Annotated in this window: 96 protein-coding genes and 2 tRNA genes (1 of these 98 only partly in view); 67 read left to right on the top strand and 31 right to left on the bottom strand. The window is 59.4% G+C overall.

Annotation, left to right across the window (positions count from 1 at the left end; translation table 11 throughout):
• The 28 genes from RBT76_02235 to RBT76_02100 all read left to right on the top strand — a co-directional run.
• On the top strand, positions 1-1,016 hold the 3' portion of the coding sequence (locus tag RBT76_02235; protein MDX9856588.1) for a hypothetical protein. It extends 880 nt beyond the left edge of the window; only the last 1,016 of its 1,896 coding nucleotides appear in the window; its start codon lies beyond the left edge, outside the window; the stop codon is at positions 1,014-1,016.
• Positions 1,017-1,019: 3 nt separating this feature from the next.
• Positions 1,020-3,086, top strand: a complete 2,067-nt coding sequence (locus RBT76_02230) for a BatA domain-containing protein (GenBank protein MDX9856587.1) — start codon at positions 1,020-1,022, stop codon at positions 3,084-3,086.
• 6 nt (positions 3,087-3,092) lie between these two features.
• Positions 3,093-4,979, top strand: coding sequence for an ABC-F family ATP-binding cassette domain-containing protein (locus RBT76_02225; GenBank protein MDX9856586.1), 1,887 nt, complete (start codon positions 3,093-3,095; stop codon positions 4,977-4,979).
• A complete protein-coding gene (locus RBT76_02220; GenBank protein MDX9856585.1) occupies positions 4,969-5,598 on the top strand; it encodes a flavodoxin family protein in 630 nt (209 codons plus the stop codon). Before RBT76_02225 ends, RBT76_02220 begins: the two co-directional genes overlap by 11 nt.
• The gene (locus RBT76_02215) at positions 5,585-6,247 is read left to right on the top strand and encodes a methyltransferase domain-containing protein (GenBank protein MDX9856584.1); all 663 of its coding nucleotides are present in this window, start codon (positions 5,585-5,587) and stop codon (positions 6,245-6,247) included. Before RBT76_02220 ends, RBT76_02215 begins: the two co-directional genes overlap by 14 nt.
• A gap of 213 nt (positions 6,248-6,460) precedes the next feature.
• Positions 6,461-6,673 carry a 50S ribosomal protein L31 gene (gene rpmE / locus RBT76_02210; protein MDX9856583.1) on the top strand — a complete coding sequence of 71 codons (213 nt, stop codon included), beginning with the start codon at positions 6,461-6,463 and terminating at the stop codon, positions 6,671-6,673.
• 102 nt (positions 6,674-6,775) lie between these two features.
• Positions 6,776-7,738: a DUF1385 domain-containing protein gene (locus tag RBT76_02205; GenBank protein ID MDX9856582.1), complete on the top strand. Its 963-nt coding sequence runs from the start codon at positions 6,776-6,778 to the stop codon at positions 7,736-7,738.
• Positions 7,739-7,811: 73 nt separating this feature from the next.
• Positions 7,812-8,894 (top strand): peptide chain release factor 1, encoded by a 1,083-nt coding sequence (gene prfA, locus RBT76_02200; protein MDX9856581.1) that lies wholly within the window; start codon positions 7,812-7,814, stop codon positions 8,892-8,894.
• A gap of 5 nt (positions 8,895-8,899) precedes the next feature.
• Positions 8,900-9,871: a hypothetical protein gene (locus tag RBT76_02195; protein ID MDX9856580.1), complete on the top strand. Its 972-nt coding sequence runs from the start codon at positions 8,900-8,902 to the stop codon at positions 9,869-9,871.
• Positions 9,868-10,731, top strand: coding sequence for a peptide chain release factor N(5)-glutamine methyltransferase (gene prmC / locus RBT76_02190; protein MDX9856579.1), 864 nt, complete (start codon positions 9,868-9,870; stop codon positions 10,729-10,731). Before RBT76_02195 ends, prmC begins: the two co-directional genes overlap by 4 nt.
• Positions 10,732-10,734: 3 nt before the next feature.
• Positions 10,735-11,385 (top strand): endonuclease III, encoded by a 651-nt coding sequence (gene nth / locus RBT76_02185; protein ID MDX9856578.1) that lies wholly within the window; start codon positions 10,735-10,737, stop codon positions 11,383-11,385.
• Positions 11,386-11,485: 100 nt separating this feature from the next.
• Complete coding sequence (locus RBT76_02180) at positions 11,486-12,202, top strand: hypothetical protein (protein MDX9856577.1); 717 nt, start codon at positions 11,486-11,488, stop codon at positions 12,200-12,202.
• On the top strand, positions 12,192-12,620 hold the full coding sequence (locus RBT76_02175) for a spore germination protein GerW family protein (protein MDX9856576.1): 429 nt from the start codon (positions 12,192-12,194) through the stop codon (positions 12,618-12,620). The genes RBT76_02180 and RBT76_02175 overlap by 11 nt, the downstream gene beginning before the upstream one ends.
• Before the next feature lie 311 nt (positions 12,621-12,931).
• Positions 12,932-13,210 (top strand): hypothetical protein, encoded by a 279-nt coding sequence (locus RBT76_02170; GenBank protein ID MDX9856575.1) that lies wholly within the window; start codon positions 12,932-12,934, stop codon positions 13,208-13,210.
• 23 nt (positions 13,211-13,233) lie between these two features.
• Entirely contained in the window at positions 13,234-13,461 is a 228-nt protein-coding gene (locus tag RBT76_02165; GenBank protein ID MDX9856574.1) for a hypothetical protein, read from the top strand.
• Between the two features lie 91 nt (positions 13,462-13,552).
• A complete protein-coding gene (locus tag RBT76_02160; GenBank protein MDX9856573.1) occupies positions 13,553-14,026 on the top strand; it encodes a type II secretion system protein in 474 nt (157 codons plus the stop codon).
• 217 nt (positions 14,027-14,243) lie between these two features.
• Positions 14,244-14,561, top strand: a complete 318-nt coding sequence (yajC, locus tag RBT76_02155) for a preprotein translocase subunit YajC (protein MDX9856572.1) — start codon at positions 14,244-14,246, stop codon at positions 14,559-14,561.
• A gap of 22 nt (positions 14,562-14,583) precedes the next feature.
• Positions 14,584-15,093: a peptide deformylase gene (gene def / locus RBT76_02150; protein MDX9856571.1), complete on the top strand. Its 510-nt coding sequence runs from the start codon at positions 14,584-14,586 to the stop codon at positions 15,091-15,093.
• A 79-nt stretch (positions 15,094-15,172) separates the two neighbouring features.
• A complete protein-coding gene (gene fmt, locus RBT76_02145) occupies positions 15,173-16,132 on the top strand; it encodes a methionyl-tRNA formyltransferase (GenBank protein ID MDX9856570.1) in 960 nt (319 codons plus the stop codon).
• Entirely contained in the window at positions 16,129-17,667 is a 1,539-nt protein-coding gene (locus RBT76_02140) for an Rne/Rng family ribonuclease (GenBank protein ID MDX9856569.1), read from the top strand. The genes fmt and RBT76_02140 overlap by 4 nt, the downstream gene beginning before the upstream one ends.
• Positions 17,668-17,757: 90 nt before the next feature.
• Entirely contained in the window at positions 17,758-18,396 is a 639-nt protein-coding gene (locus RBT76_02135) for a CYTH domain-containing protein (GenBank protein ID MDX9856568.1), read from the top strand.
• 584 nt (positions 18,397-18,980) lie between these two features.
• Positions 18,981-19,322 (top strand): carboxymuconolactone decarboxylase family protein, encoded by a 342-nt coding sequence (locus RBT76_02130; protein ID MDX9856567.1) that lies wholly within the window; start codon positions 18,981-18,983, stop codon positions 19,320-19,322.
• Positions 19,322-20,185, top strand: a complete 864-nt coding sequence (locus RBT76_02125; GenBank protein MDX9856566.1) for a DUF4846 domain-containing protein — start codon at positions 19,322-19,324, stop codon at positions 20,183-20,185. The genes RBT76_02130 and RBT76_02125 overlap by 1 nt, the downstream gene beginning before the upstream one ends.
• A 79-nt stretch (positions 20,186-20,264) precedes the next feature.
• Positions 20,265-21,482 carry a right-handed parallel beta-helix repeat-containing protein gene (locus tag RBT76_02120; protein ID MDX9856565.1) on the top strand — a complete coding sequence of 406 codons (1,218 nt, stop codon included), beginning with the start codon at positions 20,265-20,267 and terminating at the stop codon, positions 21,480-21,482.
• 122 nt (positions 21,483-21,604) lie between these two features.
• Positions 21,605-22,528: a hypothetical protein gene (locus tag RBT76_02115; GenBank protein MDX9856564.1), complete on the top strand. Its 924-nt coding sequence runs from the start codon at positions 21,605-21,607 to the stop codon at positions 22,526-22,528.
• 199 nt (positions 22,529-22,727) lie between these two features.
• A complete protein-coding gene (locus RBT76_02110) occupies positions 22,728-23,606 on the top strand; it encodes a hypothetical protein (GenBank protein ID MDX9856563.1) in 879 nt (292 codons plus the stop codon).
• 173 nt (positions 23,607-23,779) lie between these two features.
• A tRNA-Ser gene (locus tag RBT76_02105) sits at positions 23,780-23,864 on the top strand.
• Positions 23,865-23,970: 106 nt separating this feature from the next.
• Positions 23,971-24,720, top strand: a complete 750-nt coding sequence (locus RBT76_02100) for an enoyl-CoA hydratase/isomerase family protein (protein ID MDX9856562.1) — start codon at positions 23,971-23,973, stop codon at positions 24,718-24,720.
• Positions 24,721-24,768: 48 nt separating this feature from the next.
• Here the strand turns inward: RBT76_02100 and RBT76_02095 are convergent, their stop codons facing one another.
• The 5 genes from RBT76_02095 to RBT76_02075 all read right to left on the bottom strand — a co-directional run bounded on the left by RBT76_02095 (position 24,769) and on the right by RBT76_02075 (position 28,770).
• Positions 24,769-26,001 carry an NAD(P)/FAD-dependent oxidoreductase gene (locus tag RBT76_02095; GenBank protein MDX9856561.1) on the bottom strand — a complete coding sequence of 411 codons (1,233 nt, stop codon included), beginning with the start codon at positions 25,999-26,001 and terminating at the stop codon, positions 24,769-24,771.
• Between the two features lie 177 nt (positions 26,002-26,178).
• Positions 26,179-26,712, bottom strand: coding sequence for a methyl-accepting chemotaxis protein (locus RBT76_02090; GenBank protein MDX9856560.1), 534 nt, complete (start codon positions 26,710-26,712; stop codon positions 26,179-26,181).
• A 36-nt stretch (positions 26,713-26,748) separates the two neighbouring features.
• On the bottom strand, positions 26,749-27,030 hold the full coding sequence (locus RBT76_02085; GenBank protein ID MDX9856559.1) for a hypothetical protein: 282 nt from the start codon (positions 27,028-27,030) through the stop codon (positions 26,749-26,751).
• A gap of 83 nt (positions 27,031-27,113) precedes the next feature.
• Positions 27,114-27,365, bottom strand: coding sequence for a hypothetical protein (locus RBT76_02080; GenBank protein MDX9856558.1), 252 nt, complete (start codon positions 27,363-27,365; stop codon positions 27,114-27,116).
• A 130-nt stretch (positions 27,366-27,495) separates the two neighbouring features.
• Positions 27,496-28,770: a substrate-binding protein gene (locus tag RBT76_02075; GenBank protein MDX9856557.1), complete on the bottom strand. Its 1,275-nt coding sequence runs from the start codon at positions 28,768-28,770 to the stop codon at positions 27,496-27,498.
• A 674-nt stretch (positions 28,771-29,444) separates the two neighbouring features.
• Between RBT76_02075 and RBT76_02070 the strand changes: the two genes are divergently transcribed.
• Entirely contained in the window at positions 29,445-29,780 is a 336-nt protein-coding gene (locus RBT76_02070) for a hypothetical protein (GenBank protein MDX9856556.1), read from the top strand.
• Positions 29,781-29,817: 37 nt separating this feature from the next.
• Here the strand turns inward: RBT76_02070 and RBT76_02065 are convergent, their stop codons facing one another.
• The 3 genes from RBT76_02065 to RBT76_02055 all read right to left on the bottom strand — a co-directional run bounded on the left by RBT76_02065 (position 29,818) and on the right by RBT76_02055 (position 31,775).
• Complete coding sequence (locus tag RBT76_02065) at positions 29,818-30,522, bottom strand: HAD-IB family phosphatase (GenBank protein ID MDX9856555.1); 705 nt, start codon at positions 30,520-30,522, stop codon at positions 29,818-29,820.
• A 1-nt stretch (position 30,523) separates the two neighbouring features.
• A complete protein-coding gene (locus RBT76_02060) occupies positions 30,524-31,174 on the bottom strand; it encodes a CDP-alcohol phosphatidyltransferase family protein (protein MDX9856554.1) in 651 nt (216 codons plus the stop codon).
• 103 nt (positions 31,175-31,277) lie between these two features.
• Positions 31,278-31,775 carry a DUF427 domain-containing protein gene (locus RBT76_02055; GenBank protein ID MDX9856553.1) on the bottom strand — a complete coding sequence of 166 codons (498 nt, stop codon included), beginning with the start codon at positions 31,773-31,775 and terminating at the stop codon, positions 31,278-31,280.
• 53 nt (positions 31,776-31,828) lie between these two features.
• Here RBT76_02055 and RBT76_02050 point away from each other — a divergent pair, with 53 nt between their 5' ends.
• Together RBT76_02050 and RBT76_02045 are read left to right on the top strand one after the other, a co-directional pair.
• Positions 31,829-32,821, top strand: a complete 993-nt coding sequence (locus tag RBT76_02050) for an NAD(P)-dependent oxidoreductase (GenBank protein ID MDX9856552.1) — start codon at positions 31,829-31,831, stop codon at positions 32,819-32,821.
• 175 nt (positions 32,822-32,996) lie between these two features.
• Positions 32,997-34,067: a hypothetical protein gene (locus RBT76_02045; GenBank protein ID MDX9856551.1), complete on the top strand. Its 1,071-nt coding sequence runs from the start codon at positions 32,997-32,999 to the stop codon at positions 34,065-34,067.
• Positions 34,068-34,088: 21 nt separating this feature from the next.
• Here RBT76_02045 and RBT76_02040 read toward each other — a convergent pair whose 3' ends face one another.
• Positions 34,089-34,985 (bottom strand): DMT family transporter, encoded by an 897-nt coding sequence (locus tag RBT76_02040; protein ID MDX9856550.1) that lies wholly within the window; start codon positions 34,983-34,985, stop codon positions 34,089-34,091.
• A gap of 73 nt (positions 34,986-35,058) precedes the next feature.
• A complete protein-coding gene (locus RBT76_02035; protein ID MDX9856549.1) occupies positions 35,059-35,820 on the bottom strand; it encodes a class I SAM-dependent methyltransferase in 762 nt (253 codons plus the stop codon).
• Positions 35,821-36,007: 187 nt separating this feature from the next.
• Between RBT76_02035 and RBT76_02030 the strand changes: the two genes are divergently transcribed.
• The 7 genes from RBT76_02030 (at position 36,008) to RBT76_02000 (ending at position 43,473) form a co-directional block, all read left to right on the top strand.
• The gene (locus tag RBT76_02030; protein MDX9856548.1) at positions 36,008-36,484 is read left to right on the top strand and encodes an SRPBCC domain-containing protein; all 477 of its coding nucleotides are present in this window, start codon (positions 36,008-36,010) and stop codon (positions 36,482-36,484) included.
• 126 nt (positions 36,485-36,610) lie between these two features.
• Positions 36,611-37,171: a sigma-70 family RNA polymerase sigma factor gene (locus tag RBT76_02025; GenBank protein ID MDX9856547.1), complete on the top strand. Its 561-nt coding sequence runs from the start codon at positions 36,611-36,613 to the stop codon at positions 37,169-37,171.
• 29 nt (positions 37,172-37,200) lie between these two features.
• Complete coding sequence (locus RBT76_02020) at positions 37,201-38,160, top strand: DUF4097 family beta strand repeat-containing protein (GenBank protein ID MDX9856546.1); 960 nt, start codon at positions 37,201-37,203, stop codon at positions 38,158-38,160.
• A 46-nt stretch (positions 38,161-38,206) separates the two neighbouring features.
• Positions 38,207-39,559, top strand: coding sequence for a polymer-forming cytoskeletal protein (locus RBT76_02015; GenBank protein MDX9856545.1), 1,353 nt, complete (start codon positions 38,207-38,209; stop codon positions 39,557-39,559).
• A gap of 59 nt (positions 39,560-39,618) precedes the next feature.
• Positions 39,619-40,476, top strand: coding sequence for a toast rack family protein (locus RBT76_02010; GenBank protein ID MDX9856544.1), 858 nt, complete (start codon positions 39,619-39,621; stop codon positions 40,474-40,476).
• A 203-nt stretch (positions 40,477-40,679) separates the two neighbouring features.
• On the top strand, positions 40,680-42,050 hold the full coding sequence (locus tag RBT76_02005) for a trypsin-like peptidase domain-containing protein (GenBank protein ID MDX9856543.1): 1,371 nt from the start codon (positions 40,680-40,682) through the stop codon (positions 42,048-42,050).
• Complete coding sequence (locus RBT76_02000; protein ID MDX9856542.1) at positions 42,040-43,473, top strand: PDZ domain-containing protein; 1,434 nt, start codon at positions 42,040-42,042, stop codon at positions 43,471-43,473. The genes RBT76_02005 and RBT76_02000 overlap by 11 nt, the downstream gene beginning before the upstream one ends.
• A 62-nt stretch (positions 43,474-43,535) precedes the next feature.
• Here the strand turns inward: RBT76_02000 and RBT76_01995 are convergent, their stop codons facing one another.
• Both RBT76_01995 and RBT76_01990 read right to left on the bottom strand, forming a co-directional pair.
• Entirely contained in the window at positions 43,536-45,161 is a 1,626-nt protein-coding gene (locus RBT76_01995) for a FlgD immunoglobulin-like domain containing protein (protein ID MDX9856541.1), read from the bottom strand.
• 40 nt (positions 45,162-45,201) lie between these two features.
• On the bottom strand, positions 45,202-47,691 hold the full coding sequence (locus RBT76_01990) for a FlgD immunoglobulin-like domain containing protein (protein ID MDX9856540.1): 2,490 nt from the start codon (positions 47,689-47,691) through the stop codon (positions 45,202-45,204).
• 378 nt (positions 47,692-48,069) lie between these two features.
• Here RBT76_01990 and RBT76_01985 point away from each other — a divergent pair, with 378 nt between their 5' ends.
• Both RBT76_01985 and RBT76_01980 read left to right on the top strand, forming a co-directional pair.
• Positions 48,070-48,924 (top strand): T9SS type A sorting domain-containing protein, encoded by an 855-nt coding sequence (locus RBT76_01985; GenBank protein ID MDX9856539.1) that lies wholly within the window; start codon positions 48,070-48,072, stop codon positions 48,922-48,924.
• An 83-nt stretch (positions 48,925-49,007) separates the two neighbouring features.
• Entirely contained in the window at positions 49,008-50,714 is a 1,707-nt protein-coding gene (locus RBT76_01980) for a protein kinase (protein MDX9856538.1), read from the top strand.
• Positions 50,715-50,831: 117 nt separating this feature from the next.
• Here the strand turns inward: RBT76_01980 and RBT76_01975 are convergent, their stop codons facing one another.
• From RBT76_01975 to RBT76_01935, 9 genes are all read right to left on the bottom strand, one after another.
• Entirely contained in the window at positions 50,832-51,776 is a 945-nt protein-coding gene (locus RBT76_01975; GenBank protein ID MDX9856537.1) for a DUF3078 domain-containing protein, read from the bottom strand.
• A 146-nt stretch (positions 51,777-51,922) separates the two neighbouring features.
• Positions 51,923-52,378 carry a large conductance mechanosensitive channel protein MscL gene (gene mscL, locus RBT76_01970; protein ID MDX9856536.1) on the bottom strand — a complete coding sequence of 152 codons (456 nt, stop codon included), beginning with the start codon at positions 52,376-52,378 and terminating at the stop codon, positions 51,923-51,925.
• Between the two features lie 119 nt (positions 52,379-52,497).
• Positions 52,498-53,322, bottom strand: a complete 825-nt coding sequence (locus RBT76_01965; GenBank protein ID MDX9856535.1) for a mechanosensitive ion channel — start codon at positions 53,320-53,322, stop codon at positions 52,498-52,500.
• A 231-nt stretch (positions 53,323-53,553) separates the two neighbouring features.
• A complete protein-coding gene (gene panB / locus RBT76_01960; GenBank protein MDX9856534.1) occupies positions 53,554-54,375 on the bottom strand; it encodes a 3-methyl-2-oxobutanoate hydroxymethyltransferase in 822 nt (273 codons plus the stop codon).
• A 3-nt stretch (positions 54,376-54,378) separates the two neighbouring features.
• Positions 54,379-55,044: a deoxynucleoside kinase gene (locus tag RBT76_01955; protein MDX9856533.1), complete on the bottom strand. Its 666-nt coding sequence runs from the start codon at positions 55,042-55,044 to the stop codon at positions 54,379-54,381.
• On the bottom strand, positions 55,025-55,534 hold the full coding sequence (gene folK, locus RBT76_01950; protein ID MDX9856532.1) for a 2-amino-4-hydroxy-6-hydroxymethyldihydropteridine diphosphokinase: 510 nt from the start codon (positions 55,532-55,534) through the stop codon (positions 55,025-55,027). Before folK ends, RBT76_01955 begins: the two co-directional genes overlap by 20 nt.
• 10 nt (positions 55,535-55,544) lie before the next feature.
• Complete coding sequence (folB, locus tag RBT76_01945; GenBank protein ID MDX9856531.1) at positions 55,545-55,946, bottom strand: dihydroneopterin aldolase; 402 nt, start codon at positions 55,944-55,946, stop codon at positions 55,545-55,547.
• A complete protein-coding gene (locus RBT76_01940; GenBank protein ID MDX9856530.1) occupies positions 55,943-57,124 on the bottom strand; it encodes an aminotransferase class I/II-fold pyridoxal phosphate-dependent enzyme in 1,182 nt (393 codons plus the stop codon). Before RBT76_01940 ends, folB begins: the two co-directional genes overlap by 4 nt.
• Positions 57,125-57,137: 13 nt before the next feature.
• Entirely contained in the window at positions 57,138-57,794 is a 657-nt protein-coding gene (locus tag RBT76_01935; GenBank protein ID MDX9856529.1) for a class II aldolase/adducin family protein, read from the bottom strand.
• A 284-nt stretch (positions 57,795-58,078) separates the two neighbouring features.
• Here RBT76_01935 and RBT76_01930 point away from each other — a divergent pair, with 284 nt between their 5' ends.
• The 6 genes from RBT76_01930 to RBT76_01905 all read left to right on the top strand — a co-directional run bounded on the left by RBT76_01930 (position 58,079) and on the right by RBT76_01905 (position 64,622).
• Positions 58,079-59,584 carry a trypsin-like peptidase domain-containing protein gene (locus tag RBT76_01930; protein MDX9856528.1) on the top strand — a complete coding sequence of 502 codons (1,506 nt, stop codon included), beginning with the start codon at positions 58,079-58,081 and terminating at the stop codon, positions 59,582-59,584.
• Between the two features lie 107 nt (positions 59,585-59,691).
• Entirely contained in the window at positions 59,692-60,546 is an 855-nt protein-coding gene (locus tag RBT76_01925; protein ID MDX9856527.1) for a sigma-70 family RNA polymerase sigma factor, read from the top strand.
• A gap of 194 nt (positions 60,547-60,740) precedes the next feature.
• Positions 60,741-61,208 (top strand): phosphohistidine phosphatase SixA, encoded by a 468-nt coding sequence (gene sixA, locus RBT76_01920; protein ID MDX9856526.1) that lies wholly within the window; start codon positions 60,741-60,743, stop codon positions 61,206-61,208.
• A gap of 20 nt (positions 61,209-61,228) precedes the next feature.
• Positions 61,229-61,972 carry a methyltransferase domain-containing protein gene (locus tag RBT76_01915; GenBank protein ID MDX9856525.1) on the top strand — a complete coding sequence of 248 codons (744 nt, stop codon included), beginning with the start codon at positions 61,229-61,231 and terminating at the stop codon, positions 61,970-61,972.
• Positions 61,973-62,045: 73 nt separating this feature from the next.
• Positions 62,046-63,050 (top strand): hypothetical protein, encoded by a 1,005-nt coding sequence (locus RBT76_01910; GenBank protein MDX9856524.1) that lies wholly within the window; start codon positions 62,046-62,048, stop codon positions 63,048-63,050.
• A 60-nt stretch (positions 63,051-63,110) separates the two neighbouring features.
• The gene (locus RBT76_01905; GenBank protein ID MDX9856523.1) at positions 63,111-64,622 is read left to right on the top strand and encodes a GDSL-type esterase/lipase family protein; all 1,512 of its coding nucleotides are present in this window, start codon (positions 63,111-63,113) and stop codon (positions 64,620-64,622) included.
• On the opposite strand, the gene RBT76_01900 is transcribed toward RBT76_01905, so the two are convergent.
• The 7 genes from RBT76_01900 to RBT76_01870 all read right to left on the bottom strand — a co-directional run bounded on the left by RBT76_01900 (position 64,623) and on the right by RBT76_01870 (position 76,908).
• Positions 64,623-66,092: a trehalose-6-phosphate synthase gene (locus RBT76_01900; GenBank protein ID MDX9856522.1), complete on the bottom strand. Its 1,470-nt coding sequence runs from the start codon at positions 66,090-66,092 to the stop codon at positions 64,623-64,625.
• Positions 66,093-66,215: 123 nt separating this feature from the next.
• A complete protein-coding gene (otsB, locus tag RBT76_01895; GenBank protein MDX9856521.1) occupies positions 66,216-67,004 on the bottom strand; it encodes a trehalose-phosphatase in 789 nt (262 codons plus the stop codon).
• Between the two features lie 9 nt (positions 67,005-67,013).
• The gene (locus RBT76_01890; protein MDX9856520.1) at positions 67,014-68,252 is read right to left on the bottom strand and encodes a glycosyltransferase; all 1,239 of its coding nucleotides are present in this window, start codon (positions 68,250-68,252) and stop codon (positions 67,014-67,016) included.
• A complete protein-coding gene (locus RBT76_01885; GenBank protein ID MDX9856519.1) occupies positions 68,245-68,931 on the bottom strand; it encodes a DUF5752 family protein in 687 nt (228 codons plus the stop codon). Before RBT76_01885 ends, RBT76_01890 begins: the two co-directional genes overlap by 8 nt.
• A 95-nt stretch (positions 68,932-69,026) precedes the next feature.
• Positions 69,027-70,415 carry a sodium:solute symporter family protein gene (locus RBT76_01880; GenBank protein MDX9856518.1) on the bottom strand — a complete coding sequence of 463 codons (1,389 nt, stop codon included), beginning with the start codon at positions 70,413-70,415 and terminating at the stop codon, positions 69,027-69,029.
• Between the two features lie 105 nt (positions 70,416-70,520).
• Positions 70,521-73,076: a M14 family zinc carboxypeptidase gene (locus RBT76_01875; GenBank protein ID MDX9856517.1), complete on the bottom strand. Its 2,556-nt coding sequence runs from the start codon at positions 73,074-73,076 to the stop codon at positions 70,521-70,523.
• Positions 73,077-73,185: 109 nt separating this feature from the next.
• Complete coding sequence (locus RBT76_01870; protein MDX9856516.1) at positions 73,186-76,908, bottom strand: trypsin-like peptidase domain-containing protein; 3,723 nt, start codon at positions 76,906-76,908, stop codon at positions 73,186-73,188.
• Between the two features lie 690 nt (positions 76,909-77,598).
• On the opposite strand from RBT76_01870, the gene RBT76_01865 reads away from it, so the two are divergent.
• From RBT76_01865 to RBT76_01840, 6 genes are all read left to right on the top strand, one after another.
• Positions 77,599-77,682 (top strand) — tRNA-Leu (locus RBT76_01865).
• A 114-nt stretch (positions 77,683-77,796) separates the two neighbouring features.
• Positions 77,797-78,663, top strand: a complete 867-nt coding sequence (locus RBT76_01860) for a tetratricopeptide repeat protein (GenBank protein ID MDX9856515.1) — start codon at positions 77,797-77,799, stop codon at positions 78,661-78,663.
• 54 nt (positions 78,664-78,717) lie between these two features.
• Positions 78,718-78,966, top strand: a complete 249-nt coding sequence (locus tag RBT76_01855; protein ID MDX9856514.1) for a hypothetical protein — start codon at positions 78,718-78,720, stop codon at positions 78,964-78,966.
• 160 nt (positions 78,967-79,126) lie between these two features.
• Entirely contained in the window at positions 79,127-79,873 is a 747-nt protein-coding gene (locus RBT76_01850; GenBank protein ID MDX9856513.1) for a tetratricopeptide repeat protein, read from the top strand.
• A 265-nt stretch (positions 79,874-80,138) separates the two neighbouring features.
• On the top strand, positions 80,139-81,878 hold the full coding sequence (gene sulP / locus RBT76_01845; GenBank protein MDX9856512.1) for a sulfate permease: 1,740 nt from the start codon (positions 80,139-80,141) through the stop codon (positions 81,876-81,878).
• A gap of 138 nt (positions 81,879-82,016) precedes the next feature.
• The gene (locus RBT76_01840) at positions 82,017-82,544 is read left to right on the top strand and encodes a DinB family protein (GenBank protein ID MDX9856511.1); all 528 of its coding nucleotides are present in this window, start codon (positions 82,017-82,019) and stop codon (positions 82,542-82,544) included.
• 74 nt (positions 82,545-82,618) lie between these two features.
• Here the strand turns inward: RBT76_01840 and RBT76_01835 are convergent, their stop codons facing one another.
• Positions 82,619-84,919 carry an oligopeptide transporter, OPT family gene (locus tag RBT76_01835; protein ID MDX9856510.1) on the bottom strand — a complete coding sequence of 767 codons (2,301 nt, stop codon included), beginning with the start codon at positions 84,917-84,919 and terminating at the stop codon, positions 82,619-82,621.
• Between the two features lie 292 nt (positions 84,920-85,211).
• On the opposite strand from RBT76_01835, the gene RBT76_01830 reads away from it, so the two are divergent.
• The 14 genes from RBT76_01830 (at position 85,212) to hemG (ending at position 110,252) form a co-directional block, all read left to right on the top strand.
• Complete coding sequence (locus RBT76_01830; protein ID MDX9856509.1) at positions 85,212-86,189, top strand: site-2 protease family protein; 978 nt, start codon at positions 85,212-85,214, stop codon at positions 86,187-86,189.
• 228 nt (positions 86,190-86,417) lie between these two features.
• A complete protein-coding gene (locus RBT76_01825; protein MDX9856508.1) occupies positions 86,418-95,354 on the top strand; it encodes a LamG-like jellyroll fold domain-containing protein in 8,937 nt (2,978 codons plus the stop codon).
• Entirely contained in the window at positions 95,351-97,369 is a 2,019-nt protein-coding gene (locus RBT76_01820; protein ID MDX9856507.1) for a hypothetical protein, read from the top strand. Before RBT76_01825 ends, RBT76_01820 begins: the two co-directional genes overlap by 4 nt.
• Positions 97,359-98,957 carry a PP2C family protein-serine/threonine phosphatase gene (locus RBT76_01815; GenBank protein MDX9856506.1) on the top strand — a complete coding sequence of 533 codons (1,599 nt, stop codon included), beginning with the start codon at positions 97,359-97,361 and terminating at the stop codon, positions 98,955-98,957. Before RBT76_01820 ends, RBT76_01815 begins: the two co-directional genes overlap by 11 nt.
• Positions 98,947-99,714: an ATP-binding protein gene (locus RBT76_01810; protein MDX9856505.1), complete on the top strand. Its 768-nt coding sequence runs from the start codon at positions 98,947-98,949 to the stop codon at positions 99,712-99,714. Before RBT76_01815 ends, RBT76_01810 begins: the two co-directional genes overlap by 11 nt.
• Positions 99,714-100,061 carry an STAS domain-containing protein gene (locus RBT76_01805; GenBank protein MDX9856504.1) on the top strand — a complete coding sequence of 116 codons (348 nt, stop codon included), beginning with the start codon at positions 99,714-99,716 and terminating at the stop codon, positions 100,059-100,061. Before RBT76_01810 ends, RBT76_01805 begins: the two co-directional genes overlap by 1 nt.
• A gap of 19 nt (positions 100,062-100,080) precedes the next feature.
• Positions 100,081-101,736: an ATP-binding protein gene (locus tag RBT76_01800; GenBank protein ID MDX9856503.1), complete on the top strand. Its 1,656-nt coding sequence runs from the start codon at positions 100,081-100,083 to the stop codon at positions 101,734-101,736.
• Between the two features lie 218 nt (positions 101,737-101,954).
• Positions 101,955-103,226 carry a glutamyl-tRNA reductase gene (gene hemA, locus RBT76_01795; GenBank protein MDX9856502.1) on the top strand — a complete coding sequence of 424 codons (1,272 nt, stop codon included), beginning with the start codon at positions 101,955-101,957 and terminating at the stop codon, positions 103,224-103,226.
• Positions 103,223-104,149 (top strand): hydroxymethylbilane synthase, encoded by a 927-nt coding sequence (gene hemC, locus RBT76_01790; GenBank protein MDX9856501.1) that lies wholly within the window; start codon positions 103,223-103,225, stop codon positions 104,147-104,149. The genes hemA and hemC overlap by 4 nt, the downstream gene beginning before the upstream one ends.
• A gap of 49 nt (positions 104,150-104,198) precedes the next feature.
• On the top strand, positions 104,199-105,494 hold the full coding sequence (hemL, locus tag RBT76_01785) for a glutamate-1-semialdehyde 2,1-aminomutase (GenBank protein MDX9856500.1): 1,296 nt from the start codon (positions 104,199-104,201) through the stop codon (positions 105,492-105,494).
• Positions 105,485-106,510, top strand: coding sequence for a uroporphyrinogen decarboxylase (gene hemE, locus RBT76_01780; protein ID MDX9856499.1), 1,026 nt, complete (start codon positions 105,485-105,487; stop codon positions 106,508-106,510). The genes hemL and hemE overlap by 10 nt, the downstream gene beginning before the upstream one ends.
• A complete protein-coding gene (gene hemN / locus RBT76_01775; protein ID MDX9856498.1) occupies positions 106,507-107,904 on the top strand; it encodes an oxygen-independent coproporphyrinogen III oxidase in 1,398 nt (465 codons plus the stop codon). The genes hemE and hemN overlap by 4 nt, the downstream gene beginning before the upstream one ends.
• Before the next feature lie 10 nt (positions 107,905-107,914).
• Positions 107,915-108,868 (top strand): ferrochelatase, encoded by a 954-nt coding sequence (gene hemH / locus RBT76_01770; protein ID MDX9856497.1) that lies wholly within the window; start codon positions 107,915-107,917, stop codon positions 108,866-108,868.
• Positions 108,855-110,252 (top strand): protoporphyrinogen oxidase, encoded by a 1,398-nt coding sequence (gene hemG, locus RBT76_01765; GenBank protein ID MDX9856496.1) that lies wholly within the window; start codon positions 108,855-108,857, stop codon positions 110,250-110,252. The genes hemH and hemG overlap by 14 nt, the downstream gene beginning before the upstream one ends.
• A gap of 7 nt (positions 110,253-110,259) precedes the next feature.
• Here hemG and RBT76_01760 read toward each other — a convergent pair whose 3' ends face one another.
• Complete coding sequence (locus RBT76_01760; protein MDX9856495.1) at positions 110,260-111,459, bottom strand: MFS transporter; 1,200 nt, start codon at positions 111,457-111,459, stop codon at positions 110,260-110,262.
• A 222-nt stretch (positions 111,460-111,681) separates the two neighbouring features.
• Here RBT76_01760 and RBT76_01755 point away from each other — a divergent pair, with 222 nt between their 5' ends.
• Entirely contained in the window at positions 111,682-114,063 is a 2,382-nt protein-coding gene (locus tag RBT76_01755) for a TonB-dependent receptor (protein MDX9856494.1), read from the top strand.
• 105 nt (positions 114,064-114,168) lie between these two features.
• On the opposite strand, the gene RBT76_01750 is transcribed toward RBT76_01755, so the two are convergent.
• Positions 114,169-114,762: a hypothetical protein gene (locus RBT76_01750; GenBank protein ID MDX9856493.1), complete on the bottom strand. Its 594-nt coding sequence runs from the start codon at positions 114,760-114,762 to the stop codon at positions 114,169-114,171.
• Positions 114,763-115,343 lie beyond the last annotated feature (581 nt).

Genomic DNA, 115,343 nt, shown 5'->3' with positions numbered 1-115,343 from the left:
ACCCCATCCTTGCGGATCGCACGGCGGCGTCGTTCGTCCGGTATCTGATCGACCAGTACAAGATAACGACGTTTCTGACGGTCTACCGGCAGGCCGATGATTTGACGCTGCGCGACACGCTGGAGAAAGTCTATGGACGGTCGCTCGGCACGCTGGAGCGCGAGTGGCTCACGTACCTTGATACGCTTACGGTCCAGTTCGCGCAGGTTGCCCAGTTCGCCGACGAAGCGGAGACCATGCGCGACTATCGCCAGCTGCTCATCTACAGCGAGGACATGCTGCGGGAAGCGATTTCGACCCAGGATTCACTGACGGCCATGATCTATCTGGTCCGCGCGTCTTTTTTCAACGGCGATTATTACAAAGCCACAGAATACGCGCAACGCCAGGCGGCGCTCCAGCCGGCCAATGCCCGAAGCTGGATGTCGCTGGCCGCATACCAGATGATGAACGGGCTGTACGACGACGCCTTCGAATCACTGACCAAAGCCCGTGGCATCGACAGCTCCGATATGTATATCGCCTTTAATCTCGGGCTGAACCATTTGTACCGGGGGCAGCGCGAGGACGCGGCCTTTGTGCTCGAGCAGGTGGTCCGCAAGCCCGATGGCGCGCCGGCTATTGAGGCCCGCCTTACCCTCGCATCGATCCTGTTCCGTTCCCAGCGTTCCGACGACATGGACCGCGCGCGGCGGCTCTGTCGCGAGGCCGCGGACAAACTCGCGCCCCTGCTGGCCGGCGGAACGTCCTCGGCCGCCTCCTACCTCTGGGCGGGGATCGCATACCTCGGACTGGAAGATACCGGGACGGCGTGGGATTATTTGCAGGTGGCGCAATTGCTCGAGTCCCGTCCGTTCTATCAGGGGATGATACACCTCTGGCTGGGCAAGGTCGCCGACGTTCGCGGAGAGCATGACGTTGCGCGGGAGTACTACGGACGGGTGCTGTCGCTGGCCTCATCCGACTATCACCAGAAAGAAGCCCGTGCCCTGCTCAAGGGGCCGTACGTGTACTAACCGATGTTTGGTTTTCTCAACACCGCCGTCCTGTTTGCGGCCGCCGCGGCGCTCATACCGCTGATCATTCACCTATTCTCGCGTCGACGAGTGAAGATTGTCGAGTTTTCCTCCCTGAAACATCTGAAAGCCATGCAGCGACGCCAGGTGCGCCGCCTCAAGATTCGCCAGTTGCTGCTGTTGCTGCTCCGCATGCTGATTATCCTGATTGTCGTACTCGCGTTCGCCCGGCCAACCACCGATCGGGGCGCGGTCGGATCACACGCGGCGGTCTCCGCTGTCATTCTGTTCGACAATTCGGTGTCGATGGATCGCTCCGTCGCCGACGGCAACCTCTTCGAGCTGGCCCGGAAACGTACCCACCAGCTGCTCGAGACGTTCGGGCAGTCCGATCAGATCTGCCTGATTCCGCTCACCGCCGGCGGCGAGGAGTCCCAGCGGTTGCTGACCACGGTCGCGGCCGTCTCCGAGCAGCTGGACCGTCTGCGAATCGGCCCGGGATCCGCGGATATCGAGCGCGGACTGGAAAGCGCCCGTCGGCTGCTCGAACGCTCGCAGAATCTCAACCGTGAGATTTACGTCATTTCCGACCGGCAACGAAGTTCGCTTCCCGGCAACGAGCAGGCCACGCCTACCGAACTGCCCGTTTACCTGGTAGATCTGCCTTTGGAAGAAAACGACAACGTCGGGATCCTCTCCGTTGATTTTGGCGGCCAGCTGATCCAGCCCGGCCTTGATTTTGATCTGCAGGCGACCGTGCGCAATTACGGGGCCGATCCAAGCGGCGACCGGATCGCCTCGCTGTTTCTCAACGGCAAACGAGTCGCACAGACAGACTTCACGGTCGATGCCGGCGCTGAAACCAAAGTGCGGTTCACCCGTTCGGTATCTACCACCGGATTCCACAGCGGGTGGGTGGAGTTGTCCGAGGACCGCTTTACCCCCGACAACCGGTACTACTTCGCCTTCAACATCCCTCGGTCGTTCAACCTGTTGATTCTCGGCGATGACCGGTCCGCTGCCTATTTCAATCTTGCCCTGGTCCCGGATCAGACGCTTTCGCGCTTCTGGTCGGTGAAACAGGCATCGCCCGACGACCTCACCGGTATCGACTTCGCCGCATACGATGTCATTCTACTGGCCGGGATGCCGACATTGCCGGATCGGTATGTCGACCGGCTCCAGCAGTTCGTGAAGCGCGGTAAGTCCTTGTTTGCCGTCTACGGCGCGAATACCGACGTCGAGTACTTCAATCGCCTCTGGTCGGAAGTCACAGGTGTTTCCATCGATCAGGCCGTCAGCCCGAATCCGTCGCGGGCCGGCTTCTATAGCCTCGGTTCGCTGGATATGACACACCCGGTCTTTTCGGTGTTTGGTTTCGAGCAGAACAAACCGCCCGAGATCAAGTTTTTCGCGCTTCCGCACATTCGCGTTGCGGGGGCGGCCCGCACCATTATGCGGTTTTCGGGCGACCGGCCCGCGCTGGTCGAGACACGCTTCGGCGCCGGGCGCGTGCTCACATTCACCGGACCGCTCTCTCCGGACTATTCCGACATGGTGGGACAGGCCTTCTTCGTGCCGTTTGTATCGCGTGTCGCCGAGTATCTCGCCAGTGACCTTTCCACTCTCGACACGCGGCTGTTCGCCGGTGACCAGATCACCCGTGCCCTGCCGGTCCAGTCGCCCGTCAATTATCCGCTCGATCTCATCGCTCCCGACAGCTCTCAGTTCAGCCTGCCGCCCGAGGAAACCGACGGGCTGCTCGTGGTCAAGCCGTCGCCGACCGACCGGGCCGGCATCTACTCGATCTCCCTGCTCGGTCAGGAAATGGACCGCTTCGCGGTTAACATTCCGCCGCCGGAATGCGACCTGACCGCCGCCGATCGTGATCAGTTCGCCGCCGCGCTCCAATCCGAAGATTTCCGCGAGCTCTCCGGCGGAGCCGACCTGGCCGGTGTTATCGCTTCGTTCCGCTACGGTCGGGAACTCTGGCAGATGTTCCTGTGGATCGCCGTCCTGCTTGTCGCCGTGGAAATGCTGCTCTCGCGCGGGAAACCGTCGGAGGAGTAACCGTCCATGACGCTGCTCGCCGCCGAAAACCTCCGGAAAAAATTCAAGGACCAGGTCATTCTCGACGGGGTCTCGTTCACGATCGTCGACACCGACCGGATCGGCCTGGTCGGCCGAAACGGCATAGGCAAAACCACGCTGCTCGAAATCCTCGCGGGCAAGGAAGGTGTCGATGCCGGGCAGGTGACGATGTCGCGTTCGTGCGCGATCGATTACATCGAGCAGGAAAAGACCGACTATTTCGATTATTCGTTGTTCGACTTCGTCGCCGGCGCGCGACAGGACCTTCTGGACCAGCGCCACGAGCTCCGCACGCTCGAAGACTATCTCGCGGCAAACCCGCACGACCAGTCGGCGCTGGATCGGCACGGCAAGCTCTCCGAGTTGTTCGAAGCCGGTGGCGGATTCGACTTCGAAAACGAAATCAAGACCATTCTCACCGGTCTCGGCTTTGAGCCGGAGCGGTTCGGCCAGCGCATCCGCTTCTTTTCAGGCGGGGAGAAGAACCGCGCCGGACTGGCCCGCCTGCTGGCCGGCAGCGGCAACCTGCTGTTGCTCGACGAGCCGACCAACCATCTCGATATCGAATCGACCGCGTGGCTCGAGGAGTACCTGCTCAAGCTCGGCAAAGCGTACGTGATCGTATCGCACGACCGCGCTTTCCTGAACGCGACCGTCGACCTTGTCTGGGAGATCGCGTTCGCGAAGATCGAACGATACACGGGCGGTTTCAACCGGTACCTTGACGAGCGGCACGATCGCCGCCGGCTGGCCGAGCACCATTACAAGCACCAGCAGCAGGAAATCGCCCGCACCGAAGAGTTTATCCGCCGGAACATGGCCGGTCAAAAGACCAAGCAGGCGCAATCCAAGCTCAAATATCTGAATCGTATCAAACGGCTTCCGCCGCCGCGCGCTGATCAGCGCGGCCCGGTTATCAAAGTGGAATTGTCAGGACGTTCTTTCGCGCACGTGCTGTCGCTTGAGGATGTCGCGCTCGGATATGACGGCCTGACGGTTGTGGAAGACGTGTCGCTCGATATCTATCGCGGCGAAAAAGTGGCGCTGGTCGGTCGCAACGGCTCCGGCAAGTCGACCGTGCTCAAGGCGCTGATCGGCGAACTGGAACCGTTCGCCGGCACCATCAAACTCGGCACCAATGTCGATGTGGCCTATTTCGATCAGGACCTCGCCGATCTCGATCCCGGGCAGACCGTGATCGACTCGCTGTGGGACCTGGATCCGTCGGCCGACGCCTACGCCATCCGTTCCTTTCTCGCCCGGTTCGGCTTTACGGGCGAAGACGCTTTTAAGGCTGTCGGCAGTTTGTCGGGAGGGGAGAAGACCAAACTCAGCCTCGCGCGCCTGCTCTACCGCCCCGCCAACTTCATCATCCTCGACGAGCCGACCAACCATCTGGATATCGACGCCCGCGAAGCGCTGGAAAAGGCGCTGCGCGAATACGACGGTTCTCTGCTGGTGGTCAGTCACGATCGGTACTTCCTGTCCCGGGTGGCCAATCGCATCGCCCACGTCAACAACGGATATGTATCCGTATACGACTGCGATTACGAGTACTTCAGGCAACGCCTGGCGATGGCCGCCGCGCCCGTAGTCGAGCCCAGAGAAAAACCCGGCAAAAAGGCATACCTCGCATTCAAGGAGGAGTCAAAGCGACGGTCGCGGCACCGCAAGCGGATCGAATCGACACGCGTCTCGATCGCGGCCCGCGAACAGGAACTGGCCCGGCTCGAGGACCGACTCCACAACGACATCCCGGCTCACGACTGGGAGGCGCTGCAGGACGCCAATCGCAGGCGACACGAACTGGAGAATATGATTCTGCAGCTTTATGTCGATCTCGATGCGCTGGAGAGCGACAGTGACGATTAAACTGCTGTCGCTGTGCGGGTCGCCCGTGCAGGGCTCATCGACCGAGATCCTGCTGCGGGAGACGGCGGAATCGTTGGAGGCTGCCCTCGGCGACGGCCGCGCGCTCGAGTCGACTTTCGTCCGGCTCAACGACACAACCATGCTGCCGTGCCAGGCCTGCGGACGGGCCCCCACCCCGCAGTTCTGCTTCTACGATGACGGCATGACCGAGCTGTACCGCCGCCTGGTTGAATGCGACTGCCTGCTGTTCGGCTCGCCGATCTACTTCGACTCCGTGTCGGCCCAGGCTAAGCTGTTTATCGACCGGTGCAACTGCATCCGGCCGGCGGATTTCAACCACGCCGATCCCGAACACGATTTCATCAAGCTGCTGAACCGCAGACGACCCGGGGCAATGGTATTGGTCGGTACCGATAACGGCTGGTTCGAAGGAGCCCGTCGATGTATCGCCGGATTTTTCAAGTGGGTCGAAGTCGTAAACGAGGGACTGGTCACGTACCGATCGCCGGATTTCACCCGGATAGGCGCGGTCAAAGATGACCCCAAAACGATGGGCGACGCCCGGGCGCTGGGCAACCGGCTGGCCCGCCTCCTGATTGAAAACTATGACCGACCATAACACGGAACAATATTACCGGGACCGCGCCGGAGAGTACGAAGCCATCTATTACCGCGACGATCCCGTCCGACAAGGCGAACTCGCCGCCGAAGCCGAGCGACTTCGCAAACTCGCGAAAGGCCGCCGCGTACTCGAATTCGCCTGCGGCACCGGTTACTGGACGCGCTTCATTTCGGAAACCGCCGTTTCGATCACCGCAGTCGATCTTGCCGCCGAGATGCTCGCGATCGCCCGCCGGAAGCTGTACGGCTGCCCGGTCGAGTTTGTTGAGGCTGACCTGAATCACTACCCCGCCACTCCGCAGGCGTTCGATCTGGTCGCACTGGGTTTCTGGTTTTCTCATCATCAGCGAGAGAACTACGACCGGTTGTTCAGGGCGCTTCGCACTCCGCTGGCTCGCGGAGGAACAATCTGGGTCATAGACAACAACCCGCCCGATGGCGATCCCCGGACCGACCACACGCGCTTTGACACCCTCGGCAATAACTACAAATACCGGTACCTGAACGACGGTCGGAGATACGAAATTCTGAAGAATTACTTCACCGAGTCCGACCTCCGGGACATCCTTGAACCGCATTTCCGGATCCTGCGTTTGACCTACGGCAGGCATTACTGGTCTGTCGAGCTATCCGAAAAGAACGCGTAAGATACTGTATATCAACAACATAAATCCATTGGCGCACCATGCGACCACAGGGGCAGCGTCACCTTGCCGGCTTCGGCGGACAATCACAACCCACAACGATAAGGCCTTGCCTTTTTGGCCTAAACGTGTATTTTATACGACTTGCTTGGTCCGGCGGCTCGGTGAACGACCGGACAGAAAACGTGCCAATTAATATCGTTGAGGTGATAGACAGTGAAACCGGGAATTCATCCAGACTACAAAGAAGTCACGATCACCTGTGCGTGCGGCGCGACTTACGCGACCCGTTCCACCCGCAAAGTGATCAATGTCGAAATCTGCGCTAACTGCCATCCGTTTTTCACCGGCAAGCAGAAGCTCGTCGACACGGCCGGTCGCGTTGAGCGGTTCCGCCGGAAATACGCGAAGTTCCAGAAGAAGGACTGATCAAACAGCTCCCACAGATACGGGCGAGCCGCGTTCGGCTCGCCTTTTTACTGGCGAACGGCGAAGTCCATTCGCCGCGGTCGGGCAAACGATGAGGATGCGATGCCGGATCTAAATGTAGGCGGCCAGGCGGTGATCGAGGGTGTGATGATGCGCTCTCGCGACAGGATTGCCACGGCGGTACGGGTCCCGAGCGGGGAAATTCTCGTCAAGACCGAAGAATACAAGTCGCTCGCCTCCCGCCACAAAGTCCTGAACATACCGGTACTTCGCGGCGCCGTCGCCTTTGTCGAGATGCTCGTGATCGGCATCCGCACGCTCAACTTTTCGGCCGACATCGCCGTCAAGGAAGCGGAAAAGGAGGAAGCGGTGCGAAAAGGACAGCAGATCGCAGCCCCCAAACAAAACGCCCTGTACCTTGGCCTCACCGCGGTATTCGCGCTGACGCTGGGTATCGGCGTCTTCTTTCTCGTTCCCCTCGCGATTACCGATGTGCTCAATATCCGCAAGGAAGCGGTCGAGTTCAACCTCGTGGCCGGCGCTATCCGACTCACCATGTTCGTCGCATACGTATGGGTGATCTCGTTGTTCGGCGAGTTCAAACGGATTTTCCAATATCACGGCGCGGAGCACAAGTCGATTTACGCCTACGAAATGGGCGACGATCTGGTCCCCGAACGAGTGGCCCGCCACACCCGGTTCCATCCACGCTGCGGGACGTCCTTTATCCTCATCGTCGCCCTGCTGGCCGTTATCGTCTACGCCATATCCGACACGCTGTACGCCGTGTGGACCGGCCATCCGCCGACCCTGTTTACGCGGTTTGGTATCCATTTCGCACTCCTGCCGGTGGTCGCCGGCACGTCATTCGAATTGCTGAAGCTCTCCGGCAAGACGCGCGACAACGTGGTCACCAGGCTGCTGATCGCACCCGGTCTCTGGCTCCAGAAAATCACCACCAAAGAGCCGTCGCGCGAGCAGCTGGAAGTCGGGATTGTGGCCCTCGAGGCCGCCCTCGGCGTTACCGAATCCCGCCTCGAATGCCGTCGCACCCCTGTCAGCTAGCAACACTTGCCTCAAGCGGCTTTCTCCGTTATCATAGCCCCGGTCATCTTCGTTAACCCTATGGAAAAACCATATGCTGGACATACTGAAAAACCTTGAACGGAAGCTCGTCGATCTGGACCAGGCCCTCTCCGATCCCGTCAATCTGTCGGACCACCGGAAACTGGCCGTGTTGAACCGGGAACGTTCACACTTGATGGACGTGCTCGAGGTCGGCCGGCGGTACCGGGCGATGTTGACCGCTATCGACGAAGCGCGCGAGATTATCAGCGCCCGCGAAGACGACGAACTGGTCACCATGGCCGAAGAAGAACTGGAAAAGTACGAAGGCGAGATCGAAGAGATCGAGCGCGAGTTCCGCCTCAAAGTGCTGCCGCGCGACCCGACCGACGACAAGCCGGCGGTGGTGGAAGTGCGCGCCGGCACCGGCGGCGATGAGGCCGGGCTGTTCGCCGGGGACATCTTCCGTATGTACCAGCGCTACGCCGATTACAAAGGCTGGAAACTGGAGATTCTGAACTCCAGCCCGGCCGAGATGGGCGGGTTCAAGGAAATCATCTTCTCACTGGCCGGCGACGCCGCCTACGGCACCATGAAATACGAATCGGGCGTGCACCGCGTGCAACGGGTCCCCGTCACCGAAACCCAGGGACGCATACACACGTCCGCCGCGACCGTCGCCGTCTTCCCCGAAGCCGAGGAAGTCGATATCGAAATCGCGGAGAAAGATCTCCGGATCGATGTCTACCGCTCGACCGGGCCGGGCGGCCAGTCCGTCAACACCACCGACTCGGCCGTACGCGTCACCCACATTCCCACCGGACTCGTGGTGACCTGTCAGGACGAGAAGTCACAGCTCAAAAACAAAGTCAAGGCGCTGAAAGTGCTTCGAGCCCGACTATACGATCAGGCGATTGAAGAGCAACAGAAGAAACTGACCGACGAACGGCGCCTGATGGTGTCGACCGGAGATCGCTCCGCCAAAATCCGCACCTACAACTTCCCGCAGGGGCGGGTGACCGATCACCGCATCAATCTGACCCTGTATCGCCTCGACGACATTCTGGCGGGAAATGTCGACGCCCTCATCGAACCCCTCAAGCAGCATGATCAGGAGGCGCGGCTCAAAATGCAGGCCGGCGCGTCCGCCTCGTAATCCGCATGCCCATCGCCCGGATCATAACCGCTGTCGTCCTGACGCTCGCGATGCTGTACGTTGCCGGCACCGCCTCACGCGGCCGGCCCGAGCACATCGTCCACACGGACGGCCCCTACACCTTCGACGTGACCACCGTTCCGAAAATCACCGCCGGGCAGTCCGACCGGCTCACGATCACCGTCTTACCAGAGCTGTCACCCGGACATGCTGTCGTCTATCGGACGACCGGAGCCGAACGCGGCAAAGACACTCCCGTCGGCGAGTATTATACGCGCCCCGCTGTGCTCGTGGAATCGGAGTCGCTCAGCTATGGTGTCGAGGTCGTCGCCGGCGAACGCGGCGGGCGCGAGTATTACGTGTTTGACGTGATTGATTCGAGCGGTACGACCGTGGCGCGGTTTGCCGACTCCGACGGTTCTCCGATGTTCGTGAAGTACATCGGCGACGTGCCCAATATCGTCCTGATTCCGCACATTGTCTTCATGTTTGTCACCGTTTTCTGTGTGGTGATGGCGGCGCTGCACGCGATCGGGCTCATCCGAGGCGGCGAAAACGCCCGCCCCATGGCATGGTGGCTGGGGCTCGGCACACTGTCGGCAGTCGTGGGCGGCTATCCTTTCGGATTCGGTATGAACTGGTATGCGTTCGGCGTGATCTGGGAGGGCGTGCCGTTCGGTACCGACGCCACCGATAACAAGACCCAGTTGCTCGTGGTCTATTTCCTGTTTGTCGTGCTGGCGTCGCTGGGTTCGTTGACCCGGGGACGATTCGGTAAAGACCTGTTCGAGGTTCGCACCCTTGGATGGCTCGGACTGAGCGCGTTCGCGTTCCAGCTGGCTGTCTACCTGATTCCACACTCAATCCAGTTCCCGCCGGCCCTGACCTGTACGGTTTGTTATACGGTTATCGGTCTTGTCATCCTTGCGTATCTGGTGGCGCTGGTACGGCCGCGCCCGGGACGGGCACTGCGATGAGCGAACCGCTGTCACCCTTTATCACCCGGCACGCGCAGCGACTCGAGGCCGTCGGAATCGATCACGCCGCCAACGAAGTCGAGTGGACTCTATGCCACCTTTTGCGGGTGGATCGCCTCCACCTGTATCTCGAAGGGCTCACCCAATTCGATGACCGACTGCGTGCGGAATTCGAGTCCGTCATGCAGCGCCGACTCACCCGCGAGCCGCTGCAGTATATCCTGCAGCACGCACCCTTCTACGGACGCGATTTCTTCGTATCCCCGGCCGTTATGGTGCCGACCCCGGAGACCGAGAGCCTCTGCGAAACGGCGCTTGGCTATCTGGACGAACTCGAGCTGGAGCATCCCCGCATCCTTGACGTGGGCGTCGGCTCCGGCGTGATCGCGGTCACGATGGCTGCCGAGCGCCCGGAGTCCCGCGTCGTCGCACTCGACATCTCCGACGATGCGCTGGCGGTTGCACGGACGAATGCAGAAACGCATGAGGTGCTCGAACGGGTCGAGTTCCGCCGGTCCGACTTGTTCCGCTCCCTGACGCCGGACGAGCGGTTTGATCTGATTCTCTCCAATCCGCCGTATATCGCCGAGCCGGATTACGCCGACCTGCCGCCGGAAGTCCGCGCCGACCCCAAAGTCGCCATGACGGCGGGTTCCGATGGTCTGGACATTATTCGTCGACTGCTGGCCGATGCACCCGATCATCTGGCGCGGCAGGGCCGGCTGATGTTTGAAATCGGCTACGATCAAGCCGAAAAAGTTGCCGCCTTGACGGCCGCGGATCCGCGCTATACGTTTCTGTCCATAATTCGTGATCTTAACGACATCGACCGCATCGTCGTGCTGGGGTGCGACCGCTGAACCATGCCGCGTGAATCGCTGAAAGACAAAACCGCCCGCGCGAAAAAGATCGTGGCGCTGCTGAAAAAGCGGTATCCCGACGCCAAAACGTCCCTTGACTACGATACCGTGCACCAGTTGATGGTGGCGACCATCCTCTCTGCCCAGTGTACCGACGAGCGGGTCAACATGACGACCCCCGCATTGTTCGAACGCTTTCGGTCGGTGAAAGATTTTGCGGAGGCGGACAGCGACGAACTTGAATCGTTGATCCAATCGTGCGGATTCTTCCGCGCCAAAGCGAAATCAATCAAGTCGTCAGCCCGGGTTCTGCTGGAGCGATTCGGCGGCGAGATGCCAAGGACAATCGACGAGTTGACCACCCTGCCGGGAGTCGGCCGCAAGACGGCGTCGGTTGTTCTCGGCGCAGGATTCGGCATCGCCGAGGGTATCGTCGTTGACACGCATGTCGCGCGAATCAGCAAGCTGCTCGGACTGACCGCACATACCGATCCGCTCAAGATCGAGCAGGACCTGATGAAAGTGCTTGAGCCCGAAGACTGGATTCGGTTTTCTCACATGCTCATCTACCACGGCCGCGCCGTCTGTATCGCGCGCCGTCCAAAGTGTGCCGAGTGCGTCCTCGCCGAGACGTGTCCGTCGGCGAAAATGTAGCGTAAGACACTCGGGCGTCCGGCCGGGGTAAGCTCAATCCGCCGTTTCCTGCGGTTTTCCTGAAATAGGTTTCATCTCCAAACAACCGATATATATTACCATGGTGATCTGGCTGTATATCCTCATACTCTTGTGTGCGCTTCTGACCCTGCTTCTGCTCCTGCGATTGCGCGTCCGACTGGTTCTCGACGATCAGTACCGGCTGGTGTTTGTGGGACTGGGCCGTTCGGGGTCGGAAATCAATCTGCGAACCCGACAAGGAACCATCAAAATCGCGGGCATCGCGATTCGACAGTTTGATCTCGACGAAGCCGATGATCGGACAGCCGGTCCCGGGCAGAGTCCACCAAAACCGTCGCCGCGCAAAAGCGCGTGGCTGGGACGACTTCTGCACAGAGGATTTCGCCGTACGTGGGAGGAAGCCAGGGTGTTTGCAAAAACGTGGTGGCGCGATATTCGCGGCCGCGGCGACCGCATCACACGCGCGGTCGTCCTTTTTGGCGCCGAGCTTCTGCATGATTTGATCCTCGAGCAGCTCGAGGGAAAGGTCGAGGCGGGGTTCGATGAACCGCACCTGACGGGCGAGGTATTCGGCTATTACCAGGCCGCCCTCGGCGTATTTCCCGCGCTCGCCGGTCATGTACAGTTTGTGCCGGTGTGGACGGGCGCGTCCTTTCGTGGTGCGATCCGGGTGACGGTCGCCCTGCCGCTGTACGCGCTGGTTTGGCGTACCGTGCGGCTGATGTGGCGGCTCCCGATAACGCGACTGGTAGCATTTTCAATACATTTGAAGAAAGGAGCAGGGGATGTCAAATAACGTCGTGGAGGTCCTTCGCGGGGTTGTCGGCGAGTTAAAAGAGATCGCCCGATCCGAAACCATTATCGGCGAGCCCGTCACCGTGGGCGACAAAACCGTGATCCCGGTCGTCAAAATATCGTTCGGTTTCGGCGCGGGCGGCGGCGAAGGCAGCATGGACTCGCAGAAATCCGGGTTCGGCGGCGGCGGCGGTGGTGGAGCCAAAATTGAACCGGCCGCGTTTATCATCTGGGATGCCGAGGGCGTCAGAGTCATTCCCGCGGGCAAGGGGAAATGGGATACCGTGATCGATGCGATCCCCGCCATCGCCAGCAAAATCACCAAGGTCAAGGATTCCTTTATCAAAGGAAAGGGGAGGGGCAAAGGAAAAGGCAAAGGCGACGACCTTGACGACCTCCTTGGAGATGATGAGAAATAAGTCACACGGCGTGCCACCTGTCATTGTGTTTTCAATGCCATAACGAGATTCGTGCGTGGTGTACGCCCTCGTGCACCACGCCGCCGCCCGGATCTCGTGCGCAGTATACGTGCCTCGCACGCAGTTCAATACCCTCCACCGTGGATTGCGGCATAACGATTTATCCTTGACGGCGGACGACCCGCACCGTACATTCGCAGCATCATCGCAACAGATTCAACATCATTGATCCGATCAACAGACAGCTTTCCGACATCAACACGATTACCATAGAACGCTCCGTGTAATCCAACCTCGTACAGGAGGCTTGTATGAAACGCGTGCTTCTTCCGCCAGCCGTGCTGCTGCTAGTCTTGTTTGCCGCCGCATCGTGTGAGCGGACTACCTCTGAGACGCCCGAGGAAACGTTCCCGACCATGGCGACCATTCCCGCCGAGTTTGGAGATCTGGAGGCGGTCACCACCACCGAAACGTACCCGCGCTGGGCGCAGCTCTGGTTTCAGGATTCGCTCGGGACAGTACGGGTAGTCCGGGTGCAGTTTGTCGACGGTCTCATCCACCAGAGCGTCAAAACCTTTAACCGGCAGTAGCCTGGGCGAGGGAGAATTCCAGTATGAATACTCTGACGAGTATTACCAGCCGCGTCCTGTTTACGGTCGCGTTTATCGTGCTGATTGTCGGCATCGTTGACTGGATCATCCGGTTGTTCGGCTGGACCTTCTCGTGGGTTCCCTACGAACCGGGCCGGATGCTGACCTTCTCGGCCGCGCTGATGATTTTTGTCGCAGTGCTCCTGCTTCGGCAGATCCGCGAATGCCTGAAGGGCGGCCACAAAAACTAACGGCATCTCGCTGCCGTCGGGCGTGCAGGCCCGGCGGCAGCGCTTCAACCAGTCCCTCTTGCGAGGCGCCGACCGTGCCGACACTAGCACCATGTGCAGCTCCCGGCCGAAAATCGCCTCCGATCGCGGGTTCACCCTCATCGAACTCGTGATGATTATCGTCATCCTCGGTATCATCGCCGCGGTGGCGACGCCGGCGTTTGTCGACATGCATTCCGACGCCATGGAAAACGCCTGCAAAGCGAGCCTGTACTCGATCCGCGAAGCGATATCACATTTCCAGATGCATGCCGTGGTGCGCGGCGACGGCGAGCAATGGCCATCGATGGATTCGATTGCCGTGCCCGGCGTCGTGCTGGCCCACCGGTTTCCGCCCAACCCCTTCCAGGCCGAAGACCGCGCCCCGGATTCAGTTGTCGAGGGCGTGACGCCCGGGGTCGTGGTAGGCACCCGGGGCGGCTGGGCCTACAAGCCCGGTACGGGGCAGATCTGGCCCAATACCAGCACGGTGATCGAGGGCTCCGGTTGCGCCGGGGACCGACGCATCAACGAAAACCTCTGGTAAACAAGACGCTGTCCCTCTCGTTTTAATCCGAAAGCACCGGGACATGACCGGTCCAACCGCTGCTCCGGCAGCGAAATGGGGAACGGAAGGCGGGGGATCGGTGTTTCACCCGTTATAATAATCGCTTGTCAAACAAATAATTACGGCTTATTTTACTGATTGGCTTGGAATATGTTCAGTTTTTGAACTGTGAACCGATAGAGTTACAGGAGAAACCTTGGAACTGCATCCGATTTTGCTGATGGCCGGCGGCGCCGACCAGGGGGGCGGAAGCGGCGTATTCATGCTGATCTGGATGGCGTTGATTTTCGCCATCATGTATCTGCTGCTGATCCGGCCTCAGCGCAAAAAACAAAAGGAACACGAGAGGCTGCTCTCGGAGTTAAAGAAAGGTGACAGAGTAGTGACCTCCGGCGGCATGTTCGCAACGATTTTCGCTATTGACGAGGATCGCGGGCGAGTCGTGCTCAAGCTCGGCGACGACACCAAGATGGAGTTTCTGAAGTCGTCGATTGCCGGCAAGGTGGAGAACTAGTCCCAGCGCAGGAGTCGGTACCGTGGCCGCACAAGAAATCATCATATATGGCGACCCGGTGTTACGGGAAGTTGCCGAGCCGGTCGAAAAAGTCGACCAGGCGGTGAAAGATTTGGTGTCCATGATGGTGGACACGTTAAAAAAGGCACACGGTCTCGGTCTGGCTGCGCCCCAGGTTGGCGTCTCCAAGCGCGTTTTTATCGTCGATTTATCGGCTATCGACATCACGGCCGAACTCCACATCTTCATCAACCCGGAAATCATCTGGACGTCCGAAAACGATGTGGAGTTGGAGGAAGGGTGTTTGTCCTTCCCGGGAATTTACCAGAGGATTGTCCGTCCCTCCCGCGTGCGAGTCCGCGCGCTCGGATTGGACGGCAAGCCGTTTGAGATGGAAGCCGGCGGCATGGCCGCCCGCGCCATCCTCCACGAATACGACCATCTGGAAGGCGTGTTGTTCATCGACCATATCTCCCCGATAGCCCGAACGCTGCTCAAGGGACGACTGAAAAAACTGGCCGCTGCCTCCTGACCGGGACAGCTTCTCCGCGCGCCGACGTCGGCCGACTACTCACGATTTCATCGTGTCGGTCCGGTCACTCACACACAGCATGAGAGTGGTATATATGGGAACGCCGGATTTTGCCCGGCGCCCGCTCACGCATCTCGCTGAAAGCCATCACGACATCCTTGCTGTCGTCACCGGCCGGGATAAACCCGCCGGGCGTGGCCGAAAGCTCCTATCGACGCCCGTGAATACCGAGGCCCGGCGGCTCGGGGTACCGGTGTTGACCCCGCCCTCGCTGAAGTCTCGCGAATTGCACGAGTCCCTCGCGGCACTCTCCGCGGACCTGTTTGTGGTGATCGCCTTTCGTATCCTGCCTGAGTCCCTGTTCTCCCTGCCGCGGCTGGGATCGGTGAACATTCACGGTTCCCTGTTGCCCAAATACCGCGGCGCCGCCCCGATAAACTGGGCGCTGATCAACGGCGAACGCGAAACCGGCTTGTCCTGCTTCTTTCTGAAGAGGCAGGTTGATACCGGCGACGTGATCGCCCGCACGCGAACCGGTATCCTCGAATCCGATACCTTCGACTCGCTGTACGAGCGGATGTCGCAGATGGCCGGTCCGTTTTTGCTTGATACCCTGGCGCTGATCGAAAAGGGCGAGGCCCGCCCCGTGCCCCAGGATGACACCGAGGCGAGCGGCGCGCCGAAACTCACGCCGCAGGACGCTTTTATCGACTTTGGTTTCCCGGCCCGCAACGTGCGGAACTTTATCCGAGGGCTGTCCAGCAGGCCGGGAGCCTGGAGTACGTTTCGCGGACAAACGGCGAAAATCCTCATGGGCGAGCTCGTATCGGTCGAGCCCCCACCCGGGTCCCGGCCCGGCGCCGTGATCCCCGATCGCAAGCGGCTGCTGGTCGCATGCGCCGGCTCTACGATCGAAATCACACGGATCGTGCCGGACGGGAAAAAACCGATGGACGGCCTGTCATTTGTAAACGGCTTTCGCCCAGAACCGGGCGAGCTGTTCGGACAACCTGTTATGAAGGATTTGAAGGGTCAGTGAAAAAAGAGATTGTCATCAATACCACCGAGTACGAAACCCGACTGGCGATTCTCGAAGACGACTTGCTGGTGGAACTGCAGGCCGAAAAGGCCGAATCCGACCGCATGGTCGGAGATATCTACAAGGGCAAAATCAAAACCGTGCTCCCCGGCATGCAGGCCGCCTTCGTCGATATCGGCATGGAAAAAGCAGCCTACCTGCACTCGTCCGATATCGGCAAGGACTACGGCCCACGCTACGACTCGGAGGATATTGAAGAAGAAGAATCGCCGGCGGAAATCGTTCGCAAGAGCCGTCGCGCCGGCATCGAAACCGTTCTGAAAAACAACCAGGAAATCCTGGTCCAGATCATCAAAGAACCCATTTCCACCAAAGGGCCGCGTATCTCAACCGAAATATCCATTCCGGGCCGCTACGTGGTCCTGGTCCCCGACGATGATCACATCCGGATTTCCAAGCGTGCTTCCGACTGGAATGAGAAAAAACGGCTCAAAAAGATAGTCGGGCCCATCCGTCCCGAAGGGTTCGGGTTGATCCTCCGGACGGAGGCGGTCGGCCACGAGGAAAAGGACTTTCGCGCCGATATCAAGCGGCTGTTGAAACTCTGGGGGAAACTCAAACGCAAGGCGGACACCTCGAAAGCCCCCGCGCTCATTCACAAGGAAGCGGAAATGGTGACTTCGATGATCCGCGACGTGTTCACCGACGACGTCAGCCGGGTCGTCGTCGACAGCCGCTCCGACTACAAAAAGATCATGAGCTACGCGCGGCAGGTCGCGCCGCATCTCAAGGATCGTATCGAGTTGTACAAGGGCGATGCGCCGTTGTTCGACGTGTTTAATCTCGAGCCCGAGATCGACAAGATGCTGCAGCGAAAGGTCTGGATCAAAAAAGGCGCCTACCTCATCATCGATCAGACCGAGGCGATGGTGACAATTGACGTCAACACCGGCCGGTTCGTCGGATCGCGCGACCAGGAGCGGACAATCCTGGAAACCAACCTGGCCGCGGCCCGCGAGATAGCCCGGCAGATCCGCCTTCGCGATATCGGCGGGCTGATCGTCTGCGACTTTATCGACATGTACAACCGCGACAACCGCCGCAAGTTGTACGATGAGTTTCAGAAGTGCTTCGCCAACGACCGCGCCAAGCGCGGAATCAACCCCGTGACCGAATTCGGACTGATCGAGATGACACGGGAGCGCGTCCGCCCGTCGCACATGCAGGTCCTCAGCGAGCCGTGTCCGTGCTGCGACGGCGTAGGTCGCATTCTGGCACGCGAGAACCTCGCCACCAAGATCGAACGCTGGTTCATCCGGGCTCGCGCCGACCGCAAGTACCACCAGTTCAACCTGGTAGTCAGTCCGCCTCTGGCCGGAACCCTGACCGGAAACGGAACCAACCGGGTCGAACGCCTGATGAAAATGCACAGGTTCAGGATCAATCTGGTCCGCGATACCACCCTGCCGCAGCAGGAGTTCCGCATTTTTAACGCCGAGGATAACAAGGAACTGACCGACGTCTACGCAGTGTGACGCGTCATGGCCGGATTAATGTCGAAGGCGGTCGCCGTGCGACCGCCTTTCTTTTGCGCTCGTAACCAATCGAACGTATATTGAAATACCATGGATGAACGTCGACAGAATATCGAGATCGAAATCAAGCTGCGGCTTGAGTCGTTTTGCGAATATCTCAAGCTCGTCGGGTTCCTCGGCAATCCCGATCGCGAACTCCACCAGGTCAATTGCTTCTTCGATTCCGAAGACCATCGGCTGATGGCGGATGGTTGGGCGTTTCGCGTCCGGACCGAAGATAACCGAGGACTCGTGACGCTCAAGGGGGCCGCATCGACCGCACACCCGGTGGCCGTCGTGAGGGAAGAGATCGAAGCGGAGATCGATCGGGGTGCGGCCGCGGACATTATCAACCTGCAGAGCGACATCCTGACCATCGCGGTCGAACCGGTCACCTTCGTCAAAAAAAAGTGGCCCGGCATAGCGCTGTCCAAACTCGTGCAGTTTACCAATACCCGGCAGTTCAAGAACTACAAGATCGGCGATTATGTCTACGTGCTCGAACTGGACCGGACCGAGTATGCCGACGGGTCGATCGACTATGAACTGGAAATGGAACTGGACCAGCCGCAGCAGGCGGAGGTCGTCATTCCGTCCCTTCAGAAACTGTTCGCCTCGCTTGATATTCCGTTCGAGCAGCAGGACGAAAGCAAGTTCGCCCGGGCGCTTGCCAAAGTCACCCGGTTCTAGCCCGTCTTGAGTATCCGCCCGTTGACCTTCGGACATATGCGTCAGATAATCGGCTCTGCCGGGTGACTCTGTCGTCAATCCCGCCTGAGATCGCTTCAATCACTGATCGCCGTCCCCATCACTTCTCGTACCGTCAGGTGATCTGCCGGACCACCTTTGATAAACAGCCTCCGGGGACTGCCCGAAAGCCCCCCGTCTCCTCACACTTTCTCCACAACATCGATGGAAAAAACGGCACCGGCACCCTTAGTAGAGCGCGCGAAGAGACCCAACCCTTCGCGCGCCCGGAAGAGAAGAGAAGTACGGGGAACCCTTAAAAATGACAAAACAAAGCCATTTTGCCGTAACGCAAAGCGAATCAAACTTGTACCGCGAAAAAGTTGCTCCGGGTGTTCCGCCGTTCACCTCAGATACGCAGCACAGATTACTCCGTATTCTCCGAATTCACAGGGGGTTACCTTTCTTTAGGCAGGTGTTGCAATGTCCACTTCGGCGAGCGTCAATCGAGATCCCGGTCTTCTTCCTTTCGAGTTGCCGCTTTCGGGCCATAACTCTATATTGGGCAGAAAAATAGGGAGAAAATAATGTCAGATCGCGTACAACGGTTTAAGGCCGAACGGCAGCGTCTTAACGAGATCGTCCTCAAACGGGATAATCTCGACATCAAACGTTTCTTTGCGTTGGACAGCGCGGTTTATCGCGACGGCGAACTGGACAGCAAAACAAAGGAGTTGCTCGGCCTGGTGGCGTCGCTGGTTCTTCGTTGTGATGACTGTATCGCCTACCATACGATTCAGGCGAAGGAATCAGGGATAACCGATGGCGAATTCGGCGAAGTAATGTCGGTCGGACTCGTGGTAGGCGGTTCGATTACCATTCCCCATATCCGTCGGGCGTACCAGTTATGGGAGGACATGTCGGCTTGATGAGACGATTGTGTATCGTGATGGCGGTAGCCGCGCTTGCGGTTGGCGCGGGGGCAGCCGATCGTGCCGGCTCCGGTGATATCGACTATTATCTCGAACACTATCCCTACATCTCGTTCCGCGGCAAGGTGTACACCGCCGAAACCGAGTTTACCGTTCCCGAGGGGTACGCACGCGTGGATTCGACAGACCTGACGCCGTACCAGTATTGGGTGTCGAATCTTCCGTTGTGGCATCATGCCCGCCCTGCCGCGCGGATACGGGGCATCAGGTACGATACCAGCGAGATCGCGCGCTCCATTCACTTCCCCTGGCGGAGCAGCCGGTTTTTCGATTACACCATCCCGGTACAGTTGCTGGTTGAATACGCGCTTGCCGCCGGGACGCTCAACGAGTTCGAATGGTGGCCGATCGCCGGCGACACGCTTACCTGGAGTCGTTTCCTGTCAAGTCAGGCTGTAACCTATCGGGGCACGGAGCTGCAGTTGCGGCCGTCGGAACCCCGTGACAGCACCTCGCAGGAACTCGATGCGTTCGTGGATTTGTGCGCTCGATGGACCCACCACCAGTCGCTCGCGGACAATTGCGTGCGCGTGGCGGACAGCCCGCCTCTGCCCGGAGATTTCTTCATCGCCACGGACAGCACCGGCCGGAAGGGACGCGTGTATGTTATCGTGACGGCCCTTCGCAACGACAACGGCAACTATCTGTATACCGTCGCAACCGGGTGCGACGACAAATGCGATTTCCATATTCCGCGATTCAACGAGTCGCGCGAGAATCCCTGGATAGATCGCGCCCGTATCGAGCAGCTGGGCGAGGGCTGGGTCCGATCCGGCTTCTATCGACCGCGCGTGCCTTAGAGCCGTCCCGTGTGACGGCCGTTCCCGCGCACCGCGCTTTGGACTTGCGCTGTGAAAAAAGTCTGCCTAGTATGACATCATGAACTCAGGTCGAATAAGCGCTTGTATAGCGGCGCTTTGTGCGCTGCTTGTCACGGCCGGTTCGGGTGCGACCCTCCAGGTCGAACGGGGATCCGATCTCCAGTCGGTCATCGACTTCGCATCCGACGGAGACACGCTCATCCTCGGGGCGAAAGTATTCGAAGCGCGGGCGGATACGATGGTTGAGTCGCTCTGCGGAAACTGCGAGCAGGCCCGGACGAACGTGGCCGCGACCGTCGGGTTTGCCATTCGCGACAAAGCCCTGGTGCTGATCGGCGTTGACCGCGATGCCACCCGCCTGGTCACCGGCGCGGGATACGGCGTCTATTTCGAGAATTCCCGGGGTTCCGTGCTCGCCAACCTCACGATTACCGGCGGCGTGCGGAGCGCCGACGGCAACGCCACCGATGCGGCCGTGGTCGTGCGCGGGTCGGAGGTGCTGATCCAGAACTGCAATCTCATCGACAATGACAACCGCGATACCTCGGTGGTGGTCGGCATCGCCGGCGTCGCCGGGCGCGAGGGCGCGGACATCACGATCCGCAACTGCACCATCAAAAACAACTCCTGGGACGGCGTGGCGCTGTATCGCGGCGCGACCGCGCATATCACCGATTGCGTGATCGCCGACGGCCGCGGGGCCGGAATCGGCGTCACCTGGGACGCTTCCTGCGTCGCCTTCCGCAACGACGTCAGCGGCTACTGGAAAGGAATCGGCGCCTTCGGCAACTCGCTTCTGGTCGCCCGCAACAATGTCGTCCACGACTGTATCGGCTGGGGTGTCATCGCCACCGGATCGTCGCAGGCCGACTTCGTCAACAACGTCATTTACCACAACGGTAACTGCGGCGTCGCCCCCTGGTCGCCCGAGAGCCGCGGACGAATCGTCAATAATATCATCGTCGCCAACGGCTGGAAGGAATCATGGGTCTGTCCCTGCGTCGGAGTATGGAACAACGGCGACTGGGCCAAGTGGCGGTTCACCAACAATATCGTCTGGAACAACAACGCCGCCAACTACGAGCAGATATACGACCAGACCGGCTTGAACGGAAATCTCTCGGTCGACCCGATGTTTGTCGATGAAGGCAACTACCGCCTGCAGGACGGCTCGCCGGCGACAAATGCGGGCGATTCGCTGATCTACAACACCGACGGCACTATTTCGCATATCGGCGTCACCGGCGGCCCGCAGGCGCCCTCGTCGGCCGAGTAAGTCGCTGACATACCGCGCGTAACACGTCCCGCTCAATTTGCCGTCTCCGCTGCCCGATCAATGAAGGGACAGCACTGCGGCTCTATAATAAATTATAAAGACCTATATAGGAGGTATTATACATGAAACGCCTGAGCTTGGCGGCGACGATCGTGCTGGCCTCGATGCTGGCTGCGGTCATCGGCTGCAGCGATGACGACGAGAACCCGACCGGCAGCCATCTGCAGGTCGGAGACACGACCACCGCGACCTTTCGGTTTATAGACTCCACCTTGGCTGGTGAGGATGTGCTGGAAGATTTCGAGCTGTCGGTCAACTTGTTCGAAGCCTTGACAGCGGCGCTGCCCGGCGGATCCGCACGCGTGAATCACCCGCGCGCGATGCTGACAGCGGGTCTGGACGCCGAGGATTCTGTCGATGTGAGTTCCATCATCGACTGGTCGTGGACCGCCGGCAACTGGCTGGTAATCGAGTTTGAAGCGACCGTGGTCAGTGTCGACGGCAGCGACACCAGCGAGGTCATGGTCGCGGGGATCGACTCGATTCAGTTCCTGCTCGACGGCGTGGTGCTGGACAGCGCCGGTGCATGGGAGGGAGATTTTGACGGGCTCCGCACGAATGTGCACGCGGCAGCGGACGGGTTCGACGGTGAGAACAGCGTAACGGGCGCGGTCCATCGTCGGCTGGAGATCCTCGGCGGCCACAACAACAACGATTCGCTGGGAATCGTCAACGCGACCGCCCGCGACACCGTCACGTTCGATCTCTCCGACGATTCGGGTTCTTGCCTGATTGAACTCGTCAATCACCCGACGATCGACGATATCGTGTTGAATTTGGTGAGCGAAGAGTGCCCCGAGTCCGGATCAGTCGCCCGAACGGTCTCCATCGACCTGAGCTGTCAGAGCAACGACGGCCTCAACCAGCTTGATATCGAGGGCACGTGGACGGTTACGGCGACCGTCAATGGCGACGGGACCATCACGGTGACATACAGCGACGGAACGACGGCCTGGACTGTCACCCGACCCTGCGAAGTCGCGTAAATCGATCCGAATTGATTGAGTTCGCTCACACCGGCGTCCGAGATGTACCCGGCCGCCGGTGTCTTTTTCAGGTCATTAACTGGACCGATGTCACTCGCGGCCTCGTATGCGGACGCGAAAGTTTAGACTTTCCAGCCGGCCGTCGATACTGCATATAGTATGCAGGACACAGGACTTTTGCTGAAGAGGAGGTTGGACTATGAAACGACTGTTTGTGCTGGCGGCGCTGACGGCCGCACTGCTTGCGTGTGGTCTGCTGATTGGATGCAGCGACGATGACGATGAAACCAATCCCGTCATCACGGGCGATCTCAACGACTCAGACTATGTGTTTTTCGATGACTATGCCGCCGACCTGGGCAGCGCCCCGGCGCAGTTCACGCTGATGTCGGTCTTCGGCTTCATTCAGTACCTGCAAACAGGTAAGGATGCCGGGGAGGCCAACGAGGAGGTCGTCATATTCAACTACTCGTACGCCAACGGCTGGCATATCGCCGACTTCACCATCAACATCGTTGATACGGTTGACGACGTGATCGAAACCCTCGTCATCGCGGGAACCGACTCCCTGCAGGCGTGGGTCGACGGGGGTGTGGTTGAGACGCCGGAAAACCAGCCGGATTCGATCAAGGTCCGCTCGCACTTCGATGTCGGCATGAACAATACCGACGGCGATTATGCGTCGGCCCAGGTCCACCAGGCCTTCACGATGAAAGCGGTGGTGCTCGCCACACCCGGAGACGAATATCGGATCGATGGCCTCGGTGTTGATACGCTGACGGCGTACTTCACCGATGATTCGTCGAATACCTGCAATATTCATATCGAGATCGCCACCGTCTACAACGCCATCACAATCAACGAGACCGTCCTGCAGAACGATGGGTGTCCGAGTAGCGGATCGATGACGAACACAATCGATCTTGAGTTGACCTGTTCCAACGCAGCCTCGCCGCTGGGATCACTCGAAGTGGACGGCATCTGGATTGTCACGGAATCGTTTACCTCGACGACCGAAACGCGGACAGTGACGTTCGGCGACGTGGTCTGGACAGAGACCTTCGCCTGCGGTTCGTGACGGATAGTCGCATCGGCCGCAGAGGCACATGTCATAACGGATGTACGGGCGACCCCGGGCAGGGTCGCCCTTGCTTTAAACCTCATCGGTCTAAGCTGTGGCAGAAACGGCAAAGTGCTTGACGAGAGGTTGTGGGATCGTAATTTTGGGGGCGCACTACGCTATTCGACGACGGAGGAGTGGCTGAGTGGTCGAAAGCGGCGGTCTTGAAAACCGTTGTACCGCAAGGTACCGTGGGTTCGAATCCTACCTCCTCCGCTTTGTCTGGGCATGCCGTCATCATATATCAGCCGACAACCGGTGTGGATGAAGAAAATTCGGCGGGCCAGCTCGAGCGCTGACGCTGGCAACATGAGGCTGTACGATGTCACTTATTGCTCTCACAAAACGCGAGTCGATCGCCCAGATAGTCCTGCAACGGGGGAAAGTCAACGCCATCAACGCAGAGATGCTTGCGGAGTTGCGCAGGGTTTTCGAGGATCTCCGTACCACCGAACCCGTACGCGCGGTCTTGCTGACCGGACGCGGGAGCTTCTTCTCGTTCGGATTCGACGTTCCGGAGCTGCTCACCTACTCGAGGGAGCGGCTGGTGTCGTTTCTTGCCGATTTTAACGCGTTTCTTCAGGAGCTGTTTCTTTTCCCGAAGCCGGTGGTGGCGGCGATCAACGGGCACGCCACCGCGGGCGGCTGTATGCTCGCGATATGCTGCGATGACCGATTGATCGTCGATGCGCGCGCCCGCATGTCGCTTAATGAGATCAATATCGGCGTGCCGGTATTCTCCGGAATAACGGCAATCCTCCAGCAGTGCGTCGGAGCGCGCATGGCCGAGTGGATTCTGATGGACGGCGCCATGTATACGTCGGAGGAAGCGCTTCGGCTCGGACTGGTCGACCAGATCGTCCCACCCGAGGACCTGCTGTCATCGGCGCTCAAGCGGGCAGAGTCGCTTGGGGCGAAATGCACATCGGCGTTTGCCCAGGTCAAACGGTTGTCGCGAAGTGCTGCGGCCAAAGCCGCACGCGGAGACGCTGAATCGATCGAACGGTTTGTAGATATCTGGATGTCGCCGCAATCACAAAAGCTGCTTCGCACGGTCACGATCAGGGAATAGGCGCTCGCTGACCACCGGTCGTCCGCTGAATTCTGAAGTCTAATAGGCTCAAGATCGAACCATTGCCTCGCCCGCAATCCATCCGGTAGTCCATGCCGACTGGAAATTGAATCCGCCGGTGACGCCGTCGATGTCCAGTACTTCCCCCGCAAAATACAGACCGGGCACGAGGCGGCTCTGCATCGTGCGGAAGTCGATCTCGCGGAGGTCCACGCCACCGCACGTAACAAATTCTTCCTTGTAGATGCCCTTTCCCCGGACCTCGAATTCAGCACGCGTAAGCTCTTCAATCAGTAAATCCATCGCCGGCCGGCTCAGTTCGCTGAACGTGGTGGTGTCCGGAGTACCGGTGTGCGCGACCAGCATTTGCCAGTATCGCCGGGGCACACCGAACGGGTTGTGGGTCTGAACACGGCGTTTTCCGTGCTCGTTGCGGCACTCAACCAGTGATTGATAGACCTCGACCGGTGACCGCCCGGGCAGAAAATTCACACGGAGCCGCGCGCGGTACCTGTGGTCGTGGAGCAAACGCGCACCCCAGGCCGAGAGTTTGAGGATTGCAGGACCGCTCATTCCCCAGTGGGTGATGAGGAGGGGACCGGATTGCTTCAACGTATGCTCGCCGGCTTGAAGTTCGGTGTCGACTTGTGCAAAGCTGATTCCGGCGAGCGCGGCAATCCGGGGATCATCAATCTTGAACGTGAATAGTGACGGGACACACGGCACTATCGTATGGCCGAGTTCGCGGGCGAAGCGATACCCCTGCGGCCCGCTTCCGGTCGCGATCAGGACGCGGTCCGCAGACTCGTCGGACTGGTCGTGAAGTGAAATGATGAATCGACCGCTGGTCGGATCCACCGCCACGCTCCCTACTCTGGCGCGCAGCCGAAGATCCACGCCCGCGTGCATTGCGGAGTCGAGAAGACAATCCGTTATCGTTTTTGACGTATCAGTCACGGGGAACATCCGCCCGTCGGCTTCCGCCTTCAGCGCTACGCCGCGACGTTCGAACCAAGTCACCGTATCGCGCGGCTGGAAGCGGCTGAAAGGACCGCGGAGTTCCCTGCCGCCTCGGGGGTAGTTCGCCACCAGCGCCGCAGGATCGAAGCAATGGTGCGTGACGTTGCATCGCCCGCCCCCCGAGATCCGCACCTTCTCAAGTGGCTCTTCGGACGCTTCGAACACGGTGACCCGCGCGTCGGGCTGGTTTTCCGCGGCGGCTACGGCGGCAAATACGCCGGCAGCGCCGCCTCCGACAACAGCAATACGCCGTGCCGTCATACTAGGAACCTTCCTACTTTCATAGATGTCAGTATCGCGCACGATGTCGTATGTACCAAGCGGAATGTTCTGAACAACCGTCGCCAGCAGGCGGCAAAGGAAAGGGCGAGCGGACCCGGCCGTTCGCCCTGGAATCGAAGATCCGCAGCGGATCGTCTACTTGATCACGAGCGTGAACTAGTTGACAATTCGTTCGAGACTGTTGGATTGACGATTCAGCTCCTCGGCTGCTGCTGCCGACTGCGTCGCGTCCTCGGCGGCCTGCTTGGTGGTACTCGCGATCAATTGTACTGACTGCGACATCTGCTCGGCGGCTTCGGTCTGCTGAGCGGATGCGGCCGCGATCTGCTGAATAATCTCTTCCACCTGTTGTGACACGGTGACGATTTCGTTGAGTGCGGAGCCGGCTCTGTCGGCAAGCGTCCGACCCTTATCGATTTCCTGCACGCCGGCTTCGGCGGAGTTCACCGCTTCTTCAGTCTGCTGCTGGATTCCCCGGATCATCTGTCCGATTTCGCCCGTCGCCTTACTGGTACTTTCGGCGAGCCTGCGAACTTCGCCGGCGACGACCGCGAATCCCCGTCCCTGTTCACCGGCCCGGGCAGCTTCAATTGCCGCATTCAGGGCCAGCAGGTTGGCATGATCGGCGATATCGTCGATGACGCCACCGATCCGTCCGATCTCGTCGGTCGACGACGCCAGTTCGGCGATTGACTGCGACGACTGCCGGGTGAAGTCGGCGACCTGCTACATGCCGCGGATCGTATCGCGGACCGTTTCGCCGCCTGCCGACGCTGTGTCGGAGGCCCGCTGAGACGCCTGGGAAGCTTCGCCGGTGTTGTTGGAGCTCTGCAAGATGGTTGCGGTCATCTTCTCGATCGCCGATGAGATTTCATCGACCCGGTCTTCCTGCGCGACGATGCCCTTGGCCATCGCTTCCGATGTTGATGCGATCTCACTGGCGGCGCTGCTGAGCTCGCGCGCATTGTCGGCGAGCTGCCGGATAATGGATGACAGATTATCAACCATGACGGCGAACGACTGTCCCAGCGCGTCGCGATCGGACGGGGCGGCTACTTTTACCGTAAGGTCTCGCTCGGATATGCGGCGCGCTATTCAACGAATCTTCCGGAGAGTTCACTCGTCGTGCTGGATTCGATGGACAACCCGAAGATATCGTTTCTGGCCCAGTCCGCGAACGTGCGCGAGTGGACCTCGATGGTACGTTCGACTTTGTCCGCGTACCGGGACGTCGTCAGGCCGATCAGCCGGGAACTACTTTCAGTGAGCGAGCCGTCGGTGAATGAGTGGAAGTAGTAGATGATTCCCAGCACGACTATCAGGCTGACCACACCGGCGCTCATGATCTGATGTTTGATTTTCTACGCGCTCAATCTGAGCATCGTGTATCATTCCAAAACGGGCGTCCGGGTTGTGACCGAACGCCCGTTTGAGGTCTGCGTCGAAGCCGAATGCGGCTCCTGTTCTCCCGAATCACTCGGCAGCCACCGTCTTCAGCGGTTCGAGCTCGAGCGCGAGGTTGTTCTGGCGGCGCATCTGCTGCCACTCGGCCTTGGAAACAGCCGCTTTCTCGCCGGGCATGCTGCTGATGATTTCGAAGTAGTCAAGATGGTATTTGTCTTTGAGGACGTCGGCCTGCGCCTTGCATTTCACGGCGTAAACGGTCTGAACTGACTGGTGGTCGAACTCGCGCCAGGTCTGAGCATCTTTGATCAACTGATAGGTGTGCCCCTCGAGTGCCGCAACGACCTTGGGAGCCGTGAATGACCCCGCGCGTTCAACGGCAGCCTTGTATTCGTACATTATGGTGTAGGCCGACGCGCCCGACGTGCTCGGATAACGACCGTACTTGGCCGCGTAGGTATCGACGAACTTCATACCGCGAGCATAGTTGTACTTGTAGGGGACCTGCCACGTCCAGGGCAGAGCGCCGATTACGCCTTCCATCACTTGCGGTCCGCCGCCTTCAGCCATGCCCAGCGTGAGGTTCGGGACTACAATCTGACAGGTGGTTTTCAGACCCAGGTTGGTGGCCTGGCGAATGGCGTTCACCATATCCTGACCGAACAGCACCAACACGAGTACGTCGGGCTTCAACATCTGGGCGAGCGCCAGCTGCTTGGAGAAATCCTTGGTGCTGAGCGGTGTAAGAACGCCTTTGTGCTCGTAGGCGTCTTCGGTCCCCGTGAACCTGCGCACGGACGCTTCGGTAGTCCATCCCCAGGTGTAGTCCGCCGTGATGTACATGTACTTTTTGCCCGCATAAGCGGTCGTGAGGTACTCCGCAATCGTCTTGGCGGCCATCCAGGAATCGTAACACTCACGGAATGTGTAGCGGTGAGCTTTGGAACCGGTGATTTCCGTAGAGTAGGTCAGGGTACCGAAAAAGGGCACGCCCTTCTGCTGACAGACACCGCCGACTGCAACTGCGACGCCACTCGACGCTCCGCCGAAGATCATCTTGACCTGATGGTTGTCGATCAGGTCGTAGACGTTTTGTACGGAAACCTCGGGGTTGGACTTGGAATCACGGACAACCAGTTCGACCTGTTTGCCGAGAATGCCGCCCGCAGCGTTAATCTCCTCCACTGCCAGAGTGGCAGCGCGGAATTGGTCGAGTCCCTGAACACTATATGGGCCGGTCTCAGGGTAGTTGAGTCCGATCTTGACGGTCTCGGACCCAAACGAGAGCTGGCCAGCCAAAACGAGGTACAGGCCGACTGCGATGAGGGTTCGGAAACGTACCATTGTGCAGTCCCCTCTTGCTTGTTTAGGGTTGGTGTATTTACGACACCGTATGTTTGGGTTTTTTCCTTCGCCACTACTGGCCGGGCGGTCTTCGACGGCCGAATGTACCGTCCGACCTCCGGGCAATTGACTTATATCACATATCGGGGGGCTGCCACGAGTGAGAGTTTCTCCCCGTCCCGATAGCTGGCGCTATCGGTTCCGCGAACCCTGCCGCCGGCTGCGCCCTGAACTTGTGGCCGGTTCCCATCTGTCTCCAGTGGACCAACGAGACATCTTGTTCGATCGACGGCGATTCTGTGTACGTGCTGGATTAGCGAGGCTTTACCGCTGCCACGGCGTGATCGAACAACATTGAGTTTATCGTCTCTTTTGTCGAATTCTGGAGCGTTGTCAGCCGGGGAAGAGAAATAACGCGGCCCGATGTTTCACGCGCTGTTCTTTCCGTGAACATCCGCTTGAAGCTCGTCCGGACGGGACGCTCATTGGATGTGAGTATTCGGTGGTTTCGCGTGATCGAAAAGTGTTGGAACAATCGATTCAACAGCTTATACGTTAGTCAGGTAACGTACCAGACCTTAACTCAGGCAGGTTGGAATATGCCCTATTGTCCCAAGTGCAGGTATGAGTACAAGCAAGGGATAATCGATTGTCCCGAGTGCGAAGTGCCCCTGGTGGGTTCCCTTTCTGAGCTGGCGGATCTGGCGGGCTCCGAGGATGGGGAGACATACGAAAACTGGGTGGCGCTGGCGCGGCTGACCTCGCCCCAATATGTGGGGATGCTGGAGGAGGTACTCCGCGACGACAATATTCCCGTAGTGGTAGTTCGCGGCGCAGGCTATTTTGAGGTAACCGGCCAGATGGGGCTGACGTCGTTTGCGCCCGGAGGCGGAGCGTACACGTTGATGGTCCCGGAAGAGTTTGTGGCTGACGCCGACGCCCACGGCTTATCGATTATGGGTGAAGACTGGGCGAAGTCTCGGCTCGTCGATATCGAGGAATCGGAGTAACGCAACGTGAGGCGCACCAATTGTGCCACGTAATCCGTCACATGACGGTCGTCTCTCGGGCTGCCGCGAGAATGTGTTCGGCTAGCCGCCCGCCGGATTCAATCGGTCGAGGGTCGAACTGCTCCCAGCCTCGTGATTGAGCCAGTGACGCGAGGCGGCGGTCCGGATTGACGACGATCGCCGTTGAGGCCCGTTCCAGCAGAAAGCGGTCGTCGAAGTGATTCCCCACAGCTACCGTGGGACGCCAGCCGAAGCCGTTGTCTCGCAGCCACGTTTCGGCAAAGCGCACTTTGCGGCGTCCGCGCGGATGCGGCTGCGTCACAGCCCCTGTATAGCGCTCATCAACCAGTACCGGGTCGGCGGCGACCAGATCGTCGAGCTGCAGGTGTCGCGCGAGCCGCGCCGCCAGCGTACGCGGACCTCCCGTGAGCAATACCTGTCGTACGCGACGCTCGCGCAGGAGCCGCACGGCTTCGATAGTCCCCGCGAACAGGCAGCGTTCTATTCGCTCCGACCAGCACCGCTCAAACAGATCGGAGACCTCAGCCGCCGGCAGTCCGCGCAGGTACGCAAGCTTCATCTTGTGCCACATGGGGGGCCACGAACTCAGGCCGAGTCTAAGCATGTGCAAAACTGTCCGTGAGATTGAAATGCGGTAATGGTGTTCGCGCACATACGCGAAGAAATGGCGCTCAAGGCTGGACTGCACCAGCGTGCCGTCGATATCCCACAATACAACCATATCACGACTCACCGGATTTCTCGCGGATGAGAGCGATCCCCTCGATAACCACCGGCAGTCCGCGCACAAGACATACGACCGCCGCCGCGACGGCCGCCCAGTAGCCAATCTGGAAACCGGCGGTGAGCCATTCCGGCTCAAAGTGCTTCCAGCGGAGCAGGACGTTGTCGACGGCCGCCAGAAGCAGGAGCCATCCGAACGTGAAGGCTTTGAGCACGGCGTAGCCCGACCGCATGATCGGTGATCCGGTCAAAAACTTGCCCAGTCTCGAGCGTTGCAGCGTCTTTTCGCCAAACCCGGCGTAGCCGAACTGGAGCACATACCCGCGGATGCTGTCCGTGAGAATGCCGCGAGAAATAACAACGATCGGAATCCAGATCGGAATGAGGCCGATGTCGGCAAGGATGATCCACATGACGGTCTCGAGGATACGGTCCGCAGCGATATCAAGCACGCTGCCGAGTGTGGTCGACTGGTGAAGTTTTCGCGCGAGATGGCCGTCGAGCCAGTCGCCGATTACGATCAACACGGCAAAGAACGCCGCGAGCAGACCGTCAAGCACAGTCCGCCCGTACACGAGTATGACCACGACAAAGACAAGCAGAAGACGCGTTATGGTGACGATGTTGGGCAACGAAAGCGCTGACGGCATAGCATATCCTCCCTCGCTATTGTACACCACCGCCGTAGTGAGAACCAGCTAAAAAGAAGAAACCGCCCGGCTCCCGCATCGGCCCGAAGCCCGGCTGTCAGCCTCACCAGCCCGCCGAGCCCGGACTTCCTTTGAACGGGCCGACAATATCGGGCGTGATCCATCCGCCGTAATATCCGCCCGGCTGCGGAGTAACCAGTGCGCCGTCCACATAACAGGCGTCCATCGGAGCGGCATAAAAGGCGACATGATCTTTCAGATCAGAATACGGCGGGCTGGGATCCGGATAGTACCACGCCATGCTTTGCGCCTTCTTGCCGTCAACGACTACCGAGTAGTAGTGGCAGCGTCCTTTCCACTCGCACTGCGATTCTCCGCGCGAAGGGACCAGGCAATCCGGGAGGATATCAGCCAGCGGAATGTAATAGGTCGGAGGATGGCCGGTTTCGAGGACGCGAATCGATCGTCGTGAGTCGGCTATGGTTCGACCGTTAAACAAGACCTCAATATGTCGCGACGTCGATTCGACTCGCGGCGGGCGCGGGTAGTCCCACACCGATTCCTGCCCGGGCGCGGGTTCAATCCGCATCGGACGATTCATGCTGCCCCTTTCGGTAGTCATTGAGGTTCAGGCGCGTCGAGGAAAATGCCGGTATGTTTACTGAAACCGCCGACACGGGGCATTTGTTCATTCGGTCGAACTACACGGGTGTCGGGTCAATCGCCGGTTGCGCCGGGCGAATCACAGTCGTTTCTTGGCGCAGGCAACAACACGGCTATTTGCAGAGGAGTACCGGAATGACGGTTGGATTTATAGGTCTTGGAAGCCTGGGCCGGGCGATGGCCGGCAGGCTCCAGTCTCAAGGTGTCGAACTGGTGGTATGGAACCGGACCCCGTCGAAGGCCGAGACGCTCAAGGCGACAGTGGTTGACAGCCCTGCGGCCGTCATCAACGCCTGCGACACGGTGATTCTCAACCTCTTTGACAGCGACGCCGTGTTTGAGGTTATTGCCGAGCATAACGGGTTGATGGAAGGCGCGTGCGAAGGGAGAATCATCATCGACACGACCACCAATCACTTCGACAGCGTTCTGTCGTTTTACGATCTGCTCAGCCAGGCCGGAGCCGAATATATCGAGGCGCCGGTTCTCGGCAGTGTCGTCCCGGCGTCACAGGGGACGCTAACCATTGCCGTCAGCGGGGCGAAGGCCGCGTACGACAAAGTCACGCCGCTTCTGCAGATGCTGGGGATCTCGATCTTCTATCTCGGTACTCCGGGTCTTGCGACCCGCATGAAACTGGTGAATAACATGGCCCTCGGTGTAATCATGGCAGGGCTGGCGGAATCACTGGCCTTCGCCGAGGCGTCCGGTATCGACAAGGCGACCGCACTCGACATACTGGCGGCGGGTGCGGGCAGCGGCGCTATCCTGAACGCGAAGAGACAAAAGCTGGCGGCCGAGGATTTCGCCCCGCACTTCTCGGTCGACGCTATCTACAAGGACCTTCATTATCTGCAGGATCTCGCCAGTGAACTAAAAAGACCGCTGTTTACCGGCGGCATCGCGCGGGAAATGTTCGGTATGGCGCGGGCGCAAGGACTGGGCTCAGAGGACTTTTCATCAGTCTATCGCGCCGTAAGATAACCTTAAGGCGGCGCCGGTCCGAAGTCGAATCAAGTTAGGACTTGTGAGATTGCCGCTGCGCCACTAAATTATGGATGCCCGGTGATCTCCGGCCGTACATCAGGTCGCACGCTCGTCTTGTCTCCGGTGCCCGGAGATTGAAATTGTTGTCACCCTGAGGACTGGTGGTGAATCAATGCGAAATCTCAAGTATGCACTCCTGATCATCTTTGTTCTGTCGGTGCTGTCCTGCAACGGCGAACGGAGCCCGGCAGGACCAACCGCATCGCCGGATACGGGCTCAAGCGTCAATTCATCGGTTCAGCCGTTTCTCGATCCAGCGTACCCGTCGCTCGAATCTCTTTATATCTATGGCTGGCCGGAGTATCTGCCGTCGGTAACCGACACATCGTATGATGTTTACGCCCTCACCGTAATCTGGGGCTATACGTTCAACACCGGCACACCGAACCCCGACACCACCGACTGGAGCGGGACACTGCACATCAATTTCGAGGGATTTGCGGAAGCGCTTGCGCCAATCGGTTTCGAGCCGGGAGCGGACTCGATTATTCCGGTGAATGCCCCGGTGTGGTTCCCGTGGATCTCTACGACGACCGGCGATGATTTCGACGGATATACCTGCGTGGTGTTCTTCAAACGCGGGAATGTCTATTTCGACGCCCCGCGCGTGACTATCGAGACCGGTCCGTTCAGTGCGGAGATCCATGTCGAGGAGTTGGCGTCACTGACGGAGTTTCACCAGGTCGACGCACACAACGGCGTGATCATCCACTCGCATGAGTTGCCGCTGAACACCTTCTGCCCGCGAGGAACGATAGTCGGCCGGTGGCTGCAAAACAGCAGCGATCGGGGTAACGGGACTTTTGAGGCGGTGTGGGGATCGCGTGATGGAGCGCCGCTCGGCTATCTTCTCGGAACATTCACCACAACGGCTGCCAACGGCCGGACATTCAGCGGCTGGGTTACCGGTTGGTTCACCGATCATATCATCGCCTGGGTCGACGGAATTTGGTGGTTCGATGATTACAGGATGTGCCCGTTGTGCGGCGAAAGCCACGGCGTTTTTGAAGGGACATTTGAGTTTGCCGACGGTTCCGGGGAGGGCGGTACGATCAAGGGGACATTCGGAGATTTCAATCTTCCACCTGAGCAAACCGACCTGCCGATGACCGGTGTGTGGCGAGTCGACTGCCCGATATCCACACACCTGGACCGACTCGATCTGAGCCAGTTCGAGAAGTGACCGCGCATCGACCGGCGGTCCTCAGGCAGGCTCGCCGGTCCGACGTTTCAGGAATGAAGGAGTGGGCAGCCCGGATAAGGCGAGCGCAACGGCGATGAGCAATCCGCCCGCCGCCCGCCGAAGGACAACCTGCTCGCCGCCGATCGTCCACGCAAAGGCCGCAGCAAAAACCGGTTCCAGCGCAAATACGAGCGAGACGCGAAGGGGGGAGGTGATCTTCTGTGCAACCATCTGGATCAGAAACGCCGACAACGTTGGGAATACAGCAAGGAATATCACGGTCCAAAACGCATGGTCGGTCGTGATGTTCAGAGGCAGCCCGATTATCAGCGAGGTAAAAAGCGCCAGTAGACCATTGAGCAGAAACTGCTGGCAGGAGAAGACATACGGGTCGAACCCCCGTTTCATATAGCGATCGGCATACAGCAAATGCAGTGCGTATGCCACCGCCGCCACCAATGTGAGTGCGTCGCCGAGATTGACATAGTGCAGACCCCCCGTTAGAATCCACAAACCGATCAACGATATCGCCGACGCCACGACTTCCATGACGGTCGGGCGCCGTTTAAAGATGGTCAACAGAAACAACGGGACAAACGCGACGAACAGGCCGGTGATGAACCCCGAATTTGATGCCGAGGTGTACTTCAGGCCCAGTGTCTGCGGGACATACAGAAACCACAGCATGATGGCGAGGGGAACCGAATAACGGAAATTCTCCATGACGTGCCGCCCGGTTTTCAGCAGGTAGATCAACAGCAGTCCGCCCGCGATCAGAAACCTGTAGGCCACCATCGTGACCGCGTCAATGCCGGACAGCGCATCTTTGACGATGAAGAATGTTGCACCCCAGATAGCTGCGGCGTACAGCAGGCCCAAATCGGCCAGGCGGGTCTTTTGAGTAGTGGTCAGCGGCATATGACGCAGACAGTTAGCTGTGCTACACCGTGAATGTCAAAGGAAAAACCGGATCGGGGGGGACGGGTGCGTATCAAACGCGGCGGACCAGGGCGATAGGACGTTCCGGATGACAGCCGGCGTTGAGCGGCTTGGTGAAGTCCCAGTCCCGCCACCATCCCACGAAATCGAAATCGGGTCGCTGACTCATGAAAAGCAGGAACTCCTGCGGGTAGAGCGCTTTGTTACGCTCAATCATTTCGAAACGGTGATTCTCCCCTCCGTCGTTGACTTCGATGCGCCACACTTCCTCATAGAGTTGTTGCGCCGGGTCGACCAGGCGGATATCAAACGACGAATCGACCGATAGTCGATCTCCCGCGGTGACCACGCGGCTGGTGTGGACCGGTACCATCATGTCGCTGAACTGGATGCAGCAGTCGAGAAAATACAGACCGCCCGGTTTGAGCGCCGCCGCAACCGAGTCGAAATGAGTCTGCATCTCCTCAAGAGAATTCAGATACAGCGACCCCAGCATGACAAACACGAAGTCGACCGTCTCGGGCGAGGTGAAGGAAACCATGTCGGCTTGAAACAGCAGCGGTTTCGGCGAAACGCGCGACCACGAGGACTCGGCGTACTGCAACATGGCGACATTGATATCAAGACCAAGATACCGGTATCCTCGCCGAATGAATTCGCCGGCGTGGGGCGCCGGGCCGCAGGCGATCTCCAGCACCCGTTTCACCGGGATTGCGGAATACCGTTCAATAGCGGCGCCCATAAAAGAGGTTTCGGCCGGGATATCCCGGAAGGAAAACGCCGCCTCGTAATACTGCGGATGGTTATACAGCATCTCTCACCCCAAATCTACTTTCATATATAGGCAGACACGACCGTGGCCATTACCGGCGTCCGCCTTTTCCCTTGTATGCACGATGCTGATTGTGTAAAATTTGACACCATGCGGCGGACAAAGGAGGGAATTCCGTCCAACCACGCCGGTGAATCACCCCGGGAGGGGTTTCAGAAAGAGGTGGATGATGGCCGAGAAGTTCTCCTATGACTGGACCCGCTTTGTCCTGCGGATCGAGATAGCGGCGCCCGCCCAGCGCGTGTTTCGGGCGTGGACACATGCCGCCGATTTGTCGGCGTGGTTCGCCGAAAAGGCCGAGTCCGAGCCTGAAAAGGGCGGTCGGCTTTATCTGGAATTTATCGGCGGCGACAAGGCCGACCTCAGATTTGTTCAGCTTCGCAAACCCGGCCTGGTATCGTTCACCTTTGGACCTGCCGTTGACCTTGTAACGGTTCGGATCAAGTCTATCAAAAACGGCTGTATTTGTGAGTTGGAGCAGACCGGGATGAAAACGGGCCCGAAAGACCGGGTCCACACGCACATGGGGTGCAAGACGGGCTGGGTATTTTTTCTCACCAGCCTCAAGGCATATCTCGAACATGGCATCGATTTGCGGAGCCACAATCCTCGCAGAACGTATAACCAGTCCTACGTGAACAGCTGACAAGGATATTTCGGCTCCGCCGTGACGGGAGCGGATTTTTCATTTATTCATGCGGTGCAGATAGTTATATTGGCCCGGCAGTTGAAACCCCGGGAAACGACGCGCCGTATCTGAAGAAGGTCTTTCTTGCACGACGACGAGAAACTTATTGCCAGCGCCCTGGCGGGCGACCAGAAGGCCTACACCGCCCTCGTGAATCAGCACAAGGCGGCTATCTTTCATATTATCAATAAGATAGTCCGCAATGACGATGCCGCGGCCGACCTCGTTCAAGAGACCTTTATGAAGGCGTTTTCGTCGCTTGCCAGTTATCGCTCCGAGTACCGGTTCTCGACCTGGCTGTATAAAATCGCCGCCAACGCCTCGATCGATTACCTCCGCAAGCGCCGGATTCAGGCGTTGTCGCTGGATCGGCCCATGGAGACCCATGACGGGACCCTGGAGATCGAAGTGCCGGACTATTCGTACCATCCGGAGCGCGATCTGGTCCGCAAGGAACAACGGTTCAGTATCGAGGAGGCAATCGATTCGCTGCCGAAAAAGTACCGGGAGGTAATCGTCTTCCGGCACAAGGAAGATAAATCCTACGAGGAAATCGCCGATTTACTTGGTATACCGGTCGGTACGGTCAAGGCACGGATTTTCCGTGCCCGAGAGTTGCTCAAAAAGAAACTTCGACACCTGTAAACGATCGGCCGGTTTCAGGACTGGTGAGCATGCGCTGTGTATATACTTCCATCCTGCTGGCGTTCGTCCTGGCAGCCGCCCCGGCTAGTGCCAAGCAATACCGGTTCACTCAGCACGAGACGTACCAGGTCAACGGCCGCGTCGTTTTGTCGCTGACGACGGTTTCCGGGAGCGTCACGGTCACCGGAGAACCGTCCGACGTCGTCGACGTGCAGGCAGTGAAGCTCGTCGATGCCGTTGGCATGGACCAGGCCGCGGTGATCGCCGATCACATCTCCATTAAGACGCAGGAAACGGACGACGGCATCGAGATTACGACCGCGTACCGGAAGATCGCCGACTATGACCCCTCGTTCTGGGACAAATTGATCGGAAACGGCAGCCGGATCGCCGAAGGGCAGGTCGATTACGTGATCAGAGTTCCCGAATACACCGACGTTGTGATTACCAGTGCGGCCGGCCCGATCAGTGTCAGCAACCTGACCGGTTCGGTGACCATTGCGTCGTCTGACGCCGCGATACAGTTAAACACCCTGGAAGGGGCGATCGCGGTCGACAACGGCGCGGGTTCGACACACGGTGAGCTGTTATTCGGGCCGGTGGAAGTCCGCCAACCCCTCGGCGAGATAGCACTGAAATGGGTAGACGGAGATATCCGGGTGAAGTCGCTGGCGGCTTCGATTGATATCCAGCAGGAGACCGGTTCGCTGGACATCGTGACACGGACCGGCGATGTGACGATTCGCACGAATCTGGAAAGCAATCGCGACTATTTCGTCGAAACTCAATCAGGTAATATCGAATTCCTCGTGCCGGTAACGGCATCGGGGCTGTTACACATCGCGTCCGACATGGGAGAAATCCAAACCGACGTTCCCGTATCGATCGAGAAGTATTCTCGCCAGGGAGTTGTTGGCCGCTTTGGAGTCGGAGGCGTAAAAGTGAACCTCATTTCGGGGTCGGGCGACGTGACGGTCGCCCAATTCTAGTCGACCGACCGGGAGAGCCCCCGCGCGGGTCGCATGGGATGTGACCATGATGCAGGATGTATCGCGCAAACTGCTGCCAATCGCTGCTGGCGTTTGCCTGTTGGCGGCAGCGGTCCTCTCCGCTCCGGCGCAAGGTGAAGACTCGCCCTCAGCGCCCGCCAGTGACCGCCAATCCACCGGGCCTTTCTCCGCTGACTCCTCCGATTCCGTTTCGATTACACCTTTCGCCCCGGCCGAAACCTCGGTGCCGATATCCGATGACAGCGTCGGTCCCCGTCGCGCTCAGCCGGGAGATATCCTCTTCAACGAAATCGAGCTGTCACCTGAAGGTGTTATCGCCTACGATACGCTCGGCAACCGGTGGAGCTACGACTTTCAGACCGACGAATTCGTGGAGGGTGAGCTGCCCGGAAGCGATATACGACCCACCGATGTGGGAATGCCGGTCGAGCAACGGTGCACGGAACGGCTCGAAGTGAAACCGGTGGCCTCCTACATAAATGTCGGCTACGAACAGTTTGTCGAGGGGGATATCAACGCCACCGGGCGAGTGGTAGTGCAGGGCTGGGTGAGAGGGAACATTCGCTCGCTGCAGCGGGTGCTCGTAACGCCGCACGGGCGGGTCGATGGCAGCATCTATGCGCCGGAAATCGATGTCGAGGCGGGTGGAATCGTCCTCGGCGCGCTGACGGAAACCAGCAACCCGATGAGTGTCCTGCATGACCTTTCAGCCCAGTACATGTGGGTAGTCTTCGGCGTTTTTGTCTTCTGGCTGGTGTTTACGTTCGTGCTCGTGTCGCTGGCGCCGCGTCAGTTCCGGAATATCCAGGGCTGCGTGAGCAGCTACCAGTTGCGGAGTTTCTGGCTTGGACTGCTGTTGTTGCTGCTTATGGGACCGGCAATGGCCGTCTTTGCGGTGACCATTATCGGCATCGTCGTTACCATCGCTATTCCGTTTGCCTACCTGATTGCCATTTCCCTCGGGGTGATTACGTTCGGTAACCGGGTCATTAACCGTCTGATGCTCCGGCTGTTCGGTCGCAAGCAATCGTTGATGTTTCAATCACTGCTGGGAGTCACCATGTTTGCCGCGGTCTGGCTGCTGGTCGCGTATCTTCTGGGTTCCTCGGATCCGACGTCAACGACGATCGGCACGGTTTTACTGGTGCTGGTGACGGTCGGCAGTCTGTATCCGGTGTGCACCGGGCTGGGCGCGGCATTTCTGACGCGATTCGGTTTCCGGCCGTATGTGGCGTATGGCGACCGCCAGGCGGGTCAGGCCGATACCTCGCCCGCCCCGCCGCCGATTCCCAAGGCGCCGCCGGTGATGGGACCGCCCCCGACCCCCCCACCATCGCATCGGCCGGGATCATCTCCGCTATCTTCAGGAAACGAATGAGCCGTCTTTCCGTATCTCTAGGGGAGGAATCGCACATTCACGAAATGGGAGGTATTGGCATGAGGACAGGGAAACAGGGCTTTGCTGCGGGTGTGTTGGTACTGGTGATCGTGGCGGCGGCGACAGCGGGGCCGATCGAGCGCGCCACGGAACGCGTGGACGTCAAAGACGCCAAGTCGCTGTATGTCGAATGCGATTTCGGCGCCGGAGAGCTGTTCATTCGGGCTGCCGACATCCCTGAGGCGGCGGTACTCGACGTATCCTATGAGCCCGACAAGGTGGATTACTCGGTGACCTACGACGTACAGAATGGAGTGGGAGAACTGCTTCTGGAGAGCGAGATCACCAAGCGGGGAAAAGTCGACCGTATCGAAAACAGCTGGGAATTGACACTCTCGGAGAAACTCCCCGCAGAAGTGCACTTCGATATCGGCGCGTGTGACGCCGAGATCGATTTCGGCGGCATGCCGCTGACCGAAGTTTCGCTGGATGTCGGCGCAGCCTCGGGACTTATCGAGTTCTCCAAGCCTAATCCCGAGCGCATGCGTGAAATGACTGTCGATGTCGGCGCGTCCTCGGTGGAATTCAATATGCTCGGCAACGCCAATTGCGAGTACCTGAGCTTCGACTGCGGCGCGGCCTCGGTCGATGTCGACTTGCGCGGTGAATGGAAAGGCGAATCAGTCGCCGACTTCGACATCGGCATGGGTTCCGCCGACATCGTCGTCCCCGAGGGCCTGGCGCTGCGGATCGAAAGCGACGACAGCGGCTGGTTCACATCGATCGATTTCGACGATCTCGATCTCGAAAAGGTCTCGTCCGGGGTCTGGGAGTCCGCGGGATTCGAGAAGGCCGCAGCCAAATTGACCCTTCGACTCGATGTGGGGATGGGTTCGATAGACATCAGGGCTCGCTAGGGGCCGGTCATCTGCCAGATGTGAGCAAGCCGCCCGGTGCCGGCGCCGGACGGCTTTTTCTATCGGCCGATTGCGGCCGATTTCAATGCTTGTGCGTCCTGCCGGCACGATTCTATACTGAAGAAACCGGTCGTCCGCGTAGCGGCGAACCAATCCGATCTTCCGGCGTTATAAGGCGATAGGCTGACCCGTAAGGAGACGACATGAAACGTGCTTTTGCGATGACCCTACTGGCAACGACTCTGCTGATCGTCGGACAGGCTTGGTCGCAGACGACGCAGGAACGCATCTACCGCGCCCGGGACCGGGTGTATCCGGCCCTCGTGCATATCCAGCCGGTAGTGAAGGACTACAACACCGGCGAACTGAAAAAACAGGCGGTCATTGGCTCGGGCGTCATCTTCCATCCCGACGGTTATGTCGTCACCAATTATCACGTAGCCGGCAAGGCGGTACGGATCATTTGCACTCTATGGGACAAAGAACAGGTGCAGGCCGAGTACATCGGCGGCGATCCGCCGACCGATATCGCTGTCATCAAACTTGACCTGAGCAATCACACCGGCGCAATTCCGGTCGCCGCGTTCGGCGACTCGGATTCCGTCCAGGTCGGACAGCAGGTGCTGGCAATGGGATCGCCGTTGTCGCTGTCGCGGTCGGTATCGTCGGGAGTCGTTTCCACGAAGGATCGGTATTTCAGTTCCGATGTTCGCCTGCCCAGCGGTGAACGAACCGGCCGGTACAATCTGTGGATCCAGACGGATGCGGCCATCAACCCTGGCAATTCCGGTGGACCGCTGGTGGATTTGGATGGCCGCGTGATTGGGATTAATTCCCGCGCCACACTGTTCGCCAACAACATCGGTTTCGCCATCCCCATCAATATCGTCAAGGCGGTGACCAGCGCGATTATCGCCGACGGAAAAGTGCACCGCAGCTGGATCGGCGTACATTGCCAGGCGCTGCAGGAACTCGAAGATTATTTCGGATCGGGGCGCAATCGCGGGGTACTGGTATCGTCGATCGATCCCGGATCTCCTGCCGAGGACGCGCACATCACGGCGGGTGACATCATTCTTGCCGTCGACGGTGTGCCGGTATCGGCCCGTTTCCTTGAAGAGCTGCCCGTGTTTTACAACAACATCGCCTCGCGTCCGCCCGGCAGCGATGTCCGCTTGACCGTCTTGCGTGGCGAGCAGGAGTATTCGTTCACACTGGCAACCCGCGAACTCGGTGATTTGCAGGGGGAAGATTTCGACGTGACCTCGTGGGGATTCACCGTCAAGGGCATTACCAGACAGATGCAGATCGACAACCAGCTTCGCGATTCGATCGGTGTCTACGTGACAGGCGTCAAACGCGTGAGTTCGGCGGATCTCGGAGGGCTGCGGTCCGGAGACGTCATCACGCATCTCAACAAGACGCCGGTACAGGATCTGGGTGAGTTCATCACGCGCTACGGTGAGCTCGCGGACGTCACCGGCAAGATACTGCTGACGACTCGACGCGGAGGCGCCGTGCGGCTTGTGGTACTTAATCTGGATAAAGATGAGGAGGTGCGACTTGAAGGCTAGGCGGTTGCTGTGGGCGTTCGGCGTACTCCTGCTGGGGCTTGTGGCATCCCCCGGCGCTTCAGGAGCTATTACGACGGATTTCGACTTCGAAAAGCTGAAAAAACAAGTCGAGCAGTATACGCTCATCATGGAAATGAAGCTCGAGCTGTCGTTCGGCATGCAGACAACCGAGCAGGAGATACGTCTGCTGGCGACGATCGTCCGCAAGGACGGCCTCGTGCTGTTTGACGGTTCATCGCTGGATCTGTCGGACCCGTTCAGCTCCTTCTCGTCGTTCTCAATCAAGTCCACCCCCACGCGAATCGAATTCAAGACGCTGGACGGCTCCCGAACCTACCAGGGTGAGTATATCGGCAACGACCGGTACACCAAGATCGGTTTCGCGCGAATCGTCGACTCCGCGCAAACCGAATTCCCGTTCGTGAGCTTCAGCAAATCGACCAGGCTGACCGTCGGCAGCTGGGTGGCGCTCTACTTCCTGCTTCCGGAGTTTGTCACGCCCCGCATTTCAGCCGACATCGGCATGGTGTCGGCACTGATCGAGATACCCGAATCGTTTCCCATGATTGTCGGATTCGGACCGCACGAGCTGACCTCGGTGCTGTTCGACCAGAGCCTGACACCGCTCGGTGTGCTGGGCACGCTCCCCGATCCGGCCGGCGCCTCTGAAGGCGGGATGGATTCGTTTGGGGGGGACGATTTCCCCATCATGGGTCTGATCGGCGCCGAAAAGATCGCCGCGCTGGTGGCCGATCCGCCCGTCAAGGGCAAAATCGAGCGCGGCTGGCTCGGCATTACACTGCAGGCACTGACCAAAGATATTCGGGAGTTTTTTGCGGTTGAAGCCGACGGCGGTATCATCGTCAACGAAGTGCTTACGGGATCGCCGGCTCACTCGGCAGGGCTGAAAGTCGGAGATATCCTTATCGAAGTCAACGGCCAGGCGATCGAGGTCGATGCCGAGGAGAGACTGCCCGTGTTTCAGCGACGAATCTCGGAGATGGGCCCAGGCACGCCGGTTGAATTTACCGTGGTGCGACCCGGCGACGAGGGGATTGACACCGTCAGCCTGACGGCGGTCCTGAGCAACGCGCCGATCGCCGCCACCGACGCCGATGAGTATGAAAACAAGAAGCTGGAATTCAAAGTCCGCGACCTCGTCTTCACCGACTACATGATGTTTAATGTCGAGCCGGAATCGCTGACCGGTGTCGTGGTGTCAGAACTCGAACCGGGCGGGCTGGCCAATATCGGCGGGCTGCGCCTCGGCGATGTAATACAGCGAGTCGGCGGCGCCGACGTAATGTCGGTCGATGACGCGCGCGGTGCGCTCGAGGATAAGCTGAAGGACGACCCCGCCGAGATCGTGTTTTTCGTCTGGCGTAACAACAAGACGATGTTCGTCAACGTCAAAACTCAGTAAGCAGGAACACATCCATGACTCAGGGCGAGTGGTCTCACTCGCCCTTTTTTATGCTCGCACGGTCAGCGAATGAGCACCATCTTGCGCGCGTCGCTGAAAGCTTCCGTAGAGAGCCGGTAATAGTAGACGCCGCTTGCGACAGGCATCCCGCGTGAGTCACAACCGTTCCAGATGACACTGTGCGTGCCCGCCGGCTGATTCCTGTCGACCAGCGTCGCCACTTCCTGTCCGAGGACGTTGTATACTGTGAGACGGGCATCCGACTGCACAGGTAGTGTGTATCTGATGACGGTCGACGGGTTGAAGGGGTTGGGGTAGTTTTGCTCCAGCGACGCCGAGAGCGGCAGGGACACGCGTGGGTCGTCCCCGACTCCAGTCGGTGTCCCCGCAGGGTTGTTCAGGACCGCGCGAAGATCCGTGATCGATGACAGGTGATTGGTCCCCTGGCCGACGGCTATCTTGAGCAGTACAAACTGACTGTCACCGGGGTTGAATGTGAACGGTCCCACGGCGGCCATCATGACACGATCGGCAGGCGCCGTATCGAGCCAGCCTGTCCCGCCGACCGGGTCACCCGTCATCCACATGCGTGACGGCAGCCCGGAGACGGGGTTGATCTTCGTCGTTCCGTTGACATTGAGTCCACGAACGACATTCCATGATTCCGCAACGACGGCCGGATCGCCTCCCGTCGGATACGTTACAACGGAGTACAGATCCAGATTGCGGTAGTCGGGCACGAGAGTGCGGTCGAAGATCGCCGTGTCGCCCGGCGACGGGACCAGCGGTCCGGCCAGCAGTTTGACGCCAACCGCTGGTGGCTGCATGCCGTAGCCGCCGTTGGCAAGATCGTCCTCCGCATCACCGTTGTAGCAGTAAAAGATGTTGTCGACACTGTCGCATCCGATAAGGTCATCACCGGCCCAGCCCAGATCCGGATCGGTCCAGAAAACCACGAAACAGCTGTCGATCACGTTTGACCCGTGATTGAGCATCGTGTACTGCACGAACACGGCAGTCGTTTGATCCGGATTATCCGCCCCCCAGATCATCTGACGGATCTCGATTCCAAGCGGGTCGGTGTCGCCGCCGAGGACGCCATGCTGATCCGGATTGGCGTCATTAAACACCGCCCACAGCAACTGATCGCCCCGCATCGCCGGGTTACCGTCGCCGTCCACCGGCGCCCCCTGGTCGGTCGGCCAGTTCAGGTACGACTGATTGGGGTTGCCGGCGAGGCTGTCGGCATACAGCGAGTAGACGCGGTAGCCGGCGTCGTCGACGGCGTTTGTGTCAAACGAACCGTTTATCATCGGTCCCGGCCAATATTCCGAGCTGTATTGACTCATGCTGATGCGGATCGAATCATTGACCCGTCCGCCGACCCACACCCCGGCTGCATACATCACCGTTTTCGTATTTATGCCGTTGATGATGTCGTCGACCGCCGTGAACGGGTAGAAAAACCCCGCATCCCAGCCAAACGTGCCTGTGCGATCGCGAGCCAATATTCCGGTGTTGCCTGCGAAAATCAGGACGTCGTTGGCGGCGATCCAGGTCGAATCATCGATAAGGAGGTTATCGAGCGTGCCGGTCGAACCCGGCCGTTCGAGAGGCGCTGCGAGGTTCGATGAACACATCAGGATCAACGCCACTCCGGTAAGGCATAGACCTGCATGTCTGCCCATACTGGGGGCCGCCCTTGTTTGTGCGGCGTGGGTCGCGCCGCTATTTCAGCAATAACATCTTCCGTGACGCGGTACAGTCATCAGTATGCAGTCGGTAGAAATACACACCGCTGGCAACGCGGTTGCCGTCGCCGTCGGTACCATTCCATACTACGCTGTAGTTTCCGGGCGGTTTCGTTTCATCGACCAGCGTCACCACTTTTTGCCCCAGAACGTTCAACACAATCAACTCAACGTCGCACTGGCGCGGCAGGGCGTAGCTGATCGTGGTGGTCGGGTTGAACGGGTTGGGGTAGTTCTGGGCGAGTGTGAAGTCGCTGGGGAGGGCGGTTTCGGGGTTGCTGTCGCCGACATCGGTCGGGATATTCGGATAGGCCGACATGACGTTGTACATCTGTGTGATCGACGATAGGCGGTCGGTACCCTGGCCGACGGCGAACATTACGAGTACATACTGACTGTCGCCGGGCATCATGGTGATTGGTCCCATGGAACCCATCATACGCCGGTCGGCGGGGTTGGCGTCGAGGTCGCCGGTGCCGGTGAGCGGATTTCCTGAGTTGACGAATGTCGTGACATGGCCGTTGTAGGTGTATGGTGACCCGTCGGCGTTTAGCCCCTTCATGTATCTGAAGGTCTCGACGTAGTCGTTCGGGTCCAGGCCGTTTATGTACTTGTTGGTAGCTGTCATTCCGAGGTTGTCAAAGCCGGGATAGAGTTGGCCGAAATAGAACGCCGTGTCGGCGATACTACCCGGTATGCGGGGGCCGTACAGCAGGCGGAATCCAGCCGCCGGCGGGCTGGCGCCATACTGGTGATCATCGTTGTCGGCATTGTAGGCATAGATGATGCCCAGCGTGGAGTCACAGCCGTAGAGATCATCGCCTGCCCCGCCGATATCCGGATCGGCCCAGATGCTCACGAACATACTGTCTATCTGATTGCTTCCCTTGTTGAACAACTCGTACTGCAGGTACACTGCCGTGCTCTGCGCATCCGTGCCGACCGTGTACTGCTCGGGAATCGGCGGTGTGAATGTAAACGTATCCGCCGACGTGCTGTAGAAGTCCCTGTATGTCGTGAACCGGACAACAGTCCCTTCAACCGGAACCGAGAGATTATCCGAATAGTCGTTGAAAACGATGCGGCCGATGTGGAAGTCCTCGGGGAAGCTGTAGATGGAGTACGCATAGTCAGGCGCCGGTTCGTAGTACTCCACTTCCCAGGGATAGATGCGGTCTCCCCAACTCCAGCCACCGCTGGCATCGTCATCAATGATTGAGAAAAAGATACGCACATCGTCAGTGGTATCATCGGGCGTGCCGTCGCCGATATTCCAGATCTCGAACGGTGCGGGATCCGCGAATTTGGCGTCATCGCTCCAATTGTAGTACTCAGAGCTGTCGGTCGTGAAGCGAATTTCCCAGTCTGATGTGCCCAGGCGTCCTTGCCAATTGAGGCGCGAGAAATTGGAGCCTTCATCGGATGACACGTACCAGTCTTGAGACGAGTTAAGCGAATATGCTACGTCGTCAGGTGGGGCGACGGCGCCCGTGTCGGTAGCGATTTCCTCGATAGCGATGCCTGTTGGCAACGAAATGACATGCACTTTGAAGCCCTGTACCACCGCGGGATTCGCGTCGCCCCATTCGCCACGCTGGTTGGCCAGTAAGCGCTGATCCTTCGTGATATTGTCGAGGTTCCACAGGCTGTACACGGTGTCTTCACCGTCCACGAGAAACGTATCCGTGAACGTGACTTCGTATTGGTCCGCCGGGTAAGCGGGCTGTCCGACCGACCAGACTTCAACCACGTCGTGCGACGGACCGGTATGGGCCGCGGTGTCGGCAACGTCGACGTAAATCGTGTCCAGCGTAGTACCGGTAATCTCCCAGGTAGTCATGCGAACTTCGATCCCAAGCGGATCGGTCTCGCCGGCGTAATTGGTATGTTCCGCCGGATCGGCGTCGTTGAACACCGTCCAGAGCATCTGCTCACCGATCATGAGTGGGTTGCCCAGCGCATCAACCGGAGCACCCTGGTCTTCGGGCCAGTTGAGGTAGTCATCGTTGGGGTTAGTGGAAAGACTGTCGCGATAAAGCTTGTAGACCTTGAAATCGGGGCTGTCAGCCTGATAAGTGCCATCAGACATCGGTCCGGGCACGTACTCGTCGTCGTATTCGGAGATTGCCACTCTGATATCCCCATTCACCTTGCCGCCGAGCCAGAGGCCGGCTGCATACAAAGGCGAGCGGATGTTGGAGCCGTTTTGGATAGCCTCAATTCCGGTGTACGGGAAGTACGTGCCGTGATCGTTGCCGAACACGTCGGATAGATCCCGGCCGAAGTTGCCGTGGTTCGTGACGAACATCAGGACGGCGTTGGCATCGATGTACGTTGAATTATCGACAATGGAGGCGTCGGTGCTCGTGGGTGCTCCTTCGCGATCGGCGGGTGGAAGGGCAAATGAAAGCGTGGCGAACAGCAGCACCGCGGCGCAGGTCGCTATCGCATGATGACATGTAGACATATCTCCCCCGGTTTTGTGGGATAGTTTACTTGTGCTTGTATTCACAATCTATGTTGAGTTCTGTATTTGTCAACCACTTGAGGACGAGCGATTCACTGCGTCTGCCGGCGCCGATATGCAATGATCTGCGGATAGAGCTCTGCATAAGCCCACCTGGGGCATTTCTCAGTAGGCTGTTCAGCCGCCGAACTCCTGTTGTACCGCCATGTCAATAAACGGTTTACGTAGGGCTTGGCGGAATGTATATTGTGTGCATACTTCGGATTTCCACGTATCCCGGTTCGGCATGGCCGTTGCACAGGACCGTTAACGACAGGCGGCTCGCCTGTTGGAGGACTTGGAAAGAAAACGGCTGAGCTGAACGGAAAGGTGATAGAAATGACCAAAACGCTCATGATTATACTTGTGGTTTCCGGCATTCTGTTGGCCGGGTCGGTCTCGGCACAGTATACCGGCATCGTGTCGATCGACTCAATCGAAGCCGAGCCCGGAGATCAGGTCGCCGTACCTATTTGGATGAGCGGTAACAACGATCAATTCTCCGGCGCCATGTTGCCTATTCGGTTTGATCACGCCGCGTTGACGCTCGACTCGATTTCCCTGAGCGGTTCGGTCTTTCCGGCCGGCTTTTCCGGCCAGGTTCATTACGACGGCTATTCCGATGGCTGGATAATCACCGTGATTCCGCCGTTTGGCGCCACGCCGCCGCCGGCGGTCGATGATGCCGAAGGATTGCTGTGCAGCGTGTTTTTCTCGGTGGCCGATCCGCTGGCTCCCGGCGCCTATGGTATAGACTCAGTGAATGTCGATTCGTCGTTTACGATCGGCAGCACCGAGTTCCACTTCTGGCGGAGAATGGAGTTCATTAGTCCCGATGCGCGTACGCTCCTTCCGGGATTCGAGTCCGGGCAGGTTTTCGTCCGCGTCACGACCGCTGTAGGCGATGAGCCGGGGTCCGTGGATCTGCCGACCTCGTACGGACTGGCGCAGAACTACCCTAACCCTTTCAACCCCAGTACCATAATCGAGTTCTCCCTGCCAAGCGCAGGCCCCGTTTCGCTTCTGGTTTATAACGTCCTCGGCCAGGAGGTCTCGGCGCTCGTGAACCGACATATGGAAGCTGGTGTCCACTCGGTCACTTTTGATGCATCCGGATTTCCCAGCGGCGTATACTTCTACCGCCTGAGCCACGAGGGCGGCTCGCTCACGAAAAAAATGACCTTCGTCAAATAAACCAGATTTGTCGACGTGCCGATGAAACCAGAGACGGCCGGAGAAACGGCTGTCTCTGGTTTTTTTTGGGAATCGACGGTTCGATGACGACCACGGCACAAGCACCGAAGCAGGTGAAGATAGGGGAGTACGTCCTGACCGGCAAAATCGGACAGGGCGGAATTGCCGAAATCTATCGCGGTCGTCAGGAGTCGCTCAATCGCGACGTCGCTATCAAAATCCTCTCAGCGGAGCTTTCCAACGAACCCGATATTGTGAGGCGATTCGAGCTGGAGTCGATGGTGATCGCTCGGCTCAACCATCCCAATATCGTCCATGTCATCGATAAGGGGCAGGCCGGCAACCGCTACTACTTCGTTATGGAGTACGTAGACGGGACCTCGATGCGCGAGGTGATAGACTCAGACAAGATCAGCCTGAAAGTCAAACTGGAGATGATCGCCCAGGTGTGCAAGGCACTAGATTACGCGCACAAAAACGGCGTCATCCACCGCGACATCAAGCCGGCCAATATCCTCATCGACCGCCAGGGTAACCCACGGGTTGCCGATTTTGGAATCGCGCAGATCGTCGGACGGGCTGAATCCGACATGACCGCCGCCGACGTCGTCATGGGGACGGTGGCCTACATGTCGCCCGAGCAGAAAGTCAGCTCGACCAATGTCGACCAGACCACCGACATCTATGCAATCGGGATAATCATTTACGAGATCCTCGTCGGGAAAAAACCACTCGGCCGGTTCAAAATGCCGTCGGAGCTCAACCCCGAACTAAACGCGTCGTTCGACGCGATCATCGAAAAGTGCCTGGCGGAAGATCCGGCGGGTCGGTATCAAACCGCGGTCGAACTCAAGGACGCGCTGTTCGAGGCGATCGGCTCGCTGGACAGCGACCACCGTGAACCGGCGCAGGATTTCTCGCTGTCCGGATCGAACTCCTTTATCGGCAAATGCCGGCATCTCGACACGATACAGGAAACCCGGCATTCATCGACTATCCTGGTCGAGCACAAAGTGACCAAGCAGCTCTACGTTATCAAGAAACACAGCAAAGGGGAAGCGGGCCGGAAAGAAGCCAAGCTGCTGACTACATTCAAGCACAAAAATATCCTGAATATCTTTGGATCGGGCGGCACGGGACGGAACACGGTGGTCGTATGCGAGTACGCGCAGGGCGGGTCGCTCGCCGACCGGATGGTGCGCAAATATGACTGGCGCCCGGCCATGGAGTTGATCGCACAGGTGGCCTCGGGGCTGGACTTCGCCCACAAAAACAACATCATCCACGGCAACATCCGGCCGTCCAACATCCTGTTCGACAAGGACGAAACGCCGAAAATCACCGACTTCGGCATGCCGATCCACTACGACTCGCCGAACAAGAAGAACTGGTACTCGCCGCCGGAGCACAAACAATCCCGGCAAGGCGACATCTACGGACTCGGCGTCATTCTGCATCGCATGATCACGGGGAGAAGCCCGCAGTACGACACCGGGGACAACCTTCGGCTCGACGATGTCAAGCTGCTGGTGCCTGAGGAGGTACGCCGCATGCTGGCGAAGCTGCTGGCCATCCGTGTGACCTATCGCTACAAAACCGGTGAGGAATTCCTGGCGGACTGGGATGGGTTTGTGGAACAAGAAGAGGCTGCCCGTCGCCAGCGGGAACTTCGCGCTCAGACTCCGAAAGTCGAGAAGAAAAAACTGCCGGGCTGGATGATCCCGGCTGCTGCGGGCGGTGGACTAGTCCTGTTAATCGTAATCCTCTGGCTGGTCGGCGCTTTCGGCTGATCAACCCTCGCGCACGGTCCGGTCTTCCCCCCGAACAAAGATGTGTCTGGAAACCGAAGGGCCTCTTGCGAGGCCCTTCGTAGTTTCTGTGCAATTTACGACATGCGATGCCGGACGCTACAACAGCGAATAGGTGATTCCGAGAGCGAGTGTTTGTTTGAGTCGTCCCTTCTTCTCAACCTGTTTGTCGTACAGCAACTGGGTGTAGAAACTGACGGCGACAATCTTCGATACCTTTGCGACAAACAGATTTTCGAAGTTCACGTCAACGGCTTTCCAGTAATCCTCTACTTCCGTTCCTTTCACTTTATCCGACTCGGAGAAGAAGAAAGCCTTGTACAGTGATAGCTTCCCGACATACACCAACTTGTCCGAAAGCGTCAGCATGGCGTCGGTGACCGACTCGATACCACCGTCCGTAAAAGTCGAATCAACCTGCGGCAGGGCGGTATCGGTGGTGTCGATGTACGACTGCATGATCTGCCGGAAAGCGACACCCAGACGGCTGGCAATCACGTCGTTGTCCTTTTCGTAAAACTTGCGCGTTCCGCCGGCGGACTCGGTCAGCTTCAGCGGTGAAAACCACAACTTCTTGGTCGAGTACGTTGTGCCGAACAACCGGTTGTTGTAGCGGCCATCATAAAACTGTGATTCGAGACGAAATGCGACGTAGGGATCGACCAATCCGTTGAGCGTGAAGCTGCCGACGTTTTCCCAGTCTATCAGGTCGGTCGACTTCTTCGGTTTGCTCCAGTCGCCGGATTCTTCATCCTGCGTGCTGGTCATGCCGAATGAAGATCGGAGCGTGCTCTTGAAGTTGAACGATGGGGAGAATTGCCGCTGCGCGGAGCCGTTCAGATTGGTCTGCCACGAAAACGATCCGACTTCGCCGCCCACCCAGGCGTCGTTGTACGACGTCTGCGTTGCGGTCAGGTCCCAGACCAGACTCTTCTTCCATATGTACAGCGTATCATCCGCGACTTCCTGGGCGGCCAGAGCCGGCGCCAGAAGCGCGGCTGTCAGGCAACCCAGGGCGATGGCTCGACAAATTCCGTTTTTCATAGGTGTCCTCACTCTCCCGTACGGTTATGAATTGTACCTGCGGAAAAGTGCAAAAAAAACGGGCGCGCCACAAGCAGGAAATCCCGGGCCGTGCGTGGCCCGGGATTTCGCACATCATGCACCGCACACTCAGAGCGATCGAGTTCTCAGGCGGACCGCAACTCCTGCGTGCAGTGGGCGCAGCGCGTGGCCTTGATCGGAATGACCGAGAGGCAGTACGGACACTCCTTGGTCGTGGGCGCCGCCTCCGGCGCCGGCTTCTCACGCTTGAGACGGTTGATGTTCTTGATGAGAATAAAGACCGAGAATGATACGATCAAAAAGCTTATCACCGTGTTGATAAACGTGCCATACTTGAGAATAACTGCTCCGGCCGCGTTGGCGTCGGCCAGCGTAAGATATGGCCCCGCGGTAGCGCCCTGTTTCAACACGATAAACAGGTTGGAGAAATCAACATTGCCGAGCAACAAGCCGATCGGCGGCATCAGAACGTCGTCGACCAGCGACTTGACGATCGTACCGAACGCCGCACCGATGATGATGCCGACGGCCATGTCGACGACATTGCCCTTCACGGCAAATTCCCTGAACTCCTTCATCATCCCCATAACGTAGTTCCCTTTCCCAGAAACCTGCGGTTATATGTCGGGACACGTGCGTGCGACCCACCCGGTGCTCAGCCCTGCAGCATTCGCAACCGGAAAGGCGAGCGCATCCTTTGCTATCCCTTTTCGGGTATCCCCTGCCGATATAGGTGCACGTCATGCTGCGGAAGCGGAATCGAAACTCCTTCGCGGTCGAATGTGAGTTTCACCCGCTCCGTAAGATCAAAATACACCGCCCAGTAGTCCGAGGTTTTGACCCACGGACGAACAACGAAGTTGACCGAGCTGTCGGCCAGTTCGGATACGGCGATGGTCGGTGCGGGATCATCGAGCACCCGGCTGTCTTCCCTGCAAATCCTCTCGAGAATCTGCTTGGCCTTCTTGATGTCATCGCCGTAACCTATGCCGAACACCAGGTCGACACGGCGGGTGTCCATGGCCGAGTAGTTGGTGATGGTATCGCCGGTTATCTTCCCGTTGGGTACGATGATCTGGCGGTTGTCGGGCGATCGGAGCACGGTGTGAAAGATGTTCACTTCTTCGACGGAGCCCGCGGTGCCGCCCGCCTCGACATAATCACCGACTTTGAACGGCCGGAATATGATTAACATCACACCCGATGCGAAATTACCCAGTGACCCCTGCAGAGCGAACCCCACGGCCAACCCGGCAGCGCCGATTACGGCGATGAACGATGCCGTATGCACACCGAGAGTGCCGAGTGCGGCGATAATCACGAACGTGAGCAGCGCGATCCGGCTTAACGCAATCAGGAAGCGCGACAGGGTCGGATCCGTGCCCGCCCGGTCAAGTACGCGGCGAAGCAATCCAGCCAGGATACTCACGACCAGCCGTCCGATTATAAGTATCGCGATGGCGCCGAGTACGCGCAGTCCGTACATCGCCGCCCAGTCTTTGATCAGGTCAAGGTACTCCTGCATACAGTGTCCTTTCCTGTGTTCAATTCTACAACTGAACTCTCCGTGACACCAACCAACCGGACGAGCTACGGTTGTGCACCCAACCGCCGGATAGCCCCTCAGAATGATCTTTGCAGTTCACACTGCTGCTGTCAAACTGCCGTACCGGCAATATTGACCCGCACGACAGCGCGTGTCAACCTAAAAGGGGTAACGGGACATGAACCGAACGCGAGGACGAATTATCGCCGTTCAGTACGATTCGTCTTCCGATGGAAACGAGCCGGATCGCACGTCGTCGATGTACCGTTTGACCGCATCGGAAATGATCGGTTTCAGGTCCACATACTCGCGAAGGAATTTCGGTTTGAACGATTCGTCGCGAAGGCCGAGCATGTCGTTGATCACCAGTACCTGCCCGTCGCAGTATTTCCCGGCGCCGATCCCGATCGTCGCCGCAGTCTTGAGCGCGCTGGTGATTTCCGAGGCGGCGTTGGTATCAAACAACTCCAACACGACTGCAAAGCAGCCGGCGGCCTCGAGCGCCAGTGCGGACTCCATGAGGTAAGCGCGTGACCGCTCGGCCCGCCCCTGCACTTTGGGACCGCCAAAGCGATGAATGGACTGCGGCGTCAGGCCGATATGTCCCATCACCGGAATGCCGCACTCGATCACACGCGTGATCGTAGCGACCATCTCCAGCCCTCCCTCGATTTTCACCGCCTCGGCGCCGCCCTCCTTGAGAAATCGTCCCGCATTGAAGACCGCCGTTTCCGTCGACGGCTGAAAAGAAAGAAAGGGCATATCGGCGACCACCAGCGCCCGCTCGGTGCCGCGCGCAACAGCAGCCGTATGGGCAATCATGGTGTCCATGGTGATCGGCAGTGTCGACGCGTGCCCGTGAATCACGTTGCTGGCCGAGTCGCCGACCAGCATGATATCAATGCCGGCCTGGTCGAGCAGTTTCGCCGTGAAAAAATCGTACGCCGTCAGTACGGCAATACGCTCGCCTTTGGCTTTCATACCGACGATCGTCTGAACGTTCGTCTTGACGCGCTTTTTGATTGATGACATGGCCTATTGTTTTTCCGTGAGTTCACCCGAGGGAACGTAGTAGATTTTTCCGGTGATCGGTTTCTGAATCTGGTCGATCAGGTCGTCGAACTGGCGGGAATTGTTGACGAAGTCGATGTCGTCGGTTTTGACCACCAGCAGGGGTGTGTCGGTGTAGTGAAAGAAGAAATAATCGTACGCCTTATTGACGCTCTCGATGTATTCGCTGTCGATCGACCGTTCAAACGGCAGGTTGCGCTTTCGGATACGGCCCTGCAGCGTGGGAGTAGACGCCTGCAGGTAAATGACCAGATCGGGCCTCGGGATATTCTGCGCAAGCACGGGAGCGATCTTGTCGTACAGCGCCAGTTCGCGCTCCGAAAGATTGAGGGAAGCGAAAATCTGGTCCTTGGCGAACAGATAGTCGGCAACTATACGCTGCGCGAACAAGTCGCGCACCATCAACTGCTGCTGCTGCTGAAATCTCGAGATCAAAAAGTACAACTGGCAGGAGAAAGCGTGTCGCTTGCGGTTCTTATAGAAGTCGGTCAAAAACGGGTTCTCCAACACCTCTTCGCGGACCACCTCGGCATCGAGGCACTGCGCGAGCATCTCGGCGAACGTGGTCTTGCCGACCCCGATTACGCCCTCGACCGCTATGTAGTTCGGCTCAGACGTTACGTGCGACATGATCTTTATACAGCAGCACGCGCTCGCGGTCCCGGCTGTCGACGTACGATTCGAGCGGAGTGCCGGTTCGGGGATCGACAAGTTCCGGGTCAATCGCCAGAAGCGGTATCAATGCAAACGGGCGTTCCAGAAGCGACGGATGCGGAACGGTGAGGTCATCGAGCTGCAACACCCGGTCACCAAACAGCAAAATGTCTATATCGATAATGCGCGACTGATACGTCCCCTTGTCCGTCCGCCCCATGGCCGCTTCTATCTTCTCGACACTGTGCAGCAACTCGTGAGGGGGATACAGGTACTCACATTTGACCACCTGGTTGAGAAACGACGGACTGCCGTCGGGCATCCCCACGGCGTCGGACAGATACACCGGCGAGGTCGCGATGACCTCCAGCCCTTCGAGACTCTGCAGTTTGTCCAGTGCCACCTGCATGTGCCGCTCGCGATTTCCCAGGTTGGAGCCGAGCAGAAGATAGACAGTGTCAGCCATTGATACTCCTTTATGTCGGCTGATGGTCGGGGTCGGTCAACTTGGCCGTATCCCCCTGGTGGCGGGTGACTTCAACCTCGATAAACTTCACCTGCCCGGGGATTGGCGGGTGCAATTTTCGGACTTTCAAAGTTACCCGGTAGACCGGAAACATGTCAAGGATATTTGTCGCGATACGGTTGGCCAGACCCTCGAGCAGCGAATATGCAGTCCCCTCAACCGATTCCTTGATCACCTGATAGACACGATAGTAGTCCACCGTATCTTTGAGGCGGTCGGTTTTCCCCGGTTGGGCCAGGTCGACTTCCATCTCGCAGTCGATCTCAAACACGCGGCCTGTCTCCTTTTCCGCAGCAGTGACGCCGTGGTAGCCGTAAAACGACAGCCCTCCCATGCGAATCACATCGCTCATTGCGCCTCCTTTCTGACGGTGCGCAGCAGGCGCCGTTTCTTGATCCGGCCGATCGCCTCTTCATACGCTTTATCCCCGACCGTCAGGGAGAACCGAAGATACCCTTCTCCGCCGTCGCCGAAATCGGTGCCCGGACAGACGAGGATGCGATGCCGGCGAAACAGCTGGCGGGCGAACGCGGTGGCGTCCCGTCGCGACGGAATCCTCGCCCATAAAAATGGAATGGTTCGCCGCGTGGATTCCTGCAGTCCCAATAGCTCCAGAAGGGCCGACGCCCGGTCGGCCGTCCGTGTGAGCAATTGCCGAACGCCGCGCAGGGCCGGGTTGGGAAACGTCCGGATGGCGTCGATCGCCACATCCACATACCCCGCCGGCAGCGTAACCGGGATAAGTCGAGCGACCTGCTTCAGCGTACTCACTGCGTCACGGTTGCCGACTGCAAAACCGAACGGCAGTCGCGGCAAACCGAGCGAGTAGGCGAACGAGTGGAGTTCGAGTCCGACCCGCGAACCTCCGGTAACCGAGAGCACCGACACCGGCGGACGTTCCGCGATCGATTGATACGCGGCGTCGTTGACTATCAACAGATGCTCGCGACTGGCGGTCCAGACAAGGCCCGCCATGTCCGATTCGGAGAGTTCCATGCCGGTCGGATTATGAGGAGAATTGACAAAGGCCAGACGGGCCACCCGCCCGAGCCGGCTGCCCAGCCGTTCGAAGTCGGGCATCCAACCGCTTTTGGCCGACATCGTGTAACTCACCGGCTCGGCTCCCGCGCTGGTGACCGCCTGGCGGTAACTGGGGAGACCGAGTTCCGGGACAAACGCGATATCGCCGCCGTCGAGAAACGCCAGCGCGAGCATTGTTGCCAGCGACGTGATGGAACCGCCGATGAAGATCTCGCGGTCGGCGACCACGCGGCATCCATACCTCGCCGAGAGCCAGGCCGCCAGCTCGTCGCGAAGCTCCGCCAGTCGCTCCGGCCCCGCCGGCAGGAGTGCCGATGGTGACAACGGTCTGTCGGTCGTGGCAGCCGGCCACGAAAAGCCGGCCAGATCGATTACGTCGTCGCGTTTCAGCAGCCCCTTGCGCTCTTCTGACCGGACAAATGACATAAGTCCGGGAGGCATCTGAAACAGCCGATTGGCTTTTTCCAATTGCACTTTTGTGATTACCATCGGCTTGATCTCCTCATCGGGGCGGTAACGATTCGGTGAGCTGCCGCCGCATCGCTCTCAGGCGCGCCAAGTCGCTGTCCGGGATTCGCCCGACAGATCCGGCCTGCATTGCAAGGTGGTAGATGCGCGCGAATTGTTCAACGGTTTCGTGTCGGCTCAGCGCTTCGTCCATCGTGCGCCCGATCGTCAACAGGCCATGATTCCGCAAAAGAAACGCATCGTGGTTGGCAATAAACGGCGCGAGGGACCCGGGGACGGCTTCGGTACCCGGAGGAGCATACTCCGTAAGGGCAATCGGGCCGACAAAAACCGTCACCTCCGGCAGAACGTCTTCCGGCAACGCCCGTCCCGCGACAGCCGCTGCAGTTGCGTACGGCGGATGAGAATGAACGCAAGCCCGGCATTCGGGCCGCATCCGGTAGACGAACAGGTGCATTGCCGACTCTGATGACGCCCGCCCCGCACCCGACAGCCGGTTGCCCTCGGGATCGACCAGCACGATATCGTCCGGGGTGAGCAGGCCTTTCGGCAGCCCAGAAGCGGTGATCAGGATAGTCCCGTCGGCGCGCCGAATAGACAGATTTCCATCGTTGCCTGCGATGAAGCCCCTGGCATCGAGTCGCCGCCCGGCTCCCAGTAGTTGATCCACATCCGTAAGCGGAGAATTCATGGTAAGATAGAAAGTAGACACGGGCCGGGCAAAAGTCAATACGACCGCTTCCGTGCCCGCAGAATCGAGAATGACCGGTCGCAATCCACCGGGCACAGACGTATAACGTCTGAGATATGGAGTGCCGCCGTGCCGGGGTGAAAAATAAGGTAAAAACGGTCAAAAATAGTGAATCGATTCCCGACCGGTATCGTTATAAAAAACACGAACTTGCGTGGTATTTGCAGTTGACAGGCCGAATGTCGGCCGGTATATTACAAAGCTAAGTCTGTCGGAGGAGTTCATTGGGCGAGCACCCCTTTTCTTCACATCCGCACCAATCCCGCCGCACCACCCGAAAACAGGCGCTGTCGATCGGCGCGGTCGCGGTCGCGTGTGTCGTGTTCGGCGTGATTCTGGCCTCCCAGATCGATTTGACGCCACGTACCGTGGCCGATGTGCCGCTCAATATCGGGCAAACCGGCGCGTACCCGGTGGTCGAACGGGACGGTCAGATGGAATCACCGTTCGTCGCCGTCGTCGAACGCGTGCAGGACGCCGTGGTCAATATTTCGGCCCGCACCCGTGACAATGACGTCCCCTGGTACTTCCACGGCCGTGGATACGGGGCCTCGTCCGGTTCGGGGTTTTTCTTTCGCGATGACGGCTATATCCTGACCAACAATCATGTCATCGAGGACGCGGTGGAAGTTGTCGTGCGAACGTCGACCGGCTACGAGTACGACGCGACCGTCGTCGGTACCGACCGCGAAACCGATCTCGCTGTACTGAAAGTGGAGCCGGAGGAAGGCGTCACGGCTATTCCGTTCGGAGATTCCGAGGACTTGAAAGTGGGTGACTGGGCGATTGCGATCGGCAATCCGTTCCCCCAACAGGGACTCGACCGGACCGTCACGGTCGGCGTCATATCCGCCAAGGGACGCACCAACCTCCGGTTCGGCGCGGATACGCCGCGATACCAGAATTATATCCAGACCGATGCGTCGATCAATCCCGGCAACTCCGGCGGGCCGCTGCTGAACCTTCGCGGCGAGTGTATCGGTGTCAATGCGGCCATTTCGTCGCCGACGGGGTCCTCAGTCGGGATCGGATTTGCAATCCCGATCAATCTCGCTCGGGCAATCGTGCCGGATCTTATTGCAAGCGGCCGGGCAACCCGCGGCTGGCTGGGCGTCTGGTTGTCGGATCTGACCGAGCGTGAGGCCAAGCGTCAGGGACTGCAGGCCGTGCACGGCGTCCGGATCGACTCCGTCTTCGCGAATTCACCTGCCGAAGTTGCCGGTATCCGCGAAGGTGACGTGGTCGTCAAGTTTAATGATAAGGAAGTGATCAATACCAACCAGTTTTCCGTGCTGGTATCCACCGTGAGGGCCGGGCAGTCGGTACCGATCGATGTCATGCGCGACGGGGAGTCGCGCCGGCTTCGCACCACCGTCGTCGATCGAGACCAGTTCCTGGCATCCATTCAAACATCGCCGACTCCTCAGCAGGACGTTCCCACGACGGAGTGGCTGGGGATGGCGCTCGTGTCTTTTACTCCGCAGATGGCCCGCGATATCGGGATTCAGCATGTGGAGGGGTTGTATGTCATCCGGGTGTTTCCCGGAACGGCAGCTGATCGGGCCTCGATCACCGAGGGCACGATCATCCTGCAGGTAAATAATGAGCCGGTATCGACGCTGGCCGAAATCCGGGAACAGGCGGGTCAGCTGGAACGTTCCCGTACCCACATACCGTTAATCGTACAGGAGCCTGACGGCTCGATAGCGCGCAAAGTTATCCGTCCGTAGGTAGGATAAACGCAATCAGGTGAGGAAGAAGGCAGGGCCGATCGCCTCGATCGGGCGGCGGCGCCGGCCCGCGGAACCACTGTTACAGAAGGAGTTGGACAACAACCGTGGCTAAGCAATCCCTCAAGTATCGCGATGAAGATCGGTCACTCGATCTGTACCTTCGCGAGATCGGGGAAACACCTCTCATTACCGCCGACGAAGAAGTGCGGTTGGCTCGTCGCATAAAGCAGGGCGATAAAAAGGCCCTGGAGAAACTCACGAAGGCCAATCTGCGGTTCGTAGTGTCGGTGGCCAAGCAGTATCAGAATCAGGGTTTGTCGCTGGCTGACCTGATCAATGAGGGCAATATCGGTCTCATTAAGGCGGCGAAGCGGTTCGACGAAACCCGCGGTTTCAAGTTTATCAGTTACGCGGTCTGGTGGATTCGACAGGCGATTCTGCAGGCGCTGGCCGAGCAGAGCCGCATTGTCAGGCTCCCCCTCAATCGAGTGGGGACGCTCCACAAAATCGGCAAGATTTCCAGCCGCCTGGAACAGGGACTTGGGCGAGAACCCTCGCCCGAGGAAATCGCCAAGGAGCTGGAGCTATCGGAAGGCGAAGTTGCCGACACGCTCAAGATATCCAACTCGCACCTTTCGCTGGACGCGCCGTTTTCGGTTTCGGAGGACAACTCGTTGATCGATGTGCTGGAGGACGAATTCCAGCCGTCGCCCGATGAAGCCCTCCTGAGCCAGTCGCTGCGCGTGGAAATCGAAAAAGCGCTGGATACGCTCACCCCGCGCGAGGCCGAAGTGATCAACCTGTATTTCGGGCTGAATCACGAAAAGGCCCTCACGCTCGAGGAGATCGGCGCCCGCTTTTCGCTGACCCGCGAGCGTGTGCGCCAGATCAAAGAGAAGGCGATTCGCCGCCTCCGACACGCATCGCGCAGCAAATCGCTTCGGGCCTACCTCAACTAGGCTCTTCCCGAAAAGGACCGTGCCGGGCCGTCCGTACCGTCGGACGGCCTTTCTTTTTCTACGAGTTGCTATACGCGGTGCTTTGCTGTTACTTGCGCTGTCGGCCGCACTGGCGTCCACAGATGGGGAGGACCGGGCAAGTCGTATGCCCGGTCCGCATCGTGACATGTTTCGTGGGGCCGAGGAGGAGTGGTATGAGACTGTATCTGATGCAGCACGGGCAGGCGCGGTCAAAAGATACCGATCCGGAACGTTCCCTGACGGAACAGGGGATCGAAGAAACCAGCGTGATCGCGCACCATCTCTTTGTCACCGGTAAACCATCCCTGTCACGCGTCTACCACAGCGGCAAGACCCGATCACGACAGACCGCTGATCTCGTAGCGGAACGCTGGCATGCCGAGTCGCTGGTGGAAGAAGCCGACGATATGTCGCCGATGGACGACCCCTCGACCTGGCGCGGCAAACTCCGAACGCAGGATTCGGACATTATGCTGGTAGGGCATCTGCCTCACCTGGCCCGCCTGGCGGCCCTGCTTCTGACGGGCGATCCTGACCGCCCCGTCGTGCAGTTTGCGCACAGCGGGATAGTGTGCCTCGAGCGACGCGGGCGAGAAGGATGGTCTCTACTCTGGGCGATCACCCCGGAACTGGTGAGCTGACAACACGAGGGAGTACCCGTATGAACGAAGACAACTCATGGGCAGCGTTTTTCGACCGGCACGCTCCCTATTATCTGCAAAACGAGTTTACGGCAAACACCGGCCCTGAAATTGATTTCGTGCTCGACGAACTGCGGGTGTGCGACGGTGCGCCGCTGCTGGATGTGGGTTGCGGAGTCGGGCGCCACGCGATCGAATTGGCGCGTCGCGGATACGACGTTACCGGCATCGACATCTCGTCCGGTATGCTCGCCCAGGCGCGGGAGGCGGCCCGCCGGGCAGGTGTCACGGTAGAGTGGGTGCAGGCCGATGCCACGAGCTTTATGTCCGGCAGAAGGTTCGACGGCGCCATCTGTCTGTGCGAGGGAGCGTTTGGTCTGCTCGGCGCAGAACACGATCCCTACGATCAGGGAATGCGCATCCTCCATTGTATCAATCGCGTTTTGCAGCCCGGGGCACGAATCGTACTCACCGTGCTCAACGGCTGCAGAACCATCAGGCAGTACGCCGAAGCCGACATCGACAAGGGCACGTTCGATCCCATCAGCCTGACCGAGCAGAACATGGTGGCGGCCGAGCCGGGAGGACGTCCGGGTCTGGTCGGCCGCGAGCGAGCTTTCGTGCCGTCCGAACTCATCATCATGCTTCGCCAGACCGGATTCTGCGAACTGCATCTGTGGGGCGGTACCGCAGGTAACTGGCGCCGACAGCGCCCGCACCTCGATGAAATGGAAATCATGGTGGTTGCTCAGAAACCGGAATGAAAAACGTTTCGGACAAATGTCTTGAATCCGATCGGGCGGCAGCCTATGTTTGCCCAAACCAAGGAGTTCATGAATGATAAAACGGTTTCTCGTTGTTGCCGCGGCGGCGCTGGTGATGTCGTGCGGCAGTTCTGAAACCGATGTCGTGGTCGACCAGAAAGCCACCATCGAAGTGTCCGGCATTTTCAGTGGGAACGTCACACAGACCCAGTACCTTCGACCGAACAAACAGGCTGTCCTCACCACCGTCCGAATGTCCAGTCCGACCGTAACCGCGGACACCAGCGTCACACAGGAAAACAGAACGGTCCTTCGGCTCGATAAGGGCGTAATGTGGCTGTTGCCGCCGGGCGACGACACCTCGTATGTTGAAATGCCCCTCGCGATGATTCGCGGCAATTTTGAACGGATGCGTCAGCAGTTTGCCGAACTCGATACGTCGGCAGGCGCAACCCCCGGCATAAAGCTGTTCGACAACTCGCACTGGGAGTTGACCGTCAACGACAGCGTCGAGCAAAAAACGATCAACGGCTTTCCCTGTCAGAGGATGGAAATGATCATTACCGGAATCAGCGATCAGCTCGCTACCGACTCGGTACTCCTGAGGGCGGATATCTGGTACTCGTCGGACTTCCCGCAGGCGGAGTTCATCGTCAGGGAAACGCGGGCGGTCGTCGATGCGCTTGGTGTCGACCCCAACTGGCTCGTGAACATCCTCATGTCGTTTGTCGGACAACTGGGGCACGCGTTCACCGATCTGTCGGACGAGCTGAATCAGCTCGATGGTGTGCCGATCCAGACTTCGCTCGTCCTCGAAGCGTCAACGGCCGTCGATCCGACCGCCCCGACCGCCGACAGCCTTGCCCGGCAGGATATGGTCTCGGTTGTCGTGGGTCTCGCACGGATGTATGCCATGGCGACCGGTTTGCCCGCTCCGATTGGACACTTCAGGATTCTCGCGATGGACTCCGAGGTAACCTCGATCCGTTCCGAATCGCTGGACTCGACCCGGTTCGAGATTCCCGCTAATCTGGTTAAGCAGGAAATGCCGGGGGTTCCGGGCGGCGTGACTCCATAAGGTAACGCCCGCCCGTATCGCTGACCGAAGCAGGCTTTTGCGGAACACGGACGCCGAGATATGATCCGGAAAGCGCTATTCTCGTTGTGTGCTCTCGTGGCAGGGCTTGCCCTGCTCGAGGGCGGCGCCCGGCTGTTCGAACTGGCGCTCGGCGGGGCGCCGGGCCGCGAAGCCCCACACGGCTGGCAGGCCACGTTCTTTTCAGAGCTGTTCGACTGGCATGAACCGGACCCTGATCTCCTCTGGCGTTTTCGTGCCGGTCTGGACAACCCGCTCATCCGCACCAACAATGATCATCTCATCGGTGACGAACTGCGCCCGAAAGCTCCGGGCGCAGTTCGTGTCGTTGTCCTCGGCGATTCGTCACCTGTCGGACTCGGTTTGCCGTCGTACCGGCAAACGTTCGCCACGCTACTCGAGCAGGAACTGGTGCAGCGGACCGGCCGGGAGGTGCAACTCATCAACGCTGCCGTCTCCGGCTATACGTCGGAACAAGTCCGCCGCTTTCTGGAGATCCACGGCAGGAAGTTGCAGCCCGATGCCGTTGTCCTGTACTGCGGAAACAACGACGCGTCAGTATCGGGCCCGTACGGCGATCAACAGTTGCTCGAGGCGCAGCGCCTGGTTGGTCTCCGTCGCGCGCTGTCGCACCTCGCCATGTATCGGGTGCTGCGAGCGCTCCTTGCGCCCACGCGAACGGAGGACCAGCCCGGTAATTCCCTCGTAGTGCGGGTACCCCCTGAACGATATGCACACAACCTCCGCGCTATCGCCGACCTCTGCGAAACACTGCGGGCTCGGCTGTACATCTGCGAACCACCCGTTCCGCTCCTGTGGCCCGCGGGACTTCAATTCAAAATCTTCAGACACGTAACGGATAAATCGGGCGAGGTGTTGTTGCCCGCACGAATGAGAGAAATCCTCCAGCGTGACGTACAGTATTGCCTCAGCCCGGCCCGCTTTCAGCTTCTGTACGGAGACGCCGATCGCATCACCCGCGCGGTATATTCCTCGGCAGCCGTCGACACGCGCGAACGCGGCAGTCTCGAGGTCCTCCTCGACCTGTCGCCGGATCGCGATTCCTCAGATGCGGTCGGTTGGAATAATCTCGGTGTGCAGTTCTGGACGCAGGGGGCGTTTGACTCGGCGCTGGTTTGTCTCAAGCGCGCCCGCACTATCTACATGGAAGAATTTGGCGGCAACGCCGCGGTCGATATTCTGGCGGCCGGCTCTCCAATATTGTTTAACACGGGAATCGTCACGCTGTCGCTGGGACCGGATTCGCTGGCAACCGTCATTACTGACTCATTGTTGGCGTACGCCTGGCTCGATTCCGCGCTGCAGGCTGACTACTTCTCGCTGAGAATCAAACGGGAGTACACCAAATGGATCCGACTGGTAGCCGACGAGAAGCAGGTCACGCGAATAGACTTGCCGGCATTGTTCTCAAGAGGAGGAGGGGAGACGCTCTTCGTAGACCATTGCCACCCGGTTGCGCGGGGACACCAGCTGATTGCTGACGCGCTGGCCGACGAAATCACCGCCGATTTAACAAAACCGAACGCGGATTGACTACGCCGACTCGGCCGGATGAGCCGGAACCGCATCCTGCATCTGCCGGGGGGATGACCTGCTTCCCAGAAACCATTCAACCCAGTGATGCACGTCGTGGCGTTTCACCTCGGATCGAAGTACACGCATACGACGTTCACGCTCCTCTTTCGGCATGAGAAATGCCGCATAGATGGCGTCGGCCGTGCCTTCCAGATCAAACGGATTCACCATGATGGCGCCCCTGAACAGTTGCGGCGCCGCCCCGGCAAATTCAGACAGGATCAAAACGCCGTTGTTGTGAATGTTGCTCGCGCAATACTCCTTGGCCACTAGGTTCATGCCGTCGCGAAGTGGCGTGATGAGCGCAATGTCGCTCGCCTGGTAGTGGCCGACTAACTGCACGCGGTCCAGCTCGCGGAACTGATAATGGATCGGAGTCCACCCCTGCCGTGAAAAGCGAGCGTTGATTCGACCGGCCAGTCCGTCGAGATGACTCTTCAGTTCCTGGTAATCGGGGACATTGAGCCGCGACGGCACCACGATTTGCATCAACGACAATTCTCCCACCGTGTCCGGGTACTTCTCGAGCATGCGTTCGAACGCGAGGAATCGTTCGGGGATGCCCTTGGTGTAGTCGAGACGGTCCAGGCCGAGCACGATCGCGCGGGCCTTGAGATTCTCTCGAAGGTACCACACCGCATCCGAAACTTCGCGCGTTTTTGCGAGATCGTTGAACTCGCGAAAGTCGATGGAAATCGGGTAATACCCCAGAAGCGTCTCCCGTCCGTCGAACTTGATCACCGACTGCCGCTTGTGCACGATCCGCTTGGCCTCGGGTATGAGCCACTTGACGCACGTAATGAAGTTGCGGCGGTCGGCCGGCGTCTGGAAACCGATATGGTCGTATTGCAGCATGGCCTGAAGCAAATCGCGGTTTGTCGGCAGGCGGCGAAACAGGTCGACTGACGGAAACGGAATATGCAGAAAGAAATTCAGGGGATGGGTCACGCCGAGCTGTCGAAGATACTTTCCGACATACAGCAACTGGTAGTCATGAATCCATAAGAACGCGCCCTGCTCGGCCGATGCCGCGGTGATTTCGGCGAAACGCCGGTTCACGTCGTGATAGACGCGCAGGTTATCGTGATCGAAGGAGAAATAGCCCAGCAGATCGTGAAACAGCGGCCAGATAGTGCGGTTGGAAAATCCTCGGTAGTACTTCGCAATCTCCTTCTCCGTTACCGGAACGGGAATGAGCCGGTATTGTTGCTGCTCGGAATGCGACAAAAGCAGCTGTTCCGCGGGCGCCTCGCTGCTGCAGCCCGGCCAGCCGATCCAGACGCCCCGCGATTGCCGCATGATCGGGTCTAAAGCGGTGACGAGTCCTCCGGGGCTGGATTTGACGTGCCACTCCCCGGCCTCATCCCGGTATATGGCAACCGGCAGGCGGTTGGACACAATGACGAGCTGTCGCTGTGATAGATCCATGATCACTCCCGACTCGTGGTGATTGCAGTGCGGCGAAGGTGCGGCGTTTAGATGTCTATTGCAAGGTACATCGCGTCAGACTGGGGGGCAACCAAAAAGCCGCCTGAAACGAATACCGGCGGTCTACCTGTCAGTGGCTGAGAGCCAATCGTCGAGAAACTGCAGCAACTCGGAGGGCGGTCGAATCCACAAATCAGCGGCCGTGTCGCGATACGTGGGCCGCACCAGCACACGAAGTCCATGGCCCGCAAGCGCACGAAACGCGTGCTCATCAGTCATGTCATCTCCGAGATAGGCGATCGGCGTCGCCGAAGGGACTTCTTCGAGAATGCTCCGCACCGCCCGCGCTTTCGAGATCTCGGCGTATTTTATCTCCAGCCCGCCGTCGAACTCGAGCAATTCAAGCGCGCGTGTCCGTGCAATACGCGTAAAGCGCGTCAACACGCGCATCCTGACGTCTTCGCGACGGATCTGCGACAACCCCCGCCAGTGAAACGCAACACTGTTGGGTTTGCGCTCGCAGTATCGTTCGAGCCCCTCGGCACGCAGCCATTCCTCGGCGGCCACAAGACCCGCGACAACTTCTTCGGGAAGCGGTGTGATGGAATAACGGCCGTCGGCGCTGATGCGCTCGGCTCCGTGGCTTCCCCAGATTTCCGGAAGCCGCTCGAGCCCCAGCAGGGGCACCAGGTCCTTCGTCCACCGCCCGGATACGATCACGAGCCGCGTTGACTTCGACGCCACAAGGCGTGCGAGCCGTTCCCGAACGCCGGAATAAGGCCTCGCAGCGGTGCGCTCGAGCTTGAAAGGAGCCAGCGTACCGTCGTAATCGAGCATCAGCACGCTGCGCACGCTGTCGGCAAGCGTTGCGAAGTATGCGTCCCTGTCGTAGTCAGCCGAGAGTACCCGCATACCCCCATTTTAACCGGTCATGAGGTGATTGGCAAGTCCTCGACGCAGTCCCAGCATCAACGTGAGATATTCGCGCAGATGCCGGTTGAGCAGGAAGTTCTCGCGAACGAACTTGTGCGCCGTGCGGCCGATCAACTCCATTCGGTCGGGTCGGCTCATCAGTTCGCGGATTCGCAGCGCGGTGCCCTCCGGCGTATCCACCAAAAACCCGGTATGGTGGTTGTGAACCTGCAGGCGAATGCCGCCGACGTTCCCGCCGATCACCGGCTTGCTCTTCCACATCGCCTCCGTAACCGTGAGCCCGAACCCTTCCTGGAGGGATTTCTGAATGACGATTGACGATGCGCGCTGCAACGCATTGATGGTCCTGTGGGCGTCGGGGGGTAACTCGAGAATGTGAATCAGACGGTTGCCATCCGCAGCCGCACGAACCTCCTCCAGCACGGCGGCGCCCTCCGGGTCATCGGTGGCTCCACCGCCGGCCAGCACCAGTTGAGCGTCGATTGTGCCGTTCAAGAGCGTAAAGGCGCGAATGACGCCGATCGGGTCTTTGAACCGGTCGAATCGCGATACCTGCGTCAGAATCGGTCGTTCCGGGTCGATCTGGTGTCGATCGAGCGCCGCTTTGATCTCGCGCGCCGAAAGGTCGACGTTTTTATCCGACAGGGGGTCAATGCTCGGCGCGATTATGAACTTCGGGTGCTCCAGCCGTTGTGCGAATTGCGGCATCGAAAAAATCGACGCGTCGTAGCCGCGTACCAGCGAGCGAATGTAATTCCACACCTTGCGATTGGGATGACTCACATCGATATGGCACCGCCAGATCCATTTCCCGGTGCGTTCGGGACACAGGGCCAGCAGCCGCGCTGGCTGTGGATCGTGAATGAAAACGAAATCGGCGTCGCGAAGGTGTGCGCGGAGGCGGTCGGCATTCGCGGCGACCGTCTCTTCATACACGTCCGTCTGACGTCGTGTCAGCAGGACTTCGTTTCCCTGCAAGCCGTTATGAAACGCCTTCGTAACCTGGAAGAACTCCCCGTGTCCTTCGATCACCTCCCACCGGGCATCGAGCCCCAGGTCGACCATGAGCGGAATCAGCCAGGAGAGGATCTCGGCGACGCCGCCACCTTCCCGTGTCGAGTTGACGTGCACGACGGTCGCCCCGCGCAGGTCGCGCGCTGCCTGCCGCAGCTGCGAAATGGCGTCCGGACCGACCACCGCCTCATAGTCGTGCAGCGTCCTATTCATGGGCGCACTCCGGGAGCGCGGCTTCCACGGCGCGAATCAAGCGCTTCTGGAGTTCCCATAGCGCCACGAAATAGAACTCGACATTTGAGAGGGCATCGACGATCGGCGACACGCCATCCGAAAATCCGTTGAGCCAGAGTGTGAAATCGTCGAGCTTCTCGACGCCACGACGGCGGGCCTCCACGAAATGGTAGTAAATGGAGCTGTGTGACATGTGCGGGAGCTGGGCGCACAGATCTTCCGGCGTCTGAAGTTGGATGCCCGTGTCAAACACCACCGTCACCGCCTGCATGAACTGGAAATCCTGTCCCGGCGGCGCCCACGGAATGTGGTGTACCTCGGATAGGCGTTCTTCTATCACGTCGAGAACGACCTCGCGAATCTCCTGGAGGCTGTTGAGCTTGTAGGGGTTGATAATACCAAGACGCTCGGCCAGTACGCGGTCGCGAAGCTGTCGTCGCGCCCAGACCGCGACGTCGTTATGGAATTCGGGATCATCAAATGTCGGGCGTATGACAGTCTCGCAGAAGTGATGAAACAGGCACTCTTCCGGAGAAACCCGGATCCGTTCCTGCAACTCCCGCAGGTTCATCGCCGTCGGTATGCCCGCCATCCTCGTGATCAGCGTACAGTCTTTGAGCGCAAAGGGCATATTCATGGGTTCGGACGATATATGCATTTCTTAACCGGGTTATATTTTATAACGCCGTGACCATGCTATGGTTCAGTTTTGTTGACTCTGAGCTATCAGGAGGAAAGACGCGCGGGCGCGTATCAGTCGAAAAACGGTTGCCAGTGCGCGCGTGGCGGAGGGGCTCCAAGCAGGCTGATAAAAATCAGCAGCGAGAGAGATACTAATAACGCAGGGTATACGGTCGGTAGGCCAAAAGGCTGACCGGCCGACTCCCAGATGAGCGTGACCGTCATGCCGCCGAGCATGGAACTCACGCCACCCGCCGCAGTGGCGCGTTTCCAGAAGAATGACGCGAGCAGCGCCGGCGTTATCGCCACACCGTACATGGTGTACGCATACAGGGCCATCTCGAGTACCGTCTCGAAAAATCGGAGTTGCAGGAAAGCGACGACTCCCAGCATTACAACCGCGACGCGCGCGAGCCGAACGATATTCGTCTGCGAGATACCAGGGTTGACAAATCTCTGGTAGATATCCCGTACGAAATTGGTGGCCGGCACGAGCAGAAACGAGTCGGCTGTCGATATGATAGCCGCCACGATCGCGGCCAAAGCAAGGCACCCGATCGCCACCGGCAGCGCATTTTTGACGGAGTGAAGGATTACCATCTCGGGATCGATGTCCCCATACAGTCCGTGACCCACGACACCCAGCACGACAATCAGAGTCTCGAGGAATATGGTTCCAAGAATCCAGCCAACCACGGAGCGGCGTGCCGCTCGTTCATCCTGCGCCGAAAAAAATCGTTGGTACATGCCCGATTCGCCGAGCAGCAGCAGCATGGTGGGCAGCGTGTAACCCAACGCCTCCAATATCGTCATGTTTCCGAGCGGCGCGAAGTGCGATGCCGGCAGCGCTGCACGCAGGCTGTCCCATCCGCCGACCGTATCCAGCATGAAGGGCAACGCTACGGTCAGCCCGAGCAGCATGACAATACCGTTCACGACATCGGTGTACGCTACCGAAATCATCCCTGCGAGGACCGTATATCCGATTACAAACGCGGCCGTGATCAATATGCCCGTGTCAACCGGGATGCCGGCGACCAGATTCAACACCATCCCCCCCGCCCGAAACTGGTACGAGACGATTGCCGTGTAGGCGATAATGGTGACCACCGTCGCTATCAGTCGCGCGAAGCGGTTGTAGCGTGTTTCGAGGATATCCGGAACCGTGTACTGTGCGAATCGACGCACGCGACCGGCGATCAGGTACAGCACCACGATGGCGATCCACACCCCGAGATCGAACCAGAGCGCGGCCAGTCCCTTTTCATACGCGAGCCCCGCGCCCGCGATAATCGAGCCGGAACCGATCCACGTGGCAAGAAGCGTCCCCACCAGTACGCGCGCGCTCAGGCGACGTCCGGCCACCATGAAATCATCCTGTGTGCGGACAATCGTCGACCGCCACGCACCAACCACGATGAGCAAAACCAGATACGCGAGGGTCACCCAGAAATAGACCATGCTCGAAATAACCGCTCCGTCAGTTCAATGTCAAAGGCGAAACGCGACGATTAAAAAAACCCCCGGCCACTCGGCCGGGGGCCCTTATCGCTATGCGCGAAATCGCTACAAGCAGAGAGCCGGGCTCTGGCCGCCGAGGAACAGGAAGTTCACAAGGTGGATCAAATCCGACAGATCGACACTGCCGCCGACATCGCCGTTTGTATTGGCCTCTTCGACACACACCGGCGCCGGACCACCAAGGAACAGGTAGTTGACGAGATAGATCAAATCGGACAGGTCGACCGCGTCGGACGCGTCATTGTTGGCGTTGCCCGTGCTTCCCTGACAGCATTCGCAGGCGTCGCCGATGCCGTTCTCGTTGTCGTCCTTCTGATCCGGGTTGAACACCGACAGGCAGTTATCGCAGAGATTGCCGTGACCGTCGGTGTCGTCATCAGCCTGTTCGGGATTGAAATCATCAGGACAGTTATCGACCGCGTCGGTGTACCCGTCACCGTCCTTGTCGTTATTGGACGACGGCCACTCAATGAAGTCGACCCACGCCGCATCGGAGCCGGTGGACTGGCTGCCGTCTTTTGTGTAGGCCCACCGAAACGTGTGCGTCCCTGCCGTCGTCGGATACGATGCGCGGGTCCAGTCCACCGAACCTGACCAGCGTTGCTGTTCGGCTCCGTCGATATAGAACCGCAGGAAGTCCCAGCCGCTCTCCGACGAAACCTTGTACCAGAACGAAATCGTGTCGGCGACGAGGTTGTTGATCGTCACCGCCATCCCGGTGGTCTGGTTATGGGTGATTACACCGGATCGCGCCGCATAGACTCCCGAATGGGTTTCCGTGGTAGTGATCGTCCACGGCGCGGTGCCGTCGAACGTCCACGCAAAAGTCGAGAAGTCGCCGGACTCGAAGTCCTCTACCGACGCGTTGATCATCATCGAAAACGACAGGCAGTTGGCATAGCTGCCGTCGGCCGTGACTTCGAGGTTAAACGCCGCTTCGTATTCCGGGGGAGTCCCCGGATCGATCTCGATAACGTAATCCGTCAGCGAAAACTGCGTTCCGCCGAGTGCGGTAAGGTTCGGGTACGCCGCGCTTGCGGTGGTTACGGTGATCAACGTGTCGTCGCACGACAGCACCGCTTGCACGCCGGTAGCGTTGCCTGCCCCCAGGTTGGTCAAGGCAATCTTGAACGCAGCCGTCTCACCACTGGATACCAGGCCCGCGTTCTGCGACGAGAACGTGATCACCGGCTCGTTAGGCAACGGGGTCAGCTGCACGTTCAGGACGACTGATGCGTAGTCCGCGACCGTCACTCCCGTTACCGTGTCGGAGAAGTAGCCCGGCGAACTGAACTCGAGCGTGTACGTACCGCCTTTGATCATACGATAGTAATCGCCGTGCAACGGATCCGTGAACACTTCCGAGTTGTCAATGTCATGCCCGAGGACACGGATCGTCGCCGCAAGCGGATCGCTGGTTATCGCATCCGTCACCGTGCCGCGGATGCCATAGTAGGCCTGCTCGAGATAATTGACGAGCGAGCGCCGATTGTATCCCCACCATGCAGGCAGCAGTGAGGCGGAGAGAAGCTTGGTGTCGGAAATCTCCATGGTGACTTCGCGGCCGCCGTGGAAGTAACCGAAATAGTCCTGGCGGCCACCGGCTACCTCGTACCAGTCGGAGCCGTTGGTGATGCCGTCATTGAACCCGTCGAGATAGCCCGGGGGAGAGTAGGTCTGGGCGGTATCGCAGTACTCGTGACCGACAAACTGCCACCACGCGTCGTCGGCATGCCGTGTCGACCAGGTATCCCAGGGGTAGTTGAACACTTCTGCGCCGCCGTGGAAGTTGGCGGAGAGCACGCAGTTGTGGTCGGCCGCCCAGTCCATCCAGGCAATCGTTTCCGGCTGCCAGGAGTTGCCGTCGGGGTGCTGGCCGTCCTCGGGGTCCGGGAAATTCCGGTTGAGATCGACACCGTTGGCGTTGTATCGGCGAGCCCCGCTCAACGTGTTGTCGCCGCCGTAGTACGTGCCGTCGGGATTGGCGAGCGGGTTGATGAATATCTCCAAATTGTCCACGAGGGCGGTCATGACCGGATCCACGCCGTAGGTGGAAAGGAGCGAGTCCGCCAAGCGAAGCGTGAGAACATAGGCGGTTGTCTCGTCGCCATGCATGGAAGACGTGTACAAGACTTCAGGTTCGGCCTCGTTGACGGATGGGTTGTCGGAAATCTTGAGGACCAGCAATAGTCGCCCCTGTACGGTCGTCCCGATCGTGTCGAGCACGCACAGGGAGGGGTAGTTGGCAACAAAATCCTCCATCATCGCCACATACGCCGGGTAGGTCGGGTACGCGTCCCAGTCTTCGATGTCCTTCTCCGAGGACATGACCACCTGGGCCTGAGACGAGGGATGAGGCAGTACCGTGAAAGCATACCCCGATGCTTCCAGCGAGGCCAGCTGTCGGTCGTTGGCATACGCAAAAACGGTGTCGCCGACCACATTGTCGATCGATACCAGCTTCGTCAATACGGACAGGTCTTTGCGGGAGTCGAACGTGAGTTGGAGGTAGTATTCCTCTGACGGAGCGGCGGAGGCTCCGATACTGCAAACCAGCACCAGCAGGGCGAGTAGGACTGGTGCCGCGAGTCGGTGCGTCACAATGTCTGTCCTTTCCTTATCGGGTGAGAGCCGTAGACATCCTTAAATATATATCGGAGGGGCGGTTTTTCCAACCACCCCTCCGAATATTCGCGTCAATTCGGCTCTGTTACGGACAGGCCGGCGCCGGGCCACCCATGAACAGGAAGTTCACGAGATAAATGATGTCGGACAGATCAGGCTCGTTCCCGCCGGCTCCGTTGACATTCGCCGACTCCATCACCGCAGGTGGCGGACCGGCGGTGAACAGATAGTTGACCAGATAAATCAAGTCGGACAAATCCGGTCCGGTACTGTCGTTATTGATGTCGCCGCATATGTACTGCGGACCCGAGCTGACAGTCAATTGCACCGGGACGATGATCTGCCCATTCATGGGGTCATTGCTGTTTACAATGACGTTGGCGTCGTATACGCCGTCCTCCAGCCCTTCAGTTCGGAACGACAACTTCAGGCTGTCGGAACCGCCGCCTGCCAAAATCCCGCTCTGGTGATCCATGGTCAGCCACTGATAGGGAGAGTAGAAGACGACCGTGAGCGAATCGTGCACGTACGAACCGCTGTTGAACACCACCTGCAGACCGTCGTTGCCGGCGTCGTTTTCGATCCCGACCGTGCTCGAGGTGAGATCGAATCCCGGCGCCACCGACAGGTAATTGATCGTGATCGTCCCGTCGGACTCGAGAATCACCTGGGCGTTGATCACGTCGCCGACCCCAGCCGAGTACTCAGGATAATTCGTGAACTGAATAACACACCGGTTGCCGGTCGTGTCTATATAGACGTGAGCGCCGGGATTGTTGGGATCCTTCGGATTGAGATCATCCCACATCCAGGCGATCATGTTATTCGGCGTGCCTCCGGTCGGAATGGCCACGTTGCTCAGGGAGCGCATGTCGGTGGCACTGAATCCGATGATGCCGTTGGAACCGACCCAGATCTGGCTGTACGTGTTCCCATAATACGGGAAACCAAATCCGAGTTCGATCGGGCCGATCGCCGTGTCATCGATCATCGGACCGACAATGTCGAATCCCGTGCCGGCGATGCTGTTCCATGTGAACGTCGGACCGCCCGGTTCGTCCGAGTCAATCCACAGATAGCCGAACGCGTCCGGTCCGCCCGCATCCTTGGTAACGTCGTATCCGACCCTCGGATCGAACATCCCCTTGCCGACTTCGACCGCGAATTGCTCGTCGGGATACGAAGTCGGATACGCCGGCTGCACCATGCCCATGGCCTGCAGCCGCTCGAAAGTCTCGTTGCGCTTGAACGCCGCCTGAATCTCTGCCGTGAAGTTCAAGCCGCCCAGACCTATGTTGTTGATATACAGCATCTGCGTCGAGGTGTCGCCCTGGGGGAGATTCTCGCTGATACTGGTCGGCGTCACGTCGATCTCAGGCGGGAAATTGACGTCAACCGAAACATTGTCAACGAACCAGTCGTCGAATGCGCCCGATGTCGCCGTATTACGGAACCGAATCCGGAATCCGGAGTGATAAGCATCGGGCGGGAGGAAATACGTGACCTCCTCATATGTGTTCATGTCGGGGCCTGATCCCAGGTGCTGATTGACAAGCACCCAGTTGGCCGACGAGTTCATGTACTCGACAAAAAGATCGTCGCCCGCGTCCGGAGACTCACCGTTTCCGGTCTGCTGGTAGTGGTACACCAGTGCTATGTCGGTAGCGCCGCTCAGGTCGATGGCCTGCGACATCAACGTGTCGCGGCCGGTCGGACTGCCGTTGAAATTGGCGGCATACGGCGCCGATGGCGGGTTGATCGAGCCGCTGGTAGCCGTCACGTTGCTGACCACGACCCACTTGCCGATATCGACAGTCGGTGCCGGGAACGCGTCGAAAAACGGCAGCGCAAGAGGTTCGCCCGCCGAGGTCGTGATCGCCATCGACGACGCGTTTACCGGACCGGCGGTCGATGTCGCCATGACGACAGCCGTATCGATATCGCCGAAGAATGACGACGGAACGATCACCGCGACCTGCAACATCATCGAATCATTTGACACCATCGTTCCGGTTGACGAAAGAGGTGTCGTGCCGGTCTCGTCATAGATAACCGTCGTCCACGAATTACCACTGACCGACAGCGTGTAATCGTCACTGAAAATGCCGGTGTTTTTGATCTTCAGGCCGTACCAGACCGAGTCGTCTACCGCGCCCGTGCCCGTCACGACCGCAGGGGCAAGACTGACACCGTAGTCGGCGACCCGGAATGTGTATACGCCGGCGGTGTCGGCCTCACCGGTGGTATCAGCGGCCGTGAGGAAATAGTCGATGACCGTGCCCGGCGACTGGGCCGGAATGAATGCATGATATTCATCGGCGCCTCCCGTGGCGGTGAGCGCCTCGAGAACGTATCCGGATCCGACATCGTAGTGCAGGTACAAAGAACTCATGTCGAGCGGCTCTGCGGTGGCCGTGATAGTGCACAGCACCTCGTACGCGTTTACCGTGTCCTGCGTGTCCATCAACGGTTCGTGCGTGATCGACACGCCGGTGGCGTTGCGGCCGTCCAGCGTCAGCGTGCCCGTGTTGTCGGGGTCGAGAATGGCGCTCAGGCCGAGACTCCAGGAGCGGGAGAACTTGCCGTACCAGTCCTCATCATCGTTGCCGCAGGCGGCATAGCCGCCGTGCAACTGGCCGACCACGCGATGGTTCTGGTCATAGAGCGGCGAGCCGGAGGAGCCGCCCTCGGTGGTGCCGTCGTCCCAGTCAAACACCCGCCAGTGGGTGTCGCCGGAGCCGGGAGCGCCGAGATACGCGGTGGAAGCCAGCGGGTCGTTTTCCCAGGATATTTTTTTGATGTCACCGGCCGGGTGATGGATGCCGACAGCCGAAGTCGCCGGCACATCAACGGCCGACCACCCGTTGTACCACACGTTGTATACCTCGGGTACATCGGTCGACAATTCGATCAGCCCGTAATCGGACGTCGAACTGTTGCCGAGTACCGTACCGCCGGTGATCGTCTGGCTGAGCGGACCGTCGATGTTGGAGCAGCTGGGGCTTTCGTAATTGAAGACGAAGACCCACTGCGACTCTACGCCGGTGAGACAGTGGTTCGCGGTGAGGAAGTACGGCGTGAGGTCCTGTCGTACGTTGTTCACCATCGAGCCCGAGCACCAGCGGCTGCCGTTCTGGTTGATGATCATGGCCACAGAGCGCACCTGGTCCTGCCAGTCGGCCGCTTCCGGGCAGTGCACGTTGTTGTTGCACGAGCCGGAATCGCCGAAGCCCTTGTCTTTGTGCCTATTGAACAGGTCGCGGTACGCGTGAACGACATATGATATCTGGATGTCGCCCTTGCCGCGCACCAAAAACGGCTCGTAATACTCGATTACGACCTGGTCGCCCATGACCGGCTGCGTCGCAAAACGGCCGTCCGGCTGCATGTTCTCGAACGTGAACGATCCGATCACGTGCGACTTATCCGCATTGTACAAAAACAGCCGCGCCCCGTTGGGGATATCGAACCGTTCGTACAGAATGTTGATCGAATAGGCGCCCGGCGAGGCCACCCGCAGCCGCCACAGGCGATCGCCGTTCGGCAGGGTGTCCCAGGTTCCGGAATTGGACAGCGTATAGTCGACTTCATGTGGCCAGCCGAACCGCTGCGGCACATCCTTGGGTTCGGCAGCATCCTCGGCGATTAGTTCGTCGACGTTTATCGAGGGCATCAGACGGGAGTCGATCGACGACTTGACCGCGCTCGAGAAACTGACAGGTTCGCCCCCATGGCTGACCTGGCCGTACACTGCCCCGGTGGCGAGCAGGCAGGCCAGCAACATTCCAATAGCGCTCCGGATTTTCATACGCACCTTACATGTTTCACGGGTTTCAGGTTTTATCTCTATTCTTCGTATCGTCTATAGACAGTATGCGGGATCCGCGGCTGAAGTATGTGGTATATGTAACGGGGAGAGCAATCCGGGCAGACAGGCGACGATCGAAACGGACCCACAGCCGCATCAGGCGCGAACTCCAAACACCACGCGCCACGCGAGCGCTGCTGTGAGCGGTATGCAGGTGGTTCGAGCTTTAATCACGGCATCAATGCGGTAAACGTCTGATCGGACCGAGTGTGCTCCTGAGACTGACTCTCCGGCAGCGACTTTTTCGCCAAGCCAACAATTTTAAAATACGGATCGCCTCGTAAATGTCAAGCGTTTAACCGGTTGGCCTGTTTCATATAGCAACGAAAATGGACGATTTTGGGAAAATATGCACAAGCCGGACCCGACCACTGACCGACTCCAATCGATACGAAAATATGATCATAGATTATTAAACCCACATACGCGTCGGTAACTCCTTACCGGATGGGGGCGTCGCCCGCAGCGAGCGCCGCGTCGACTGTATCTCCGGGTACGAGATCTCCCGATCCGGACGACGCGGCATCATGCGGGATGGCGGGGAAAAATCTCATTGCCTTTTCCCAATGAGCCCGTATATTGGTCTCCCTGCGGGCCGGGAAACCGGGCTGCAGACTCAGATCTGAAAATGCCGAAGTGGTGAAACTGGTAGACACGCTGTGTTCAGGGCGCAGTGCCTGTACGGGCGTGTGGGTTCAAATCCCACCTTCGGCATTTTTTTATGCCCGATTTCCCGCCGCGTCCTGTCGATTCGTTGACATTTCCCTCCCAATTTCGTTCCTTGATTGCTGTGGGGAACGTATCGGGCCCATAGGCGGGAGGTTTCTTATGTTCCAGTTGAAAGTCGACTCGACCCGCAATTGCCTCCATACGGTCACTCGTGTGCGGATTCAGCCTGTACTTCTCTTGCTGTTGTTCTTGCTCCTGCCGTTGCTGAGTTCGCTGTCCTGTATCAGCCGGCCGGAGTACTTCCTCAGTCAGGGCGCTGGGTATCGGTGGCAGGGCAAATGTCGCAACGCGATGGAGATGTACAACAAAGCGCTTCGGGAAAACCCTGAATATGCCGACGCCTACAATGCCCGGGCCGATTGTTATCGTGAACTGGGAATCTACGACTCGGCCCTGATAGACTACCGTTCGGCGATTCGCTATGACTCTACCAGCAGCTGGGCCTACCTGGGCTGCGGGATCGTTCACGAGCTGCGGCAGGAGTACCCGTCAGCGGTGGGGGCCTACAGCAAAGCCTATACTATCGATACCACCAAGGTGGCGCCACTGGAGCGGCTCACGCGCTCCCTCTATCTGATGAAATCGTTCGACAGCGCCCTGTCGGTGGCCACGTTGCTAGTGACGCGAAATCCCAATTTCCCCGGCTACCACTTTAACCGGGCGGTGGTGCTGATGGACATGCGGCGGACCGATGAAGCACTGGCCGATCTGGACGACGTGGAAGCCGGGTTACACGATCTGACCGTGAAGGGTAATGAGGTCAGTGACATCTGGTTCGCCTGGGTGCATCATGCCCGGGCACGAATATATCATACCATCGGCGACAGAGCCAGGGAGCGGGCGGCCCTGGAAATGACGGTACAGTGTTCCGAAAGCCTGGCGTGCGATAGTATTGCCGGGCTGGATTCCATCCGCGCGGTGCTCGACAACTGGTCCGATGACTCGGACTCGCTTCGCGCCAACTGAACAAATATCAGTTTCTATCAATTTCAACACCAATCACACGCAAAGGAGGCAGCTATGCCCGACGAAAACGAATGCCTTCGCGACGAAAACGGGAATATCCGCCGCACAGCCGACGGCACGCCGCTGTATTACGAATACTTCACCTGCGACGTCGATTACAGCGACTTCGACGAGAAGTACGGCTCGCGCAGCGACCGGGAAGTATTCGAGGAAATGCTCGATATCGGCCTCGACATCCCCGAGGACATACTCCTCGACCACGGCTTCCGGAAGGTCAACGGCTCCTGGACCTGCGTCGGATAGGACCGGCGGTGTCTTGGTCCTTGGTTCGTACGTAACTTCTCCCGCCGCTTGCTCATTTCACTTCATCGGATTCCACCTACACCATTTCCCTGACCGCGCCGACAAATGAGTACATGGGAAATCGCAACAGCGGCGCAAGCCGCGCGAAACGGGAGGATTCATGATCCAGGTCCATCGACTCTGCAAACTGGTGCTCATACTTGCGGTTGTCCAGATTGGCGGAAGAGCCGCGAACGGCGATCCCAACCTCCTGGTTACTCAGGCCAATGAGCTCGGTCGGTCCGGAGATTGCCGCAGAGCGCTTGTTCTGTACGACCAGGCGATTCGCGAGGCGCCGACCTATCCAAACGCCTACTTCAACCGCGGCGTCTGCTACAACGAACTGGGAGAAGTTGATTCGGCTTTTCTGGACTATTCTCGGGCTATAGAACGCGACCCGGGATTCTTTCCCGCGCGGTACAATCGGGGTCGTATCCTGGCAGAGAGGAAACAGTGGGAAGATGCCGCAAACGACTTTGAGAGAGCGTTTCTCAGTGAGCCGACCTTTCTGCCCGCCTTGGGCGAACTGGCGCACGCGCTGTTCCGGCTCAATGAAATGGACAGCGCGCTGGTCGTCATGAACGCGTTGATCGAACGCGATCCGAGCAATCCGTACCATTTCAACAACCGAGGAGAGATCTACAAGATCCTGGGTCGATTCGATGAGGCGCTCATTGACTACAATACCGCACTGACAATCGACCCGACCGCCGCCGAGATTTACCACAGCCTGGCGCAGTTGTGTGTCAAGACCGGCGACAGCGACGGCGAACTCCGCTACCTTGAATTGTTCCTTCAGTATGCCAACCCCTACACCGATCCCCGAGTTGACTCAGTCAAGGCAGCGCTCGCCCATCGGGCCAAGTGACGGCAATCGTTCCCCGGCGGCTCGGCTGTCGACCCGGCAGCCAAGCGGACGCTGGATATAGGGCGGGTATGACGCGCACCGCCGGGGGTTTGGTGCCCGCACAAACTGCATCGCAACTCGTCAAATATCCTCTTGCCGAATCTCGGGCGGCTCCACTATATTCCCCGGCTCGTTCGCAAATCGGATATCGTGGGGCCAGATAGTCCAATCCTGCCCCGGCGGCACATGAGATGCGCCGGGACGTCACCCGAGTGAAAGACGGAGTATGTTTAGACCGGAAATCGTCCATTCGCTTAAGTCTTACGACAAGGCTCACTTCATGCACGACGTGTTTGCCGGCGTCACGGTCGGGTTCGTCGCCCTGCCGCTGGCCATGGCCTTTGCGATCGCCAGCGGCCTTCCTCCGGAACGCGGGCTGTTCACCGCGATTGTCGCCGGTTTCCTCATCTCGGCGTTGGGCGGATCGAAAGTGCAGATCGGTGGGCCGACCGGCGCATTTATTGTCATCGTGGCGGGGATAGCCTCCACTCACGGTTACGTAGGCCTCGTCTGGTCGATGCTGCTGGCCGGGGGCCTTCTGATTGCGCTCGGACTGGCGCGCATGGGCGCCCTGATTAAATTCATCCCGCTTCCGGTCGTGACCGGCTTCACCTCCGGTATCGCCGTAGTGATTTTCTCGACTCAGATCAAGGACCTCCTCGGACTCCGCATGGAGGAAGTGCCGGTCGAATTTGTTGACAAATGGGTCGAATACCTCGTCTACTTCAGGACGATCGACCCCGCCACGGCCGCCGTTGGTATCGGCACCATTGCCGTCATCGTGCTGGTGCGACGGATGGCTCCACGGCTCCCGTCCATGCTAATCGCCATGGTCGTCGCAACTGCGGCCGTCGCCCTCTTCAAACTCGACGTGGAAACCATTGGAGGGCGCTTCGGCGAATTGCCGCGTGCCCTGCCGAGTCCCTCGTTGGTGCCCCTCTCCTTTACCCAGATCCAGGCGCTGGTGCCGGCGGCGTTTACCGTCGGGATACTGGCCGCCATCGAATCGTTGCTGTCGGCGACCGTCGCCGATGGTATGATCGGCAGCAAACACAAACCGAACGTGGAACTGGTGGCACAGGGTGTCGCCAACATCGGAGCGGCGTTTCTCGGTGGAATCCCCGCCACCGGAGCCATCGCACGGACCGCCACCAACGTCAAAAGCGGTGCCCGTACCCCGGTTGCCGGCATCATCCATGCGATCACGCTGGCCGCGCTGCTTTTCCTGGCCGCGCCGCTGGCGGCCGGAATACCGTTGGCCGCGCTCGCCGGTATCCTCGTCCTGGTGAGCTACAACATGAGCGAAATCGAGCATTTCCGCAGCCTGCTGCGGGCCCCGCGCAGCGACGTCATGGTGCTGCTGTCAACGTTTGCGCTCACGATACTGGTCGACCTCACCGTTGCCGTCGAAGTCGGAATCGTTTTGGCGGCTTTGCTGTTCATCCGGCGGATGAGTGAAGTTTCCAATGTCGGAATCATCACGAGGGAGTTACGGGGCGATGAGGACGAGTCAGCCGACCCGAACTCGATAGAGACCCGCGACGTTCCGCCCGGAGTTGAAGTATTCGAGATCCAGGGCCCGTTCTTCTTCGGCGCGGCCGAGCGCTTCCAGGAGATCATCCGCCGCATCGAAAAGCCCGTCCCGGTCGTGATCCTCCGCCTGCGCGACGTGCCGGCCATCGACGCCACCGGCCTTCACGTCCTGCGGACGTTTCACCAGCAGTGCCGTCGCGACGGCGCCGTGCTGATTCTGTCGGGCGTGCACGCGCAGCCGCTGTTTGCGCTGCAGCGAAGCGGACTCTGGGATGAAATTGGCAGCGACAATATTCTGGGAAATATCGACGACTCTCTGAACGTCGCGCGCAGGCATCTCGGATTACCGGCCGTCTCACGGCCCGTCCCGTTTGTGCCTACCGTACGACGCGAGGCAGGGAATACCGACAGCGCTGCATCACCGGACCTATAGTCATAGTCTGTGCGGCCTATCGGACACGGCGGATAAAAGAATGTGATACCCGAAGACCGGGTCGGGACCCATATTGTCCTGTGCCGCGTGGTGCGAGCGCGGTGTCCCAACGCAGTGCTCCAATCGAGAGGATATCATATGGCGCAATCCACACGACGTGACAAGTCGGCGGCCGTCTCATCAGGGCAGGTCGTCGGGCTGTTGCTCTCCATGGTCGATCAGGCGTTCAACCGAAAAGCCTGGCACGGAACCAACTTCCGAGGGTCGCTCATGCGTGTCTCCGCCGAACAGGCGGCCTGGCGCCCCGGCGCCGGACGACACAATATCTGGGAGATTGTCGTCCATGTCGCCTACTACAAATATGTCCTCTGGCGACGGATCACCGGCGAGAAGCGCGGCGCGTTCCCCTACAGCGCGGAAAAAACGTGGGGGGACTGGTTCGCCCGCCCCGACCGGATCTCCGATGCCGCCTGGAAAAGCGATCTCGCGCTCCTGAAAGAATACCATGACAAACTGCGCGAAGTGGTTGCGAATTCGGACCCGTCGATTGACCACAAAACCTGGGCCAAAACGGAGTACCGGGTAATCGGCGCGGCGTACCACGACATCTATCATGCGGGGCAGATTCAATTGCTGAAACGGATGTACCACGCCCGGAAAAAGTGACACACCGGCGCTCGGCGCCTGAGTTCCCGAAGTCGACTTACTCTGCCTCCGGCAGCCTGTCGTACTTGCTGTGCTTACTTGGTGCCGGCAGCCGTGTCCTTCTTGTTGTTCTTCCGAGTCGCCACCCAGTAAACAAACATCGCCAGCCCGCTGAACGGCACAAGTGCCCACAGGTTGTTCTCGGCGAGCGATCCCATCCAGTGAGACTTGTCAAACGCCGCGTTCCAATCCATGATATAGAAAATGGCCTGCGTCAGTCCGGCAATTGCGCCGCCCGCGATCAGACCGCTGGCCAGCAGCACTCCCGGCGAAAACTCGGCCTCCGTACCACCGTTGTCTTTGCGCCGCCGATCCACCAGCTTGCGGATAATGCCGCCGACAAAGATAGGTGTCGAAGTCGAGATCGGCAGGTACAGACCGACCGCGAACGGCAGCGATGACACGCCGACCAGTTCCATGATCAGCGCCAGTGATATGCCGATCAAAACCAGCGCCCACGGCAGCTTGTGCGTCAATATACCGTCTATAATCAGGCTGAACAATCGCGCCTTGGGCGCGTCGTACTTGGTCACGGTCGACAGTCGGTGCGTGATCGCACCGGTGGAATCGACGAGGTAGCGCCCCGGCGCTATGCCGTTCAGCTCGTTCTCGAGCTGGAGTACACGCTGCGGACCGTCCACCGTCAACATGGTGGGCGTGGACTCAGGAAGCACCCCGGCGTTGTACCCGGCATACGGCTCGCCCGAAACGCGGCTGAGACGGAACAGGTCGGTCCCGCAGACGCCCGGATCGATGAGATACACGATCTTACCGTCGTCGTTCACCAGGTACCGTCCGGTCGGCACCGAGCCGGTCTTCTCCGGAATCGAAATCTGGCGATAGACAGCGCCGTCGTATTCGACTTCAGGCGCATTCGCCGGAACCTCTGCAGTGTAATCCGGGTAGTTGCGCGCCGAGTAGGTAGTCATCGCCTGATTCAACGACAACAACGTCCACCCGATCACGATCGCGCTCGTGATCACACCCACCAGGATACCGAGCTGCTGCCTCGATGGTGTAGCGCCCACGAGAAATCCCGTTTTGAGATCCTGTGAAATGGTGCCGCCGTTCGAAGCCGCCACGCAAACGAGCGCCGCCGTGGTCAACGCCATCACCCGATAGCTTGTCCCGGTCCAGCCGACCGCGAGAAAGAGCAGGCAGGTCACCAGCAACGTGGCGACCGTCATCCCCGAAATGGGATTCGACGATGATCCTATCTCACCGGTGATGCGGCTCGACACGGTCACAAAGAAGAACCCGAAAAGGATGATCAGCACGGCCGATGTGAAGTTTATATCGAGAATCGGTGCCAGCCAGATGGAGAGAATCAGGGCGATACAGCCGCCGATCACGTAGACCAGGGAAATATCACGCTCGGTGCGAGCGACCACCGGCTGCTGGTTGCGTCGAGTCGCGGCCAGCGATGCCATGCCCCGTTTGAACGCGCCGATGATTGACGGAATGGAACGAATCAAACTGATAATACCGCCCGTGGCGACCGCCCCGGCGCCGATATAGAGCACGTACGCGTTACGTATTGCGCCGGGGCTCATGTCCTTGATAAGCGCCTCCGTCTCAGGAAACATCGGGCTGCCCAGCTGCTCCCCGAACGCCTTTATCAGCGGAATAATCACGATAAACGCCAGCGCGCCGCCTGCCATCATATTGGCCGCTGTGCGAATACCGATGATATAGCCGACTCCAAGCATGGTCGGGGCGACCTCGGCGGATATCGACGCGCCTTTGAAAAAACTCAGCGACCAGTCCGATGTCTCTTTCCACAGGCGGGTAATCAGGTTGAGAAAGCCGAAAGCAAACCCGACACCCGCGCCGGTGAAGACGGTTTTGGCCGATGTTCCGCCTTTGTCCCCCGCTATGAGCACTTCGGCGCATGCCGTTCCCTCAGGATACGTCAGCTTGCCGTGTTCCTGAACGATCAAGCCCTGCCGGAGCGGAATCATCATCAGGACCCCAAGCGTTCCGCCGAGCAGTGCGACCAGCAGAATGCGCGCAAACTCCAGATCCTGACCCATCAAAAGCAGAGACGGAAGCGTAAAGACTACCCCGGCGGCAATGGATTCGCCGGCTGACCCCACCGTCTGCACCATGTTGTTCTCGAGAATGGTGGCTTTCCCTAAGGCGCGCAGAATCGTAATCGACAGCACGGCGATAGGAATCGAGGCCGACACCGTTAAACCCACTTTGAGTCCCAGGTACACTGACGATGCCGCGAATGCGATACCCAGGATCGAGCCGAGGATCAGCCCCTTGATCGTCATCTCGGCCATGCTCGCCTGAGGAGAGACGTAAGGAGTGAAGTGCCTTTCCGGTTTCATAGTGCTCTGCTCCTATTGGATTGAGGAACGCTTCCGTGAATAATAGGCCAAGTTCCGAAAGATTGCCTGATTTTGCAACTAGTGAATTCACTTCGGTGAGGACGAGTCAGTGGATTCATTCCAGCTCGCCGCCGACAAAGCTCGTGCTTGCCTTCGCCGCCACCGGTCTCTATCTTGTTGTCAGTGAAGGGGGTCTTTTAGGGTCATGCATTTTCCATGTTCCGCCTGTGGTAAGACTATCAGTACAGACGCCGGTGCCGGCGCACTCGTGCATTGCCGTTTATGCGGCGCCATGAATACGGTGCCGGACTCAACGCCGGAAACCGAGACTACCCGAAACGCCGAACCCGTCGGTGGCGCGGTCGACATCGATCGTGTCGATGAAATCCTCTCTTACGGCGAATCAAAAAAACCCTGGCGCAATCTCTCTTTCCTGCTCATTTCCCTGTTTCTCTTCGTCACCCTCGGTCTGATGCAGTCGCAGTGGGGATTCCTGTTCACGATCGTTATTGTGATATTCGTTCACGAACTCGGTCATCTGCTCGCCATGAAAGCCGTCGGGTACCGCGATGTCCGCATCTTTTTTGTACCGCTTTTCGGCGGCGCCGCCTCCGGCGAACATCACAACCCCGGCCCGCTGCGCCGCGCGTTTGTATCGTTGGCCGGCCCGCTGCCGGGTATCGTTATCGGCGTGCTGCTGGCGCGGCTCTATTTCGCCGGAGCCGATCCCGTTACGCTTACCGCCGCACGCGTCTTTCTCTTCGTCAACGCCTTCAACCTTCTCCCGTTTTATCCGCTCGATGGCGGGAGAGTCCTCGAGGCCGTCCTGTTCACCCGGAACCACTTGCTGGAAGTCACTTTCAAAGTGGTTGCCGGGCTCGCACTGGGCGTGATGGCCTTTTCGATGAAATCTGTGCTGCTCGCGCTGTTGGCGGCGTGGGTACTGGTGACCGTGCCGGCGGTCTACCGTAAAGGAGTTCTTGCGCGCGATCTTCGAAAACTCCCCAACTTGCCGACCACCTCTTCCGATTTCCGCATTCCCCGACCATTCCTTGAAGCGGTTATTCCGCGCCTTGCCGAACACCTCGGTCCGCATGCCCAGAACCCAGGTGTCGTAGCAGCCCAGGTCCGGGACTTGTGGCACCGTACCGTGCAGCAGCCCGCCGGTGCCGGCTCCACGTTTGGAATCATCGCGTTTTATGTCCTTTCTTTCGTGCTGTCCGTCTTGCTGGCAGTTGGCGTCGAAATGAGGGTTCAGGGTACCATTTAGCCCCCTGATCAAGCGAGTCCTGTTCAGACGTATCGCATTGTAATACAACGTCTTTCCAACAAACACCTTCTCTCTCTCCGCACAACCCGTTTCTCCGACATATGACAAAAACTGACAGCCCGTCACCCTCAATTCCGAGTCTTCGCGACAGCCGAATCCTCTTGCCACGTGAAGAGTTAAGGCTCCTCTGCCGATCATTAAGGGAAACCAGAATGTCTCAGAGGGACGATGCTGAGAGCCGTTTTCGCGCTAGCCGCCGCATTACTCGTGGCTGGGGGAGGGTACGCCACGACATATTACGTCTCGCCATCAGGGAGTGACGCTTCCGACGGCCTGACTGTAGGGGGCGCGTGGCTCAGTCTCGACCGCGGCGACCGCATGGGGATTCTCGTCCCCGGCGACACCGTCTTCATGCTCCCCGGCACATACTACCCGACTGCGACCATGACTCTCTCGACATCCGGCACTCTCGCCAGTCCGATTACCTACCTGGGAAGCGAGCTCGGATCTGCAATTATCAATGGCAGTAACCACGCCTTTATCGGACTTCAGATCACCGCAAGCTACATAGTCTTGCGGAGCGTTCAGGTGACCAACTACGACGCCACGGCCGTGCTCGTCGATGGCAGCTCGAATCTCATCCGGGACTGCTATTTCCATCACGTGCAGACTGAGGGCATCCTCGTCGACGGGAGCGGCAATACGCTGTTCGGCAACCTGGTTACCCATACGGGAAGTGCAGGCATTCGATTTATTGCACTGGGTACTTCGCCGCGAATATATAACAACACCGTGTTTGGCTGCACCGGTTACGGCATTTCCCTCCACTCCAACATCGCAGACGGCAGGATCATCAACAATATCGCAGTAAAGAACCTCGGTGGTATAAGCGCCAAGGTCGAGAATACCGCTGCCTTCAATCTGACCTGGTCGAATACGGAAGGAAACTACACCGGGGGCGTTGTGGATTCTGCCGGAGGCGTTGTCGTCGATCCGCTCTTTGTCGATACGGCTGCCGGCGACTTTACGCTTCAAAGCGGGTCACCCGCTATCAACGCCGGACTTGATCTCGGATTTCCCTACAAGGGTTCGGCGCCGGATCTGGGTGCATTTGAGTACAACCAGCCCAATGAGGCGCCCGTGGTCGCCGAGCTGCCCGACACGTCCGTCTACGAAAACCAGTTACTCACGATCGACGTTACTGCCGCCGATCCGGAAAACGACGTCCTCGTCCTGACAGCGGAGGATCTGCCGGACAACGCCACCTTCTCGGACCACGGTGACCGTACGGGTTTGCTTGAGTTCACCCCCGATTTCACTCAGGCCGGCGAATACGAGATCCTGATCATCGCCTCCGACGGTGAGCTGTCCGACACCGCTGAGTTGGAAGTTGATGTCGAAAACACGAACAGGCCCCCGGTCCTGACCCCCATCGGCGCTCAGTCGGTTGAAGAAGGGCAGACGCTGAACCTGGAAATCTCCGCGGCCGATCCCGATGGTGAAACACCTGAACTGATCCTTCAGTCCGCCCCGGTCGGTGCATCGTTTACCGACGACGGCGATGGCACCGGGACGTTTTCGTTTACCCCGAGCTACACTCAGGAAGGTACATACGACATCACCGTCATGGCGGCCGACGGGGACCTCAGTGACACTGAACTCGTGACCATCACCGTATTGCCCGCCCCGATCTCCTCAATCGCGATCGAGCCGGACAGCGCGGTCATCGAAATCCTTGATTCCATCCAGTTCACTGCTGCCGGCTACGACGCCGGCGGCTACTTCGTACATGATCTCACCGATTCGGTCGTTTGGGCAACCGATGATCCCACCGGCAGCATAAGCTCACTTGGCCTCTACCTCGCCGGAACAGACGTCTCGCCGCCCAACTACCGGGTCACCGCCACCTACAGCGGTCTTGCGGACACGGCCTCAGTGCGTGTGATCTCCGATGGCGCGCTGCATCACGTACACGTGGAGTGGCTCGACGGCACCCCGGTCGGCAACACAATTGCCACTACGGACAACGACGGGATGACAGTGTACTGTCGGGGTTACGACATCGCCGATGTCCTGCTGGGCGATATCGTCGTGACGTGGTCGTGGTCCGGCGGCGGGGTGATCGGTTCGCTGACACCCGTCAGCGGCACCTCTTCGTCGCTGACGCTGACCACGCCCGGAAGCGATGCCGTCGTCGCCACCTATAGCGCCGCGATTGCGGATACGTCCGGGTTGCTGACCGTCGCTGCCGGCCTCCCCACACAGCTTGATGTCTCGCCGTATACTGCTACCGTTTCGGTTGACAGCAGCATCGATTTCAGCGCCGTATCTCGCGACGCCGACGGCAACGTCTCCGATCCACAAATCGTGCCGCAATGGACGGTTCTTGACGGCATCGGAAACATGGATGCCGTCGGCGTGTTCAGCCCTACCACCGTCGGCAGCGGATACATTGTAGCTTCGAGCGGCGGCGAGGGCACACCCATTTGCCCGACCGATCTCGTCCACTACTGGCCGCTCAACAAGACAACCGGGCCGCCCTACCCGGATATCGACGAAGGCGACGACGCGACCTGCGTTGACTGTCCCGCCTCGATCGCGGGCCTCGTGGGCATGTCGCTGGACTTCGACGGCGATACTCCCGGAGAGTATCTGACGGCTCCAAGCGCCGATGGTCTGACTGCGGCCTTGACCGTTATGGCGTGGATCCGCCCCGATAACATCGCCCTTCTTCGCGATCGGGGGATTGTCGGGCGCAGCAGCGCGTTCGCTCTTGAAATTGACGCACTCTCCAACGGGATTCGCTTTACGACAACCGACGGCAGCGACGTTCATAGCTTTGCTCCGAACTCATTGTCCAATTCCATCTCCGCACTCACGTGGACTCACGTAGCGGCGACGTTCGACGGCTCGACCGTCGCGCTTTACATAAATGGACAACTGATTGACTCAGATCCGGCGCAGGTCTCCGTACTCGGCGGAGGCACACAACCCTACACCATCGGCTGGACGTCGGGAAGCCGTTACTTCGACGGCCGGATAGACGAGGTGGCGATTTTCGATCGTGCTCTCACGACGTTCCAGATCCAGCAGCACTACGACCGGGGTACCGATCACGATCCCCTCTGCGAGACGGTCGTCCTCGGAATCTCGGATACGTCGGGCGTCATTCAGGTGATACCCGGTGCACTTGCATCCATCGAACTCAGCCCCGATTCCGCGCTGGTTTCCGCAGATTCCACACTGCAATACACGGTTGAAGGATTTGATGTGTACGGCAACCTGCGCGACCCGGGGACAATCTCGTATTCCCTGACCGGACCCGTCGGCCAGATTGACGCTTCGGGATTATTCACCGCATCGGTCGTCGGCACCGCCCGTGCCGTCGCCGAATCCGATCTCGGTCCGACCGATACGACCGCGTCTCTGGAAGTGGTTCCCGGCGGACTGCAGCGACTCGAAATCGCACCGCCAAGCATCGCCGTGCGCATCGGCGATACCGTGCAATTCACCATTACCGGTTACGATGCTGATTCGAATGCAACCGATGTCGGTTCCATCGACTGGCGTGCGCTCGGCCGCGTGGGAACAATCAACGATTCCGGTCTGTTCGTCGCAACCTCGGCCGGAAAGGGGAAGGTGGCCGCCGTCAGCAGCCTCGCCGGAGTTGCCGACACCAGCGACTTCGTCGACGTCGACGAAATCGTGGTTTCGGCCATAGCACTGGGCAGTTCCTACGTCAGACCGGGGGAGATACGTGCGCCGCTACTGTCGCTGTCATTTCACAACTACTTCGCCGACGACAGAGCGATTACCGGACTGATGGTCCGCGATGCCACCCGGGGTCCGGGTTCCGCTGCCGAGCGGCTGACCAATATCGATTCGGTCGCAGTCTATCTGGATTCGGACAGTGATTCGCTCCTGACTCCCGCCGACAGCCTGTTGGATTGGGCGGCGTACAGCAGCACCCCGGCGTCGTTTGCTTTCGCTCCACTCGTGATACCGTCGGACTCTCAGATCGTACTGCTGGTCGGCGGCGCAGTGAATCTGTTCTCCCGCGACTCCGATTCGTTGGATTTGTACTGCAGCCGGGTGGACATAACGACCGCCGATGCGACGGTCCCGGCCGGCCCGGACTCCCTGAATTCGCTGGGCGTATCGATTGTCGATGGTCTGGTAGCGGCTCAACTGCGCTTCTCGCCGACGAGCATCGACAGTCTGGAACCGTCGGCTGACATCTATCACGTCATGACCGTAGACATTCCGCGAAACGGCTATCAGGCGGATACCCTGCAAATGTTCAGCCTCGCTTCGCTCGGAACGTCCGGACCGAACGATTTTGACTCCCTGTCGCTCTTCCTCGAAGAGGTAAACGCGACGTGGGACGAAGCGGCAAGCGAGCACTACGTCGGCCGGATGTACTTCACCGGAGACCGGTGGACGGTCACCGGCTTGAACGTGCCGCTGGTAGACCCCAACACGCGGTTCTATGTTGGTGCGTCGGTGGCCGCCTTCCCGACCAATGGAGCGACACTGATTCCGTATGTCCCGGTCAACGGCATTCAGGTTGTCTCCGGCAACGACGGACCGGTTGATCTCCCCACGGCGGCGATCGACACCTTCGCCATCACCACATTCGAGGCCCTCTCCGTGATCGCAATACCGGTCGCCGGCGGTGAGCTGATTCCCGGACAAGAAAGCGACGCGATGCTGGCCGCACGCATAACCAACACGTATTCCAGCGCCGTTGTCGTCGACAGCGTGGAGTTTGCGCTCGCTGCCGTCGATCACGACGGCGCCACACAGGATCAGCTTGACAGCCAGATCGACAGTGTCTTCCTCTTCATCACGAGATCGGCCGACAACAGCAGCGTGCTTGACTCACTCGTGGCGACCGCCACCCTCACCAACGGCGTCGTCAAATTCGCCACCGGGGGCCTGACAATTGCGGGCAACGGCGGCGCGTTGACCGTCGCCCTGAGCGCCGCCATCAGTCTTCGAAATGCCAAAAACGGCAACACCATTGGATTCATGTTCGAGGACGGTGGACACATCTGGTGCACACCGGGCGTGGCAGTTGCCGGGACGTTCCCCATTACGAACAGCAAGACCTTTACCGTTAACGCGTTCCCGGCCGCGGCCGTCATTGTCAACACGCTTGCAGGCCGCAGCCTCTTCGGGGGCCAGGTCGACCAAATGGTCCTCGATTTCGAACTGCCGCGCAACGGCTATGATACCGACGCTCTCTATCAGGTGCGCGTCATAAACCGAGGCACCGTTGACGAAATAGTTGCGCTCGATAATATGAAACTGTGGGCCGACAACGGTTCCGGCACGTTTTCCGCAGCAAGCGTTTTGGTCGGACAGTTCACTTTCGATGGGCTTTCCTGGGCGCTGTCCGCCGGGTTGTATCCGCTGCTGACGCCCACGACGCGGTTCTACATTACCGTGAGCGTTGCTGCCGACAACCGCGAGGGTGGCACGCTCGATCTGGAGATTCCGCACGGGCTGATCGGCTATATCTCGGGTACGGTAGGACCGGACGACGAGGGAATTGCCAACCCACACACGCACCTCATCTTCCAATCCAATCGCGTCACGGCGATCGCCCTGCCCGATCCCGGATCGGTCGTCGCGCCGGGACAGAATGCCGTCTCCCTGCTCACCCTGGCGTTGTACAACGGCTACGTCGGAAGGGCGCAGACCCTGCGATCGGTCAGCCTGAGCAATCGCACGGTCAGCTGGTCGGATCAGGACTTTGCCGATTCCGAACTCGGGCAGGTGCGGCTCTACTTCGACAATAACCGGAACCGTATTTTCGACGGCGACACGCTGGTGTCCACCGGCTCATTCAAGAGCGGTGCGCTTGACCTGACCGGTATCGACATACCGTTGCCGCCGGAATCGTTGTCCTATTTCTTTGCGATCGCGGACGTGCCGCTGAACGCCATTGATGGCGACAGCCTGGCCGTGTCGGTCGACAACACCGCCGATCTTGCCTTTGCGGTGCCGGTCACTATTAACGGTGACTTTCCGCTGCAAAGCGGAGGATTCCGAACGGTTGATGGCTCCGTACGGGCGCAGTATCACGCGCCCCTGATTGAGGCTCGTTCACTTCGGCCCGGTGATACGCTCGTGCCGGTGTTTGCGATGACACCCGCAGTAAACGGCGACCAGCCGGATGTTCTGGAATCTCTCGTCGTAGAAAACCTGCAATCGGCCGCCGATACCGACTTCGACCGCCTGACGCTGTGGCTCGACACGAATGCGGACAGCGCCTGGCAGGCCGGTGATTCCCTGCTCGGTACGCTGGTTGGAAGCAGTGGGTCATGGAGCCTCGGCTCGATCGATCTGCCGGTCAGCGCTCCCGCCCCGGTGCTCTTTGTCCTGTGTGATGTCTCGCTGACGGCGACACCCGGAGCCGCCCTGAAGTTGTCCGTGCCGGTCAACGGGTGCACGTACGAGTCGGCCAACGACGGCCCGCGTGACGAGGCGCTGATTACCGACAACACCTTTGTGGTGTCGACCTCCGGTTTGCGAATCAGCAACGTCCCGGTCAATTCCTCGTACTCCGTGGGGCAGACGATCGCTATCGCTACCACGGTCACCAACGTGTTGAACCTGCCGATGGACAGCGTCTTCGGCATTTGCACCGTCAATGGGCCCGCCGCTCTGGACAGCGCATTTTCGGGACCGGTACCGCTCGGGATCGACGAGCAGGTAACCTTCACATTCTTCTATACGGCACAGGCGCCCGGCGCCGCTTCATGGGAACTGAGTGCGTACGAGCCGACCATCCCGGATTCTTCCGCGGTCGTTCGGACAGCCGAAACTGCACTGCAGGCGCCGGCATACGATGTACCACTGCACTTCATTAACTCGACTCCCACCGCGGTGACAAAGGGGCAGACCAACGTCTTCCCGCTGAGTATTGAAATAACGCACCCGGATTCCAGTGATACGACCGCCGCCGTGGAGCTCGCCGGTCTCACGATCTCCGTCACCGACGCATCAGGACAGCCGCAGGACGCCTCCGATGCTTTCTCGCGCATGGTGCTGTCTAGTGGGTACACGACGCTTTCGGCGATTGAAGTCGTACCCGCGCAGTCCGCTGTCACATTCACCTTCACCCAGCCTATCGTAGTTGTGCCGGGAGACTCGAGACTGCTCTCACTGCTCGTGGATATCAGCGATTCCGCCACCGCCCATGACTTCGCGCTTCGCCTCGACAGCCCGTCCTCCGTGCCGGTCGCCGATCACAATACCGAGCTGCCGGTGACACTGTCACCGACGCTGACTTTCCCCATCAGCACCGCTTCATGTCGGATCGACGAGCCGTCGGAGCAGATGGCGGTGTCGTACCGCTCGCTTGCCCCCGCCACTGTCAATTTCGGTCAGGACGGGGTCGCATTGCTGCAAGTGCATCTGCGCCATCCCGGGGCCCTGTCCAGTTCACAGATACAGTTGACCGCGCTGACGGTGTCGTTTGTCGATGAAACGCTCCAGGAGATTCCCGCGTCCGAAATCTGTACGCGACTGAGCATCGTCCGCAATCAAACGGTCATCGGCGAAGCGAGCGGCCTGGCGCTCGACAGTGCCGTCGTGTCCGTCATACTGGTGTCGCCCGTGACCGTAAGCCCCGGAGAGCTTGATTCGATTCGATTGGTGATCGATGCCGCCGCCGACGCGCCCGCCATTGATTTCGCCATGCACATCAGCGACAGCACGCGGTTTGTGGTCCGGGACCTCAGCTCCGGTGCCCCGCTCACGGCGGTGTCCGATGATGCGCCGCTGGCGACCGCCGTTTCCGGCTTCCCGATTCTGTCGAGCCTCGCGTCGTTCCGCCAGGCTGCTGTCGCGCCGCAGGCCTGCCTGACACCGGCGGCCTACGGCTCGGTGATCGCTGGCAGCGACTCGATTGCACTTCTGGGATTGACCATTCACTACGCCGCGGGGGACATGTACTCGCCGCAGCAGTTGACCGGGGTGACCGTTCGCATTACTGACTCGCTCGACACACCGCTTGATCCCGCCAGTCTGTTCGATCGCGTCGGATTGTCAACGCTTCCCGGTACCGTCGCATACATGCCCACGTTCCAGCAGTCAGGCGATTACACGCTGTTCGCCTTCCCCGATGGCGCAGTGACGATCAATCCCGGCGACAGCCTGCAGGTGGCGCTGATCGCCGATATCGAGAGCGACACGCCGGTCGAACATCTGGTCATCCGGTTGCACGACGAAGCCGACGTGATCCTGCATGATGTCAGCGACACCAGCAGCCACACGGGTGTGGTCGTGTCCCCCGGCTGTGGCGAGTCTATTCCTTATGTGTCTCCCGCAATTCGAATCCTGCAGCCAGCCGGGCGACCTGTTCTCGCGACCCAGACCGGAACGGCCAGGCTGGTTCCGAGAGGGCAGGTCCAGGTCCCGTTGTACACGGCGACACTCACCTACGACGGCTCGACCCCCCAGGGAGACCTGTTGCTGCACGCGGTCTGTGGGCGGTTGATGTCGCGCGATGGCGCCGGCTTTCACGAAGTGCCCGCCGTCGAATTGCTGAACGCGGTGCATCTGAATATAGACGGCGACCGTGTCGCCACTGACTCGATTCTCAGCGGCGACTCGCTCATGCTTGCTGTCCCCGGCGGGTATACGATCGCACAGGGTGCCGATGTGGACATCGTGCTGTTGGGTGATATTCGCCCCGATGCCCCGCTGGGCAACTTCGCCGTCCAGCTTGCTGATTCCAACGCCGTCTCGCTGGCCGATCAGAATCTCGCGACCACCATCTACCCGCTGCTGGTGCAAGCAGCCTATCCGTTGCTTGGCGCCGAGATTTCCGTGACCGCCGGTGGGCTCGAAGAATCCTTTACGAACTATCCCAATCCCTTTAATGCGGCGTCCGGCGAGGAAACAACAATCGGCTTCGTCCTCCCCGAGGCCGCCTATGTCGACATCGAATTGTTCACCATCACGGGCGCCAAGGTTCTCGATATAACAAGGGATGACTACCGCGTCGCCGGCGCGTATTCACAGGATCGCTGGGACGGTCGCAACGACGCCGGGCTCGACGTCGTTCCCGGAACATACTTCTGCCGCATAACGGCCCGCTACGTATCGGGCGGCACGGAATCGGTCCGTCGAAAGGTGGCGATACTGCGATGAGACCGATGTGTGCATACCTGCTGCTGGTCGGACTTGCCGTCGGTACGCCGGCATATGCGTCCGATGACGCCGGGACCGAATCCCCCTTCGGGTTCGGCGCCGGTGCGCGCGATCTGGCTCTCGGTGGATCGGCGATCGCCCTCTCCGACTTTGCGACAGCCCCGTTCTGGAATCCGTCACGTCTGAGCCGTGCCGAGCAGTACAGCGTCGCCGGCTTTCACTCGCAGTTGTACGAGAGCGATGTCGCCTACCAGTATCTGGGCGCGGTTGTCCCGACGCTGGACTTTGGTACGCTCGGCATCGGTGTTTTTCGCCTTGGCATCGACGGCATCGAGAAAAGAGACGCGGCGAATGCCTATCTCGGTGATTTCGACGACACCCGTCTGGGGTTCTTTGTGGCCTACGGCAGAATGCTGTCGGGGTACGATGTCGGCGCGACGCTGAGTATGGAACACCACTCCATTGACTCGTACAGCGCCACCACATCGCCCGGCGTCAGTCTGGCCCTCGGCCGACGTTTCGAATCACCGCTCGCATGGCTGCATCATGTCAGTGCGGTGATCAGCGGGCGCAATGTGGTCAGGCCCGCCATGGACCTCGCGGAGGTGACCACCCGCTACCCGTTCACCATCGACGTCGGTGTCGCGGCCGCCCTCAGCCCGGGATCGTTCTGGGACCACGAACTGACTATATCGGCGACCTTGAGCAAGGTCGACCGGGTCGAAGCCGCGTTTGCGCTCGGCATCGAATACAGTCTCGCCGACCTCCTGCATCTCCGTTCGGGCGTGCGCGACAGCCGCCTTTCGTTCGGTATCGGTCTCACCTATCGCCTGATCCGCTTCGACTACGCGCTGGTGGATCGCGACATGGGTGAATTGCACATGTTCACGCTGACCACGTCGTTCGGACGCACCATGACCGAACGGCGAAACGACCGCCGCGAACGCCGCGAGGCCGAGTTTAATTCCCTTATGAACGAGCGTCTGGTTGGTCGCAACCGCGAGGCAGTCATAGCTCTGGTCGAACAGGGCCGGGTGGCCCTCGAATCGGGGATGCTCGAAGACGCCGCTGATCTGTTCGACCGCGCCCGCTTCATGGCGGTGACCAGCCAGGTGGATACCACCGACATCATCCGGTTCGCGACCGAAGCGCGTGAGAAACTTGACGAATCGCGCCGGGCGGTGCGCTACAGTCAGTACCTGGACTCGGCGCAAATGGAACTGGCGGCCATGGATTATCTGGCCGCGCGATATTTCGCCGGCCGCGCCTTGACCGAAGTACCTGCCTCCGAGCAGGCGCAGAGCCTCCTCCGACAGGCCAACGACGCCATCTCGCGGTCGGCCGCCCAGGATGAGTTGATCCGCCAGCGTCTCTGGACCGTCGACTCACTGCTCAGTTACGGTCAGGTGGACCAGGCGGTCGCCGTGGTGCGGCTGCTAGATCAGTATTCGGAGTCCCATGAGGCCGTCAGGCGTGCTCAGCGACGGGTCGAGTTCGAACGCTACCGCGAGACCGCAACAACCGCCTTCGGCCGCGGAGAATATTCCATCGCGCTCAACGCGCTCGAGTCCGCGATCGAACTGTTCCCGGGTCACCAGTGGTGTCTGGACCTCAAGAGCCGCATCGATCGGGAGATGAAGAGAGCAGGCCAGCGCCCCGCGACGCCCACCGCCCCGGCGGCGGCCGCGCCGCTCAGCGCCGAAATCCTTCGTGAGGTCGAGGCCGCCTATCGGTCCGCTCAGCAGGCCTTCCAGCAGGGTGACCTCGAATCCGCCATCGCCCAATGGGAAACCGTCGATCGGCTGGCGCCCGGTTACCAGTCTGTCCGCGACTACCTCGTTAACGCGTACAAGTTTGTCGGCGTGGAACGCTATGGCAAAAACCAACTGCGCGAAGCAGTTGCGATTTGGCGAAAGGCAGCCGCCCTGGCGCCCGATAACAAAGAAATAGCCGGGTATATCGAACGGACTGAAAACGAGATCAGGAAACTCGAAGAATTGTCCTATGACGACTGACGAAAAACGGTCGCTTGCCGACGGATGGCCTGAGGAATCGCAGTTCCGGCGATCGATCCTCTGGGAGTTCGCCCTCTATATCTGCGGCGTGATTCTCGTCCTCATGACCACGACCGGCTATATCATCACTGACCAGTATGTCGACACCGTCACCAGAACGGTCGCCGAAAAACTGCTGGTACAGGCGCGGTCGTATTCGCGGACGGCAGGGAAAAGCATCCTCGCCGCCAACGGTCCCGACGCTCTCATGCTCAACAACATCTGCAAGCGGCTGTCAACGGATAACCCCGATATCTTCTGGGCGGGGATCGCCGGCAACGACGGGCAGTTTCTTGCCCACACCGATATCGCCCGTGTCGTGGCACAGGACCGGCTGGAGCCGATTCCCGCAGGCGTCCAGTTCGCCGATCTCCGGCCGGGCGAACAGTCCCGAATCAGCGGCGATACCGTCCGCATCGCCATACCCATCCTCGAGAACGACATTGTGGTCGGTACCCTGGCCGTGGCGTCGTCGGCCGGCCAGATCACGCAGGCGCGGCGGAGGTCGATCGTCGCGGTAGCCTCGATTACCGTCGTGATGATGCTGGCGGGAATTCCGATCACCCTGTGGACCCTGCACCGGAAGCTGCGCCCGGTCCGGTCGATCACGGATAGCCTGAAACGAATAGATTTCGATAACATCGTGCTCGATATCCCGCTTCGCGCCCGAAACGAGTTTGGCTATCTCGCCGAAACGCTGCGCGTCATGGGCGACCGCCTCAATCGCGCCCAGAAAGAACTGATCGAGCAGGATCGTATCGCCCGTGAAATGGAAATCGCCCGCGAGATCCAGAACAATATCCTCCCGCAGGAGTACCCCAAACACTCCCGGTTTGAATTCTGCGGCGCCTACCGAAGCGCCCGCGAGGTCGGCGGCGACTACTACGATTTTATCGAATTCGATGACCATCGGCTCGGACTGCTGGTGGCCGACGTATCCGGGAAATCGCTCCCCGGTATGCTGGTCATGTTGCTGACTCGCGACATGGTCCGCAAAATAACCCGCGGTGTCCATCGACCGGATCAGGTGCTCAGCGAAGTCAATCGCGAGCTTGGTTCGAACATCAAGCGGGGTATGTTTGTCACGATGTTCTTTGGGCTGCTCGACAGCCGGTCCGGTCGTTTTCAATTCGCCTCTGCCGGCCACAACCCGCTGATCGTGATGAACACCGCCAGCGGAAGGATTCGCCTCTTCAAAACCAAAGGCTACCCGCTCGGGATGATGCCCCCCGATCAGTTTGAAAAACGTATCGAATTGTCGGAGCTGACCCTCGAGTCCGGCGACTGGATTATCCAGTACACCGATGGCATAAACGAGGCACAGAACGAGTCCCGCGAAGAGTTCGGCATGGAACGGTTCACGGCGTTGATCAGCGAACTGCGGCATCATCAGCCGCACGATTTCGCCGGCCAGGTACTCCGACGCCACCAGCAGTTTGTCGGTGCAGCGCCCCAATACGACGATATCACGCTGCTCGCCATGAAGTGGGGCGGTGTTTCGACCGATACAATACATAAGCAGACAGAGGTCCTGACCCGTGCTGACTGACGCGAAAAACATCGTCACCATTAAACTACCCGATGAACTGTCGCGCCGCAACGTGGAGGCGTTTCAGGGAAGGCTCGATTCCGCCCTCCGCGACGCCCCCTCGGAAATCATCATCGATTGCGCGTCGCTGATCCACGTGACGTCGAAAGATATCGCCATGCTGTGGCAGGCACACGAGCAATGCGCCGCATCGGGCGTGACCATTCGGCTCGTGTCGATGTCGCAGTTTCTGGTGCGGGTGTTGAAAACGCTCGACCTCTACGAGTATTTCAAGCGCGACGAGGATCAGGAACGGCTTGCCCTGACGGCAATCGTGCAGCCACCTGACTGTGCCGGCGCCGAGACCATGGTCAACCTCTTCGCCGCCTGCGAGGAAGGTATCGAGACCTTCCTGAGTGCATTCTTGGGATACCTCGGGCGGCTGGCGCTGCCCGAACTCAAAGAGCTGGAACTCCGGACGATCTTCTACGAAATCGCGACCAATATATGTGCGCACAGCGGCCTGGATGAAAACAGCCCCGTTGCCTTCTCCGCGTCGTCCCGAAACGGCACGATGACGCTGACGTTTGCCGACATGGGGCTGGAATTCGATCCGACGGCACACAAACACGCCCATAACATGCGCGAGGCGGCGAACGCGCGGCGAACGCACGGCTTCGGAATAACGATGTTTCATCGACTCGCTGACTCCGTGCGCTATGAACGTCGCGATGGCTGCGTGAATGTGCTGATAGTCGAAAAGCGGTGGGGTGTCTGATGGCTTCGTCAAAATCGCTTCGTGAAGAGATCATCCGCGACGACACGATCGTCATCACCACCGGCGCAACCCTTGACAACAACAACGCGCACGAGATGGTAGATGCTATACTTTCGGCTCAAGATCGAGGGTTCAAAAATATCATCATCGATATGCAGGCCCTGCAGTTCTTGTCGTCCGCCGGAGTCGGTTCCATTCTGGGTACGGTGGAGGCATCGCGGGAGGCCGGAGGAGATATTGTCCTGTGCCACGTCTCTCCGAACATACTGCACGTCTTCAGCGTCCTCGACCTGGCCGAGTTTCTGACTATCCGACCGACACGCGAGCAGGCGCTGGCAGCGAAGTAACAACAGGGATATCCGGCTTATGACCGTGAACTCCGAATACATTCCCACCGGCGCCGCCGCTCGAAACCAGTTGGTGGACAAACAGATTCTGGCGCTCGATGCACTTGTGAAAATGACCCGCCAGTTCGCCACGCGCCCGGACTTCGCCCACCTTGTTGAAGTCCTGTTGCTGACGACGTCGGGCCAGTTCTCCGTCACCAGCGCCTTCGCCCTCGTCGGCAATCCCCGCGCTCAGGTGGACAGCCCCTTCTTCTGCGGTATCGGCAGGTTCAAAGGCAGCCGGGAACTGGCGACTCTCGGCAATGTCGCACAACTGGTCGACTATATCGAAGACGGGCCGGGTTCGTGCCTGGTCGCGGACATGAGGTCTTCGGACAGAGTCCCGGAACGGCTGCACGAAACGCTGACGCGCGTCGGTGTCGCAGTCATTGCCCCCTTATATCATGGCGACAGTCTTGCCGGTATTCTCGGACTGGGTGCCAAAGTCTCCGGACGGCCGTTTGAACCCGCCGAGGTGAAGCTGCTGTCCATGCTGGCCGGGACGATTTCGCCGATGCTGGCCAGTTCGTATCTCTTCCTTGAAATCGCCCGCCTGAATGCCTGGTATCTCGAAATCCTCGACAACGTCAAGCAGGGTGTCTTCGTCTTCAACGTCGACAATATGCTCGTGAAGGTAAACGACTCAGGCCGACAGATTCTCCGCAGTGTCAACCCGATGCTTGCCGCGCTGCAGACCGACGAAGGATTGTCGCTTCGCGAAATCTTCTGCGAGAGTGCCTTCCCGGGGTGGGCCAGGCGGATCGACCGGGCCCGGACCATGCGCCGCGGTCGGGTGAGCGAGTCGCTGGTGGCTTCCGTCGGCTCATCCGAACGGATTTTCGCCGTGAGTGCCACCATGATGAACCGCGAGGAGTCCGCTGATATGTTGATTACGCTGGAAGACATCACCAGGCAGAAAGAAACCGACCAGCGCATGTTCAACCTCGAGAAGTTCGCCGACAAGGGCGTGATGGCCTCGTCGATCTCCCACGAACTGAACAACTTCCTCGGGCTGATTCTCGGCGGTGTCGAGATATCACAGATGAACCTCGCGAAGGGCAAAACCGAAAAGGTCGAAACCGCCCTGGAAAAACTCAAATCCCACGTCGCCAAAATGGAGCGCTTCACCTCCGGACTCATGGACTACACCCGCCTCGACACGAAAAAGGCCGAGGCCGACCTCAATGCCGTTGTCGCCGACGTCCTCTCCTTTGTCTCGATTCAAAAACGGTTCTCGCGAATCGCCGTGCAGGTCCACCCGGATCATGACCTCCCGACGTTCGAGTTGGATACCGATCAAATCGCGCAACTGCTGCTCAATTTCGCCAACAACGCCGCCGACGCCATCCGCGAAACCGGCCGTGACAACGGCGAAATCACGATCCGAACCGCTCGCGACGGCGACTGTGTTCTCTTGACCGTCTCTGACAACGGCGTGGGCATCGCTCCCGACATCAAAGAACGGTTGTTCAAAACACATTTGACCACCAAGCCCGGAGGGCATGGCTACGGACTGGTCACGTGCGCGCGGATTATTCAGAACCACGGTGCCGACGTCGAAATCGACAGCGAACCGGGACAGGGAACAACCTTCCGGCTGCGCTTCCCCCTGCACCCGGCGCCCGTCGCCCAGTAAGTCACTCTCACGGGACCAGATAGGCCTCGCCATCCATTGTAACTCGTCCCTGCGGCTCGCCTCACAACGAAAAACCATACTCCAGCGTAGACTATTTCGACCAATTTTTTGTTACATTTTTCACAAGCGTGACATTCCCGTGACAATTAGTCCGGTATTTCTGCCGATACTCACCGACAAGTTGAACGGACAACCACCTGCGGAGGAACAGGTCAAACATGACGTTCGGGATCATCGGCACTTCGATCTGGCAGCAGAACCTGCCTTTGTTGGAACAGTTGACCCTTGGCCGGGACACTCGCGAGGCCGATCTCGCGCGCTTGAAACACGCACTCGGTCTGTCGGAACTCATATATCTCGCCACGTGCAACCGCGTCGAGTTCATCTACGCGACCGATACCGGCGAGTCCGAAAACCATGTCCTTCACCGGCTGATTGACTATTTCTTCCGCGGCAAACGTTCGATCTCCTTCTTCCCGAACGACTTCTATTCCTTCACCGGTCGTGAAGCCATCACCCACCTCTTCCGCACCGTAGCGTCACTTGAGTCGCTCGTGGTCGGTGAAACACAGATAACCGGCCAGTTCAGGCAGTCGTGGCACGATGCCCGCTCTGCCGGCATGTGCGGGCCGATACTCGACAGCCTGGCGCAGGAAGCGCTACTGGTCGCCCGCCAGGTCAAACGGAACACCGACCTTGGATCAGGGGCGCTCTCGATGGCCTCGCTGGCTGCTGAGCGACTCTATGCCTGTCTCGCGGGACGCGAGCGGGCGGTGGTCGCCCTCGTCGGGTCGGGAGTCATGACCTCAAAACTGGCGAAACAGATCGCGCAGTGGCCTTCCGTCGAGCTGCTCTTCGTGAACCGTACCGCTGAAAAGGCCGATCTCCTTGCGAGTCAATTCGGTGGCCGGGCGATGCCCCTCGCAGCATTCGTGGAACGCCCGATAGCGGTCGATGCCATCATCTCGGCGACGGCGTCGTCCGATCCGGTGTTCGACCGATCTTTCGCCGATCGGCTCTCCCTGTCTCCCAACACCGTACTCTGCATCGACCTTGCCGTCCCGCGCGATTTTGCTCCCGAATGCAGCGTCCATCCGAAGCTCACCGTTATCGACATTCCCCGCCTCAAATCGGCCGCCCACGGCAACCTTCGCAAAAAATTCATCGAGGCCGGAAAGGCCAACGAGATCGTCAAAGATGCCGTCACCCGTTACCTGTCCGAACGCATCGAGGTGTCGCTCAAACCGATCTTCCACAAGTCGTATCACGAGACGCTCGAACTGGCCGAGCAGGCGCTCGATAACCTGTTCGCCAGCCGGCTGACATCGCTCTCCGCCGATGAACGCGACGCGGTCGAGCGACTGGTGAAGCGGCTGATCGGTCAATCCGCGTTTCAACCCGTCAAAGCGCTTTCCGACCGACTCGTCACGCTTCGCACCGACCTGAGCTTTGAATCCCTGCCCGCGGAGAACAGCAAGGCGGTCGGATGAGTCGGCTGCGCCTTACCATAGGTACGCGCGGTTCGGATCTCGCCCTCTGGCAGGCGCGGTTTGTCCGTGACCACCTCGTGCGAGAGCACGGCTGCGATATCGCGATCAAAGTCATCCGCACCAGCGGGGACAGAATCGACAGCATCCCATTTGACAAGATGGAAGGCAAAGGTTTCTTTACCAGAGAACTTGAAGAGGCGCTGCTCGGCTGCGAAATCGACCTGGCCGTCCATTCACTCAAGGACCTCATGACGACACAACCCGACGGGTTAATGCTGGGCGCGGTTGGCTTCAGGGCCGACCGGGGCGACATGCTGTTGGTACGACCCGATGCGTACACCGGTATCGGCCTGCTCGGGGTACGCACCGGCGCCGTGATCGGCACAAGCTCCGCCCGGCGCGCTTGCCAGATAACCTGGCACGATCCGACCCTGCAGATTCGCGATCTCCGTGGCAACGTCCCCACCCGGATCAGCCGCCTGCGCGAAGGTCGATACGATGCCATCGTCATTGCCGCCGCCGGCGTAACACGGCTTCGGCTGGCATTGGATGATCTGATGGTGGTTCCGCTGGACCCGGAGCAGTTCCTCCCGGCGCCGGCCCAGGGAATACTCGGCATGCAGGTCAGAACGGACGATACGCCGACTCGGGAAACCGTCGCGCGTCTCAACTCGGACGACGATGCGGCTTCCGCCGCGCTCGAACGCGGTCTGCTCGCCAGATTCGACGCAGGCTGCTCCTTGCCGCTCGGTGTCTATTCGGAAGTCGACCGGAATCAGTACCGGCTGAAGGCCGTCCTTGGATCTCTCAGCGCCGGTCGCTGGACAAGAGTAGAGACAACGGAAGCAGTCGGCAACGATATCGATCGGGTAGTCGACCGTGTGTTCAACAATCTCAGAGCGCCCGATGCAAGGTGTGCCTGACGGCCATCCCGGGCTGTCGGGCATGAGCTATAGCAATAAACGGCAGGGTATGGCAAAGACAGACAAATCTCGCGAATTGATGCTGAAAGCCGGTGCGGTGACGCCCGGCGGTGTGCATTCGCCTGTCCGCGCATTTAAATCCGTGGGTGGCACGCCGCGGTTTATCGACCGGGGCGAAAAGGCGTGGCTGATCGATGTCGACGGTAATCGCTATATCGATTTCTGTTGCTCGTGGGGACCGCTCATTCTCGGACACGGCGATCCGGACGTCGTCGCCGCCGTCAAGGCGCAGATCGATCGCGGCATGACGTTCGGCGCCTCCACCGAACACGAATACAACCTCGCGTCGTTCATCGTCGAGCAGGTCGACGCCGTGGAGAGCATTCGCTTCGTGTCATCCGGCACCGAAGCCGTCATGTCCGCTGTCCGTGTCGCGCGGGGATTCACCGGCCGTGACCTCATTCTCAAGTTTGAAGGCTGCTACCACGGGCACAGCGATCATCTGCTCGTCAGCGCCGGCTCCGGCCTCGCGACGTTCGGCCAACCGTCATCCGCAGGAGTTCCCCGTGCGCTCACGTCGGAAACCGCGGTCTTGCCGCTTGACGACGAAGAGGCGCTCGAGGCTTTCTTCAAACAGCACGGCGACCGGCTTGCAGCCGTCATCATCGAAGGCATTCCCGCCAACAACGGCCTGCTGATTCAACGCCACGAATACATCCGCCTGCTCCGTGCCCTGACCGAGAAGCACGGCGCGCTGCTCATACTTGATGAAGTGATCACCGGCTTCCGGGTCGGCATGGGAGGAGCCGCCGCCTACTACGGAATTCAACCGGACCTCCTCACCTACGGCAAAATCATCGGCGGTGGCATGCCCGTCGGCGCCTTCGGCGGCCGCGCCGACATTATGAACAAACTCTCTCCGCTCGGTCCGGTCTATCAGGCCGGAACCCTGTCCGGCAATCCGGTCGCCATGGTGGCCGGGTTGACGACCCTGCGAAAGCTCGCCGACGGTCGGATTCACGCCCAGCTCGAAGAACGTAATCGAAAGTTTGTCGCCGGCATGATCGCGCGACTTTCCAGCCGCACCGTCACGATTGCAGGCGTAGCCTCGGTATTCTGGATCGTCTTTCAACGCGAGCTGCCCCGTTCCGCGGCCGCGATCAGCAGCGACGGCATCTCGCACTATAATCGCATGCACGAGTCTATCCTCGATCACGGAATCTACCTGCCGCCGTCAGGGTACGAAGTCTGTTTCCTGTCTTCCGCCCACACGGACGACATGCTTCAACAGGCAGCCGACCGGCTTGTCGACGCCATCACTGCCGAGGCGCACGTATGGGCCTGACCTCGAGCCCCTTTCTGGCTGCCTGTCGCGGCGACAACGATGGACCGATTCCGATCTGGATCATGCGGCAGGCCGGACGGTACCTGCCCGAGTACCGGGCAATCCGCGAAAAAGTCTCATTCCAGCAGTTGTGCCGGTCCCCGGAACTGATTGCCGAGGTCGTCAGGCAGCCGATCGACCGGTTTGATCTCGACGCCGCGATTCTTTTTTCCGATATCCTGACCATGCTCGAACCGATGGGGATGAAGATTGACTTCCCCGAGGGCGGGCCGGTGTTGCACAACCCGATCCAATCCGAGCGCGATGTTGACCTGTTGCGCGAACCGGACCCCCGAACGGAGCTGGCGTTTGCGCTCGAAGGCGTCGCGATGATCAAGCGGATGTTGCCGTCGAAGCCGCTCATTGGGTTTATCGGGTCCCCCTTCACTCTGGCCTCCTACATGGTCGAAGGCGCCGGCTCGAAAAGTTTCAGCCGCGCCAAGCGATTTTTGCACGAGTTTCCCGCGGCCGCACAACGGCTCTTCGACAAACTGGTGAGCGTCAGCGCGCAGTACCTGCGGGCGCAGATCGAGGCGGGCGCCGATGCCGTCCAGATCTTCGACAGCTGGGGAGGAGTGCTCTCACGCAGCGATTACCGGCGCTGGTCGGTCGAGCCGCTTAACAGGATTTTCAGCAGCCTTCGCGACCTGAAAACGCCGCGCATCCTGTTTGTCAACAACGTCGCTCCTTACGCGGACCTGCTCGACGGCGTTGAATGCGAAGTGGTCGGAGTAGACTACCGGGTCGATATCGGTGCCCTTGCGAAACAGCTTTCGACCAGAAGCATTCAGGGCAATCTCGACCCCACCGTGTTGTTCGATACCCCCGACGTTGTCCGGCGCGAAACCCGTAAAGTCCTCGACAGTGTCGGCGACCATCGCCGCTTCATTTTCAACCTCGGTCACGGCATCGAGCCGGAGACGCCGATCGAGTCGGTGCATGCTATGATCGAAACCGTCCGGAGTTTCCGCCGATGACAATGACCTCGACAGCGACGTCCGTACCCATTGAATTGCTCCGGAAATACGATTGCCCCGGTCCGCGCTATACCAGCTATCCCACGGCCCCCGTCTGGACGGGTGAGGTGGGCTCCGACGATTATGTCAATGCGCTTCGCACCGCAGCCACACATAATGATTCCCCGCTGGCGGTCTACTGCCACATACCGTTCTGCCGTTCGCGCTGCTTCTACTGCGGCTGTAATACGTGCATTACACGGAACCACGACAGCATCGACTCGTATATCGATGCGCTTGAGCGCGAAGTTGACGCGGTTGCCCTCCATCTCGGAGACCGATCACGGGTCAGCCAACTCCATTTCGGCGGCGGTACACCCACGTTTATCGGCGACGATGGAATCGAACGAATCATGCAGTCGCTGGACCGCCGCTTCTCCTTCGCTGATGACGCCGAACGCTCTATTGAACTTGACCCGCGCGTAACGACATCAGACCAGCTGCGGTATCTGGCCCGCCGTGGGTTCAATCGCGTCTCCCTGGGCGTACAGGACCTCGATCCGGTCGTGCAGCAGGCCATCGGGCGCATACAACCGGAGCCGGTCGTCGCAAAGATGCTCGAGGAATGCCGGCACCTTGACTTCCGTGGCATCAATTTCGATCTGATCTATGGCCTGCCGTTTCAGACAACGGGGCGCTTCCGCGACACGCTGCACAAGGTGATCGCCATGCGACCCGACCGACTGGCCGTCTACTCATTCGCCTATCTGCCTTCGGTGAAATCGAACCAGGCGAAAATCCGGCCGGAGGACCTGCCGACGACCGAAGAGAAATACCGGCTTTTCGCCCTGGCGGTGGAGATGCTGACCGCGGCAGGTTACCGGCAAATCGGTATGGATCACTTCGCGCTGCCCGACGATGAGTTGTCGATCGCCCAGCAGGACGGCAGATTGCACCGCAACTTCATGGGATATACGGTGCAGGCGGCGCCGGACATGATTGGATTCGGCATGTCCTCCATCGGCTATATCGACCACTCCTTCTTCCAGAACGAGTCCGGTCTGGACAGTTACCGCAAGACGATTCAGCAGCACGGCCTGGCCGTGTACCGCGGGATGCGCCTCTCCAGCGACGATCTCGTGCGGCAGTATGTTATCTCGTCGCTCATGTGCAACTTCTTCCTCCCCTTTGATGATTTCCGGCGTCGGTTTGGCGTGGACTTTCAAAGCGCATTTATCGATGAATGCCGACACCTGAAAGAGTTCTTCCGCGATGACTTCCTCGTGAAAACGGATTCCGGACTGGCTATCACGCCGGTCGGCCGCACGTTTGTCCGCAACATCGCGATGACATTTGACGCGTACCTCGGCGACAACGGCAAAGGGAAACCCGCCACCTTCTCCCGGACCATTTGAAAGGTTCGATGTGAAGACCGAAACCTGCGTCATACTTCTGGGTATGGGTGGACCGAATGTACTCAGCGACGTTCGCGAGTATCTGTACAACATTTTCTCCGACCGTACGCTGATTCGGCTCCCCGGCGGTGTCCTCCTGCAGAAACCGTTTGCGGCGATGATCTCGGCGCTGCGATGCGGTAAGGTGCGGTCTCACTACGAGTTGATTGGCGGCGGTTCACCGCTGTTGAAGTGGACGCGTGCACAGGCTGATCGGATTGAACGGATCATGGCGTCCGACCATCCGGGATTCCGGAGCTTCGTCGGAATGCGCTACTTCCATCCGAAAATCGACCGGGCGATTCATGAGGCGTACGCCGCGGGCTTTCGCAAAATGATCTTCCTTCCCATGTATCCCCAGTACAGCATCGCCACGACTGGATCATCGTTTGCCACGGCTGCGAAGTCACTGAAGCGTTACCCCGATGTCACCGCTGAATTCATAAAGGATTTCCACGACCATCAGGCCTATATCCGGTTGCTGCGCGACTATATCGACGCCGGCATTGAACCGGGGGAGACGCTTCTCTTCTCGGCGCACTCACTGCCGAAAAAATTCGTCGACGACGGTGATCCGTACGTGAACCAGATCTATGAGACCGCCCGGCTCGCGGCCGGCGACCGGGAACACCACGTCGCCTTTCAGAGCCGTACCGGCCCCGTGGAGTGGGTCGGCCCGGACACCGTCGATGAATGTCGGCGCTTGTTGCAGGAGCGGCAGGGGGGACTGTTTGTCGTGCCGGTCGCGTTTGTCTGCGACCACATCGAGACGCTGTACGAGCTCGACATCGAACTGCCCCACCTGATCGGCGAGCCGGCACAGGGAAGACTCCGCCGCATGGAAATGTTCAACGATGACCGGCGGTTCGCCGAGGCGCTTGCCGGCCTGGTCTTGGAACGGATGGACGATCGTGCCCGCCGTTGATGTCGCAATCGTCGGCGGCGGCATTAGCGGGCTCGCCGCACTCCACTATCTCAGGCGCCGCAGACCCGAGTGGACCGTGGTGCTGCTCGAGTCCGATACACGCCTCGGAGGAACCATCGGTACCGACATCGCCGAGGGCTACTCTTTTGACTGGGGACCAAACGGATTTCTCGATCGTGAACCGCTAACCCTCGCGCTCTGCGATGAACTCGGACTGCGCGACCGCATCGAGCGCGCCAACAACAATGTCAGCAACCGCTTCATAGCGCGCGGCGGCAGACTGCGTCCCGTCCCGATGTCGCCTCCCAAATTCCTTGCGTCGGACATACTCAGTATCAAGGGCCGACTGCGTGTCCTGATGGAACCGTTCGCACCGGGACCGGCGGACAAAAGTGACGAATCCGTCTACTCCTTCGCGGAACGACGAATCGGCAAAGAAGCCGCAGACTATCTGGTTCAACCGATGGTCTCGGGGGTCTACGGCGGCGTCGCGGAACGCCTCTCGCTCAAATCCTGCTTTCCCGTCATGCACGAGATGGAGTCTGAGTACGGTTCGCTCGTCAAAGCCATGATCGCCAGGAAAAGACTCGCCCGCGCGAAGGGCAAAAAGTCCGGCGGTCCGGCCGGACCGGGAGGCTGGCTGACGTCTTTCCACGGCGGCCTTTACGGCATTATCGAGCGATTTGGCGAACTCTATCGAGACTTCGTGAGGACCGGAAGCCCGGTTGAGAGAATCGAAAAAGAGGATGGCCTCTATCGACTGCGCCTCCGAAACTCGGAGCCGATAACCGCTCGGTTCGTGATCCTGGCGCTGCCCTCCTTCGCTGCATCTCCTGTCGTTGCGCCGTTGTCGCCGGGACTGGCCACGGCGCTGAGCGCAATCCCCTACGCTCCCATTACTGTCGTCTGCCTCGGATACGACAAACGAAATGTGAGGCGGTCGCTCGACGGCTTCGGTTTTCTCGTGCCGCGCCGCGAAGGCCTGACCATTCTCGGCTCCATCTGGACGTCATCCATCTTTGCCCGTCGCGCCCCGGAAGGCAAAGTACAGTTTCGCACTATGGTCGGCGGCGACGGCGACCACGGGTCGGTCAACCTGTCCGACTCGGCTCTGGTGGACCGGGTATGTCGTGACATGGACAGCCTGCTCGGCCTGACGGGTGAACCGGAACTGCTTAGGATCTACCGATGGAGCCACGGCATTCCCCAGTACCGGATCGGCCATGCCGAGATCGTGAAGCAGCTCGAGGCTGAACTGAAGTGGGCGGGCAATCTGTACGTGACCGGCAACGCCTATTACGGAATCGGGCTGAACGACTGCGTCAGGCAGTCGCATCGGGTCGTGGAGGCGATACTGGCCGACTCAGCGCGCGTGTCGAGCTGACCGCGCGTCACCCGCGATCCGCGATCAATCCCCAGACCACCAGCAGCAGAATGAGTGCGCACACCGCACCCGCGAAAAATACCGACGAAAGCCCCCCGACTGAAAACACAGCCCCCAGTGCAAGCGGTCCAAGGGTCTGCCCGGTTCTCAGGACCATCGCGTTTGCCGACATGAACGCCGCCCTGTACTCCATCGGCGCGAGAGTCGCCAGTTGCGCCTGCAGATTGGGGAGATTCATACCCTGGCCGAAACCGAACATCATCGCCGGGATCACGAGCAACTCGACACGCGGAATCAACGGCATCGATACCAGCGCTACCGTATACATCACCGATCCCACCGTCAGCAGCACGGCCGGACGGTACTTCCGGCTCAACCGACCGAGCTGCGAGGATGTCATGGCAGTGGTGATCGACATGCTCGACATCACCAACCCGATCGTCATCGGCGTTCCATCGAACCTGCTCCTGATCAAAAACGGAAAAAACGCCAGGTAACTTCCATAGAGCAGGAAGAAGCTGATGAAACTGCCCAGATAGATACCCGCAATACGGCGACTCATCGCTTTGCGGATATTGCCGAAGTAGCTGCGAAGAGATTCGCGGCTGCGCGGTTCCGGATTGTTCAGCAGGAAGAGAACCACGAACGCGACCGGAATCGCGGCCAGCGGCAGCAGAAACGGGTAATACCACGCGAAACTCGCCAGCGCGCCGCCGATCAGCGGGTAGCTCGCGGTGCCGATCGACAGGACGCTCGAATTGTAGCCCATCGCCGTGCGCCGATCGTCGCCCGTATACAGATCGCCGATCACGGTCGTATTCAGCGACATGATCGATGCTCCCCCCACACCCTGCAGAAACCGGAACACCAGCAGCCACTCGAACTCGCGAACGAGGCTGCACGATCCCCCGGCCAGGGCGAATACCAGCAGCGACGGCACGATGATGCGCTTGCGACCGTACCGGTCGGCCAGCACGCCGAATATCGGCGTCAGCACGATACCGGGCAGCGTGAATACCGTAATCAGCAGCGTGATCGACTGGACCGATACCCCCAGCTCTTCGGCCATGCGCGGGAAGGCCGGCGTAACGCTCGAAACGCCGAGCACCGCCATGAGTGTAATCCCGAATATGATCAGCAGATTGCGGTTGAGCACCGGCTGGGAAGACGCCGAGCGGGGTCGTCCTGAATCGCGCGACTCGTCCATCCCTCCAAAGTAGACAAAACACTCGCGGAAATCATGGAGAATCTGACGTAAAACGGCTCCGCCGTCCCCGAGTCGTAGCAGAGTGTCCGCGCCCCACCGTATTCGCCTGAGCGCATTCGGACATCCATCCTGCCGCAGTCGACTCATCCATGCTTCAGGGTGAAGAAAAGCATGGAGGATTGAGCTGTTCCTGCGTTTATTAACTACGGGTGACTCGCGCCTATGAACGCAAACCGAATACCAAAGCACTACGCTGCCGGCGCCATCGCATTGTCGTGGCTGCTCGGCTGCTCACTGACTGCAACCGCCGCCGTCAGCGCCGCCCGCGATTCGTACTCCGGCGCAGTGCAGGGGAGAGTCGTTGCGACCGACTCCCGCGCCGCACTCCCGGGCGCGAGCGTCCGGATCACCGGCACCACCCGCGCCGTCAAGACGGATTCGACCGGGTTCTTCTCGTTTTCCGATCTGCGCGCAGGATCGTACGATATCGAAGTCACGCACGTCGGTTACGAGACCGAATCGGCCCGCGCCGAACTCGACCGCCGACACACCGTCGTCAGCATGGACTTCGCCCTGCTCCCGGCGGCCATCCCGCTGAAAGACATTACCGTATCTCCCGGGCGGTTCACCATCATGGAAAGCCACACCGCGGTGCGACAGACGCTCAGTCGGCAGGATATCGAAACGATCCCGCAGCTCACCGAGGACGTGTACCGGGCCGTGGCGCGCCTGCCCGGGATCGCCTCCACCGATTACTCGGCCCGGTTCACCGTGCGCGGCGGCGAGCACGATCAGGTGCTGGTCCGGCTCGACGGACTCGAGCTGTACGAACCGTTTCACCTGAAGGAGGTCGGCGGCGGCGCGCTCAGTGTGATCGACGTGGCGGCGATCGACGGGGTGGATCTCATGACGGGCGGCTTCTCGGCCGAGTACGGCAACCGCATGTCCGGCGTGTTCAACATGCGGACACGCACGCCGCCTCCGGGCCGCGGACGGCTCGCCGCCGGACTGAGCCTCGGCGCCATCCGGGCGCTCTCCGAAGGAACGTTCGCAACTCACCGCGGCGCCTGGCTCGTATCCGTGAGACGAGGCTATCTCGAAGCCGTCACCGGCCTCACCGAGGAGTACCGCGGCGTGGATCCGCGCTATTACGACATACTCGGCAAGGTGTCGTGGCAGTCCGGCGCCAATCACCTCTTGTCCGTTCACTTCCTCAAGGCCGGCGACCGACTCGACTATGATCAGGACGGCGATATCGCCTTCAACGAGTATGACGGCGCCTACGCCTGGTGGCGGCTGCACTCGCGCGTGTCCTCAAACGTGACAGCCGAGACCATCGGCTCGATCGGTTCGGTGGACCACACCCGCCGAGGCTCGGGCTACACGGAGAGTTCCCGGGCCAATCAGTTTTTCGTCGACGACGTCCGCGATTTCGATTTCGCCGGCCTGCAGCAGCGGCTCGACTGGGGCGTGTCAAAACGCATCCTGTTTACCGGCGGGGTCGATCTCCGCCGCGAGCGAAGCACATACGACTACTGGTCGCTGCAGCGCAACCGCTACACCAGCCCCTTCGGCGGCTACGACTACCGCGAGGATGAGATCACGCTCGATCATGCCCGCGCCGGCCATGCGGTGGGCGCGTGGCTCAGCAGCCGCGTTCAGCCGACGGAGCCGGTCACGATCGAGGCCGGCGCGCGCTACGATCAGGTCTCGTACTCCGGCGACCGGCTGGTCAGCCCGCGACTCGGACTCGCCGCCGCTGTCGCCGCCAACACCAGCATCCGAGCCGCCTGGGGAAAGTATTACCAGCCTCAGCGGCAGTACGAACTGGATATCGCCGACGGCGACGATCGCTTCTACCCGGCGCAGCTGGCGGAGCATGTCGTGGTCGGGATCGAACAACAGTCCGCGTTCGGCGTCGACGTGCGTCTGGAGGCCTACTACAAGCGGCTGTCCAACCTGAAGCCCGAGTACCGTAACTGGCTCTATCCGCTGCAGCTCTTTCCCGAGGCGTACCTCGACCGCGTGCGGATCAATCGGGAGCGCGGAGTCTCCCGGGGGGTTGAACTGTATCTCAAACGCGATCCCGGCGGCACGTTCTCCTGGTGGGCGTCGTACGCGCTGGCATGGGTGACCGAGCGCGTGGAAAGCTACGATGTCGACGGCGGCCGGACAGTGGTCGACGATGATGTGCCGGGTTCGTTCGACCATCGACACACCCTGTATGTCGACTGCGCCTACCGGCCGAGCCCGGCCTGGCAGATAAATCTGGCGTGGCATTTCCACTCCGGTCTGCCGTATACGGACGGTCGGATCGAGCGGGCCGGCGTCTATTATTACTGGGTCAACGACGAGATCAACGGCGAACGGTATCCCGCCTACCACCGGCTCGACCTCAGGGTCAACCGCTACGTCAATACCGCGCACGGACGGCTGGCTTTCTTTGTCGAGGTGATCAACCTGTACGATCGCGAGAATGTGCGTACGTATGAGTATGACATCACCCTGAGCGAGGACCGCACCGAGCTTTTCCTTCATCGATCCGAACTGCACTGGCTCGGCATCCTGCCGTCGGTAGGCATCCGCTGGCAGATGGACTGGTGACAAGGCAGTTTGTCGTTTTGGCGCATAATCAAAAAAGTCATTGTACAAGCATGATCGCATTGCAGTTACGGGGAAATGGCTTTGTTTTGTCATTTTAGGGGTTCCCTAGCCTTTCTTTTCTTTCCGTTCTCTTTCCTCGACAGCTTGCTGCCGTCGGCGACGGTATTGAATCTGGTTCAGAAGCCGATGGGCACGAGTGAGTTGGCGATCGAGACGGAGTTCGTACCGGAGGAGCCTGACGGACTCTGAGTCGGCGGGGAGCTGGCTGGAGTTGATGAAGTTCGTGCGACGGCGGGCCAGCTCGGCGCGGTATGTTTCGCGGCCCTGTTCAGAATCGAGGTCAGGGCGGTCGGCAAGGCGGGCGAAGTCCCGGCTGTCCAGACGGGAGAGGTTGGATTCAAGCGAGCCGGTTTCAGCGCGGATGACGCGTCTGTACCGCCACATGGCGTTGGCGATTTTGTGGACGAGGTGGTGTTCGAAAACGCCATCGGGTTCAAGTTCCCAGATGAGGGAGGCGAGCAGGGTCTGGTACTCTTTGGGGTCTTCGGAGTAGTGGGGAGATTCGATAACGATGCGGGTGGAGTGGAGGCCGTGGGTGACGGCGTTTTGTGCGACCATGGCTTTGCCCTGGTCGGTGATGGGTCCGGTGGACTTCTGGGCGTTTTTGCGGTTGGCAATAGTCTGTTTGGATAGCGGCATAATGGTTTCCTCCTATGGAACGCCACTGTGTGACGTTTTGGTTTGAAGGGGCTCTTTATATAGGGGGAGGAAAAGTTTTTACCTGCGGAGTTGTAGGGAAAGTGGAGGGGGGTGGGGAGGTTGGTGGCGAGGCGCACGAGGACGTATACCACGCACGAGCGGTGCATGGTAGTGTCAGCACCGTTTGCGGGGGAGGTTTGCATAGATAGTCAGGCCGGTGGATGTGCAAACGGAGCTGACCTACCAATCAATGGATACCCGCGAAGGCGGAGATCCATTGATTGACTCTGCAAAATGAACACTTGCTTCTGCCACGTCTGCATTTTCGCCCGCAGACCATATGGCACCTTGTACATCTTAGTCACATCCGACCCTATCAGACGAGTCTATGAGCATCGTAGCGGTTACAGAAGTGGCGCCAGGTGTGGAAGATAGATTCCCGTTTTCACGGGAATGACACGCCTGCGGCGTGTCGCCAAGAAGTCGATCCGGATGGCACGGGACTGACACGCCTGCGGCGTGTCGCCAAGAAGTCGATCCGGATGGCACGGGACTGACACGCCTGCGGCGTGTCGCCAAGA

Source organism: Candidatus Zixiibacteriota bacterium (assembly GCA_034003725.1).
Lineage (GTDB): Bacteria > Zixibacteria > MSB-5A5 > GN15 > FEB-12 > WJMS01.
This window is presented reverse-complemented; position numbering and strand designations above follow the sequence as displayed.

Coding starts and splice junctions, on each gene's coding strand:
- RBT76_02230 (MDX9856587.1), top strand. CDS start 1,020: ATGTTTGGTTTTCTCAACACCGCCGTCCTGTTTGCGGCCGCCGCGGCG.
- RBT76_02225 (MDX9856586.1), top strand. CDS start 3,093: ATGACGCTGCTCGCCGCCGAAAACCTCCGGAAAAAATTCAAGGACCAG.
- RBT76_02215 (MDX9856584.1), top strand. CDS start 5,585: ATGACCGACCATAACACGGAACAATATTACCGGGACCGCGCCGGAGAG.
- RBT76_02205 (MDX9856582.1), top strand. CDS start 6,776: ATGCCGGATCTAAATGTAGGCGGCCAGGCGGTGATCGAGGGTGTGATG.
- prfA (MDX9856581.1), top strand. CDS start 7,812: ATGCTGGACATACTGAAAAACCTTGAACGGAAGCTCGTCGATCTGGAC.
- RBT76_02195 (MDX9856580.1), top strand. CDS start 8,900: ATGCCCATCGCCCGGATCATAACCGCTGTCGTCCTGACGCTCGCGATG.
- prmC (MDX9856579.1), top strand. CDS start 9,868: ATGAGCGAACCGCTGTCACCCTTTATCACCCGGCACGCGCAGCGACTC.
- nth (MDX9856578.1), top strand. CDS start 10,735: ATGCCGCGTGAATCGCTGAAAGACAAAACCGCCCGCGCGAAAAAGATC.
- RBT76_02180 (MDX9856577.1), top strand. CDS start 11,486: ATGGTGATCTGGCTGTATATCCTCATACTCTTGTGTGCGCTTCTGACC.
- RBT76_02175 (MDX9856576.1), top strand. CDS start 12,192: ATGTCAAATAACGTCGTGGAGGTCCTTCGCGGGGTTGTCGGCGAGTTA.
- RBT76_02170 (MDX9856575.1), top strand. CDS start 12,932: ATGAAACGCGTGCTTCTTCCGCCAGCCGTGCTGCTGCTAGTCTTGTTT.
- RBT76_02165 (MDX9856574.1), top strand. CDS start 13,234: ATGAATACTCTGACGAGTATTACCAGCCGCGTCCTGTTTACGGTCGCG.
- RBT76_02160 (MDX9856573.1), top strand. CDS start 13,553: ATGTGCAGCTCCCGGCCGAAAATCGCCTCCGATCGCGGGTTCACCCTC.
- fmt (MDX9856570.1), top strand. CDS start 15,173: ATGAGAGTGGTATATATGGGAACGCCGGATTTTGCCCGGCGCCCGCTC.
- RBT76_02135 (MDX9856568.1), top strand. CDS start 17,758: ATGGATGAACGTCGACAGAATATCGAGATCGAAATCAAGCTGCGGCTT.
- RBT76_02130 (MDX9856567.1), top strand. CDS start 18,981: ATGTCAGATCGCGTACAACGGTTTAAGGCCGAACGGCAGCGTCTTAAC.
- RBT76_02125 (MDX9856566.1), top strand. CDS start 19,322: ATGAGACGATTGTGTATCGTGATGGCGGTAGCCGCGCTTGCGGTTGGC.
- RBT76_02120 (MDX9856565.1), top strand. CDS start 20,265: ATGAACTCAGGTCGAATAAGCGCTTGTATAGCGGCGCTTTGTGCGCTG.
- RBT76_02115 (MDX9856564.1), top strand. CDS start 21,605: ATGAAACGCCTGAGCTTGGCGGCGACGATCGTGCTGGCCTCGATGCTG.
- RBT76_02110 (MDX9856563.1), top strand. CDS start 22,728: ATGAAACGACTGTTTGTGCTGGCGGCGCTGACGGCCGCACTGCTTGCG.
- RBT76_02100 (MDX9856562.1), top strand. CDS start 23,971: ATGTCACTTATTGCTCTCACAAAACGCGAGTCGATCGCCCAGATAGTC.
- RBT76_02095 (MDX9856561.1), bottom strand. CDS start 26,001: ATGACGGCACGGCGTATTGCTGTTGTCGGAGGCGGCGCTGCCGGCGTA.
- RBT76_02085 (MDX9856559.1), bottom strand. CDS start 27,030: ATGGTTGATAATCTGTCATCCATTATCCGGCAGCTCGCCGACAATGCG.
- RBT76_02080 (MDX9856558.1), bottom strand. CDS start 27,365: ATGAGCGCCGGTGTGGTCAGCCTGATAGTCGTGCTGGGAATCATCTAC.
- RBT76_02075 (MDX9856557.1), bottom strand. CDS start 28,770: ATGGTACGTTTCCGAACCCTCATCGCAGTCGGCCTGTACCTCGTTTTG.
- RBT76_02065 (MDX9856555.1), bottom strand. CDS start 30,522: ATGGTTGTATTGTGGGATATCGACGGCACGCTGGTGCAGTCCAGCCTT.
- RBT76_02060 (MDX9856554.1), bottom strand. CDS start 31,174: ATGCCGTCAGCGCTTTCGTTGCCCAACATCGTCACCATAACGCGTCTT.
- RBT76_02055 (MDX9856553.1), bottom strand. CDS start 31,775: ATGAATCGTCCGATGCGGATTGAACCCGCGCCCGGGCAGGAATCGGTG.
- RBT76_02050 (MDX9856552.1), top strand. CDS start 31,829: ATGTTTACTGAAACCGCCGACACGGGGCATTTGTTCATTCGGTCGAAC.
- RBT76_02045 (MDX9856551.1), top strand. CDS start 32,997: ATGCGAAATCTCAAGTATGCACTCCTGATCATCTTTGTTCTGTCGGTG.
- RBT76_02040 (MDX9856550.1), bottom strand. CDS start 34,985: ATGCCGCTGACCACTACTCAAAAGACCCGCCTGGCCGATTTGGGCCTG.
- RBT76_02035 (MDX9856549.1), bottom strand. CDS start 35,820: ATGCTGTATAACCATCCGCAGTATTACGAGGCGGCGTTTTCCTTCCGG.
- RBT76_02030 (MDX9856548.1), top strand. CDS start 36,008: ATGGCCGAGAAGTTCTCCTATGACTGGACCCGCTTTGTCCTGCGGATC.
- RBT76_02020 (MDX9856546.1), top strand. CDS start 37,201: ATGCGCTGTGTATATACTTCCATCCTGCTGGCGTTCGTCCTGGCAGCC.
- RBT76_02015 (MDX9856545.1), top strand. CDS start 38,207: ATGATGCAGGATGTATCGCGCAAACTGCTGCCAATCGCTGCTGGCGTT.
- RBT76_02010 (MDX9856544.1), top strand. CDS start 39,619: ATGAGGACAGGGAAACAGGGCTTTGCTGCGGGTGTGTTGGTACTGGTG.
- RBT76_02005 (MDX9856543.1), top strand. CDS start 40,680: ATGAAACGTGCTTTTGCGATGACCCTACTGGCAACGACTCTGCTGATC.
- RBT76_01995 (MDX9856541.1), bottom strand. CDS start 45,161: ATGGGCAGACATGCAGGTCTATGCCTTACCGGAGTGGCGTTGATCCTG.
- RBT76_01990 (MDX9856540.1), bottom strand. CDS start 47,691: ATGTCTACATGTCATCATGCGATAGCGACCTGCGCCGCGGTGCTGCTG.
- RBT76_01985 (MDX9856539.1), top strand. CDS start 48,070: ATGACCAAAACGCTCATGATTATACTTGTGGTTTCCGGCATTCTGTTG.
- RBT76_01980 (MDX9856538.1), top strand. CDS start 49,008: ATGACGACCACGGCACAAGCACCGAAGCAGGTGAAGATAGGGGAGTAC.
- RBT76_01975 (MDX9856537.1), bottom strand. CDS start 51,776: ATGAAAAACGGAATTTGTCGAGCCATCGCCCTGGGTTGCCTGACAGCC.
- mscL (MDX9856536.1), bottom strand. CDS start 52,378: ATGATGAAGGAGTTCAGGGAATTTGCCGTGAAGGGCAATGTCGTCGAC.
- RBT76_01965 (MDX9856535.1), bottom strand. CDS start 53,322: ATGCAGGAGTACCTTGACCTGATCAAAGACTGGGCGGCGATGTACGGA.
- panB (MDX9856534.1), bottom strand. CDS start 54,375: ATGTCATCAATCAAAAAGCGCGTCAAGACGAACGTTCAGACGATCGTC.
- RBT76_01955 (MDX9856533.1), bottom strand. CDS start 55,044: ATGTCGCACGTAACGTCTGAGCCGAACTACATAGCGGTCGAGGGCGTA.
- folK (MDX9856532.1), bottom strand. CDS start 55,534: ATGGCTGACACTGTCTATCTTCTGCTCGGCTCCAACCTGGGAAATCGC.
- folB (MDX9856531.1), bottom strand. CDS start 55,946: ATGAGCGATGTGATTCGCATGGGAGGGCTGTCGTTTTACGGCTACCAC.
- RBT76_01940 (MDX9856530.1), bottom strand. CDS start 57,124: ATGGTAATCACAAAAGTGCAATTGGAAAAAGCCAATCGGCTGTTTCAG.
- RBT76_01935 (MDX9856529.1), bottom strand. CDS start 57,794: ATGAATTCTCCGCTTACGGATGTGGATCAACTACTGGGAGCCGGGCGG.
- sixA (MDX9856526.1), top strand. CDS start 60,741: ATGAGACTGTATCTGATGCAGCACGGGCAGGCGCGGTCAAAAGATACC.
- RBT76_01915 (MDX9856525.1), top strand. CDS start 61,229: ATGAACGAAGACAACTCATGGGCAGCGTTTTTCGACCGGCACGCTCCC.
- RBT76_01910 (MDX9856524.1), top strand. CDS start 62,046: ATGATAAAACGGTTTCTCGTTGTTGCCGCGGCGGCGCTGGTGATGTCG.
- RBT76_01905 (MDX9856523.1), top strand. CDS start 63,111: ATGATCCGGAAAGCGCTATTCTCGTTGTGTGCTCTCGTGGCAGGGCTT.
- RBT76_01900 (MDX9856522.1), bottom strand. CDS start 66,092: ATGGATCTATCACAGCGACAGCTCGTCATTGTGTCCAACCGCCTGCCG.
- otsB (MDX9856521.1), bottom strand. CDS start 67,004: ATGCGGGTACTCTCGGCTGACTACGACAGGGACGCATACTTCGCAACG.
- RBT76_01890 (MDX9856520.1), bottom strand. CDS start 68,252: ATGAATAGGACGCTGCACGACTATGAGGCGGTGGTCGGTCCGGACGCC.
- RBT76_01885 (MDX9856519.1), bottom strand. CDS start 68,931: ATGCATATATCGTCCGAACCCATGAATATGCCCTTTGCGCTCAAAGAC.
- RBT76_01880 (MDX9856518.1), bottom strand. CDS start 70,415: ATGGTCTATTTCTGGGTGACCCTCGCGTATCTGGTTTTGCTCATCGTG.
- RBT76_01870 (MDX9856516.1), bottom strand. CDS start 76,908: ATGAAAATCCGGAGCGCTATTGGAATGTTGCTGGCCTGCCTGCTCGCC.
- RBT76_01860 (MDX9856515.1), top strand. CDS start 77,797: ATGTTCCAGTTGAAAGTCGACTCGACCCGCAATTGCCTCCATACGGTC.
- RBT76_01855 (MDX9856514.1), top strand. CDS start 78,718: ATGCCCGACGAAAACGAATGCCTTCGCGACGAAAACGGGAATATCCGC.
- RBT76_01850 (MDX9856513.1), top strand. CDS start 79,127: ATGATCCAGGTCCATCGACTCTGCAAACTGGTGCTCATACTTGCGGTT.
- sulP (MDX9856512.1), top strand. CDS start 80,139: ATGTTTAGACCGGAAATCGTCCATTCGCTTAAGTCTTACGACAAGGCT.
- RBT76_01840 (MDX9856511.1), top strand. CDS start 82,017: ATGGCGCAATCCACACGACGTGACAAGTCGGCGGCCGTCTCATCAGGG.
- RBT76_01835 (MDX9856510.1), bottom strand. CDS start 84,919: ATGAAACCGGAAAGGCACTTCACTCCTTACGTCTCTCCTCAGGCGAGC.
- RBT76_01830 (MDX9856509.1), top strand. CDS start 85,212: ATGAATACGGTGCCGGACTCAACGCCGGAAACCGAGACTACCCGAAAC.
- RBT76_01825 (MDX9856508.1), top strand. CDS start 86,418: ATGCTGAGAGCCGTTTTCGCGCTAGCCGCCGCATTACTCGTGGCTGGG.
- RBT76_01820 (MDX9856507.1), top strand. CDS start 95,351: ATGAGACCGATGTGTGCATACCTGCTGCTGGTCGGACTTGCCGTCGGT.
- RBT76_01815 (MDX9856506.1), top strand. CDS start 97,359: ATGACGACTGACGAAAAACGGTCGCTTGCCGACGGATGGCCTGAGGAA.
- RBT76_01805 (MDX9856504.1), top strand. CDS start 99,714: ATGGCTTCGTCAAAATCGCTTCGTGAAGAGATCATCCGCGACGACACG.
- RBT76_01800 (MDX9856503.1), top strand. CDS start 100,081: ATGACCGTGAACTCCGAATACATTCCCACCGGCGCCGCCGCTCGAAAC.
- hemA (MDX9856502.1), top strand. CDS start 101,955: ATGACGTTCGGGATCATCGGCACTTCGATCTGGCAGCAGAACCTGCCT.
- hemC (MDX9856501.1), top strand. CDS start 103,223: ATGAGTCGGCTGCGCCTTACCATAGGTACGCGCGGTTCGGATCTCGCC.
- hemL (MDX9856500.1), top strand. CDS start 104,199: ATGGCAAAGACAGACAAATCTCGCGAATTGATGCTGAAAGCCGGTGCG.
- hemE (MDX9856499.1), top strand. CDS start 105,485: ATGGGCCTGACCTCGAGCCCCTTTCTGGCTGCCTGTCGCGGCGACAAC.
- hemN (MDX9856498.1), top strand. CDS start 106,507: ATGACAATGACCTCGACAGCGACGTCCGTACCCATTGAATTGCTCCGG.
- RBT76_01760 (MDX9856495.1), bottom strand. CDS start 111,459: ATGGACGAGTCGCGCGATTCAGGACGACCCCGCTCGGCGTCTTCCCAG.
- RBT76_01755 (MDX9856494.1), top strand. CDS start 111,682: ATGAACGCAAACCGAATACCAAAGCACTACGCTGCCGGCGCCATCGCA.
- RBT76_01750 (MDX9856493.1), bottom strand. CDS start 114,762: ATGCCGCTATCCAAACAGACTATTGCCAACCGCAAAAACGCCCAGAAG.